At 31.0% G+C, this 115,343-nt stretch carries 104 protein-coding genes, 2 tRNA genes, 1 pseudogene and 1 riboswitch (1 of these 108 cut by a window edge); of the genes and pseudogenes, 86 read left to right on the forward strand and 21 right to left on the reverse strand.

Annotated features, from left to right (window positions below; genetic code table 11):
• Nucleotides 1-801: 801 nt before the first annotated feature.
• The 3 genes from ACZ446_RS03380 to ACZ446_RS03390 all read left to right on the forward strand — a co-directional run bounded on the left by ACZ446_RS03380 (nt 802) and on the right by ACZ446_RS03390 (nt 1,345).
• Complete coding sequence (locus tag ACZ446_RS03380) at nt 802-924, forward strand: hypothetical protein (protein ID WP_464393731.1); 123 nt, start codon at nt 802-804, stop codon at nt 922-924.
• Between the two features lie 3 nt (nt 925-927).
• A complete protein-coding gene (locus tag ACZ446_RS03385) occupies nt 928-1,086 on the forward strand; it encodes a hypothetical protein (protein ID WP_464393732.1) in 159 nt (52 codons plus the stop codon).
• 64 nt (nt 1,087-1,150) lie between these two features.
• Nucleotides 1,151-1,345 (forward strand): hypothetical protein, encoded by a 195-nt coding sequence (locus ACZ446_RS03390; protein ID WP_464393733.1) that lies wholly within the window; start codon nt 1,151-1,153, stop codon nt 1,343-1,345.
• A 129-nt stretch (nt 1,346-1,474) separates the two neighbouring features.
• Here ACZ446_RS03390 and ACZ446_RS03395 read toward each other — a convergent pair whose 3' ends face one another.
• The 3 genes from ACZ446_RS03395 to ACZ446_RS03405 all read right to left on the reverse strand — a co-directional run bounded on the left by ACZ446_RS03395 (nt 1,475) and on the right by ACZ446_RS03405 (nt 3,182).
• Entirely contained in the window at nt 1,475-1,837 is a 363-nt protein-coding gene (locus ACZ446_RS03395; protein WP_464393734.1) for a hypothetical protein, read from the reverse strand.
• A gap of 325 nt (nt 1,838-2,162) precedes the next feature.
• Nucleotides 2,163-2,576: a hypothetical protein gene (locus ACZ446_RS03400; protein ID WP_464393735.1), complete on the reverse strand. Its 414-nt coding sequence runs from the start codon at nt 2,574-2,576 to the stop codon at nt 2,163-2,165.
• Nucleotides 2,577-2,636: 60 nt separating this feature from the next.
• Entirely contained in the window at nt 2,637-3,182 is a 546-nt protein-coding gene (locus tag ACZ446_RS03405) for a hypothetical protein (RefSeq protein WP_464393736.1), read from the reverse strand.
• Between the two features lie 300 nt (nt 3,183-3,482).
• Here ACZ446_RS03405 and ACZ446_RS03410 point away from each other — a divergent pair, with 300 nt between their 5' ends.
• Entirely contained in the window at nt 3,483-4,421 is a 939-nt protein-coding gene (locus tag ACZ446_RS03410) for a hypothetical protein (protein ID WP_464393737.1), read from the forward strand.
• 850 nt (nt 4,422-5,271) lie between these two features.
• A complete protein-coding gene (locus ACZ446_RS03415) occupies nt 5,272-5,937 on the forward strand; it encodes a tyrosine-type recombinase/integrase (protein WP_464393738.1) in 666 nt (221 codons plus the stop codon).
• 153 nt (nt 5,938-6,090) lie between these two features.
• Here ACZ446_RS03415 and ACZ446_RS03420 read toward each other — a convergent pair whose 3' ends face one another.
• Both ACZ446_RS03420 and ACZ446_RS03425 read right to left on the reverse strand, forming a co-directional pair.
• Nucleotides 6,091-6,846: a hypothetical protein gene (locus tag ACZ446_RS03420; RefSeq protein WP_464393739.1), complete on the reverse strand. Its 756-nt coding sequence runs from the start codon at nt 6,844-6,846 to the stop codon at nt 6,091-6,093.
• A 101-nt stretch (nt 6,847-6,947) separates the two neighbouring features.
• On the reverse strand, nt 6,948-7,610 hold the full coding sequence (locus tag ACZ446_RS03425) for an energy transducer TonB (RefSeq protein WP_464393740.1): 663 nt from the start codon (nt 7,608-7,610) through the stop codon (nt 6,948-6,950).
• A 212-nt stretch (nt 7,611-7,822) separates the two neighbouring features.
• Between ACZ446_RS03425 and ACZ446_RS03430 the strand changes: the two genes are divergently transcribed.
• From ACZ446_RS03430 to ACZ446_RS03445, 4 genes and pseudogenes are all read left to right on the forward strand, one after another.
• A complete protein-coding gene (locus tag ACZ446_RS03430; protein WP_464393741.1) occupies nt 7,823-8,734 on the forward strand; it encodes a YqaE/Pmp3 family membrane protein in 912 nt (303 codons plus the stop codon).
• 204 nt (nt 8,735-8,938) lie between these two features.
• Nucleotides 8,939-9,096: pseudogene (locus ACZ446_RS03435) on the forward strand (type I restriction enzyme endonuclease domain-containing protein).
• A gap of 169 nt (nt 9,097-9,265) precedes the next feature.
• Nucleotides 9,266-9,820, forward strand: a complete 555-nt coding sequence (locus tag ACZ446_RS03440; protein WP_464393742.1) for a super-infection exclusion protein B — start codon at nt 9,266-9,268, stop codon at nt 9,818-9,820.
• A gap of 95 nt (nt 9,821-9,915) precedes the next feature.
• Entirely contained in the window at nt 9,916-10,404 is a 489-nt protein-coding gene (locus ACZ446_RS03445) for a hypothetical protein (protein WP_464393743.1), read from the forward strand.
• 227 nt (nt 10,405-10,631) lie between these two features.
• Here the strand turns inward: ACZ446_RS03445 and ACZ446_RS03450 are convergent, their stop codons facing one another.
• Entirely contained in the window at nt 10,632-11,045 is a 414-nt protein-coding gene (locus tag ACZ446_RS03450; protein ID WP_464393744.1) for an RING finger protein, read from the reverse strand.
• Nucleotides 11,046-11,443: 398 nt separating this feature from the next.
• Here ACZ446_RS03450 and ACZ446_RS03455 point away from each other — a divergent pair, with 398 nt between their 5' ends.
• The 10 genes from ACZ446_RS03455 (at nt 11,444) to ACZ446_RS03500 (ending at nt 22,262) form a co-directional block, all read left to right on the forward strand.
• Nucleotides 11,444-12,046: a GGDEF domain-containing protein gene (locus ACZ446_RS03455; protein ID WP_464393745.1), complete on the forward strand. Its 603-nt coding sequence runs from the start codon at nt 11,444-11,446 to the stop codon at nt 12,044-12,046.
• Complete coding sequence (locus ACZ446_RS03460) at nt 12,047-13,024, forward strand: helix-turn-helix transcriptional regulator (protein WP_464393746.1); 978 nt, start codon at nt 12,047-12,049, stop codon at nt 13,022-13,024.
• A 28-nt stretch (nt 13,025-13,052) separates the two neighbouring features.
• A complete protein-coding gene (locus ACZ446_RS03465; protein ID WP_464393747.1) occupies nt 13,053-14,012 on the forward strand; it encodes a hypothetical protein in 960 nt (319 codons plus the stop codon).
• Nucleotides 14,013-14,029: 17 nt separating this feature from the next.
• A complete protein-coding gene (locus ACZ446_RS03470; protein WP_464393748.1) occupies nt 14,030-15,082 on the forward strand; it encodes a hypothetical protein in 1,053 nt (350 codons plus the stop codon).
• Between the two features lie 19 nt (nt 15,083-15,101).
• Nucleotides 15,102-15,482, forward strand: coding sequence for a hypothetical protein (locus ACZ446_RS03475; RefSeq protein WP_464393749.1), 381 nt, complete (start codon nt 15,102-15,104; stop codon nt 15,480-15,482).
• 45 nt (nt 15,483-15,527) lie between these two features.
• Nucleotides 15,528-16,880 (forward strand): hypothetical protein, encoded by a 1,353-nt coding sequence (locus ACZ446_RS03480; protein WP_464393750.1) that lies wholly within the window; start codon nt 15,528-15,530, stop codon nt 16,878-16,880.
• A gap of 6 nt (nt 16,881-16,886) precedes the next feature.
• Nucleotides 16,887-19,022: an McrB family protein gene (locus tag ACZ446_RS03485; RefSeq protein ID WP_464393751.1), complete on the forward strand. Its 2,136-nt coding sequence runs from the start codon at nt 16,887-16,889 to the stop codon at nt 19,020-19,022.
• Nucleotides 19,006-20,853 (forward strand): hypothetical protein, encoded by a 1,848-nt coding sequence (locus tag ACZ446_RS03490; protein WP_464393752.1) that lies wholly within the window; start codon nt 19,006-19,008, stop codon nt 20,851-20,853. Before ACZ446_RS03485 ends, ACZ446_RS03490 begins: the two co-directional genes overlap by 17 nt.
• An 18-nt stretch (nt 20,854-20,871) precedes the next feature.
• Complete coding sequence (locus ACZ446_RS03495; protein WP_464393753.1) at nt 20,872-21,645, forward strand: hypothetical protein; 774 nt, start codon at nt 20,872-20,874, stop codon at nt 21,643-21,645.
• A gap of 101 nt (nt 21,646-21,746) precedes the next feature.
• Nucleotides 21,747-22,262 carry a hypothetical protein gene (locus ACZ446_RS03500; protein ID WP_464393754.1) on the forward strand — a complete coding sequence of 172 codons (516 nt, stop codon included), beginning with the start codon at nt 21,747-21,749 and terminating at the stop codon, nt 22,260-22,262.
• 596 nt (nt 22,263-22,858) lie between these two features.
• Here ACZ446_RS03500 and ACZ446_RS03505 read toward each other — a convergent pair.
• Complete coding sequence (locus tag ACZ446_RS03505; protein ID WP_464393755.1) at nt 22,859-23,779, reverse strand: MurR/RpiR family transcriptional regulator; 921 nt, start codon at nt 23,777-23,779, stop codon at nt 22,859-22,861.
• 245 nt (nt 23,780-24,024) lie between these two features.
• On the opposite strand from ACZ446_RS03505, the gene ACZ446_RS03510 reads away from it, so the two are divergent.
• From ACZ446_RS03510 to ACZ446_RS03525, 4 genes are all read left to right on the forward strand, one after another.
• Entirely contained in the window at nt 24,025-24,309 is a 285-nt protein-coding gene (locus ACZ446_RS03510) for a helix-turn-helix domain-containing protein (RefSeq protein ID WP_464393756.1), read from the forward strand.
• 56 nt (nt 24,310-24,365) lie between these two features.
• Nucleotides 24,366-25,508: a tyrosine-type recombinase/integrase gene (locus tag ACZ446_RS03515; protein ID WP_464393757.1), complete on the forward strand. Its 1,143-nt coding sequence runs from the start codon at nt 24,366-24,368 to the stop codon at nt 25,506-25,508.
• A gap of 177 nt (nt 25,509-25,685) precedes the next feature.
• Nucleotides 25,686-25,937 carry an AbrB/MazE/SpoVT family DNA-binding domain-containing protein gene (locus ACZ446_RS03520; protein WP_464393758.1) on the forward strand — a complete coding sequence of 84 codons (252 nt, stop codon included), beginning with the start codon at nt 25,686-25,688 and terminating at the stop codon, nt 25,935-25,937.
• A gap of 17 nt (nt 25,938-25,954) precedes the next feature.
• Complete coding sequence (locus tag ACZ446_RS03525; protein WP_464393759.1) at nt 25,955-26,122, forward strand: hypothetical protein; 168 nt, start codon at nt 25,955-25,957, stop codon at nt 26,120-26,122.
• Nucleotides 26,123-26,285: 163 nt separating this feature from the next.
• Here the strand turns inward: ACZ446_RS03525 and ACZ446_RS03530 are convergent.
• A tRNA-Leu gene (locus tag ACZ446_RS03530) sits at nt 26,286-26,372 on the reverse strand.
• A 190-nt stretch (nt 26,373-26,562) separates the two neighbouring features.
• Between ACZ446_RS03530 and ACZ446_RS03535 the strand changes: the two genes are divergently transcribed.
• Nucleotides 26,563-28,533, forward strand: coding sequence for a methyl-accepting chemotaxis protein (locus ACZ446_RS03535; RefSeq protein WP_464393760.1), 1,971 nt, complete (start codon nt 26,563-26,565; stop codon nt 28,531-28,533).
• A gap of 103 nt (nt 28,534-28,636) precedes the next feature.
• Here the strand turns inward: ACZ446_RS03535 and ACZ446_RS03540 are convergent, their stop codons facing one another.
• Nucleotides 28,637-29,902, reverse strand: coding sequence for a complex I subunit 5 family protein (locus tag ACZ446_RS03540; protein ID WP_464393761.1), 1,266 nt, complete (start codon nt 29,900-29,902; stop codon nt 28,637-28,639).
• 176 nt (nt 29,903-30,078) lie between these two features.
• Here ACZ446_RS03540 and ACZ446_RS03545 point away from each other — a divergent pair, with 176 nt between their 5' ends.
• The 45 genes from ACZ446_RS03545 (at nt 30,079) to ACZ446_RS03765 (ending at nt 86,729) form a co-directional block, all read left to right on the forward strand.
• A complete protein-coding gene (locus tag ACZ446_RS03545) occupies nt 30,079-30,282 on the forward strand; it encodes a cold-shock protein (protein WP_005487305.1) in 204 nt (67 codons plus the stop codon).
• Between the two features lie 162 nt (nt 30,283-30,444).
• Complete coding sequence (locus tag ACZ446_RS03550) at nt 30,445-31,281, forward strand: DegV family protein (RefSeq protein WP_464393762.1); 837 nt, start codon at nt 30,445-30,447, stop codon at nt 31,279-31,281.
• Nucleotides 31,282-31,286: 5 nt separating this feature from the next.
• A tRNA-Thr gene (locus tag ACZ446_RS03555) sits at nt 31,287-31,362 on the forward strand.
• Between the two features lie 185 nt (nt 31,363-31,547).
• Nucleotides 31,548-32,684, forward strand: coding sequence for a pyridoxal-phosphate-dependent aminotransferase family protein (locus ACZ446_RS03560; RefSeq protein WP_464393763.1), 1,137 nt, complete (start codon nt 31,548-31,550; stop codon nt 32,682-32,684).
• Nucleotides 32,676-32,743: riboswitch (Fluoride riboswitch) on the forward strand. Its footprint overlaps the gene before it by 9 nt.
• A gap of 66 nt (nt 32,744-32,809) precedes the next feature.
• Nucleotides 32,810-33,994, forward strand: a complete 1,185-nt coding sequence (locus ACZ446_RS03565) for a cation:proton antiporter domain-containing protein (protein ID WP_464393764.1) — start codon at nt 32,810-32,812, stop codon at nt 33,992-33,994.
• Nucleotides 33,995-34,237: 243 nt separating this feature from the next.
• Nucleotides 34,238-34,669 (forward strand): NADH-quinone oxidoreductase subunit NuoE, encoded by a 432-nt coding sequence (nuoE, locus tag ACZ446_RS03570; protein ID WP_464393765.1) that lies wholly within the window; start codon nt 34,238-34,240, stop codon nt 34,667-34,669.
• 34 nt (nt 34,670-34,703) lie between these two features.
• Nucleotides 34,704-35,936, forward strand: coding sequence for a complex I 51 kDa subunit family protein (locus ACZ446_RS03575; RefSeq protein WP_464393766.1), 1,233 nt, complete (start codon nt 34,704-34,706; stop codon nt 35,934-35,936).
• A complete protein-coding gene (locus ACZ446_RS03580) occupies nt 35,929-37,641 on the forward strand; it encodes an NADH-dependent [FeFe] hydrogenase, group A6 (protein WP_464393767.1) in 1,713 nt (570 codons plus the stop codon). The genes ACZ446_RS03575 and ACZ446_RS03580 overlap by 8 nt, the downstream gene beginning before the upstream one ends.
• 320 nt (nt 37,642-37,961) lie before the next feature.
• Nucleotides 37,962-39,044 (forward strand): glutamine-hydrolyzing carbamoyl-phosphate synthase small subunit, encoded by a 1,083-nt coding sequence (gene carA, locus ACZ446_RS03585; RefSeq protein ID WP_464393768.1) that lies wholly within the window; start codon nt 37,962-37,964, stop codon nt 39,042-39,044.
• Between the two features lie 69 nt (nt 39,045-39,113).
• Nucleotides 39,114-42,329 carry a carbamoyl-phosphate synthase large subunit gene (carB, locus tag ACZ446_RS03590; protein ID WP_464393769.1) on the forward strand — a complete coding sequence of 1,072 codons (3,216 nt, stop codon included), beginning with the start codon at nt 39,114-39,116 and terminating at the stop codon, nt 42,327-42,329.
• Nucleotides 42,330-42,546: 217 nt separating this feature from the next.
• The gene (locus ACZ446_RS03595) at nt 42,547-44,055 is read left to right on the forward strand and encodes a glycosyltransferase (RefSeq protein ID WP_464393770.1); all 1,509 of its coding nucleotides are present in this window, start codon (nt 42,547-42,549) and stop codon (nt 44,053-44,055) included.
• Complete coding sequence (locus ACZ446_RS03600) at nt 44,042-44,863, forward strand: hypothetical protein (protein WP_464393771.1); 822 nt, start codon at nt 44,042-44,044, stop codon at nt 44,861-44,863. Before ACZ446_RS03595 ends, ACZ446_RS03600 begins: the two co-directional genes overlap by 14 nt.
• A gap of 33 nt (nt 44,864-44,896) precedes the next feature.
• On the forward strand, nt 44,897-45,997 hold the full coding sequence (locus ACZ446_RS03605; protein ID WP_464393772.1) for a mannose-1-phosphate guanylyltransferase: 1,101 nt from the start codon (nt 44,897-44,899) through the stop codon (nt 45,995-45,997).
• A 195-nt stretch (nt 45,998-46,192) separates the two neighbouring features.
• Nucleotides 46,193-46,732 carry a bifunctional pyr operon transcriptional regulator/uracil phosphoribosyltransferase PyrR gene (pyrR, locus tag ACZ446_RS03610; RefSeq protein WP_464394368.1) on the forward strand — a complete coding sequence of 180 codons (540 nt, stop codon included), beginning with the start codon at nt 46,193-46,195 and terminating at the stop codon, nt 46,730-46,732.
• A 282-nt stretch (nt 46,733-47,014) separates the two neighbouring features.
• Nucleotides 47,015-48,310 carry a uracil-xanthine permease family protein gene (locus ACZ446_RS03615; RefSeq protein WP_464393773.1) on the forward strand — a complete coding sequence of 432 codons (1,296 nt, stop codon included), beginning with the start codon at nt 47,015-47,017 and terminating at the stop codon, nt 48,308-48,310.
• Nucleotides 48,311-48,339: 29 nt separating this feature from the next.
• Nucleotides 48,340-49,281, forward strand: coding sequence for an aspartate carbamoyltransferase catalytic subunit (locus tag ACZ446_RS03620; protein ID WP_464393774.1), 942 nt, complete (start codon nt 48,340-48,342; stop codon nt 49,279-49,281).
• Nucleotides 49,265-50,563 (forward strand): dihydroorotase, encoded by a 1,299-nt coding sequence (locus ACZ446_RS03625; RefSeq protein ID WP_464393775.1) that lies wholly within the window; start codon nt 49,265-49,267, stop codon nt 50,561-50,563. The genes ACZ446_RS03620 and ACZ446_RS03625 overlap by 17 nt, the downstream gene beginning before the upstream one ends.
• Nucleotides 50,547-51,452 carry an orotidine-5'-phosphate decarboxylase gene (gene pyrF, locus ACZ446_RS03630; protein ID WP_464393776.1) on the forward strand — a complete coding sequence of 302 codons (906 nt, stop codon included), beginning with the start codon at nt 50,547-50,549 and terminating at the stop codon, nt 51,450-51,452. Before ACZ446_RS03625 ends, pyrF begins: the two co-directional genes overlap by 17 nt.
• 93 nt (nt 51,453-51,545) lie before the next feature.
• On the forward strand, nt 51,546-52,322 hold the full coding sequence (locus ACZ446_RS03635; protein ID WP_464393777.1) for a dihydroorotate dehydrogenase electron transfer subunit: 777 nt from the start codon (nt 51,546-51,548) through the stop codon (nt 52,320-52,322).
• Nucleotides 52,323-52,392: 70 nt separating this feature from the next.
• Nucleotides 52,393-53,295 carry a dihydroorotate dehydrogenase gene (locus ACZ446_RS03640; RefSeq protein ID WP_464394369.1) on the forward strand — a complete coding sequence of 301 codons (903 nt, stop codon included), beginning with the start codon at nt 52,393-52,395 and terminating at the stop codon, nt 53,293-53,295.
• 42 nt (nt 53,296-53,337) lie between these two features.
• Complete coding sequence (gene pyrE / locus ACZ446_RS03645; RefSeq protein ID WP_464393778.1) at nt 53,338-53,910, forward strand: orotate phosphoribosyltransferase; 573 nt, start codon at nt 53,338-53,340, stop codon at nt 53,908-53,910.
• 246 nt (nt 53,911-54,156) lie between these two features.
• Nucleotides 54,157-54,861: a TVP38/TMEM64 family protein gene (locus tag ACZ446_RS03650; RefSeq protein ID WP_464393779.1), complete on the forward strand. Its 705-nt coding sequence runs from the start codon at nt 54,157-54,159 to the stop codon at nt 54,859-54,861.
• A 124-nt stretch (nt 54,862-54,985) separates the two neighbouring features.
• Nucleotides 54,986-55,369: a lactoylglutathione lyase gene (gloA, locus tag ACZ446_RS03655; protein ID WP_464393780.1), complete on the forward strand. Its 384-nt coding sequence runs from the start codon at nt 54,986-54,988 to the stop codon at nt 55,367-55,369.
• Between the two features lie 273 nt (nt 55,370-55,642).
• A complete protein-coding gene (locus ACZ446_RS03660; protein WP_464393781.1) occupies nt 55,643-56,413 on the forward strand; it encodes a DUF368 domain-containing protein in 771 nt (256 codons plus the stop codon).
• A 106-nt stretch (nt 56,414-56,519) separates the two neighbouring features.
• A complete protein-coding gene (locus ACZ446_RS03665; protein ID WP_464393782.1) occupies nt 56,520-59,135 on the forward strand; it encodes a PD-(D/E)XK nuclease family protein in 2,616 nt (871 codons plus the stop codon).
• The gene (locus ACZ446_RS03670; RefSeq protein WP_464393783.1) at nt 59,119-62,307 is read left to right on the forward strand and encodes a UvrD-helicase domain-containing protein; all 3,189 of its coding nucleotides are present in this window, start codon (nt 59,119-59,121) and stop codon (nt 62,305-62,307) included. Before ACZ446_RS03665 ends, ACZ446_RS03670 begins: the two co-directional genes overlap by 17 nt.
• A 100-nt stretch (nt 62,308-62,407) precedes the next feature.
• Complete coding sequence (gene gpmA / locus ACZ446_RS03675) at nt 62,408-63,151, forward strand: 2,3-diphosphoglycerate-dependent phosphoglycerate mutase (protein ID WP_464393784.1); 744 nt, start codon at nt 62,408-62,410, stop codon at nt 63,149-63,151.
• 97 nt (nt 63,152-63,248) lie between these two features.
• Complete coding sequence (locus ACZ446_RS03680; RefSeq protein ID WP_464393785.1) at nt 63,249-64,391, forward strand: S1C family serine protease; 1,143 nt, start codon at nt 63,249-63,251, stop codon at nt 64,389-64,391.
• A gap of 92 nt (nt 64,392-64,483) precedes the next feature.
• Nucleotides 64,484-65,173, forward strand: a complete 690-nt coding sequence (locus ACZ446_RS03685; RefSeq protein WP_464393786.1) for a response regulator — start codon at nt 64,484-64,486, stop codon at nt 65,171-65,173.
• Complete coding sequence (locus ACZ446_RS03690) at nt 65,166-66,551, forward strand: sensor histidine kinase (RefSeq protein WP_464393787.1); 1,386 nt, start codon at nt 65,166-65,168, stop codon at nt 66,549-66,551. Before ACZ446_RS03685 ends, ACZ446_RS03690 begins: the two co-directional genes overlap by 8 nt.
• Before the next feature lie 51 nt (nt 66,552-66,602).
• The gene (gene polA / locus ACZ446_RS03695) at nt 66,603-69,242 is read left to right on the forward strand and encodes a DNA polymerase I (RefSeq protein WP_464393788.1); all 2,640 of its coding nucleotides are present in this window, start codon (nt 66,603-66,605) and stop codon (nt 69,240-69,242) included.
• Nucleotides 69,235-70,065, forward strand: coding sequence for a bifunctional DNA-formamidopyrimidine glycosylase/DNA-(apurinic or apyrimidinic site) lyase (gene mutM / locus ACZ446_RS03700; RefSeq protein WP_464393789.1), 831 nt, complete (start codon nt 69,235-69,237; stop codon nt 70,063-70,065). Before polA ends, mutM begins: the two co-directional genes overlap by 8 nt.
• Before the next feature lie 20 nt (nt 70,066-70,085).
• Nucleotides 70,086-71,066 carry a dephospho-CoA kinase gene (gene coaE, locus ACZ446_RS03705; protein ID WP_464393790.1) on the forward strand — a complete coding sequence of 327 codons (981 nt, stop codon included), beginning with the start codon at nt 70,086-70,088 and terminating at the stop codon, nt 71,064-71,066.
• Between the two features lie 18 nt (nt 71,067-71,084).
• Nucleotides 71,085-71,696, forward strand: a complete 612-nt coding sequence (locus ACZ446_RS03710; RefSeq protein WP_464393791.1) for a lytic transglycosylase domain-containing protein — start codon at nt 71,085-71,087, stop codon at nt 71,694-71,696.
• Between the two features lie 251 nt (nt 71,697-71,947).
• Nucleotides 71,948-73,759 carry an ABC transporter substrate-binding protein gene (locus tag ACZ446_RS03715; protein WP_464393792.1) on the forward strand — a complete coding sequence of 604 codons (1,812 nt, stop codon included), beginning with the start codon at nt 71,948-71,950 and terminating at the stop codon, nt 73,757-73,759.
• 107 nt (nt 73,760-73,866) lie between these two features.
• Nucleotides 73,867-74,901 (forward strand): ABC transporter permease, encoded by a 1,035-nt coding sequence (locus tag ACZ446_RS03720; RefSeq protein WP_464393793.1) that lies wholly within the window; start codon nt 73,867-73,869, stop codon nt 74,899-74,901.
• A gap of 7 nt (nt 74,902-74,908) precedes the next feature.
• Nucleotides 74,909-75,784, forward strand: coding sequence for an ABC transporter permease (locus ACZ446_RS03725; protein ID WP_464393794.1), 876 nt, complete (start codon nt 74,909-74,911; stop codon nt 75,782-75,784).
• A 40-nt stretch (nt 75,785-75,824) separates the two neighbouring features.
• Complete coding sequence (locus ACZ446_RS03730) at nt 75,825-76,856, forward strand: ABC transporter ATP-binding protein (protein ID WP_464393795.1); 1,032 nt, start codon at nt 75,825-75,827, stop codon at nt 76,854-76,856.
• Nucleotides 76,856-77,830 carry an ABC transporter ATP-binding protein gene (locus ACZ446_RS03735; RefSeq protein ID WP_464393796.1) on the forward strand — a complete coding sequence of 325 codons (975 nt, stop codon included), beginning with the start codon at nt 76,856-76,858 and terminating at the stop codon, nt 77,828-77,830. Before ACZ446_RS03730 ends, ACZ446_RS03735 begins: the two co-directional genes overlap by 1 nt.
• Nucleotides 77,831-77,953: 123 nt before the next feature.
• Nucleotides 77,954-79,543, forward strand: a complete 1,590-nt coding sequence (locus ACZ446_RS03740; RefSeq protein WP_464393797.1) for an ABC transporter substrate-binding protein — start codon at nt 77,954-77,956, stop codon at nt 79,541-79,543.
• A gap of 278 nt (nt 79,544-79,821) precedes the next feature.
• A complete protein-coding gene (locus tag ACZ446_RS03745) occupies nt 79,822-80,871 on the forward strand; it encodes a LacI family DNA-binding transcriptional regulator (protein WP_464393798.1) in 1,050 nt (349 codons plus the stop codon).
• Between the two features lie 65 nt (nt 80,872-80,936).
• A complete protein-coding gene (locus tag ACZ446_RS03750) occupies nt 80,937-82,244 on the forward strand; it encodes an ABC transporter substrate-binding protein (protein WP_464393799.1) in 1,308 nt (435 codons plus the stop codon).
• A 76-nt stretch (nt 82,245-82,320) separates the two neighbouring features.
• On the forward strand, nt 82,321-83,391 hold the full coding sequence (locus ACZ446_RS03755; protein WP_464393800.1) for a carbohydrate ABC transporter permease: 1,071 nt from the start codon (nt 82,321-82,323) through the stop codon (nt 83,389-83,391).
• Complete coding sequence (locus ACZ446_RS03760) at nt 83,388-84,254, forward strand: carbohydrate ABC transporter permease (RefSeq protein ID WP_464393801.1); 867 nt, start codon at nt 83,388-83,390, stop codon at nt 84,252-84,254. The genes ACZ446_RS03755 and ACZ446_RS03760 overlap by 4 nt, the downstream gene beginning before the upstream one ends.
• A gap of 168 nt (nt 84,255-84,422) precedes the next feature.
• Entirely contained in the window at nt 84,423-86,729 is a 2,307-nt protein-coding gene (locus tag ACZ446_RS03765) for a glycosyl hydrolase family 65 domain-containing protein (protein ID WP_464393802.1), read from the forward strand.
• A gap of 94 nt (nt 86,730-86,823) precedes the next feature.
• Here the strand turns inward: ACZ446_RS03765 and ACZ446_RS03770 are convergent, their stop codons facing one another.
• The 4 genes from ACZ446_RS03770 to ACZ446_RS03785 all read right to left on the reverse strand — a co-directional run bounded on the left by ACZ446_RS03770 (nt 86,824) and on the right by ACZ446_RS03785 (nt 90,207).
• The gene (locus ACZ446_RS03770) at nt 86,824-87,621 is read right to left on the reverse strand and encodes an ABC transporter ATP-binding protein (protein WP_464393803.1); all 798 of its coding nucleotides are present in this window, start codon (nt 87,619-87,621) and stop codon (nt 86,824-86,826) included.
• A 6-nt stretch (nt 87,622-87,627) separates the two neighbouring features.
• Nucleotides 87,628-88,494, reverse strand: a complete 867-nt coding sequence (locus ACZ446_RS03775) for an ABC transporter permease (RefSeq protein ID WP_464393804.1) — start codon at nt 88,492-88,494, stop codon at nt 87,628-87,630.
• Between the two features lie 45 nt (nt 88,495-88,539).
• Complete coding sequence (locus ACZ446_RS03780; RefSeq protein ID WP_464393805.1) at nt 88,540-89,520, reverse strand: ABC transporter substrate-binding protein; 981 nt, start codon at nt 89,518-89,520, stop codon at nt 88,540-88,542.
• A gap of 261 nt (nt 89,521-89,781) precedes the next feature.
• Nucleotides 89,782-90,207 (reverse strand): HutP family protein, encoded by a 426-nt coding sequence (locus ACZ446_RS03785; RefSeq protein WP_464393806.1) that lies wholly within the window; start codon nt 90,205-90,207, stop codon nt 89,782-89,784.
• A 230-nt stretch (nt 90,208-90,437) separates the two neighbouring features.
• Here ACZ446_RS03785 and ACZ446_RS03790 point away from each other — a divergent pair, with 230 nt between their 5' ends.
• A complete protein-coding gene (locus tag ACZ446_RS03790; protein ID WP_464393807.1) occupies nt 90,438-91,001 on the forward strand; it encodes a manganese efflux pump MntP in 564 nt (187 codons plus the stop codon).
• Nucleotides 91,002-91,127: 126 nt separating this feature from the next.
• Here the strand turns inward: ACZ446_RS03790 and rlmD are convergent, their stop codons facing one another.
• Nucleotides 91,128-92,297, reverse strand: coding sequence for a 23S rRNA (uracil(1939)-C(5))-methyltransferase RlmD (gene rlmD, locus ACZ446_RS03795; protein ID WP_464394370.1), 1,170 nt, complete (start codon nt 92,295-92,297; stop codon nt 91,128-91,130).
• A gap of 44 nt (nt 92,298-92,341) precedes the next feature.
• The gene (locus ACZ446_RS03800; RefSeq protein ID WP_464393808.1) at nt 92,342-93,667 is read right to left on the reverse strand and encodes a sodium-dependent transporter; all 1,326 of its coding nucleotides are present in this window, start codon (nt 93,665-93,667) and stop codon (nt 92,342-92,344) included.
• 379 nt (nt 93,668-94,046) lie between these two features.
• Between ACZ446_RS03800 and ACZ446_RS03805 the strand changes: the two genes are divergently transcribed.
• Both ACZ446_RS03805 and ACZ446_RS03810 read left to right on the forward strand, forming a co-directional pair.
• A complete protein-coding gene (locus ACZ446_RS03805; protein WP_464393809.1) occupies nt 94,047-95,522 on the forward strand; it encodes a sodium-dependent transporter in 1,476 nt (491 codons plus the stop codon).
• A 178-nt stretch (nt 95,523-95,700) separates the two neighbouring features.
• The gene (locus tag ACZ446_RS03810) at nt 95,701-96,390 is read left to right on the forward strand and encodes a PHP domain-containing protein (RefSeq protein ID WP_464393810.1); all 690 of its coding nucleotides are present in this window, start codon (nt 95,701-95,703) and stop codon (nt 96,388-96,390) included.
• 80 nt (nt 96,391-96,470) lie between these two features.
• Here ACZ446_RS03810 and ACZ446_RS03815 read toward each other — a convergent pair whose 3' ends face one another.
• From ACZ446_RS03815 to mnmH, 5 genes are read right to left on the reverse strand one after another with little or no spacing between them, the layout of a single operon-like run.
• Nucleotides 96,471-97,022 carry a hypothetical protein gene (locus ACZ446_RS03815; protein ID WP_464393811.1) on the reverse strand — a complete coding sequence of 184 codons (552 nt, stop codon included), beginning with the start codon at nt 97,020-97,022 and terminating at the stop codon, nt 96,471-96,473.
• 2 nt (nt 97,023-97,024) lie between these two features.
• Nucleotides 97,025-97,618: a hypothetical protein gene (locus ACZ446_RS03820; protein ID WP_464393812.1), complete on the reverse strand. Its 594-nt coding sequence runs from the start codon at nt 97,616-97,618 to the stop codon at nt 97,025-97,027.
• 24 nt (nt 97,619-97,642) lie between these two features.
• Entirely contained in the window at nt 97,643-98,647 is a 1,005-nt protein-coding gene (locus ACZ446_RS03825) for an RnfABCDGE type electron transport complex subunit D (RefSeq protein WP_464393813.1), read from the reverse strand.
• Between the two features lie 16 nt (nt 98,648-98,663).
• Nucleotides 98,664-99,989 (reverse strand): electron transport complex subunit RsxC, encoded by a 1,326-nt coding sequence (gene rsxC / locus ACZ446_RS03830; RefSeq protein ID WP_464393814.1) that lies wholly within the window; start codon nt 99,987-99,989, stop codon nt 98,664-98,666.
• Between the two features lie 36 nt (nt 99,990-100,025).
• A complete protein-coding gene (gene mnmH, locus ACZ446_RS03835) occupies nt 100,026-101,093 on the reverse strand; it encodes a tRNA 2-selenouridine(34) synthase MnmH (protein WP_464393815.1) in 1,068 nt (355 codons plus the stop codon).
• Between the two features lie 271 nt (nt 101,094-101,364).
• Here mnmH and ACZ446_RS03840 point away from each other — a divergent pair, with 271 nt between their 5' ends.
• The 13 genes from ACZ446_RS03840 to ACZ446_RS03900 all read left to right on the forward strand — a co-directional run bounded on the left by ACZ446_RS03840 (nt 101,365) and on the right by ACZ446_RS03900 (nt 113,317).
• A complete protein-coding gene (locus ACZ446_RS03840; protein ID WP_464393816.1) occupies nt 101,365-102,198 on the forward strand; it encodes an Mrp/NBP35 family ATP-binding protein in 834 nt (277 codons plus the stop codon).
• A gap of 105 nt (nt 102,199-102,303) precedes the next feature.
• Nucleotides 102,304-102,663: a NifB/NifX family molybdenum-iron cluster-binding protein gene (locus ACZ446_RS03845; RefSeq protein ID WP_464393817.1), complete on the forward strand. Its 360-nt coding sequence runs from the start codon at nt 102,304-102,306 to the stop codon at nt 102,661-102,663.
• Nucleotide 102,664: 1 nt separating this feature from the next.
• A complete protein-coding gene (locus tag ACZ446_RS03850; protein WP_464393818.1) occupies nt 102,665-103,543 on the forward strand; it encodes an ATP-binding protein in 879 nt (292 codons plus the stop codon).
• Nucleotides 103,521-104,384: an ATP-binding protein gene (locus ACZ446_RS03855; RefSeq protein ID WP_464393819.1), complete on the forward strand. Its 864-nt coding sequence runs from the start codon at nt 103,521-103,523 to the stop codon at nt 104,382-104,384. The genes ACZ446_RS03850 and ACZ446_RS03855 overlap by 23 nt, the downstream gene beginning before the upstream one ends.
• A 4-nt stretch (nt 104,385-104,388) precedes the next feature.
• Nucleotides 104,389-104,766 carry a NifB/NifX family molybdenum-iron cluster-binding protein gene (locus tag ACZ446_RS03860; protein WP_464393820.1) on the forward strand — a complete coding sequence of 126 codons (378 nt, stop codon included), beginning with the start codon at nt 104,389-104,391 and terminating at the stop codon, nt 104,764-104,766.
• A gap of 164 nt (nt 104,767-104,930) precedes the next feature.
• Nucleotides 104,931-105,314 (forward strand): DUF5320 domain-containing protein, encoded by a 384-nt coding sequence (locus ACZ446_RS03865; RefSeq protein WP_464393821.1) that lies wholly within the window; start codon nt 104,931-104,933, stop codon nt 105,312-105,314.
• A gap of 211 nt (nt 105,315-105,525) precedes the next feature.
• Nucleotides 105,526-105,957 (forward strand): MarR family winged helix-turn-helix transcriptional regulator, encoded by a 432-nt coding sequence (locus ACZ446_RS03870; RefSeq protein ID WP_464393822.1) that lies wholly within the window; start codon nt 105,526-105,528, stop codon nt 105,955-105,957.
• Between the two features lie 23 nt (nt 105,958-105,980).
• The gene (locus tag ACZ446_RS03875; protein ID WP_464393823.1) at nt 105,981-107,621 is read left to right on the forward strand and encodes a L,D-transpeptidase family protein; all 1,641 of its coding nucleotides are present in this window, start codon (nt 105,981-105,983) and stop codon (nt 107,619-107,621) included.
• Nucleotides 107,622-107,717: 96 nt separating this feature from the next.
• Nucleotides 107,718-108,674, forward strand: coding sequence for a peptidase M15A (locus tag ACZ446_RS03880; RefSeq protein WP_464393824.1), 957 nt, complete (start codon nt 107,718-107,720; stop codon nt 108,672-108,674).
• Nucleotides 108,675-108,731: 57 nt separating this feature from the next.
• Nucleotides 108,732-110,237 (forward strand): long-chain-fatty-acid--CoA ligase, encoded by a 1,506-nt coding sequence (locus tag ACZ446_RS03885; RefSeq protein ID WP_464393825.1) that lies wholly within the window; start codon nt 108,732-108,734, stop codon nt 110,235-110,237.
• 33 nt (nt 110,238-110,270) lie between these two features.
• Nucleotides 110,271-110,921, forward strand: a complete 651-nt coding sequence (locus tag ACZ446_RS03890; RefSeq protein WP_464393826.1) for a protein-L-isoaspartate(D-aspartate) O-methyltransferase — start codon at nt 110,271-110,273, stop codon at nt 110,919-110,921.
• Nucleotides 110,922-110,986: 65 nt separating this feature from the next.
• Entirely contained in the window at nt 110,987-112,441 is a 1,455-nt protein-coding gene (gene putP / locus ACZ446_RS03895; protein ID WP_464393827.1) for a sodium/proline symporter PutP, read from the forward strand.
• Nucleotides 112,442-112,549: 108 nt separating this feature from the next.
• Nucleotides 112,550-113,317: an exodeoxyribonuclease III gene (locus tag ACZ446_RS03900; protein WP_464393828.1), complete on the forward strand. Its 768-nt coding sequence runs from the start codon at nt 112,550-112,552 to the stop codon at nt 113,315-113,317.
• 93 nt (nt 113,318-113,410) lie between these two features.
• Here the strand turns inward: ACZ446_RS03900 and ACZ446_RS03905 are convergent, their stop codons facing one another.
• Nucleotides 113,411-114,643 carry an L-lactate MFS transporter gene (locus tag ACZ446_RS03905; RefSeq protein ID WP_464393829.1) on the reverse strand — a complete coding sequence of 411 codons (1,233 nt, stop codon included), beginning with the start codon at nt 114,641-114,643 and terminating at the stop codon, nt 113,411-113,413.
• A 134-nt stretch (nt 114,644-114,777) separates the two neighbouring features.
• On the opposite strand from ACZ446_RS03905, the gene ACZ446_RS03910 reads away from it, so the two are divergent.
• Nucleotides 114,778-115,343, forward strand: the 5' portion of a protein-coding gene (locus ACZ446_RS03910; RefSeq protein ID WP_464393830.1) for a diacylglycerol/lipid kinase family protein. It continues 355 nt past the right edge of the window; 566 of the gene's 921 nt are visible here — the first part of the coding sequence; it begins with the start codon at nt 114,778-114,780; its stop codon lies off the right edge, out of view.

The raw sequence follows: 115,343 nt of genomic DNA on the forward strand, positions 1-115,343 counted from the left end.
AAATTGTCTCTTTCACCCGCCCATAAATATATAATAAAGAGTTGTTTTATAAAAGAAAAGCAAATACAACCTAAAACCACCCAAAAAAATTTTAAAAGTAATAGCTAAAATGTCATTCAGAAAAATTATAATAAATAATTGTAAAGTACATTAAAAATTTGAAATGAATTTTGGGTAGTTGTTAGAAAATTTACACCAAAAAATATTTATTTTATAAATATAGATAAGAATTGAATGCTTTTGTCCAGCGAAAAATTTACCACCCTACCAATAGAATTATGTACCATTTCTATAAAAAGAGAAAAAGATGATGGGATTATTATTTTAAAAAAATTAAAAGAGAAATAGGATCTGCAAAATAATAACTAGAAATAACAGAATCAAAATTAATTGATGAAGGTAAAACATCAGATGGCTAAATCATATAATTTAATAAAAAATAATGAAAAAAATAAAAATTATTTAAAAAAACTTGATCTAATCTGAAAGAATGCTATACTATAGATGTTATATAAAAAGAAGACATATCACACCATTTAATGTATCTATTACCCCTAGATGCTATCCCAAAGTATAGCTGGCAAAATCTTTGACATTGGGTGAAAGAGTAGCTTTTTTTTAAATAGCTGCTCTTTTTTTCTTCGATTCCACAAGTGATCTTGTCTTTTTATTTTATTATACTAAAAAAGTTGAGATAATATATTGTAGAAATAAAATTAGTGATAAAAAAGGGAAAATGCAATTAATCCAGAAAAATATTTATGAATAGATTCTATAATAAGAGGTGGGAGTTGTTTAAGAATGAAAAGTACTACAAAAGAAAGATTAGAAGAGGCATTATTAGAAATGAAAAAAATTAGAGAAGGAAAAAAGTCGAAAATAACCTGGCAAGAATTTCAGAAAGAATTGAAGGAGGAGGATTGAAAATTGACTACAAATAGTATTATCGATAATTTCATCATTGACAATGATGAGGTCGCAGAAAAATTAATCCAGGAAAAACCAGAAGAAGAAAAACGGAAAACACCGAAAATTGATATTATGAAGAGAATAGAAGAAGGAAAGAAAGTTCTGAAGAGTTTTTAAAAAGTAATTGTAACTTTTCTTAAAATAATATAGAATCAAATTAAAAAAGAAAGGATTGAAAAATATGGATAAAAGATTTCAAGACAGAATTGATGCAAACAAGGAAATAGAGATTCCAGAAATTGAAGTAGAACCTGGTGGAGAATTAGATTTATTGCTTAAGGAACTCAATAAAAAGATAAAAAGAGAAGAAGAAATTAAAAATAATGATAAGATAATTAGTTTAAAAGATTATAAAATAAGAAAAAATAAGATATAGTTTTTAAATTTTCAAGGCAACTTTCAGTTAGTGAAGATGTTTTGGCGGAAAAAGATGAGTTAACTGCTGGAAAATAGGGCATGAATCGTATGAATCTTTGGAAAAAATAAGTCCTTAGAACAGATCAATTTATTCTAAATCATTATAATAACCTGGAAATATTTTTTTAGTCTCTTTAATTATTTTTTCCGCTCTAATCCATCCCGCATCGGTAAGAATAAAGATGTTTTCAAACCAGTTTTCAGCAAAACCTTTTTTGATTAAACTGACTAATCCATTTCTATAACTTGCTTTTGTCTTTGGATCGTAATTAAAATGAACAGTATTTATGCGAATATAAGGTTGGCTGGATTTGTTTTCTACAATATGTATTTCTCCCTCAGAAAAATAAGCAAATCCTAAAAGTTCTTTTTCAAAAAAATTAAGCTCATAACCTGATAAAGTGTTAAATCTTTTGATAGCATAGCTAATTTCACTTAAGATAAAGATCACTTCCCCTTTTTTTGATCAATATTTTCTGTCTCAATAAATAATTCATGAGCTTTTTTAATTGAAAAAATAATAGATATTAATTTAAGAAATCCATCAGTTATAAGTGCTAGAAAAATATATATTCCTAAGCTTACAAAAGGAGCTTTTTTTGTATCAATTCGTCTATCAACGCAAAAATAATCATAATTGCAATAATTAATATAATTGCTGTTATATCCATTTTCATTAAAGCCTCCTTCTAGTTTTATGACATACTTTTCAAAAAAACAATCTCAAATGATAAAAAAGAGAGGCTCCTTCATTTAAAAGAAGCCCTTCTAACTAATTATTCACCTGTTATTATTTGAAAAGAACTTTTTAATTTTTTAGTGGGTGAATCTAATTTTTTATATACAGCTGCTGTATTTACATAATTGGATAATCCCTTTGGAATATCTTTGCTTTTAATATTGTCATAGCCAAAAGCTTTGAGAATATCTTTAACCATTACTCCCATAGTCTGTTTAACAAAGCTGTTATTTAGTTCAAACTGTTCTTGATCTTCATAAAGAGCTTCTATTTTAGAAATGGAAGCTGCTAAAGCTGGTATTTCTATTTCACTAAAAATCATCATTCGATAAATGTTTTCACCTTCTGCTAGAAGTTCATATATTTCTTGTGCCACTTGATTATCGCTAAATTTTTGATGTCTGGGGTTTCTCTTGATAAAAGAATTGAAATTGATTTTATAATTTTCCATTTAACTCACTCCTTTGATTTTTGAAATGTTTATTTTTAAAAATTTATATAGATGATTGCATTAATATACTTTTAAGTTCTTAAAATAATCAATATTATAGGGAGAATTTTCTTTAAAAATCAAAGCTTTAAAAAATGCAATCTTATAGTAAAAGTCTTCTGCTTCTAATTTTTTTGATTTAAGCTTAAAAACACCAAAAGCATTTTCTTTATCAGAAAAAGCAAAAAGATAATTTTCAGGATCAAAAGTTTCTTCTTCTGCTGCAAAACAAATACAATAATATTGACTATTATTATATTCAAAACTCTTTATCTGATAGTTATCTATCATCTCTTTAAATGGATTTTTTTTCATTTGGAGCTCTATTCCTTTAAGATAACCTTTATCAAGATCATTATGAAATTCTTCTATAAAATCCTCTTCTGCTCTTGCTTCAAGGTATTTTTCATCAGGCTGCTTAAGTTTATTGAGTTGATCACCGAGCTTATCATTTGAATTTATAGGGCAGTTTTGTTTTTTTAATTGAAAGCTATGAGAATCTAAATCCTGACTGCTGTCTTTTAGATAAATGTAGCCCATTCCCCACTCATCATAGGTGATATCCATTAATTTAGCCCCCTATTATATTATTGTGAAAAACAACTTGCAAAGAGATCAAGTTTTTAAACATATTCTATTTTGTTTGAGATAACCAGGATAATGAAATCAAGGATTTTTTTCAATAAAAGATATTTTATATAAACCCATTATATTCACCCCTTTGTATTTAATATATTTATTATAGAATATTTGAATATAGTTGTCAAGTTGTTTTAAAACAATAATAAAGGATTTATTTACTAAATAAAGAATTATATTATTATAGAATTAATATTTACATTAACTAAAATCTGGAAGGGTGATAAAATGAAAAAGGAAGATATCTTAAATGAATTGAAGGAAAGTTGTACATACTCAAAATCTATAAGATTACCAGGTAAAATAGATTTTTTTCTAGACGATACCGATAAAATACTTAATTTATTTATGAGTAAAGACTGTGTAGTAAAAAATATGCAGGAGAATGATGCTGCTTTTGAAGGTTGGAGCATTACTATTTTTAGATGGTTAAAAGAAAAACTAGATATTGAAAAAGTTAGCTTAAGTTGGAGTGAGCCTGATAATATTAATAATAAACATTATCAAAGATTTCTTTATAGAGCCAAAAATTTTAGCAATCTGTATTCTTGGTTTGAAATAGATGACACTTCTTTGTTAAATAAACTAAAATTAAATTATAATTTGAAGAAAGATTATTATATAAATATTCCAACTGAAAGAAGAACAAAAAAGAATAGCACTAATAAACTTACTGAAAAGAGCATTGAAAATATTTTTGCCAAAAATGGAATCAATATAAATGATGGAAAAATTATTAACAAAGATAACATATATTTTCAATTACCAGTAGGAGTTTTTGATAAAAAAAATATAAAAGATAGTAATAGAATCTTTCCAGGAGGAAGTAGTGCAATTGATTTATTTGGAGTTGAATCAGACACTGCCTATATCTTCGAACTTAAATTTAATAGTAAAATGATTGGAATCATTACTCAAATCTATTTTTATTCAATGATAATTAAAGATATCCAACAAAATAATTTAAAACCAGCAGAAAAGAACGACCATCTTGATAAAATTATAAAAACAAATAAATTATCTGCTTATATGATTGCGGATGATTACCATCCTTTAATTGATAATGAAGTAATTGATCTAATGAATAAAGGAGTTCAAGGTATAGAATTTAAAGCCCTTAAATTCATTATAAATCAATTTGATATCTCTCATTTTGATAGAAGGTAATAATAAAATAAATAATTCCTCGATAGATTTGTTCATTATTACTGGTTCAAATTTATTGGGGGTTTTTTATTCTCAAAAGGTATAAGTTAAGATGATCATTTTTGATTATTTAGGTAGGCATAGTTTTTTGTCATATCGGTGAGAATTGAATGTTTAATATATTAAATTAATTCGTATCAAGAAAATTTAAAATTAATTTTGAGATATATCTTAATTTATTGAAAATTTTTGAAACTAAAAGATTTAATTAAGAGTAAATAAAATAGAGCATCTCTGTGGCTACTCTAAGTGAAGGAAAAAAGGAGACAATGTATATTAATTCAGATAAAATTCTTTTTGCTTATTTTTAAACATGGATCGGTTTTCTGATTAAAACTATTTTTATGCTGTTATCTTTTCTTCTTTTATCTTCATCATTTACAATTAGATAAATTGAAAAAGCTATATATTTTTTCATATTAGCTGCATCATTTTATATTTTCACTATAGAAGATGATCTACTTATTCCGATTTTTCAGCTAAATCTTTTTGGTTTTATCCCAATAAATTTCTGATTACAGATATTTGACTTCCGAAACCTTGCACAAAATAGTTCATATAGTTAGTCTTTTGAATAAATATATTATATCTTTAATATAATAAAAGAAAAGTGTTATTTTAAATATATTTGTTTTAAATTACACACTAATATGATATAAATTTATTTATCTTTAAATTAACTTTTTATATTTTTTGTGAATATAACACGGATTTCTTGCCAAAAAAGATTAGTGGTTATAAACTAAAAATAAGTTGTGAATATAACACTATTTTATACAAAATAGAGTGAAAAGGAGTTGAAACTTCAAAAATGCCAAAAAGAGGGCGAAGAATACCTGAAGTGCTCAGCTTAGAAGAGCAGAAAAAGTTATTGGAAATTTTTAATGAAAGATATCCAACTGCATTAAGAAATAAAACTATGATCAGGTTAATGTTGAAAGCTGGATTAAGATTAGCAGAAACTCTTAATTTAAAATGGAGTGATATTAATTTTCCTGCATCTAAATTATCAGTTGTCGAAGGTAAAGGTAGAAAAGATAGAAATCTCTGGTTGGGAGAAAAAACATTAAATCAATTGGGAAAGTGGAGAGAGAGGCAGCATAAAGTTTTAACCGAAAAAAATTTAGAGAATGAAAGCAATCTGGTTTTTACATCTTTAACTGGGAAAAAATTAAATGAGGCCAATATTAGAAAGATGGTTTATAGGTATGCAGAAAAAGCTGAAATTCAGGAAGAAGTTAAAAAGAAGTACAGGGATGAAGAAGGAAATGAGCTTGAAGAAACATATCTGCAAAAAAAGGTAAGTCCTCATACTTTAAGACATACCTTCGCAACTGAGTTATATAGGATGACAAACGATTTAAGGAAAGTGCAAAAAACTTTAGGGCACAGCAGCATTCAAACTACTATGATTTATACTCATTTGGTAGATGAAGAACTGGAAAACGATATGAAAAAACTGGATAAAAAATATTAGAATAATTAAATTTATTTTTTTATCCATTATAACTTATTAAACAATAATCATAGATATATTATGGTTCATTAATATTAGTAAAAATATCAAAAAGCACTAATCATCCCATATATCCAGGTAATATTAGTGCTTTTAATAAGTTAACTTCAATTATCATTGTGTTGTGTTAATGTTAAATTCATTAGCATCCTTAAAAGATAATTCTTTTACTTCAGAAAGTTTATTCTTCCAGCTTTTCTTTTCTTCTGAATTACTTGATAACTGATAAATGAAAATTGTAATTCTATCCATTTCATTTAAAATGTTAAAAAGACTATCTTCGCCATAAGGAGATACACCAAATATATCTATGGTATAAATTTCTTTTAATTCCTTATACAAATCAAATTTACTACCTGGTTTTAAGTCTTTTCTTGGAGATAAATTCTCAGGATAAATCAGCTTGGATTTATTTTTTGGAACTTTTAAATTTGGATTAAAAGCCAAATCTCTAATATTCGAGATCTTTCCATTAATAAATTCTACTTGGCCATGAAGATAGTTGCAGATATTTTTTTCATCCCAATAAGAATAATAATTTAAAGTAAAAACATTATCATATTTTAAAATTTTTTCTTTAATAGTTTTATTAATTTTAATATCTATAAACCGATCTTTATTAATAAAAATACTTTTAATTGCATTAGTTTTTAAAATATCTCTTAATCTATATTTACTATTATCTAGGTCGAACTCTTTTTTTAGTTTATGAAAAATGAAATTTGAAAATTCTTCGATATTATCTTCCCCAGACTTAGTTATTTCATTTTTATGCTTATTATAAGCATTTTTAATAACTTTACATTCAGTGATTTGCATATCTCGATCTAAAAATCTAAGAAATCTTTTTTTAATCTTAAATGAATTCAACTCATCACTTTTTGAATTTTGGTTAACTCCATTACCTAATAATAAATTATTTTTAATAGTTATCACCTTACTTTAACTAAATTTTGAATATAGTTTAAAATTCAATTCTCTATAAATTCTATTTCGCCAAGTTCTACCTGAACTTTTTTATTGTTTTGTCCATCAATTTTATATTCTACAGTTATCGGAATTTTGTAGGCAGAACTAAATTCTCTAAATTCCCATCCGTGTTCTAATGTTAATTGTGCAACTCGATCCATAGAATCATAACCAGATGACTCTATTATTTTTATTTTATTTATCATCCCTGTTGATGAGATTAAAGCCATTAATTTTGTTGTTCCTTCAGCTTCTGATAAATCTTTTGGATATGTTGGAAGTTCTATTAACCCAACTAAATCCTTTGATGTTGGTGGTTTATTAGATATAGATTCTTTTTTTGATTTCTCATTAGTATCATCAAAAGAAAAATTAACAGAGTAACCATCATCTTTTAAATTTAAAGTCCAGTTATATATCTTATTCTTTTCTTTATTATGACCAGTAATATACACTGAATAAGTATTATCAGAAATATTTCTTACTTTTATTGAATCCAATATAACTTCATTATCTTCTTCTAAAGATTTAGAAATTAAATTCAACAAATTACTTTCAATATTAATATCAGATGAACTATTATTTTGAGAAAATACAGTTCCACTGAAAATTGCAGCTAATAATAAAATTAGACTTATTATACTTATAAACTTTTTCTTACTCAATTTTATCAACTCCTTATTTATTTTTTATCTTCTTTAAACATATTATATCACTCATTTTTGTTAAATAAAGGAATAATTAACTTTTTGATGAATTATTCTAACATAGGTTTTAAAAATATTACTATTGTTAATTTATAAAAGCTATATTTTTTGAAGTTATTAGTGAGATTCATTTTCTTTTTATTATAATCTATACTTAAGAAGGTGAAAATATGAAATTATTAAATTCTGATTTCGATGACCCAAAAGAAGACAATGAAAATAAATTAAATATTGTTTCTGATTTCAAAAGAATATTAAAAGGGATTATACTTTTACTGTTTTCTGTTATAGCTCCTCCAATAGTAGTTATAATAGTCGGGACCCCTGGTCAATTTGCAGTTAATTTATTACTAACTATTTTGGGATGGATACCTGGTGTTATACATGCTTTAATGATTGCTAATAATTCATTTAAAAATCAAAATTCGTCTAAGTCTAACAAAAATAAAAATGATAATTATTCAAAAAAATCAACAAATGAAAATAATGAATGGAAACCTTTATATGAAAGTCAATATGATGGATTTATTGGAAAATTTGAATTAGACGACTGGTGGGAAAAAGAATTTACAGAAAGAGAAAAAAATTATATTTCTTCTAAAAAACCAGAATTAACAAGTGGAAATTATTCAAGCACAAAATCTCCCGCTGAATTTTTAATAGAAACATCTTCATGGTTTACTAATAAAGAAGATGGTGATATATCTTTAAAATTGTTAAAAAAATCTTTGAGTTTAGTAAATAGAGAAAATTATACAGAATTACATTTTATATATACAAATTTAATCAAAACTCTTTATAAGTTGAGAGATGAAGACCCTAATTATTTAGATGAATGTATTAATTATTGCAAAAAAGATATTAAATTATATGAAGAAAAACTAAAATACATATCTTTTTTTAAAGAAAATAATACTCATATACCATCTTTTAAAAGGCTTGCTATTATTTATGAAAAGCAAAATAAATATGAAAAGGCAGTAGAAATATCAAAGAAAGCATTAAACTATAACTTGGGAGATCATACTGAAGGTGGTTTTAAAGGAAGATTAAAAAGACTAGAAAGAAAGTTAAATAATTAATATTAAAATTGTCCAAATTATAATGAGTTAGCAGGATTGTTAGTTAATACTTAGTTATTAAATGTTTTATAATTTAAAAGAAAAGATAAATTAGCCTTTCATGATGCTTTTGGGGTTAATGATGTTGCCGTAAAAGTAATGGGAAACTAAACTCTTAAGAAAATAGAAGTTGAATTAATTGAAACAATCAGAAACACCACCACTATTGTTTGGAGTTCCAGTGAGGATATAAAGGCTAATATAAGGGTTCAAGTTAAGAGATTGTTAGGAAGTATGATTATCCACCTAAAAAGCAGAAAGAAGCTGTTGAGATCGTTATGGAGCAGGCAGAGTTTATGTGTGATAATCAGGATGAGTTTTAAATTATAAAGGAGGTATTTAATATTCCTAAGTTATGAAAAAAATCTTTAAAAAGGTGGAATAACCTATTAAGGTCCTAATAATTAAGCAGCTGCAGGACGAAAAAAGTTGGCTAGATAGACTCAAAAATTTATTTAATCTATATTTTATGAAATTTTAGGGGGATAGTATATGGCAGAATTTATTACCAATATGTTCAATAAAATCATTGATAAAATTAAAGATCCAATAGTTCTATCAATAATTTTTATTATAAGTTCTATGATTTTATTTTTACCAACTAAATATATTAAATTATTAAATTTAGAAATTTTTGTTAGTAAATTTGGTTATATTTTTGGGCTTTTATTATTAATTAGTGTTGTTGGATTGTTTGTTTTAATAATTTCAAAAATAAATCAATTAATTAAAAAAATAAGATTTCATAATAAAATAAAAAAATATTTTAAAACAGTAACTCCAGAAGAGAAAATAGTTTTAAGTAATTATATACATGGGAATAAAAAAACCAATTATTATAGTATTGAAAATGGAGTTGTAAACAATTTAAAAATTTTAGGTATTTTATATATTAGTTCTCAAGTAGGAGGTTTAAATTTTCCTTATACAATGAGGGACTTCTCTTGGAAATATTTAAACAAAAATAAACATTTACTTAGTTTAACAGAAGAAGAACAAGAATCATTAAAACAGAGAGGATTTAATATAGAAAGAGTTAAAAAATAAATTTAAATAATATATATTTAGATCCGATTCATAAAAGGATTGTTTTATAAATTTAATGAGGTGATAGAATCGAAAATTTTAATTGGTTTAATTTATTGTCAACAGTAATAGGTACAATGATAGGTGGTTTTATAACTTGGATTTTTTTAAAAAAACAATTTAAATTTGAAAGAAAATTAAAAGAACATAATAGATTAAATAATATATTAAAATCATTGATAGTTATTAAAAGAGAAATAAAACATAATGTTGCACATGCAAAAACTTTATTAAAAGTAATGAATAAAGATAAAAACAAGGATAAAGATCTCATGGATTTTAGTAAGTCTAATTTAAATACTAATTTCTTGAATGTAAGTTGGATAGAATTTAACAATGAATTAGTTGATCATGAACTAAAGGTAAAAATCAACAAAATAGAAAATTTTTATCATAATATTTCTTTTGAAATCAATAACAATATTTTAGATAGATTTAGATTAAAAAAAATAAAAGAAGAAGGAACAAAATGCAACAAGAATTTAAATGAAAATATTGAATTTGTAAAAGAAAAAATAGATAAAATTGATATAAAAGATATTTAAATAAAGATATAAGTCTAGAAAAATTAATTATACAGTGAAAATAAATCTTCGCAAAAGTATAGTTTAATGAACAAATATTTTATATATTAAAGGCTCTCATAATTGAGAGCCTTTAATAATTTAATAATTTTTATCAATAATATATTTAATAATATTTTCAAATAATTTTTGTGTGGTAATATTGTGTCCCATAATGTTAAATCTGTCTTTCTTTTTTATGAATTTCATTATTTTTTTATAATCTTCCTCGGCGTATATTTGTTTAAGATATCTAAATTTTGAATAGGAGTATTTTTAAGTTCTTCAGGAAGTTTTTCTTCACATTCTTTACAAATATTATAACCAAATTCATTTGGCCATCTTGGATCAACATTATCCCCATCGTTTAGTGGTTTATAACAGATTGTGCAGCGAGGAAATACCAAATTCATAAATTTTTTTGCATTTTTCATAATAAATTTATCATTAAATATTATGGGTTTAAGATTATCTAAATCTTTAGAAATTTTATTGTCGTTATGAACTAATTTATTAAAAAGTTCATCGACTTCTTTATTATCAATCTCTTTAAATCCATATTCAGAAAATTCATCAGTATTTTTCCCCTCTTGAAACTCTTCAAAATTAATTATTTTTCCCATCATAATTCTCCTTATTTTTTTATTATTTTAAAATTATACCATACAAATATTAAGTGCACAAAAAATTGAATTAATTAAAGGGTTAAACAAAAAATTCTTGAATAATATAAATAGGAAATAAAATCTATTATTTCTATTTTATTCTACAAAAGAAAACATATTTCGACATTTGAATAAAAATTCTTAAAATTTTTTGATTAGACAGAATCTGTCCAGTATTATTTGCTATCATATAAATATCAATTAAATTAGGTGGTGGGCAGATGAATATATATTTTTTTCTGTTAGTTATTTGCATCATACTTGTATCTTACTTTTTCAATTTAGCCTTTCATGAAGCTGATTATTTGTTTATTAGCTCTTTTATATTTATAAGTTTATCATTAATGATTAATATTTTGAGTTTATATGCGAGAAACAACTCTTCTTTTATTACTACTTTTTCTGGAGTATCTTTAACAATTGGTACTATATTTATATTATTATTTATTGAAAACAAAAAAAATGAATTAAAGAGTCGATTTAATTACCTACATAATATTTCTTATCATGATAGATTAACTGGGCTATATAATCGAAGATTTATTTTAGAGAAAATCAAGAAACTCAAAAAAGAAGAGTACCCTGCAGCCGTTGTATTTATTGATATTGATAATTTAAAACAAGTTAATGATGATTTTGGTCATCTAGTTGGAGATAAAGCAATCATAAAAACAGCTCAAATTCTAAAAAATCTTACTCGCAAAAATGATATAGTAGCTCGGGTTGGTGGAGACGAATTTATTGTTTTTCTATATAATACTACCAAAACTGAAGCAGATAGTTTTTGCAATAGAATAGAAGAAAATTGTTCAAGAGCAAATAATAATACAGAGTTTTATTATTCATGCTCTAGTGGTTTTACGGTTATAAAAAGCCAAACTAATAATCTAGATGAAGCAATTAATAAAGCTGATAGAGAGATGTATAAAACAAAAAAACAAAAGAAAGGTATGGTCTAGATGGGAGATTTTAAGAGAAGTAAAACATATAGAATTTTAAAACTTTTTGAGTTTTTTAATGCTGGAGCAAAAATTAGTAAAAATAGAATGGCTGATAAATTTAGTGTTAGTAATAAAACTGTCCAAAGAGATATTAAAGAAATAAATAATTTTTTTCAAGAAATAGACGAAAATTATATTGACTATATTGAATATGACTATGGTGATAAAACCTACTTTTTAAGAGAAGATAACAGTTTTTCTTTGACAAAAAAAGAAGTCATGGCAATAATTAAAATTTTATTAGAAAGCAGATCTTTGTCTCAAGAAGAGATAAACCCAATTATTGATAAATTACTGTCTCAACTTCCTAATAATATAAAAGCTCATGTTGATGAGATAATGAGTAATGAGCTTTTTCATTATACTCCAGTTAGTCATGAGAAGCCTTTGTTAGATATTATTTGGGATTTAAGTCATGCTATCAGAAAAAATAAAATTATAAGGATTAATTATTGTAGCTTGAATAAAGAAAAAGCTTTTGATAGGAAAATAGAACCCTTGGGTTTAATGTTTTCCGAGTATTATTTTTATCTTATTGCTCATCATTATGGTCAGGAAGATGATTTTAAAATAATTTATAGATTAGATAGAATTAATCATTTAGAAACAACAAATGAACATTTTAAAGTGATTTATAAAGATCGTTTTCAAGAAGGTGAATTTAGAAAAAGGATTCAGTTTATGTATCCTGGGAAGTTAATGAAAATTAAATTTAAATTTTGGGGTTCATCAATTGAAGCAGTTTTAGATAAACTTCCAACTGCAAAAATAATTGATAAAGATGATAAAAAATATACTATTGAAGCGGAGGTGTTTGGGAAAGGAATTAAGATGTGGTTATTAAGCCAAGGAGAAAAATTGGAGGTGTTAAAACCAGAAACTTTTCGGAAAGAAATTAAAGATTCTATAAGTGAAATGGGAAAAATATATAATTAGATTAAAACTTCAAAAGGAGAGAATAATAATGAATATAATAATTATATTAAATCTTATATTTTCAAGTGTAATACTAATAAAAATTTATATATTAGAAAAAGACAAGGAATCACAGTTAAGCTCAACTCAGAATGTTACAGAAAGTTCTTCAGAAAAAAATGAAGAAGAATATTTTTATAAAAATAAATTCGATAAATTTAAGGAAAACAATGATGAGTGGGCAGCAAACTTAGTGATTAGAAATGCTTTTTTAAATGATCCAGGAAATAGATTGATTTTTGAAAATTATTATAATTATTTATTAAATAATGCAAGAAAATTAAATGATTACAATAAGAAATTGAGCTATATAAATGATGCAGGAAATGCACTAATTACCTTTTCAGAATATGCTGATCTTGATAATTTTGAATTTATAAAGAGTTGCAGACAAACTTTAAAAAATGTAGAAAATGAAATTGAAAAAAAACAAGTTGAAAAAATTAAAGATGAAAATCTAAAAATATTAAAAGATCTAGAAAGTTTAGTAAATAAATTAAGAAAGACAAAAAATGAAACTGAAATTAGAATGATTTTGGAAAGTGCTGGTGATTTAGAAAACAGGCTTAATTTAAGTTTATTAAATGATATTGATTATGATAGATATAACAAATTAAAGGATGTATATGAAGATTTAGCAACCCAAAAAGGAGATGAAATTAATAGATTACAGCATAAAAAATATAATGAAAAAGCAGTTAAACAAATACATAAGTTTTTTGAAGAATTTAAAGAGAATGAAAAAGATTATGAAAAGGACAAAAAAGATATTATTAATCTTGTTAAAAATAGATATGATATTGTGAAACTTAATGCGGATTATTTTAATCAAGAAAGCTTAACTTACTTTAATCATGTTTATAACTATATATTTGGAAAAATTTCAGATGAAAAGAAATTTGAACTTACTAAAATAATGACATTATCTGATAAAGAGAGTTTGGTGTAAATGTGAAAATAAATAAATTGAAAAGTAAATTTGATAGAAGAAGAAAAAAAGTGAACTCAAAACGACTTAGTAATGTTAATTATAGCCTTACCACATCAGTTGGTAGTGCTGCTGCTGTCATATCCTTTCAGGCATTAAATAAAACTAATTATTTTAATACACATATTGGAAACATTAAAGAATTTATAGCTGCACAAAAAGAACTTAATCAACAAGCTAATCAATTATTTAATGGAGACTTCAGTTTTAGAGGTAGAGGGGTGCAAATGGGTTGGAGAGGTGAAAAGATATTACTTGAAATGGAGCATGGAGGAACTAGAAACTGGAATCAACAAGAAATTAATGAAATAGTAAATAAGAATGGAAAAGTTAGTGGTTATGAAGGCCATCATATAAATAATGTAGCTGATCATCCTACTTTGCAAGCAGAAGGAGATAATATTGAGTTTTTAAATAGAGAAGAACATTTTAAGGCACATAATGAAAATTGGAGTAACTCATCTGATGGTAAATTAATTAACAGACAGATAGAAATGAAAAAAATGCTTATAAAGTCTGAACTTTTAGGTTTTGGAAGTGCTGTATTAGTTGGTGCTGGGATTGGTTTTGCAGTTTCTCTTTTTAATAATCAGCTAAGTTGGACAGAAAGAATAGAATTTTCTGTTGAAGGAGGTACTATTGGAGGATTTAGCTATATAGGAGCAAGAGTTGGAGGGCAAATTGCAGAAAGTATCTTTGAAATCAGCTCTGAATCTATCAGGGGTTTAGCTTTTGCAGGTGTTGGTGCATCAATAGTTACATCAATTTATATTTTTATAAGAGCTAGAAGAAGAGGTTCAACTACAAAACAAGCTTTAAAGTCATCTGGAAGCTATTTAGGAGTCTCATTAATTGGTTTGTTTTTTTCAATTATTGCTAAAGCAAAGTATGGAGGTAATGCTGGACTATTTGCAGGGTTATTTTTTGCTGGAATTATTACAGGGTATAATTTTTATAGAAATTATAAGTTAGAAGAATTATTTAATGAAATTCAAACTTATGAAATTGAATTGCTTCAGCCATCCTATTAAAGTAAAGGAATGATTTACAATGAATATTAAAGATTTTATTATACAAGTGAAAGATCATGATTCAAAAAATCAAATTGAAAAAACCGAATATAATGATATATTAAACAATACATCTCCAGAATTTGAATTATTTTATACAGAATATAACCCTAAAAATGTGTATTTAAGACTTAAAGAGAATGGTATCCTACATTTTTTTCAACTTGAAGAATTAAGTGAAATAAAAAAAGAATATGGAGTAAATAATTATTTAATATTTGCTTCAATAGATGGTGATCCTATAGCTATTAAAATTAATAAAATATTTTTTGGTATGCATGGAACTCAAGATTATAACTTTGGTAAAGAATTTGATAGTTTTAATGCTTTTATTGATTGGCTTTCTGAACAGATTGAGTAGTTTAAAAAATTATAATTAATATTTTTATAGAAAAGAGGTTGTAAATTGGAAGAAATCGATATTTTCATAAATCTATGTACAAAAGAGGATCTAATAAAATATATAAAACTTATTGAAGTTAAAGTAAATGGATTTACAAAAAACTTTAAAAATGCACCAAAAATATTATTGAAAAATTCTTTAAAGAAAAAGTTAGAAAAGCATAATTATGCTTATTATGATGGTTTAATAAGTTCAATAACTGAATACTATGATCAGTTTAAAGTTGTAAATGATTTTGATGCATTCATTATTAATGTAAATCGGGAAAGCGAAGAAATTCCAGAGGCTAATGCATTTGCGATTTTTGCAAATAAATTTCCAGAAAAGAAAGAAGAATATTTGCCTATAATTAAAGATAATATGAAGAATGATAACTTTATATTCGATATAAATCTAGATGACTTTGAAATAAATGAGAAAAATGTGAACGATAAGTTTTATTCTATGTCTGGGATGAGTACTCTTGCTATTGATTTTTATAATGACTATATAAAAAAAATGAAGCTAATACTTCTTAAATACTATGATGAAAATGAATATTCTAGTTGTTTTGAAGAGGTTCAAAATATTAGTTGGCTAGACTTTTCTAGACTTTATTACGATTTAATAAAAAAATATGATGAAAATATTGTTCATATGTCTTATCTTAGTGCAAATGAAAAGAAAGTTTTGAGTTATGATGGAGAACTGGCAAAAATACATTTGTTATTAATTTATGAATTATATTTAGAGTTAACACTAGAAGATAAACGAGAGATAAATAATGAAAAAGAGAAATTAACTGATAAAAATAACTCTTTAGAAGAAAAATTAAATTATCTTGAAAAACAGAGTGATAGACAAGAAAAAGCAAATAATAAATTAGAAAAAAGCAATAAAGAATTACAAAATAAGTTAAATAATTTAGAGAGAGAAATTAAAGATAAAAAGGATGAGTTAAATAACATAATTAAAAACCAAAAAGCAGATATAAAAAAGAAAAACAGTGTAATTAAGAAATTACAAGAAGAGAATAAGAAACTAGTTACAACTGAAGAACTATTGACTTCATGGGGCTATAATAAAAAAGAAAAAAATCAAAGTGATCTAGTTATTATCAACTATGAAGATAGTGAACTTTTTAAATTATTTTTTGGTAAATATGAATTTATAAAATCAAATTCTAACTTGAATGATTTTAAATTAAAATTAAGAAATATTGAAGATAAACTTGTAATAATCAATAAAGCTAATTTAAGTACTCAAAAGTTATTAGAAATAGAAAATTTTATAAATAGTACAAAGAAAATTATATTATCATATAATCAAAAAGATTTGATTTATAAAATAATTAAACAAATACAAAGGAGAAGATAAATAGATATGGATTATAAAAATAGTTTAAATAGAAATAAAAGAATTGATTTGATTAATAAAAATTATTATATGTTGGGTGTTCTTGCAATTAACGAAGAAGATTATCCACCAATTGGATTAATTAAAGATGTTGTAACAAAGAAAGATATACATAATGAAGAAATTATATTTTATATTAAAAGTATTTCTACAGAACCCAGTTTGTTTCTAGAACTAGGATTAGATAATGATTTATTTGTTGGTTTTAGCAGCCATAGTCTATCAAAGTTTCAAAACAAAATTAAGGATGATAAATTTAATTTTGTTGATGATGATGAAAGAGTAAAAATAATTAAAAACAAACTAAAAGATAAGATTATATTTTTAAAATTAAGAATAGAAGAAAATCATAGTGTAAGTGGTCAATATGTAAAAAATTTTTATATTGAAGATATGGAAGATTTTAAAGGAATAAAAAATTATTCGTCTATTGATGATATATATAATGAGGAGTTTATTCCAATACCTGGAGTAAAATATAATGAAAAAGAATTTGAAACTAAAATATTTAGTGGAGAAAATATTCTGTTTCCAAATTTTAATATTTTAGAATATGAGCTTGATAAGATTATCGTGAATAATACTCTTTATTTTGATCCTAAAAACAATTGGGAAGTAATTGGATCTAATAAATGTAAGAATCTAGAACCAAAAAATTTAGAAAAAATAGAGCTTCCAGAAGATTTTAATAAAAATGTTATTTATAAAGGTGATGATGATTTACTTTTTATAAGTAATTCTTACAATATGAAACTTGATAAATTAAAAAGCGAAAAGATTAATATAGATCAAGAGGAAGCTATTAATGATCTAAAAAATCTTAAGTCAGCTATGGATAGAAAAGAAAAGTTAAAAGGAATAAACAAAGTTGATAATTTAGATAAAAAAGGAAACAAAAAAGATTTCGATAAAGTTAAAATAAAAAGCAAAAATGAGATTTCAGATGAGAATGAATTCATTACTAATTCTAAAGAAAGTGATTTCTTAAAGCAATTATATCAAAATGCATTATCTGAAAAATTATATTATAAAAAAGAAGATCTTTATAATTTTCATATTTCAGTTAAAACAAGCCCATTAACAGTAATTAGTGGCATGTCAGGTACAGGCAAAACAAGAATGGCCCAATTATATGCTGAAACTTTATCCTTAGAATATGATGAAGATTATTTAATTATCCCTATAAGTCCATCTTATACAGAACCAGGGGATGTTTTGGGTTATCTAAATACAATGACAGGAATATACACTCCAGCTGAAACTGGTTTAGTAGATCTATTAATTGAAGCTGAAAAAAATCCAGACAAAATATTTATGGTTATTTTTGATGAGATGAATCTTAGTCAGGTAGAACATTGGTTTTCTCCATTTATTTCTCTTCTTGAATTAAAAGATGAGGCAAGAAAACTTACATTATTTAATAAAAATTCAACTTGTCATAATAATTATAATTCAGATATAAAAATTGGGAATAATGTTATATTTGTTGGAACGGTCAATATAGATGAAACAACAAAAGATTTTTCAGATCGATTATTAGATAGATCCAATGTTATTACTCCTGAGAAAATGAATTTCAAAAATATTAAAGATGAGTTAGAAAAAACAAACAATTTAGAAACGAATTCTATTCAAAATAAATCATTTAATAAAATTAATTACTTTGATGAATGGAGAGAAGAACCTGAAAATCCAATTAAATTTTTAAGTAGGAAAGAATTATCATTATTAGATGAACTTCATGAAATTTTAAATAGTGTAGATAGTCAAAAAGGAGTGTCATTTAGAATTATCGAAAACATTGCAAGATATATAAATAATATTCCTCTAAACAATAATGGTGATAAATATATAGAATATAGTAGAGCTTTTGATCTTCAGGTTAAGCAGAGAATACTAACTAAATTAAAAGGGCATCAGCAGCAATATGGTAATTTAGTAGGTGAATTAAATCCTAATGATTATGATAAAGAAATTGAAGATAGTAAGATATATGAAATTTTAACTTCAGAAAAAGCACAAAATATTTCTGATTTTTATTACTCATTAAATGAACTTAAAAGAAAAGCTAAGGAGATGTACTACAATGGCTATGCTACTTAATAGCAACCAAGAATTACCTTTTAGTTTAACTATCAATTCTACCTGGGGAAATATTAATAGTGAACAAAGTGGAAAGAAGGAAGAAATACATTGTTTTTCTAAAAATAAAAGTGAAAGTATTGCTGCAGGTATTAGATTAAAAGAATATATTAATTTTAAAGTTGAATTTTCATCTGATTTAAAAAAAGATGAAGCAAAGGTTATAATTAATAAATCTAGAGATGACAAAGAACAAATTATTTTTTATCCTGGTGAAGAAGAAGTATTGGCTAATGATGATTTTAAATGGGTTCCAGATGAATATTTAATTACGGTTCACATAAAAGCTAAAAGATATTATTCATCAATAATTGTTGATCCCAAAAATATGAATGAGAAACAATTAGCTAGAATGAGAAAGGAAATTAATAATTTAGTTAATGGTGTTATTTATAATATAAATAGTTCCAAAAGAAATTCGTTATCGTTACTTCAGAATAGTGATTTATTAAAGTCCGAAATTAGTTTATTAGATTTATTAGAAGATCATTTTAGAGTTCTAAGTAATACTTTAAATGATATACTCAGAAATCCAATTAAGTCATTAGAAAAAACTTATGAGATTAGGCATGATAGTTTTAAATTAGATAAGGAAGCTGTAAAATGGCTAGGAAGTAATAAGTCTAACTCAGTAAATAATTCAGTAGAAAGGCCTCAAGCACTGTATCAAAAGCAAATGAAATATGACTTAAATAATGATGAGAATAAGTGGCTACTTAAAATAATAGATTATATTAGAAGAGAGCTAAGAACTATTGAAAAAAAATTAAAAGCCGAATGTCAAATTCAAAAAGAGAATACTAAAAAAGTAATTAATGAAATGAGATCTTTAAAGGTTAAATTAGATGAAATGGAAGAAAGTAGAAATTCATATTTGTTCAAAGATGAAATTATAAAATGTAAAGAAAAAATTTATGGGAAAGAAACTAATCTTAATGGCTACAATAATTATATAGATTTATTGAATAATTATTTGATTAAAACCAAAAAACTAATGAATCAAATAGCAGTTGTATATGATGATAGGGTTTACTTTCATAATAATGATTTTCGAAAAGTAAAAAAGCCAACAAAAAAATTATTAAAAGATAGTCGATATAAGTACTTATATGATTTTTACCAAAAATTATTAAAAGATAAATCAAAATCAGCTTTTAAAGAAAAAGATTATGAATATAAGGAAACGGAAAAACTCTATGAATATTATATTTTGATTAATATCATTAAGGTTATGAATGAATGTGAGTTTAAATGGTCTGATGATGATCCACTTAAAAAAAGAATTAGAAAAAATTCTGCTTTAAATATTTCTTCTGGTGCAGTTTTAACTTTTTATTCTGATGAAAGAATAATTGAAGTTCATTATGATGAAGAACTTGATAATATAACTAAATCATTTTCAGAAAATGAAACTTATTTTATTTCAGATGGTAAAAACTTGAAACCTGATTTTAGAATTGATGTTTATGATAAAAAAATGGAACATAAAAAAAGTTTTATAATTGAAGTTAAATATAGAAGTTTTGATAAATTATATAGTAAAGTGAGTAATACGAATGTTTTTAATAAATTAATTGATTATAAAGATAAAATAAAAGTGCTGCCCAGTTATGATTATGCTATCGATAAGGTTTTGGTTACATATCCTGAAGATATTTATTATCATCAGAAGTTAAATAAACAAAGAGGGGGGACCTTTATATTTTCTCAGTTATCACCATCTATTAATAATGATGGTCAGTTTGGTTATGAAGAGTTTAAAAATGAAGTAGAGGAATTAATAATTAAATAATGAAAAAGGATGAGGTAAATGTATGTAAATGAAAAAATAGAATTAACCCCAAGTGATTTTGCGGAATATTGTTACTGTGGAATAAAATGGGCTTACTCCAAAAGTAAGTGGGCTAAAGAATTCCTTAGCAAATCCAAACATATTAGCGAAAAAAAATTAATGAGTGCTAAACATAAAAAGAATTTAAAAGAAGGTCAAGAAAACGAATCACTATGCATAAATTATATAAATAATAAATATTATATAAATGAAATACTTTTTAATGGCACAGGCAATAGAAGAGATATTTTAGAAACTAAAATAGTATATAAGAATAAAAGCATTTATGCTAAACCAGATCTAATAGCTAAAGTCGGAAGTGAGAATGATGTTAATTTATATGAGTTTAAAGCAGTAAGCAAAAGAGAATATCTTAAAGAAAACCCTTTTGAATCTGTCAAAGCTCAAATTTGGTTATATCATTATCTAAAAAATATTAGGGTTAATAACTATTATCTGCTCCGTTATTTTAAAAACCCAACAGTATCAAAAAATGTTAAATTAATAAAAATAGATTCTCAAGAACTATTAAATTATGGTTTTAAAAATCATTTTGTTAACTATATTAAAGCTTCAAAAATAATATCAGAAGATATTAATTCATTTGATCCAAGTGATTGCTCAAGTGAAAATAATATATTATTTAATCCACCAAGTAAAAAAACAGAAAAATGGAAAAAATGTTCTGAATGTAAATTCAATTTTGCTTGTCAATATAACCGATTTAATTGGAATAAAAAAGGTAAAAGATAATAAGGGGTTTAAATTTATTACTAAAAATTAAAAGTAGAAACTTAAAATTGATTGCATTGATAAAAACATTATTAAAAATTTATAAATGAAAGGAGAAAATTATGCTTTCTAATGAAGATATAATATATATGAATTCTATAAAAGAGAAGATAAAAAAGCTAAAAAGCTTTTTAAATGAGAATGATTTTGGAAATGATAAAAATAATTATGAATTATATTATCAAATACTAAATGAAATAAAAAATATTACAGGAAACATCTACAATGATTTGAGTTTTATTAGTTGTTTATTAGCTGAAAAATATTTAATGAAACATCATAACTTTTCTTTACTAGACATTACAACAAAAGCTCAGGGTGCTCCAGGATTAGATATTGATGAAATTACAATTGACGGGGAAAGAGTAATAGGAGAAATTAAAACTACATATCCTTATAGGAAGAAAAGGCTAGGTTCTAATCAAAAGAAGTCATTCAAAAATGACTTTAAAAAACTATCTGAAAATGATGCTAAATACAAGTATTTTTTCTTAACTGAAGAAAAGACTTTTGAAATTGTAAAAGAGAAATATCTGGATTATTTAGAAGATATAAATATAGTTCTGTTGATGGATTAAGTATTTCAAATTTTCACTAAATGTCATCTTGCAATTTAATCCAGTAAAATCCATCAGTTTAAATTAGTATAAAAAAGCTAAAAATACAGCTTAATTTTCAAATTAAATTAGAAAAAGTAAAATAGTTCATATAAATGATATTTTAGCTAATGAAAAAGGGTTAAAAGCTAAATGCACTTGTCCATCATGCAATAAGCCTTTATTGGCTGTTTTAGTTCATAAACATCATCACTTTAGGCACTATAAAAAAAGATTGCGGAGCATCTATGGAAAGTGCTTTATACTTATTTGTCAAACAGAAAAAAATAAAAAATTAAAGTTTCCGTCAAAAACTATTAATATTGATGAGATTATTAATAATCCACTTAAAAAATCATCTATTACTTCAGAATCATATTCACCTAATTTTTTTCACTTTAAAGATGAACTATATTATAAAAATTTTTCCATAAGAAATCCTACTACAATTTTGTAGTAGGATTTTTTGTTTATCTAGTATGAATATTAGCAAATAAGTGAAAGTATGACACAGAGGTTAATAGTTATACATGTTAGCTTAAAAAATGTTCATTTAAATTTATTGTTTATAATAATATTTATTTAAAATTATCTTGGTGAAAAATATTCATTGCTTCTAAGAATAATTGGGGACTTAGTTGCTTACTTTCATAATTTCTTTCTTTAACAGAAATAGTCCAACCTAGATTTAAAGACATATCATATAAAGAATTTTCAATTAAACTTTTATGTTCTCCATTATAAAAAATTAAAACATTAAAATCCATATCATTAGCTTTTTTAACTAGATTTTCAATCTTATCATCATATTGTTCTATAGAAGTTATAATTAGTAAATTGTTAAAGAAATTATCTTTTGAGAAAAGTAAAGAGAAATCGATCATATTAAATACTTCCATATTTTCTTTAAACCTGGATTCTAAAATTTTCTTTTTTCGTTTTAATGTTTGAAATGAACATTCTAATATCTTTTCAGTTTTTTGAATAGAGGTTGAATATTTATTGAAATAATTTTGGTTAAGTAATAATTGACTTAACGAATATCCAAAATTGTCATCATAATCAAAAATAATAATATTATCTGCATCTTCAAGATATTTAAAATAGAGTTCATTTAAGTACCAGTTTTCAACTTCATAAAGGCTATCATTAATTACTTTAAGAATTTGGTCTTGTGATCTATCTGTAATCTTTTTAAATAAATATTGGTATGGAGAATCTTTTTCATTAATATTAGTAATATCAATATTAATAGAAGAGTTTGATTGAAAGGTATCTTTTAATAGCCTCTGTTTGAAATCAGTAAAACCTTCTAAATTTAATTTTTGTACTAATCTTTGAACAGTACCAGTACTTGTTTCACAATTATTGGCGAGCTCTTCCATATTTAATTGTGGTGCTTTTTTAATATTATCTAATATGTAAGAAGCTAAGATTTGTTCTTTAGGTGTGAGTTTGTTATTTTCTCTTAATTGCTTTAATTCTTTAATAATGCTCATTGGTTAACCCCTTTTAAAAAATATTATCTGTCAAATTAATAATTATTTACTAATATTAATTATAGAACATAATAATAATCAAATCAATATAATTAAATAATTAAATAATTAAATAATTAAATAATTATTTAATTAAATTTATCATAAAAAATAAAAACTAACAAAAAATTTATTAATTAATATTGACAATAATGAACGAAAGTGCTATACTCTAGATAATATAGAAAAAAAGGGAGGAACTACCAATGAAAAAATCAATATTTAGAGTTCAGAACAAAATTGATAGAAAGCTTTTAACTATGATAAATAAAAGTGGAGAAGACTTTATCAGTTCATTACCTGAGGCTCTTGAACCTAAAGATATAATTGACATTATGCCGATAGGAAAAACAAAAGTATATCAACTTTTAAGACAAGGAAGATTGCCTGGAAATAAAATTGATGGGCAGTGGGTTATACCCAAACTGCTATTTCTCCAGTGGTATTACTTCGGAGAATTTGAAAGTAAGAATATTGTAAAAAAGTTGTAAAAATTGTGAATCAATAAATAGAATTGTATAAAAACAAAATAATAGGAGGATAAATTATGTATATTAGAGAAACTGAAAATAATAAATTTGAAGCTTTTGTCGATATTACACCTAAAGGAAGTATTAAAAGAAAAAGGATAAGCAAAACTTTTTCTACTTATAAAGAAGCAGAAAAATGGGCTATTATTAAAGAGCATGAAAGTAATAAAGAAGAGGTTTCCTTTAGTATAAGTCATCAAACTATTGCAGAGTATTTTGATGATTGGATGGAGAATTATGTGAGGGTGCAGTTGTCTCCTACAACTTATAATGGGTATAAGACAATTGTGGATCGCCATATAAAACCAGATCTTGGCCATATAAGACTGAATGAACTTAATCCAATTCAAATTCAGGATTATGAACATCGAAAATTACAGACTGGTAGAATTAATGGGAAGGGAGGACTTTCTCCTACAACTGTTTTACAGCACCATCGAGTGCTAAGCAAAGCTTTGAACAGTGCCTTAAAGAAAAGAATTATTGAGAGAAATCCATGCTCAGGTGTAGAACCTCCTAGAGCTATTAATGCTGAAATATTGAGTATGACAAAAGGCCAGGTAAAAAAGTTTTTGGATTTGGCAAAAGAAAAAGGTATTTGGTATTATACCTATATGTATCTGGCGGTTCATACAGGTATGAGAAGAGGAGAAATGATGGGGCTAAAATGGAGAGATATCTATTTTGATGCAGGTTTTATTATTGCTAGAAGGACTTATGGAAGAGGAATAGGTTATAAAGCGGAATTTAAAGATTCACTTAAGACTCAAAAGAGCAGAAAAATAACTATCGATCAAGAAGATGTTAATGTTCTGCAAAAATTAAAAGAGCATCAGGAACAACTTAAAGAAACGGAAGATAAAGAATATGAAGAAAATAATCTAATATTTGCAAGAGAGGATGGAAAAGCTTTTTCACCAGATATTGCAACCAGTAGATTTAAGCAGATTGTTAAGGAGTTAGGTATGGAAGAATTTAGGCTCCATGATCTTCGCCATACACATGCAACATTATCGTTAGAAGCTGGAATTCCAGCAAAAGTTGTTGCAGCACGATTAGGACATTCAAATGTAAGTACGACTCTAGATATTTATTCCCATCTTACAACAAATTTTCAAAGGGAATCTCAAAAAAGCTTAAAAGATTACTTGAATGATTAAATTATCAAAGCATTTTAAAAAGGTGGTGTAATGATGAAGCAGGAGCAAACCCCAAATACAATATTGGTTCTTTTAAGAGGTCCACCAGATTGATACAAAAATTATTTATGGGAGGTTGGTTGAATATATTTTTCAATTCGAATGTAATACTAATTTAAAATGATTGGGGTGATATAAATGCAGGTTAATACTGGAATCACAAGAGCTATTGATGGAGTTGGAAGAGTAGTTATACCAAAGTCGATTAAAGACGAATTAAATATTAAAACTAAGGATAAATTTATGATAATAACAGATATAGAAAATCAGTCGATAACTCTTAAATTATATAAGCCAGGGTGTTTTTTCTGCGGAAATATTAATGGCTTAGTTGAAGAAAAAGGAGTTAAGATCTGTCCAAAGTGTATAGAGGATTTAATTAGTAAATAAAAACAGCATAATTAGAGGTGAGGGTATTGAAACAAAAAAAATCTAATGAAGAGCGAAAAGAAGTAGCAGTAAAATATTTGGAGGGATTATGTTCTAAAGATTTAATTGATGGGTTAAATTTTTCTCGCAGAAATTCGATTTTAATTACATTAAAATATTATAAGAACAAGAAGGAATCAATATAAAAACTGGGGTATGATAAAGGCAAAGAAAATAGCAAGTAATAGAGGATAGATTAAATACCCGTAAAAATTCTTGGCAGGATTCAGGCAGGATTTTCATCAAAAACTAAAAAAATCTCCCAAAAAGGAGACTTCAAAAAGTGCTATAATCCCTATTATGTAACAATGGTGCCGAAGGTGGGACTCGAACCCACACGCCCGTGAAGGCAACGGATTTTGAATCCATCGCGTCTGCCAATTCCACCACTTCGGCATCACAAGATTTATTTTAACATAGAAAAATATCAAAAGCAAGCAAAATTAATCTAAAAATAAGGCCAAAATCTAAATACATTACTAATTGAATAATTGAATTTTCAGGGATATAGATCGTGTTTTTATTGCAATATCTAACATATATGATATAATTTAACTATTACATACAAAAAAGGTAGGGATTAAAAATGTTAAACTCAATTAAAGGTAAAATGCTGTTAGCGATACTAATTTTAGTTTTAATAATTGTCGGTGGAACAGCATTTACTCTATATGATCAATCAAAAGATATTCTAGAAAACACAATAATGTCAAGTGCTGAAGAGAGTGCACGACAAAATTCAAATACTATTAATGAGTGGTTAAATGGAATTGAAGTATTTTTAAAAGATTTAGCAGATTCCAATAATGTAAAAACTATGATGTGGAGCAGTCAAGAGAGGCATCTAAAAGATGTTAATAATTCTGCATTAGAAAATATTATTGTAGCTAGACCTGATGGTAGGGCAAATATTGTGGAAGGAACGAATATCAATGTTTCCGATCAAAATTATTTTCAAAAAGCAATTGAAACTGGAGAAATTACATATTCAAATGTAAAACAGAGTGAATTAGCTGATGGTAATGTAATTTCTATTGCAGTACCAATAATAGATATGGGAGAACAGGTTGGGGTTTTGATTGGCACAGTCTCAACAGAATATTTACAGCAGTTAATTTTAGAAATGAATATTAATGGAGCAGGATATGGCTGGATTATTGACCAAGAAAAGAATACAATTGCTTACCCTGAGGAAAAATATATAGCAAATAATGAGCTGGCAAACAGCAATCAGGATTTGATTGAAATCACTGATAAGATGATTGCTGAAGAAAGCGGAGCTTTAGGCTATCAATTTAATAATCAGGATAAAATAATGGCCTATCATCCTGTCAAAATAAATGGCTGGTCTGTAGCAATGACAGCAAATAGATCAGAAGTTATGAGTGAACTAAATAATTTGAGAAACGCAAGTCTAATTATTGCTTTAGCTGCTCTAATTATTGGCATAGTTGTTACAATAGTAATTGCTTCATATATTGCTGAACCCCTTAATTATGTGACTGCTACTGCCCAAAAGATAGCAGCAGGAGATTTTACAATAAATATTAATAATAAATATTTGAAAAGAAAAGATGAGATTGGAAAGTTAACTAACTCCTTTGCAGAAATGATAAATAATTTAAAAACAATGATTTTAGATGTTAAAAATATTTCAGAACAAGTAGCAGCTTCAAGTGAGGAACTTTCTGCGACCGGAAATCAAGTTGGTCAGAGTGCTGGAGAGGTTAGTAATGCTATTCAGGAAGTTGCTTCAAATACAGAAGAACAGTCAGCCCAGGTAGAGGAAACTACTGCTACAATGGAAGAACTAATTAAACAAATTAAAATGATTAACACTTCTTCTGATGCTATGGATAGACAGGCTGTTGATGTTATGGAGAATATTGAAAAAGGTAATCAGTCAATTGATAAATCTGCTGCAGAGATTAATAAAGTTAAAGATAATTCAAAGCAGGTAGAACAGGCTGTTCATTCTTTAGCTGATTCTTCAAATAGAATTGGGGAAATTGTTAATTTAATTAAAAACATTTCATCTCAAACTAACTTGCTAGCTTTAAATGCTGCTATTGAAGCGGCTAGAGCGGGTGAAGCGGGAAGAGGATTTTCAGTTGTAGCTGATGAAATAAGACAGCTTGCTGAAGAGTCAGACCAGGCTACTGATGAGATTACTGAATTAATTGAGGATATTCAGAAAGATGTAGATGCATCTGTAGAAAATATGGAAGAAACTGGAGAAGTAGTTGATTCTAGTGTTAATTCTATAGAGGAAAGTGGTACAGCTTTTGCAGAAATTGAAAATACAGCAGGGATTTTAAGCCGAATAATTAGAAATATTAATAACAAATCTGGAGAAATGGCTGAAAATAGTGATGATGTAGAACGAGCAATAAGAGAGATCGCTTCTGCAAGTGAGACTGCGGCAGCTAATGCGGAAGAGGTTGCAGCTTCCAGTCAGGAACAGAATACAGCTACAGAAGAAATTATTGCAGCTTCGCAGAAGTTGGCAGAAATGGCTGATGATTTATCAGATTCAATTGAAAAATTTAAGTTATAAATAATAGTTTAATTAGTTTTTAGCTTTAGCTTAAATTAAAAGGAGCCTTTAAAGGCTCCTTTTTTAAAAACGTGTTATTTAAAATTATAATTGAAATAATATTTTATTTATTAATTCTAGACATAATTGGAAATCGAATTAAATAAGCAATAATTAAATATATTAAAGTTGTGAAAAAACCGGTTGAATAATGGAAATCGAACTGCCTTCCTAAATAATTATTTGCTGTAATAGCTAAAATTATTAAAAATATAGAGGGCAATAAAATTGATAAGTTTTCAACTATAGTTGGCCTGTAATTACTTTTTATTTTAGTTTTGAAATTAAAGTTTGATTTTTTTAGATCTTTAAAAATAATAATCCATAATATTTTCAAAACATAAGCAGCTGTTAAAATACTTCCTAAATGAAGCAAAAATTCAAACATAGGAATTGAGCTTAAAGAATATTTTATTAAATGTTTACTATTATAACCTATAAAAAAGGGAAATGCCATCAAAGAAAGCATTGAAAACAGAGTGCTTACTGTATTTGTTTTTTGCCTTAATTCACAACGATTGAAGCTAAAAATTGAATTAGAATTAAATTCTTTAATCCAATTTCCTGCTCCATTAAATAATGTTGATTTTGCAAAGGCATGAGCAATAATCTGTAAAACTGCACCATAATAACCATAAGTATTACCACTGCCTATTGCTATCGTAATAAAACCAAATTGGCTAATTGAACTGTAGGCTAAAATCAATTTATAATTTTTTTCTTCCAGAGCTTTGATTCCTCCAAAATAGATCATAATTATACCCAGATAAAGTAAAACTCGATTACCATCAGTTATAATTCTTAAAAGTGTAATATAACCTAACTTTGCTGCTAATCCAGATGATAAAGCACAAAAACTTGTAGATGCTTTTTTATAAACATAAGGAACCCAACTGTGAAGACCAATAACTGCGCTTTTAACCCCTAAACCAATTATAAACATTAACTGCAGCCAGAGCTCATTTATTGCTTCTATAGTTTGATAACCATTAGTATAAGCCATTAAAACTGTTAAAATTAAAAAACTACCTCCAATGAATTGAATCACAAAATATTCCCAGGCGATATTTTTATCACTCCAGCCAAGAATTAAAGAGGTTGAAAGAGTTATAATTTCCCAGCCAATCATAAAAATGAACCAGTTTGTTGTAGTAATAACCAGACTAAAACTAATGCTGAAAATTAATATCATAAAATGAAATAAAAATCTATACTTCTCTATTTTTCTCCAGCTGCTGAGAGCTGTAAAAAAGCTTATCAGAAGACCAGTGCTTAAAAATAAAATATTTATATTATTAAAAGAAAAGTTTTTCAACATCAGCTCCCACATCTAATTTCCCCCTTTTAAAAATTATATCATAACTACTAAAAGACCGAAAGAAAAATAAAAATTTAAATGAGTCAGAAAAATTTGACAAATGAGAAGGAGAATGATATATTTAACTCACTGAGTATTCTAAACTAGTTACACATATTCAGGTTAAATTTTAGGAGGAAGATATTAATATGGTTTACACAGGAAAAGTTAAATGGTTTGACGAGAAAAAAGGTTATGGCTTTATTGAAAGAGAAGATGGCGACGATGTATTTGTACATTTCTCTGCTCTTCAGCAGGAAGGCTTTAAAACTTTAGAAGAAGGTCAGGAAGTAGAATTTGAAATTGTTGAAGGAGATCGCGGACCTCAAGCAGAGAATGTTGATGTTATATAATTAAAATTTAATTATGTAAAGTTGCCCTGGTTATTAAATTAACCGGGGCTTTTCTATGTTTTAAAATAAAACTAAAATAAGTAGTTGATTTTTATTATCAGTAAAGATAAAATTATAGATGATGGAAAGTAAATTAAAATAAAGTAAGTTGGAGGTAAGTTTATGGATTTTAAAATAATAGTTGACAGCTGCTGTGATCTGACAGAAGATTTGAGAGAAAGATTTAATATTTCTACAGCACCACTGTCTATAGATGTTGGAGATAAGCATTTCATAGATGATGAAAATCTGAATCGAGAAGAATTATTAGATGCAATGCGAAACAGTAATGATGCACCGAAAACTGCAAGTCCTGGCCCAGGTCCTTTTTTAGATTTATATCGAAAATATGATAATATTTTTGTGGTAACCCTTTCCAAAGAATTAAGTGCAACATATCAAAATGCCATGTTGGCAAAGAATATGATTTTGGAAGAGGCTGAGAATAAGTTAATAAAAGTCTTTAATTCTTTTAGCGCTACCGTAGGTGAAACAATGATTGCCTATAAGTTAGGTGAATTAATAGAAGCTGGTTTCAATAGAGATCAAATTATAGAGAAAACTGAAAAATATGTTGAAGAGATGCAGACTTTATTTGTTTTAGATTCTCTTGATAATTTGATTAAAGCAGGAAGAATGGGGAAATTAAAAGGAAAAATTGCTTCTTTTTTTAATATCAAACCAGTTTTAGGTGCAACACCAGAAGGAACTATCACTCTTGTTGATAAAGCAAGGGGAAGCAAAAGAGCAATCAGGAAATTGATTGAAAAGATAGGTGAAAAAGGAGAAAATTTAGAAGAGAAAGTGCTTGGCATAGCTCACTGTAATGCCTTAGAAAAAGCAGAATATATTAAGGAGAAAGCAGCTGAAAAATATAAATTTAGAGAGATAGTTATTGTTGAAACTGCTGGAATTAGCACAGTTTATGCTAATGAAGGTGGAATAGTACTGGCATTTTAATAGATGCCGGTGTAGCTCAACAGGCAGAGCAGTAGTATCGTAAACTACAGGCTGCAGGTTCAACTCCTGTCACCGGCTCCAGGTCCTGGCATGAAAAACAAAAAATAATTGAATTATTGTTAATTAAAGAGGTTGTACTGATTAGTTAAAGATAATCGCTTCAAATCGAAAATCATAGTCCAGTTTTAAAGAGTATTTAGCTTGACAATCTCCCATAAAAAGTTATAAAATCTATATTAGACCGTAAAATTGTGGGAGTGATTTTTGTGAGTGATTTATTAATTATGACACCCGGTCCGACTGAGGTTAGTGAAGAAGTTCGGCGGGCAATGAGTCAAAAAATTACTAATCCCGATCTCGATCCTGATTTTTTTGATTTTTACCTTGATGTTAGCTCTAAACTGCAGCAGGTAATAAAAACCAAAAATGATGTGATTATTATGAGTGGGGAGGGAATTTTAGGACTGGAATCTGCCTGTGCTTCTCTAATTGAACCGGGAGATAAGGTTTTAGTTTTAGATAATGGAATCTTTGGTAGAGGATTTGCAGATTTTGCTGATTTATATGGAGCTGAGGTTACTAAATGGGAATTTCCATATAATCAAGAAATTGATATTAATGAATTGGCTGAAAAGTTAGCAGCTGAAAATGATTTTAAATTTGCAACCTTTGTTCACTGTGAAACTCCTACTGGAATTATAAATAATATTGGTGAAATTACTAAATTATTAAACAAACATAATATTTTATCTGTTGTAGATTCGGTTTCTGCAATTGGTGGAGTTCCAATTGAAGTTGATGAATGGGGAATTGACATTATTTTGGGAGGCTCTCAAAAGTGTCTATCAGTGCCTCCAGGACTTACTTTTATGAGTGTTAGTGATGCTGCCTGGAATGCAGTAAATAATAGAGAAACTCCTGTTAGAGGTTATTATACAAATTTACAGCTCTGGCAGAACTGGTATGAAGAAAAATATTTCCCTTATACTCAGGCAATAAGTGATATTTATGCTTTGAATGCAGCTTTAGATAAATGGTTAGCGGACCAAGAAATTTTTATAAGACACAATAAAATTGCAGAGGCAGTTAGAGAAGCTATTGCTGAATCCAATCTTAATTTATTTGCTGAAAATGGTTACTCTGATACAGTTACTGCTATAGAAATTCCTGATTCGATAAATTATCAGGAGCTAAATCAGCTGATGACAGAAAGTCATAATGTTATGATTGCAGCTTCATTGGGAGAGTTTGAAGACAAATTAATCCGGATTGGACATATGGGAGAAAATTGTTATGAAGAAAAGTTATATAGAACTCTAAAAGCTTTTGATCACAGTTTAAGAGAACTAGGTTTTAATTTAAGTGTTGAGTTACATAAAGTTTTTATCAATAAAATGAACTAAGGGGATGGAGCTCCCCTATAACTACTGTTTATTTAACAGATGATGGCTCCTATCTTAATTAGGGATATCTCTATTAAGATAGGAGCCTTTTTTATTTTAATTGTAACAAGAGAGGAGAATTTACTTTGGCTTTAAGTTTAGCTTTAATAATTTTATTTGCTTTATTATTTGGAAGGTTTTTCAATAAGATTAAGCTTCCTGCTTTATTAGGAATGCTTTTTATTGGAATCTTACTTGGCCCATATGGATTAGATTTAATAAGTCAGGATATTTTAAACATATCATCTGACTTAAGAATGATAGCTCTAATAGTAATTTTAATTAGAGCTGGTTTGGGAATAGAAAAGGAAACTCTTAAAAAGGTTGGGATTCCTGCAGTAAAGTTAAGTTTTATTCCTGGACTGATGGAGGGCAGTGCTGTTATAGCAGCAGCAATTTATTTGCTGAAATTTGACTTTATAGAAGCAGGAATTTTGGCTTTTATTATTGCTGCAGTGTCACCGGCAGTTGTTGTGCCGCAGATGCTGGCCTTGATAGATAGGCAAAAAGGAACTGAAAAAGGTGTGCCTACCTTAATTTTAACTGGAGCTTCAGTTGATGATGTTGTAGCAATTACTATATTTTCAGCCTTTTTAAGTATTTATGGTGGAGAACAGATTAATATTTTAAAACAGGTTTTGAATATTCCAATTGCTATTATACTTGGTATCATATTAGGAACTGGAATTGCTTTGCTTTTACTCTATATTTTTAACAAATATCATATTCGCGATACAAAAAAAGCTCTATTAATCTTAAGTTTTGGGATTTTGATGAATTCTATTGAGCACTTACTAAATGGGATTATTCCAATTGCAACACTGCTGGGAATTATGGTAATTGGTTTTGTAATTCAAGAGCGTTATTCAGTTTTAGCTAAAAGATTATCTTCGAAATTTAATAAAATATGGGTTTTTGCTGAGCTAATGTTATTTGTTTTAATTGGAGCTGAAGTTAATATTAATCTTGCTTTTGAATCAGGTTCTATTGGATTAATAATTATAATCATCGGATTAAGCTTTAGATCAATTGGAGTTTTAATTTCTCTAAAAGGTACTCATTTAAATTTAAAGGAAAGAGGATTCTGTGTCTTAGCCTATACTCCTAAAGCTACAGTTCAGGCAGCTATTGGTGCCATTCCTTTAGCAGCTGGTGTAGCATCGGGAGAGTTAATACTTGCCCTGGCCGTTCTATCAATTATTGTCACGGCTCCTTTAGGAGCAGTAGCAATTAAAACAGCTGGTAGTCACTGGTTAACTGATGATTCATAAGTTGAAATTATAAGGTCAGGCAATTTTGTCTGGCCTTAGATTAAAAATACATATTAAATAGATATTAATAATATTGGCATAATTTATTGATTTATAAAGTTTTTAACATTTGATTATAATAGCCTGGGTGTGATATTATTAACTTAGATAAAAGAAAAAGAAATTTATTTCGCCCATAAAAGTCTGAAAATTCTTAAAAATATGTTTGATTTAGTTAAAATTATCACAAAGGAGTGAGGTTTAATGGAAGATACTAAATCTAAATTTTATCAGGACAGTCTTTTAGAAAAACTGCATGAAATTCAGAACACTTATGGTTATATTCCAGAAGCTGAAATTGAAAATTTGGCTGAAAAATATCAGCTTCCCAGAGCAAATGTTTATGGAGTAATCTCTTTTTATTCGATGTTGTATACTGAGCCTACCGGCAAATATATCATTAGAATTTGTGACAGTATTTCCTGTCATCTCAACCAGTCTGATTCTGTTTTAAAAGCTGTAAAATCATATTTAGATCTGGAAAGTCATCAGACTACTGAAGACAAAAAATTCACTTTGGAAGTAGTGGAATGTCTTGGTCATTGCGGAGAGGGACCAGTTATGATGGTCAACAATAAGATATATACAAAGATTAATGAAAATAGAGCTTTAGATATTTTAAATGAGTGTATATAGTTAAATTTAAGTATAATAAGCGAGGAGTGAGATTATGTCCAAAGAAAAATTATACCTAAAAGGTGAAAAACTCTTAGATATTTCTAGTTATAATTTTGAATCAATAAAAAATGCGCTTAAATTGGGCAGGGAAAAAACAATTCAAAAAATAAAAAATTCTGAACTCAAAGGCCGTGGTGGTGCTGGTTTTCCAACAGGAATCAAATGGGAGATGGCAGCAAATATTAAAGCTGAAGAAAAATTTTTGGTCTGTAATGGGGATGAAGGTGAACCTGGCACTTTTAAGGATAGATATTTATTGGAAGAAAGACCATTAAAAGTTTTAGAAGGGATTATGCTTGCAGCCTATGCTGTTGGTGCAGATAAGGCATATATTTATATCAGAGGTGAATATTCAAAAGCTATAGAAGTTTTTTCTGAAATAATTGAAGCTGCTGAAAAAGAAAGAATACTAAATAATTATATTTTTAATAGTGATTTTAAATTAGAATTAAAGATAATAAGAGGTGCGGGAGCATATGTCTGTGGTGATGAAACTTCATTATTAAATTCAATTGAAGGGAAAAGAGGTCGTTCACGCATTAAACCACCTTATCCAATTGAAAAAGGTTTATTTAATCAGCCCACAGTAGTAAATAATGTTGAAAGCTTATGTTGTGCTGCAGAAGTTTTAAATCCTGATTCAGAAGAATTTTCAAGTTTAGGAATTAAAGGAAGCAGAGGTACAAAATTATTATGTCTAAGTGGTGATTTAAATAAACCAGGGCTTTATGAGGTTGAGTTTGGCAAGGTAACTTTAAAGGAAATTATTTATGAATTTGGTGGCGGTATTAAAACAGATCAGGAATTAAGATTTGTTATACCTGGTGGTATTTCTACCGCACTAATTAGAGCAGATGATCTAGACTTCCCTTATAGCTATCAGGCTTTTGAAAAAAGAGGCAGCAGTCTGGGTTCTGGTGCAGTAATTGCAGTAAGTAAGAAACATGATCTTTTAGATCTGATGTTAAATGTCTCAAGATTCTATATGGATGAAACCTGTGGCACCTGTTTTCCCTGTCGAGAAGGAAATAGACAGATCAATAAAATACTAAAAGAATTTAAAGGTGATGCTAAAAAAATGGATGCTGAATTGATTTCAGATATTGGTAATACAATAAGACTGGCAGCTCGCTGTGGACTCGGGCAGTCATCACTTAATTTTATTACCTCAGTTATAGAAAATTATGGAGATGAATTAAAGATTGGAGGGAAAATTTATGCTTAAAGCAGTAATTGATGGAATTAATATAGAGCTGGAAGAGAAAATAAGTATTTTAGATGCTGCCAAAAAAGCTAAAATTAATATACCTACTCTCTGCTATGAAGAGGGTCTGTCAATTTATGGAGGCTGCAGATTATGTGTGGTGGAAGTTGAGGGAGAAGAGCTGCTTAAACCGGCCTGTGCAACTGAGATTGAGGACGGTATGAAAATTAAAACTCATTCAAAAAAAGTTCGAGATTTAAGGAAAAATCTCTTTGAATTAATCATTGCCACTCATAATATTGACTGTCAGTTAAACTGTTTGACCTGCAGCCGGGCCAGCAATTGTGAATTAAAAGAGATTGCTGAAGACATAGGTGTTTCAAAGATGAGGCTGGATCCGATTAAACGTGGTGACAGTGTAGATAATTCAAGTTATTCAATTATTAGAGAGCCAGAAAAATGCATCAGCTGTAACCGCTGCATTAGAAAATGTGAAGAAGTTCAGGGCATTGGTATTTTTACTACAGCCAATCGAGGACCGGAGACTGTAGTTACAACCTTTAAAAATAGAGGGATGGGTAATGTAGAATGTACTAATTGTGGTCAGTGTATACTTTCCTGTCCCACAGGAGCCCTGCATGAACTTTATCAAAAAGATATTGTTTTAGATCTTCTAAATGATGAAAGCAAACATGTAGTTGTTCAGACTGCTCCTGCGGTTAGAATCGCTATTTCAGAACCTTTTTCTAATCGGGCTGGAGATATATCAACTGGACAGCTGGTTACTGCTCTTAAAAGACTTGGCTTTGATGCAGTATTCGATACAAACTTCACAGCAGATCTGACTATTATGGAGGAAGGAACAGAGTTAATAAATAGAATAAATAGCGGCAGAAATTTACCGCTCTTTACTTCCTGCAGTCCAGGCTGGATTAAGTTTATCGAGCATTTTTATCCAAAATATCTGAATCATCTTTCATCTGCCAAATCACCTCAGCAGATGTTTGGTGCAGTAGCTAAAACTTATTATGCCAAAGAAGCAGGTATTGATCCTAAAGACATTATTGTAGTATCGATAATGCCCTGTACAGCTAAGAAATTTGAAGCAAAAAGAGAGGAAATGGCTGGAGATGTTGATTATGTATTAACTACCAGAGAGTTGGCTTCTATCATTAAATCTGCAGGTATTGATTTTCTAAATTTAGAAGAAAGTGAGTATGACGAACTGCTGGGAGTTTCTTCAGGTGCAGCAGATATATTTGGAACTACTGGTGGAGTTATGGAAGCAGCACTAAGAACAGCAACTGAATTGATTACCGGTCAGGAATTAGAAAAAATAGATTATAAAATTGTAAGGGGTTTGGAGGGAATTAAAAAAGCTGAAGTAGAAATTGGAGACCTAAAATTAAAAGCTGCAGTAGCCCATGGTCTTGGTAATGCTCGTCGGCTAATGGAAATGATTGAGGCAGGAGAAGAATTTGATTTTGTTGAATTTATGGCCTGTCCTGGAGGGTGTATGGGGGGTGGTGGCCAGCCAATTTCCTGTGATGAAAATGTATTAGAAAAAAGACAGCAGGCAATTTACAAGATAGACAGCAGTAAAAAATTAAGAAAGTCACATGAAAATCCATATATTAAGAAAATATATGATAATTATTTGCAAAAACCAGGTAGTGAAATAGCCCATAAATTACTTCACACTAAATATAAAGCAAGAAAAATATAATGGATACATGGATAACTATTGACAGCTTTCAAATTTAATGTTAAACTAAATCACAATAATAAAAAAATAGATCAACCTTTTAAATCAGTCCAGAGAGGCTGGCAAAGGTATAGATTTAGTAAAGCTTTTTGAAATTGGATTTTTAAAATTTTAGGCTTACTATGTCAATTTTAACCTTCAAACCATCTTTCTGGGGAGAAGGTTTTATTTTTATAATTAAACTTTAGTTATTTACTGCACTAAAAATCAAAATATTAGATTTGGTTTTATCTAAGTAAATTACTTGTAATATTTTAGTGAAGAAAAATGGAGGTAATTAAATGAAAAAAGCAAAACTTGTTTTAGAAGAAGGGAGCATTTTTGAAGGGGAAATTTTTGGAGCTGAAAATGAAAGCGCTGGTGAAATAGTGTTTAACACCAGCATGACCGGTTACCAGGAGATCCTGACAGATCCCTCTTATAAGGGAGAAATTGTCTGTATGACCTATCCTCTGATTGGAAACTATGGTATTAATGAAGATGACTTTGAATCTATTAAATCACATGTTAATGGTTTTATTGTAAAAGAATTTGCAGAAGAGCCGGAGAATTGGCGTCTGCAGAAGAAACTTGAAAAATATTTAAAAGAAAATGAGATTACCGCAATTAGTGGAATTGACACTAGAGCTTTAACTAAAATATTGAGGCGCCAGGGAACAATGCGTGGTATTATAACTACTGAAAATTTAACTGAAGCAGAATTAATAGAAAAAGCTAAACGGGCTCCTGGGCTTTCGGGAAGAGACTTGGTTTCTTTAGTTAGCCGTAAAGAAGTAAAAAAATATGGATTCGATAATAAATATACAGTGGTTTTAGTCGACTGTGGAGCCAAGGAAAACATTAAAGATTCACTGCTTGAAAGAGATTGTGAAGTGATTATGGTTCCAGCTAGCTCATCAGCTAAAGATATATTGGCATATAATCCAGATGGAGTTATGTTTTCTAATGGCCCGGGTGATCCCGAAGCTGCAGACTATGTAGCAGATACCATTAAAGAATTGCTTGATGTAGTTCCAATCTTTGGAATCTGCCTCGGTCACCAGCTGCTGGGCAGAGCCTGTGGTGCAGAAACTTATAAGCTGAAATTTGGCCACCGAGGTGCCAACCACCCGGTTAAAGATTTGAGTACCAATCGCGTCTATATTACTTCACAAAATCATGGTTTTGCCATTAAAGAAGAATCGCTGGCTGAACTGGATCTGGAGTTAACTCATATTAATGTAAATGATAAAACTGTTGAAGGTTTTAAACACCAAAAGTATCCAGCTTTTTCTGTTCAGTACCATCCAGAAGCCTCTCCAGGTCCTGAGGATTCTCACTATTTGTTTGACAGATTTATAGAGTTGATGGTATCAGCTATTTAAAAAATATTTTTAGTTTGATATTTAATTATTTTAATGCAGACAAATTTCAAAGAATTAAAGGAGGAAAAGATGCCAAAGAGAAAAGATATTAAAAAAGTTATGGTTATTGGTTCAGGTCCGATTATTATCGGGCAGGCAGCTGAGTTTGATTATTCCGGAAGCCAGGCTTGTCGAGCTTTGAAAGAAGAAGGATTAGAAGTTGTATTAGTCAACAGCAACCCGGCTACAATTATGACAGACGAGAATATGGCTGACCGAGTTTATATTGAACCACTAACTGTTGAAAGTATTATAGAAATTTTGAAAAAGGAAAATCCGGATGGTTTGATTCCGACTCTGGGTGGTCAGATTGCTTTAAATCTAGCTATAGATTTGGCTGAAACAAACATTTTAGAAGATTTGAATGTAGAACTTTTAGGAACTCCTATTGATACAATTGAGAAGGCAGAAGATAGAAATACTTTTAAGGAGTTAATGAATGAGATTGGAGAGCCAATTTTAGACAGTAAAATTGCAGAAAACATAGAAGAAGCAGCTGAAATTGCAGCTGGAATTGGTTATCCTGTCATTGTTCGTCCAGCCTATACTATGGGGGGAACAGGTGGTGGTGTTGCTGATAATTTAGAGGAATTAAAAGAAATAACTGCCCGTGGTTTTAAACACAGCCTGATCGGACAGGTTTTAATCGAAAAAAGTATTAAAGGCTGGAAGGAAATAGAATATGAGGTAATGCGGGATAAGAATGATAATTGTATAGTCGTCTGCAACATGGAAAACTTTGATCCAGTGGGGGTTCACACCGGTGATAGCATTGTTGTTGCTCCAAGTCAGACCCTGACAGATAAAGAGTATCAGATGTTTAGAAGTTCAGCTTTAAAGATAATTAGAGCCCTGGGAATCGAAGGTGGCTGTAATGTACAGTATGCACTTGATCCTGAAAGCTTTCAGTATTATATAATTGAAGTAAATCCTAGAGTTAGCCGTTCCAGTGCGCTGGCTTCAAAGGCTACTGGATATCCAATTGCCAAAGTTTCCGCCAGAATTGCCTTAGGGTACAGCCTGGATGAGATAGAAAATGCAATCACAGGAAAAACTACCGCCTGTTTTGAACCAGCTTTAGATTATGTTGTATTTAAGATACCGCGCTGGCCATTTGATAAATTTCATTATGCTGACCGTGATTTAGGAACCCAAATGAAGGCTACAGGAGAGGTAATGGCGATAGAAAGGAACTTAGAAGCGTCGATGCTTAAGGCTGTACGCTCACTGGAAATTGGACGCTACGGTTTTTATTTAGAAGAGTTTAGGAAAATGAGTGATTTAGAAATTGAAGAGGCTTTATTTGCAGCAGATGATAATCGACTTTTTGTGATAGCAGAAGCACTTAGGAGAGGCTATACAGTTGAAAAAATTCATCAAATAACTGAAATTAGTACTTTTTTCTTATATAAAATGAAAAATATTATTGATCTAGAAAACTCTTTAGCTGATGAGAAAGACAGGATAGCTGAAAATAAAGAACTTCTTTCCCAGGCTAAAGAAAAAGGATTTTCAGATTCAGAGATTGCACTTTTGACTGAAAAAACAGAATCAGAAATCAAAGATATAAGAGAAAAATTAAAGTTAAAACCTGTATTTAAAATGGTAGATACCTGTGCAGCAGAATTTGAGGCAGAAACTCCTTACTATTATTCTTCTTATGAAAAGGTTAATGAGGCTCAGCCAACTGAAAAGAAAAAAGTTATGGTAATTGGATCGGGGCCAATTAGAATTGGACAGGGAATAGAGTTTGACTACTGCAGTGTTCATTCTGCCTGGACTTTAAATGAAGAAGGTTATGAATCAATTATAGTTAATAATAATCCGGAAACTGTAAGTACTGATTTTGATACCTCAGACAGATTATACTTTGAACCTCTGACTAAAGAGGATATTATGCACATTATTGAAAATGAAAAACCGGAAGGAGTTATCTGTCAATTTGGTGGTCAGACAGCTGTTAATTTAGCTGAGCCGCTTGCTGAAGCAGGAGTTGAGATACTTGGAACATCAGTAGATTCAATTGATCTGGCTGAAGATAGAGATCGTTTTATTGGGCTTTTAAATGAGCTTGATATTCCTGTGCCAGCAGGTGAAGTTGCAGCTTCTCTTCAAGAAGCAGAAAAAATTGCAGTAGAGATTGGTTTTCCAGTGCTTGTTAGACCTTCTTATGTACTTGGAGGTCGGGCAATGGAAGTTGTTTATAATAAAAAAGAATTAGAAGAATATATGAAAAATGCTGTCAAAGTATCACCTGACAGGCCGGTTCTTGTTGATAAATATTTAACAGGAACTGAAATAGAGATCGATGCAATTTCTGATGGAGAAACTGTTATTGTACCAGGAATTATGGAACATGTGGAAAGAGCTGGAGTTCATTCAGGAGACAGTATAGCAGTTTACCCCCCACATCGTCTCTCAGATAAATTGAAAGAAAAAGCTGTAGAATATACGGAGAAAATTTCTCGAGCCCTTAATGTTAAGGGCGTTGTCAATATTCAGTATGTAGTCAGCAGAGGAGAAATCTATGTGATTGAGGTTAATCCTCGTTCAAGTAGAACAATTCCTTATCTGAGCAAGGTAACAGGAGTACCAATGGTTGATCTGGCAACAAAGGCTTTACTTGGTAAAAAATTGAAAGACTTAGGCTGGGAGAGCGGCCTGGTTCCAGAGAAATCACATGTGGCAGTTAAAGTTCCGGTATTTTCTTTTTCTAAATTAACTCAGGTTGATACAAATCTGGGGCCGGAGATGAAGTCAACTGGAGAAGTACTTGGACTTGCCGATACTTACGAAAAAGCATTGTATAAAGGACTTATCGGAGCTGGGCTGGAAATTCCAAGAGAAGGAACAATACTTGCTACAATAGCAAATAAGGACAAAGATGAAGCAGTAGAATACATCAAAGATTTTGCAGAACTTGGTTTTAAGATTGCTGCGACTGAAGGAACTGCTGCTGCGTTAAAAAAGAAGGGATTGGAAGTAGATATAGTAAAAAAATTAGGAGAAGGCTCACCAGACTCCCTGGAATTGATTTCTGATGATCAAATTGATCTAGTAATTAATACCCTTACTAGAGGGAAAATACCTGAGCGAGATGGTTTTAAAATCAGAAGATCTGCAGTAGAAATGGGAATTCCCTGCCTGACTTCACTGGATACAACTCAGGCAATGCTCAAAGTTTTAAAAGAAATTGAGCACGGAGATAAAATAGAGTATAAAGCTCTGCAGGATTATCAAAAGTAAATAATTAAATTCATTGAACCGGCTGTTGAAAATTATTTCTCAACAGTCGGTTTTATATGTTTTTTAGGAAAATATTAAAAAATAAGAAAATAAAAAATCTTGTATCGGTGAGATTTTAGTTGAAAAAAATTTAATCACAAAATCAGAATTAAATAATGCTCTTGAAATACAAAAGGAATCAGGAAATTTGCTTGGAGAGATTTTAATTTCGGAAGGGATGATTAGAGCAATTGATTTTTATCAGGCTTTAGCAGATAAAATAGGTTTAGAGCTTGGCAGCGATAATTTAGAAGAATATGAAGAATTTATAGATTTCAATTTAATCAAAAATTTTGAACTAGAAACTTATATTATTAATCAATTTTTACCTTTGAAAAAGGCAAATAATATTTTTTGTTTATTAGCTGCAGCTTTAATTTATTCTTTTATTTACTATCAGAGAACTAGTATCAATTTTTTTCTTTATTTTTTTAATTTACTGTTTATGGGATCAATTTTATTTAAGTTTGTCTTAAGTATAATAGGTGCATTACAGGAGCGAGAAGAGTTTATTACCCAGGAAGAGCTTGAATCAATAGACGAGAAAGAATTACCAATTTACAGCATCTTAGTACCAGTCTATAAAGAGCCCAAAGTCATTGGAACTTTAATTCAGAACTTAAAAAAATTGGATTATCCCAGTGCAAAGTTGGATATATTATTTTTGTTTGAAGAAGATGATTTAGAAACAATAAATAAAGCAAAAGAAGCACATCCACCGGATAATTGGAATTTTATTTATATCCCTAAAAGTCATCCTCAAACTAAACCAAAGGCTTGTAATTATGGTCTGAAAGAAGCAAAAGGAGAATTTTTAACAATTTATGATGCAGAAGACATGCCGGAACCAGATCAGCTAAAAAAAGCATATATTGCCTTTCAAAAATCTGATGAGCAAACTATTTGTTATCAATCAGCATTGAATTATTTTAATCGCAAGGATAATTTATTAACCAAATTGTTTACTCTCGAATATTCGTACTGGTTTGATTACATGCTGCCTGGATTAGATGCTCTTAATTTACCTATCCCTCTTGGTGGTACATCAAATCATTTTAAAATCGAAAAGTTAAGAGAATTAGGAGGATGGGATCCCTTTAATGTTACAGAAGATGCTGATCTTGGAATTAGAGCAAATGCTAGAGGTTATAAGGTGGGTATTTTAAATTCTACAACTTATGAAGAAGCTAATAATAAAATTAAAAACTGGATTAATCAGCGTTCAAGATGGCAGAAAGGATATTTACAGACCTTTTTAGTTCATAACCGGCAGCCTTTAAAATTTATTCAAAGCGTGGGTCTGAGAGGTTGGTTTACCCTTCAGATATTCATTGGCGGTAGTGTATTAACTCATTTAGTTGCACCTTTCTTTTGGTTTTTATTTTTGGTTTGGCTGTTAAGCGGTATGGCATTTGCATCTGAGTATCATATAGGATTACTTTTGTACATTTCCTTGTGGAATTTATTATTTGGTAATTTTTTAGGAATTTATTTATCTACAATGGCAGTTTTTAAAAGAAAATACTATGATTTAGTTATTTATGCATTATTTAATCCAATTTATTATTTATTACAGTCATTTTCAGCCTGGAAAGCTTTGAAACAGCTGTTTTTTAATCCTTTTTATTGGGAAAAAACTGAACATGGTCTAACTGAAAAAGAGGTGAGTGATGATGTTGATTTTTAAATTAATTATTTTTTCGTTTGCCAATTATTTTTTAACTAAATACTTTAAAGAAAAAGAAACAGCTTATCTCTTTTTAGGCAGTTTAACAACAGCTTTAGTCTATCTTCTGCTGCCTGAATTTATAATAATTCTCCCCTTTTATATAGTCATTTTCTTTTTTGCTCTAGATCAAAAAGAAAAGAAAAAAAGACCGGCCCAATTAATGACATTTTTAATGCCAACCCTGGCAGCAGTATTTTCTTTAAGTTATATTAGTTGGGTTTATGGTTATGGTATGCGTTTAATTTATTTAAGTGAAAGCATATTTAATTTATCAGCTGCTGGAGTTTTTGCTTTAAATTTTAATGATTTCTTATTAAATTTATTTAAAAATATTCCTATAATTTCCTTAATATATCTATTTGTTTTTTTCTGGCTTTTGTTTAAGAAAACACCACTTAGAGTTTATATTTATCTTTATTTATCACCGATACTTTTATATATAGGATATTCTTATATATATGGAAATAATTCTGGCATAATTTTTTATGTGCCGATGCTGTTATTTGCTTTATTTTATTTTTTAATTTTTTCAGATGAATTTTCCTCTACAGTGGAACGTTTTTTTTACTTTTTCCTTATTATTAATTTTACGACATTACTCTTATATTTATTAGCAGTAATAATAATCTTACCAGTTTTTGAAACAGGGTTAATAGCATATTTAAATGATTTTTTAAGTCCCGTTTTAATTTACTTTAAAGAATATGCAGTTGAAAATTGGCCGGGACCTGGTTCAGAACTCATTAAATATTTTTATTTTAATTAATTCAAAAAAGAGTTGTTTTAGGAGGTTCTTAAAATGAAAATAGCACTCATAATGGCAGGGGGCAATGGCTCGCGTTTTTGGCCTTTAAGTCGAAAAGACAGGCCTAAACAGTTTTTAAAACTGAATAGTGATAAAAAGACACTTTTAGAGCAAACAGTAGAAAGAATTAATCTCATAGTCCCCAAAGAACAAATTTTTATTGCAACAAATAAGAATTACGAGGCGGCAGTAAAAGAGAAACTTGATTATATTCCAGAAGAAAATATAATATTAGAGGAAGTTAGCAAAAATACTGCACCTGCAATTACAATGGCAGTTTTAAAAATTGAAAAGACCTATCCTGGATCAACGATTTTTATTTTACCATCAGATCATTTAATAAAAGGGGAACAGAATTTTACTGACCTCTTATTAAAAGCAGAAGAAGTTGCTGAAAAGAAGAGTGCAGTCTTAACAATTGGGGTTGAACCCACATATCCAGAAACTGGTTATGGATATATTCATGTCAGCAGTAAACAGACTTTGTTTGCTGATCAGGAGTATTATCAGGTACAGAATTTTGAAGAAAAACCTGATCTTAAAACTGCAGAAAAATATTTAAGTTTAGGCAGTTATTACTGGAATAGTGGTATTTATATAACACCGGCGAAGATACTGCTTCAGGAAATTAAAAGCAAATTAAGTTTACTTTATGATAACTGCAGCGAAATAATGGAGATTAGTGAATATCAAAATTTATCCCAAATCAGAAAGAAAACAAAGATAAAAAAAATCAAAAGCCTGTACAAAAAACTGTATAATATTTCAATAGAATATGGAGTAATTGAAAAATTAGAAAATATTTATTTATTAAAAGCTAATTTTATCTGGGATGACTTAGGAAGTTGGACTTCTTTAGAGAGGGTAAATGAAAAAAATAGTGATAACAATATTATTGTAGGAAAACATTTAGGTATTGATACAAATGATTCAATAATTTACAGCTGTGATCGAATTGTAACAACAGTCGGCATCAAAAATCTAATAATTGTTAATACAGGAGATGCTGTTTTGATTTGTGATAAAAATAAAGCTCAAGCTATCAAAGAATTGCGAAAATTAATTGAAAAAGAAAATTTAGATGAATTTCTTTAAGAAAAACTTGACTTGGTCTATTTGTTCTGATAATATCTAATCAAATAGAATAATATTCTTTAAATTAGTCCAGAGAGGCTAGTAAGGGAAAATATAAATTTAGCAGCCTTCTTACTATGCCGTAAGAAGGTTATTTTTTTGCCGCTAGAAGATATTCTCCCCATAAAGGAGGTAATTTTTTTGGATAAATCAGAGATGAAAATAAAAAAAGAATTAATTGATTCATCTGCAATGAGCAGAGCTATTACCAGAATAGCTCATGAGATTTTAGAAAAAAATAAAGGTACTGAAGATCTAGTTTTGATTGGTATCAGAACCAGAGGAGTACCACTTGCGAAAAGGTTGGCTGCCAAAATTAAGGAAATTGAAGGGATAGAAGTTAAAACAGGTATTTTAGATATTACTCTTTACCGAGATGACCTTTCAACTGTTGCCCAACAGCCAATAGTACACAGGACAGAAATTCCCTTTGATATCACCGGGAAAAAAGTTGTACTGGTTGACGATGTGCTTTATACTGGCAGAACTGTCAGGGCAGCTTTAGATGCCTTAATTGATCTGGGTAGACCGCTGCAGATTCAGCTGGCAATTATGATTGACCGCGGCCACCGCGAGCTGCCGATCAGAGCGGATTTTGTTGGCAAAAATTTACCGACTTCTAAAACAGAAGTTGTAGATGTTAACTTTAAAGAGATTGACGAGAAAGATGCAGTTTTACTGCTAGAAAAAAGCTAGAATAGAAATAATTAAATATTGTATCCTTTAAATTGGTCCAGAGAGGCCGGTAAGGAATAGGTGCTATATCTTTATTAATCAGAGCTGCAGCAGCAAAAACAACTAGCTCAGTCTAGCATCTACTAAAAGATTTTAACTCCTTATCAGGCTCAAACTGGTAGGGAGTTTTTTTTAATGTCTTAAATAATTTCAAATCAAATTTAAGAGGGAATTAGAAAAGAGAGTTTTCAAAAATTTATTAAAAAGTTTTTCAATAATTTTATAACACCCAGGAGGTATAAAATGAAAATTTTAGAACAAAGCAAAGAAAATTTAGAACAACTTCAAGAAGATAGAATTACAAAGCACAGACTATTTATACTGGCACTACAGCATATGTTTGCCATGTTTGGATCGACAGTACTGGTTCCTGCACTAACAGGTTTAAATCCAGCAGTGGCCCTCTTTACATCAGGTCTTGGAACTTTAATTTTTCACTTGATTACAAAGGGTAAGGTTCCTGCCTACTTAGGTTCTTCATTTGCCTTTATTGCTCCAATAATCGCAGCCCAGGAACAGTTTGGTAGAGATGGAGCAATGCTCGGAATAATCACAGCTGGTCTTGTCTATATTTTAATGTCAGCAGTAATTAGAATGCTGGGTACGGACTTTTTTCGGAAATTATTGCCGCCAGTAGTAGTTGGACCGGTAATTATAACAATTGGATTGGGGCTTGCTCCAACAGCTAAAAATATGGCTTCAGAACACCTTCTAGTTGCAGCTGTAACTCTGGCAATCGCGGTCGGAGTTAGTGTCTTTGCCAAAGGAATTGTTAAAGTAATACCAATTTTACTCGGAATCATCGGTGGTTATGCATTTGCAGCTTTTATGGGTCTGGTTGATTTTACACCGGTAATGGAAGCCTCCTGGTTTGCTTTTCCGAAGTTTGCACTTCCCGCTGTTGAGGGTAACTTGAAGGCGATTTCTTTAATAGCGCCAATTGCTCTGGTAACAATGGTTGAGCACCTTGGAGATGTTGTAGCGATTGGTTCAACAGTAAAAAAAGACTTTGTAAATGAACCAGGTCTGCACAGAACACTTCTGGGTGATGGAGTAGCAACTCTAGCTGCTGGACTTTTTGGTGGACCACCAAATACAACTTATGGAGAAAATGTTGGAGTTTTAGCTCTAACAAAAGTTTATAACCCAATGATTATTCAGTTAACTGCAGTAATAGTAATCTTAAGTTCCTTTGTCCAAAAGATTGGTGTCTTAATCAGAACTATTCCGACTGCAGTAATGGGAGGAATTGTATTTCTGCTTTTCGGTATGATAGCTTCTATCGGACTCAGAACTTTAGTAGAGAATAATGTTGATTTATCTAAAAACAGAAATCTGGTTATAGTATCAGTAACTCTTGTAGTTGGGATTTCAAATCTAACCTTAAGCTTTGCTGGCTTAGAATTTGGAGGTATGGGACTGGCTGCAATAGTAGGAATTGTAATGAACCTAATCTTACCTGAAGTGGAAAAAGAGGAAGCAGAAGCAGCTGCAGAAGAATTAGAAATAAATTCAGAATTAAGTTATGAAGCTAATTAAAAATCAGATACCAGGTAGGAGGTAGGCAAATGTCATTAAAAAGGAAAGATTTTTTAGGGCTTTATAATGTATCAAAAGAAGAAATTAATGAAATATTAGATACTGCTGTGGCCATGAAAGATATTCTAACCAGAACAGTTAAAAAAGTACCAACTCTGAGGGGGAAAACAGTAATTAATCTCTTTTATGAACCTTCAACTAGAACAAAATTTTCTTTCAATCTAGCAGCAAAGAGGCTTAGTGCAGATGTAATGAGCATTTCCAAATCTTCAAGCAGTATTGCTAAAGGTGAAAGCCTGCTTGATACAGCAAAAACAATGGAGGTTATGGGGGCTGATGTTGTAGTAATTAGGCACAGTGCACCTGGAGCAGCAAAATTTTTGGCAGATAACATTTCAGCCAGTGTTTTAAATGCAGGTGATGGTGCTCATGCTCACCCAACTCAGGCTCTGCTTGATATCTACAGTATTAAAGAAAAGCTGGGCGAGATTGCCGGACTTAAGGTACTAATTGTAGGAGACATTGCTCACAGCCGAGTTGCCCGTTCAAATATTTGGGGGTTAAATAAACTGGGAGCAGAAGTTTCAGTTGCTGGTCCTCAGACCTTAATTCCAAGAGAACTAGAAAAAATGGGAGTTAATGTTTATTCTGATCTGGATCAAGCTCTAGAAGGCGTAGATGTTGTAAATATTTTAAGAATTCAGATGGAAAGACAGGAAAGCGGACTTTTCCCTTCAATTAGAGAATACAGAGAGATTTATGGAATGAATGAAGAACGTTTAGAAAGGATCGGTAAAAAAGCAATGATTATGCATCCGGGACCAATGAACCGGGGTATTGAAATTGAAAGTTCAGTTGCAGATAGTCCACAGTCAGTAATTACCGAACAGGTTAAAAATGGTGTAGCAATCAGAATGGCACTGCTTTATCTACTGGCCGGAAGGGAGATAGATAATGAAGACCTTAATTAAAAATGGCATAGTATCTGACTCAAAAAACGGACTTGATGGTAAATATGATATTTTGATTGAAGATAAAAAGATTTTGCTCATCGAAAAGGAAATAGAAAGTCAGAATTATAAAGTGATCGATGTAGAAGGTAAAGTAATTATTCCGGCTCTGATTGATATACATACTCACCTCAGAGAGCCAGGATATGAAGAAAAAGAAACCATTAAAACAGGTTGTGAAGCAGCTGCAGCAGGTGGGTTTTCTGCAGTGGCAGCAATGCCTAACACAAAACCAATAGCTGATAATCCTGCAGTAGTAGAACATATGAAACATAAAGCAGAAATGGCAGCAGTTAGAGTTTATCCAATTGGAAGCATTACTCAAGACAGTAAAGGAGAGGTGCTTTCAGAGATTGGAACTCTGGCTAAAGCAGGAGTCAAAGCTTTATCAGATGATGGAAATCCAGTGATGAATTCAGAAATTATGAGAAGAGCGATGGAATATGCATCTGCATTTGATCTGCCAATAATTGATCACTGTGAAGATAAAAATCTTTCTCAAGATGGAGTAATGCATGAAGGATATTATTCAACTATTTTTGGTTTGAAAGGTATCCCAGCAGCTGCTGAAGAAATTATGGTTGCTAGAGATATAATACTTGCTGAAATGACAGGGATTCATCTTCATATTGCCCATTTGAGTACTGAAGGTAGTCTGAACCTGGTCAAAGAAGCTAAAAATAGAGGAGTAAATGTAACTTTTGAAGTAACCCCACATCATTTATTACTAACTGATCAAATTGCTGCAGATTATAATCCTGATGCAAAAGTTCATCCTCCACTCCGTTCAGAAAGAGACAAAAATATCTTAGTCGAGGCACTCAAAAATGGTGAAATAGATGTTCTAGCTACAGACCATGCTCCACATACATATGAAGATAAACTGGGTGAGTTTGATTATGCAGCTTTTGGCATTTCTGGTTTAGAAACAGCGCTTGCACTTTTATACCATAATTTTATTAAACATAAGGTGATTAACTGGGATGATTTGCTGAGGATGTATTATTATAAACCAGGTGAAATTATGAAGATTGAATCAGAAGGACTAAAACCGGGAGCAAGAGCAGATATTTTAGTTTTTAACCCTGAGAGGAATTGGACAGTTGATAAAAGTAAATTCAAATCAAAAGGTAAAAACACTCCCTTTGCCGGACAGGAGTTATGTGGTAAAAATGAAATGACTTTTGTTGGAGGCAGGCTAGTTTATGATGATAGAGGAGGAAAAAATGAAATACTTTATTGATAAATTACAGCAAAAAATTGAAGAAAAAGATTCAAGAATTTGTGTAGGACTTGACCCGCATCTTGATTTATTACCTGAAAATATTTTAAATCCTGAGCTTTTAACAGATTTGGAAACAAACAAGGAAGAAATTGCAGCAGCAGTCTTAAATTTTAATAAAAATATAATTGATGCAGTTGCTGATATGACTGCAGTTGTAAAACCACAGATGGCATTTTATGAAAAACTGGGTGTTCCAGGTATGAAATGTCTCTGGCAGACAATAGCTTATGCTAAAACTAAAGACTTAATTTTGCTGCTTGATGGTAAAAGAAATGATATTGGTTCAACTGCAGGAGCATATGCAGAAGCATATCTTGAAAATAAAAAATTGGAAATTGATTCGATAACAATCAATCCCTATTTAGGTAGTGACGGAATTCTGCCATTTTTAAAAAATAAGTCGCGCGGAGCATTTGCACTTTTAAGAACTTCAAACCAGTCTGCTGTTGAACTGCAGGATCTTAAGTTAGATGATGGAAGAACAGTTTATCAGGCAGTTGGAGATTTTCTGCAGGAATTGGGAAAAGATTATATTGGCGAATGTGGATATTCAAATCTGGCTGCAGTAGTTGGTGCAACTTATCCGAAAGAGCTAAAAGAAATTAGGGCACAGCTTGATTCGGTGTTTTTCTTAATACCTGGTTTCGGAGCTCAGGGTGGTGGAGCATCAGATATTAAAGCTGGTTTTGATAGTCAGGCTAGAGGCGCAGTTGTCAACTCCTCCCGTGGTATAAATTTTGCTTATCGAAAAAAAGAGTATGCAAATTTTGGGGAGAAGAATTATGCAAAGGCAGCTAGAGCAGCAGCAGAGAAGATGAGAAATCAAATTAATGAAGTTCTTAAGTAAGTATAAATCATCTTTAACCGGCAGTAAAAACGAATTAATTTTTTAGATATCCGATTTCAATAACAGCAAACTACTGATTAAAGGAGAAATTTAATGTTTAAAATTATTACAAATGAAGAAGTAGGACCAGATATTTTTAAACTAGCTTTGGAGTATGATCAGCTTCCTCAAAAGCCGAAGCCTGGCCAGTTTTTTAATATTAAAGTGAGTCAAGAGCTTAGTGATGATCCCCTTTTAAGAAGACCTTTCAGTATTTTTGATTTTAAGCCTGAAGAGAAAAGAGTAGAATTTATTTATAAAGTAGTAGGAAAGGGAACCAGAGTGCTCTCTAAATTAAAAAATGGAAATAAGCTTGATGTTTTAGGTCCGTTAGGAAACCCCTTTTCTTTAGATAAAACGAAAACAAAGATTGATCTAATCGGTGGTGGAATGGGAATTGCGCCTCTATTTTATTTGGCCAAAAAGCTAGAAAAACAAAATGCAAATTTAAAGATCTATTTGGGTGCAGCAAATAAAAAAGAATTAAATTTTTTTGAAACAGAATTTAGCAGATTAAAAGCAGATATATATTTAGCATCAATGGCTGAAAAATTAACAATTAAAGGAACAGCTCTTGATCTGTGGTTAAGTAAACTGGAGAATCCTGATTTTATTTATATCTGTGGACCTGAAAAAATGCTGGCAGCAGTTGAAAAAGAGGCTCTTAAAAATGATATTTTGGGTGAACTTTCGATTGAAAAAAGAATGGGCTGTGGAATTGGAGTTTGCTTATCCTGCAGCTGTGAAACTAAAGCAGAAGCTGGAAAGAATAAAAGGGCCTGTGTGGAGGGGCCGGTTTTTAAATTAGGGGAGGTTGTGTTGGATGCTTAATTTTGAGAGCAGCAGTCAAGCGGCTTCGAAAACAAATTTAAAAAGAGAAGATCTAAAACTAAATATATCAATGAAAGCACGTAATAATAAAAACTTATATCTTAAAAACCCTTTAATTACTGCATCTGGAACTTGTGGAAATGGTAAAGAAATGGCTGAGTTTTTTGATATTAATCAGCTTGGCGCTTTTACCACTAAAGGAATCACAGTTAAGGCCCAACCAGGGAATAGGACTCCTAGAATTGCAGAGACTTCAGCTGGTATTTTAAACTCAATTGGTTTAGAAAACCCTGGAGTAGACAATTTTATTAATGAAGTGCTGCCGGAAATTGAAGCTTATACTCTTCCCATTTTGGCCAACATTTCAGGCTACAGCAAGCAGGACTTTATAACACTAGCAGAAAAACTAGAAGGCCGAAAAGAACTTGTAGGAATTGAAGTGAATTTATCCTGTCCCAATATAAAAGGTGGTGGAATGATTTTTGGTACAGATCCAGAGAAAGTTTTTGAGATTACTAAAAAAGTAAGAGAAATTTATTCTGGTTATATTATTGTTAAATTAACACCCAATATTACTGATATTACTGAAACTGCGCTGGCAGCTGAAGAAGCAGGAGCAGATGCAGCTGCAATGATCAATACTTTATCAGCAATGAAAATTGATATTGACAAACAGAAACCTCTACTTGCAAATACTTTTGGTGGTCTGTCCGGGCCAGCAGTGAGACCAGTTGCGGTAAAAATGGTTTATGACTGTTACAAAAAATTAGATATTCCAATTTTAGGGCTTGGCGGAGTCAGATCAGGTTCTGATGTAATAGAATTCATGCTAGCAGGAGCGACTTCTGTGGGAATAGGAACTATTAATATGATAGAACCAGCAGCAGGCCTAAGAATAATTAAAGAAATTGAAGACTATATGTTAAAACATCAAATTGAGAAATTGAGCTCAATTATTGGAGCAGCTCACTAATTTTTTATATTTATTAAAATTTATCAATCAGGAGTGGATTAAATGACAAAAGAGGAAATTAGAGAATTATTAGTAGAGACAGATGTTATTCAAGAAGGACATTTTGTTTTAAGTTCAGGCCGCCATGCTGATATTTATATGCAGTGTGCTAAAGTTTTACAATATCCTGAGCATGCATCTACACTGGCAGCTGAAATAGCAGCTAAATGGAAAGATAAAGAGATAGATGTTGTTATTGGTCCAGCACTTGGAGGAATAGTTTTATCATATGCAGTTGCAGAAGAATTGGGAGTACGCTCAATTTTTAGTGAACGAAAAAATGGTGAAATGCGAATTAGGAGAGGTTTTGAGCTAAACCCAGGCGAAAAAGTATTAGTTGTAGAAGATGTAGTCACAACTGGAGGTTCAGTTAAAGAAGTGCTAGCAGTTTTAGAAAATTTAGATGTTGAAATTATTGGTTTAAGTTCAATAGTTGACCGCAGTAATGGTAATGTTGAATTTAGTTATGATTTTAAGGCTCTGCTGCCAGTTGATATCAAGTCATATAAAGCAGGCCAGTGTGATTTATGTAAAAAAGGAATCCCAATTACCCGTCCTGGCAGTAAAGAAAAATAAATAAATATAAAAATTATTAAAGTCTAATTAATAAATTAATTCCCGCTTAAAAGCGGGATTTTTTTTATATCAAAGTAATTTAATAGGGATTGTAGCTAAGCAACAAAAAAAATATTAAAACTTAGCTTGTGAATATAAAGACAAATTTAAAAAAGCCATGTATAATTATAAATGTAATCTATTTGTGAAAACATTATTATATTCACAGAATAATAAATTTAAACAAATTTCAAGGAGGAGTTATTTATGGCAAGTGAAGCAGCAGCCAACAAAAAGAGTAACTGGCTGAAGATAGTTATTTTCGTTGCAATAATTGCAGCAGTAGTAATAGCAGTAAGACAATTAGGATATATGAAATACTTACAAAGTCCTCAATTATTAAAAGAAGCAATTGATGGTTTAGGATTCTGGGGACCAGTAGTATTTATACTTTTATGGGTGGCATCAGCAGTGTTTTTCTTACCTGGAGCAGCCCTAGGAATTGTAGGAGGAATTTTATTTGGACCCTGGTTGGGAACTTTTTATACAGCTTTAGGATCAACAATTGGTGCAGTAGCAGCATTTCTAGCAGGTAAATATGTTGCCAGAGATATGGTTAAAGGTCTAGTAGAAAAAAATCCTAAGTTGCAGAAGATTGATGAAGGAGTAAAAAAAGAAGGCTGGCGTTTTGTGATGTTAACCAGACTAGTACCAGTTTTCCCATATAATGCTCAAAACTATGTTTATGCCATGACAGCAATTAAACTACCTGTATATGCACTAACAACTTTTGTTTTTATGTTACCAGGTTGTTTTGCGTTCTCATTTGCAGGTGGAGCGGTTTCTGCAGGAGGAAGTCCAACTAAGATTATTGCTTATTTAGCAGTTGCCGGTGTAGCACTTTTTGCAATTTCTTTAATTCCAAAATATTTAAAGAAAAAACATGGAGATGTTTTAGAAGATAGCGAATAAAATAAAATGTTATTTAAAGGCTCTCAGTTGTTTTGAGAGTCTTTTTACTATTATATTTGCATTTTATGTTATAGATGATTATAATAAATTGTAAAGAAAATAATATTAAGGGAGTAGTGATAAAATGCAAAATTATGATTTTGTTCATTCTTGCATTAGAGTAATGGATTTAGAAAAATCAATTGACTTTTACAAAAATGCTTTAAACTTAAAAGAGGGCCGCCGCAGAGATTTTCCTGAAGCTAAATTTACTTTAGTCTATTTAACTGATCAAAAAGGTAATTTTGAGTTAGAATTAACTTATAATTATGACCGCGAAGAGCCATATACAATCGGAAATGGCTACAGCCATATTGCAGTTAAAGTTGATGATTTAGAGAAATCATATCAGAGACACAAAGAAGCTGGTTATGAGGTTGGAGATTTAAAGAGTTTAAGTGAAGGATCAGCTGGATATTATTTTATTACAGATCCAGATGGTTATAGAACCGAAGTTATTGCTAGATAAACTAAACCAGATACCAGGTACAAATTTTTTGTAAAATATTAGAACTAAAAAAATGAAATAGTAATTATAAAAAGCTCAACTTCTGGTCTCAAATCCATTAGTTGAGCTTATTTTTTATTATATTTTTAAAAACAGTAATATTTACAAGGTGTCAGTACTGATTAGCTACCTTTTTTCGTTTTAAAGCAGGTAAAGCTGCCAATTATCTTGAATAATATAAAATAGAGAAAGAATCTAAATCACCTAAAAATAGAAATCGAAAGGAAGATTTATTTGCCAAAAAAGAATTCATATTTAGCCTTATTTTTCAAATCAATTCCGGTTGGTCTTGCTAATACTCTGCCGGGGGTGAGTGGAGGCACGCTGGCCCTGGTTTTAAATATTTATGAAACTTTAATTAATGCTATTAAAGATATCAAAATAAAAAAGCTCATTGTAATTGGTCTGGGCGCAGTTGCCGGAGTTTTATTTGGCTCAGCTGTGATAACTGATCTCTATCAAAATCAGCCACTACTTGTAAATTATTTTCTCTTTGGCCTGGTAATAACTTCAGCTCATTCGACCTATAAAAAAATAGGGCATTTAAGTTTTTTAAAACTTTTAGTTATGATTTTAGCCTTTGCTTTCGCCCTCTTTTTTGCCAGGGAAATTCAGATTGGCTTTTTAAATGCAGATGGATTGATGTTATTTTTTATAGCTGGTTTTTTTGGCAGTGTAGCAATGATTCTGCCGGGAATTAGTGGAGGAACACTTTTGATTTTAATGGGGGTATATCACCCAGTTTTAAATGCGATTAACAATCTGGATCTTTTAATTTTAATTGTTTTTGGAGCAGGAGTAGCTGCTGGTTTATTAGTTTTTGCCTGGCTTTTTTCTTATCTGCTGCAGAAACATCAAAAAGAAATTATGGTTGTTTTAACCGGGCTAATTTTGGGCTCGTCAGCAGCTGTATTCCCAGCTCAGTTTAATATTGGGGGACTGGCTGCTTTTGCTGCCGGGGCTGTGATAATAATCATTTTAGAAATAATAGGTCAAAATACTTAATATTTAGATTGATAAATATTTAAAACAGATAATTTAATAAAGTTTTATCTTGTCCTATCAAATAAAAACAGACAGAGAATTAAAACTTAAATTAAGGATGAAAAATATGGATTTAAAAAACAATTTGAAATTTAAATATTACAGTTATAAACAGGATTTATTTAAAGAGGTGATTTCTGAGCAGCCTGCTATCTATGTCTTTGCTAATTTTAATGATCTAAAAGAGGCCCTGAAATATTATCAGCCTGAGCCCTTGAGTCAGCAGAGCAGGTTTTTTAGCTTAAAAGAATTTAAAGAACGACTCTTAAGCAGTGATCAGATTTTGTTGAGAGAAGAAAAGCTTCCATTGTTGTTATATTCTGTTTTAACTGCTGAAGAAAAAAAAGAACTACGGTTGGATAGCTATCAGGATATATATCAATTTTCAGCCCGTTTTTTTGATTATTTTGAATTACTTCAGGATTACCATCTGTCTGAGATTAAGGGGTTGGCAGACTGGCAGCAGCAGAGGGTAGAAAGACTGAAAGATATTAAAAAAAGATACCAAAAGCGTCTAAAAGAGTTGGGTTATGTTGATCGGCTGGCTTTAAGAGAAGATAAAAATTTAAATCTGCAGTTTTTAAAAGAATTTAAGCAGATAAATTTATTCAATATAGTTGATTTCACTCCCTATTTTAAAAAAATACTGCAGCAGATGAGTTCTGAAATTGAGATAAATCTACATCTTCAGCTTAAAAAAGAAGATTTTAGTGAAGAAAAATTAGAAATTGAAACTTTATCTTTACCAGAAAAAAGAAATAAAATTGAGATTAGAAAAGCAGATTCTAAACTAAAAAGTCTGGCATCTTTTTTAGAAGAGAAAGAAAATTCTAAAGTTGAGCTGCAGTTAATAGATGCGGGGACTAATGTTGAGTCATCTGAGATATTAAGTGAACAGCTGAACATCAATTCATATCAGAGTTTAAGAGAAACACCAGTTTATCATTTATTAAATTCTATTTATCAACTTTATCAAAAAGGTAAAAAGTCATCTCAAATTTTAATTGAATTAAAGCAGCTGCATGACCTTTCAACTCAATCTTTATTTAAACAGTGGCTTGGATTTAAAGCTGAAGATCTTCAAAAAATTGAAGAGCTGCTGCGCAATGATTATTATTATCTTGACTATGATTTAATAAATAAAGAACTAACAGTTTTAGAGCCTCTCTATCAGCTTCTTAAGGGTCTAAGAGAAATAAAAAATATCTCAGAATTGATAGAACTGATAACTGAAATCTCAGAATTTGCTCTAGAAACTGAAGCAAAAGAGACAGCAGAAAAGTTTAATGATACCCTACTTGAGCTAAAGAGTATTGAAGAAATGGGAATAGTTTTGAGCTGGCAGGATTACTATTCAGATACTGGATCAGGCTTATTTTCTTTACTTTTAAACCATTTAAAATTCAAATCTATTTCACTGGCGGTTGATGAGGAAGCAGTTAATTTTTTTAGTCTAGATAAGGCACCTCAAGTTGAGAGAAAAAAACTGCTGCTTAACAATTTAACTCAGGAAAATTTTGTTAAAAAAGATGATGGTTTTTATTTTATAACTGAAAAACAGCTTCAAAATAATGGGCTTAATTTAAATCATAAAAAGCAGCTTTTGAAAAAATATAAACTTTTAAGACATATTTTAACCGCAGAAGAAAGTATAATCTATACAGTAGAAAATGAAGATCAGAATATCTCTCCTGCAGTTATCTTAGAAGAATTAATTTTAGAATATGGACTTGATTACAGCCAGAGCAAATTAAACTCTCACAGCGAAAGAACAATTTTAAGTAATTTATTTGATTACCAAACTGCTGTTGAATTAGAAGTCAATAAAAATTTAGAGTTTAATCAAAATTTAAAAATAGATGCAGATGATTTTGGCAGCAGCTTTAACTTCAGCTATTATAAATATAAATATCTAAAAGATTGTTACCACCGTTTTTATTTAGAGCAGCTGGCTCGACTTGATACCACTCTGGAAGTTAAGCCATCACTTTCATTGATGGCACTCGGAATTTTGACCCATGAGATTTTTGGAGAGCTGATTATTCACGCCAAAAGAAAGAAAGTTTCTCCGGCAGAGATTTCGTCAGCAAATAGAAAAAATATCATTAAAAAGTCCATTGAGGCAAACAAATTAAAGATTGACAGTGATTATTTAAATTATTATCAAAAAGTAATTTTTAATAGTCTGGAAAATTCATTTATTCATTTTGCTGAACTTCTGCAGAAGTATTTACCTGCTGATTATCAAAATGTATTGGTGGAATGGCCGGAATGGGATTATAAAAGGCAGCTGTATTTTTCAGCAGAGCAGATAGATTTTTATCTCTCAGGCAGGATAGATTTGCTCTTATTAAAACAGGCTGAGTATTTTATTATTGATTTTAAAACCGGAAGTGGAGATCATAAGCAGCTTGATTTTTATTCTCTAATGCTGAGACAAAATTATAAAGAAAAACTGCCCTCTGAAAGCAGAAAAGCAATTTATAATGTTTTTGATCAGGGATTTGAGCATTCATATAATAAGCTTGAAAAAGAAGACAGCCTGGGCCAGGAACTTCAGGAACTGACAAACTCACTTCTGGCAGCTGGAGAATATGAGCGAATTTATAAAAGTCGCTGTCAGCGCTGCCCTTACAAAGATATTTGTCGAGTGGAGGTTTTAAATAATGAAGAAGATAATTAAAGCAAGTGCAGGTACAGGTAAAACTTATAGATTATCCTTAGAATATTTGGCTGCACTTTTAAAAGATATAGATTTTTCGAAAATTATAGTAATGACCTTTACCAAAAAGGCAACAGCAGAAATTAAAAATAGGATTTTGGAGCATTTGAGAGATATTGTTAATGATAGTTTGGAAAAGAAAAATATTCTTAACTCATTAAAAAAAATTCATCCAGAGCTGGAAGTTGATAAAGGAAAACTAGAGCAGATATATAGAAATATGATTATAAATGATGAAGATATCAAAATTTATACAATTGACTCCTTTACAAATCAAATTTTCAGCAGAGGAATAGCTCCCTACCTTTCTCTTTACAATTATCAAATTATTGATGAGAGTCAAAACCAGGAAATTATAGAAGAATTATTAAAAATAATATTGAATAATGAAGATTATTATCAGAGGATGCAAAAATTCTTGGAATCTAATAGTGCTCGAGATCTGGATCCATACCTCAATTTAATTAAAGATATAGTTAATAACGCCTGGAAATTTATGTTTTTAGAATCAGAGATAAAGGAGAAATTGCCCCAGGCTGAAATAGTCCCATTATTTGAAGATAGTTATCAGACTCTAAAAGAAGTGGCAGAATTAAGGGGGGAAGAGTTTTCGACAGATTATTTTGTTAAAGCAGGTCGTCCATTTTTTGAACAGTACCCTGAATTAAACCTGGAAAAGAAAAAAAGAGAATTTCTTTATCAGCGGAGAAATTATCTTTTAAATAACAGCTACTGGAGTGGTAATAAACTGCGAGCTAAAAAAACTGATGATTTAAAAGAAAAATTGAATTATGAGTATCAGCTATTTAGAGAAAAATTAGCTTCAGCAGTATATAATCAGGAAGTAATTCCAGCCGAAAAGGAGATAATTGATTTTGCGAAACTTGTTTTAAATATTTACGAAGAATTGAAATTTAAGACAGCAAAATTTACTCATTCAGATATCAGCAATTTTACTTTTAAATATTTAAAAGATAAAAATATTGGCTTAATGAAAGAAGGGGAGCCAAGCAGTTATCTGCTGAATCTTTTGGGAGGAGATTATAAAACTCTTTTTATTGATGAATTCCAGGACACTAGCATTCTACAGTGGAAAATTTTGAGACCTCTGATTAAAAAGGCTGAAAACTTTATTGCTGTTGGTGATGAAAAACAGTCAATTTATGGTTGGCGGGGTGGTGAAAAAAAGTTGTTTTCATCCCTGGAGAAAATTATTGGAGCTGAAACCGAAAGACTGGAATGCTGTTACCGCAGTGACCAGAATATAATTAAATTTTTGAATAATTTCTTTGCTGAAAATGATGCTGACTGGGAATATCATGCTGTTAAAGCTAATTCAAGCCAGGCTGGTTTGACTGAGGTGATTTATGGCGGTAGCTCTGCTTTTTATAATACAAATACCAAAAAGTTTGAAAAGTTGGGGGCAGAAAAACAGGATCAGATATATAAACTAAACAGCAAAATTAAAGATGATCTTCCAGCTGAGATGGCTGCTGACATTAAGAAAAAATATGCGGATGATTTTGGGAAGGTGAATGTGCTGGCCCGGACGTCAAAAGAGTTAAATACAATTGCTGCTGGCCTTGAAGCAGAGGGCATCCCCTATATTTTAGAAAACCGTAATTCGCTGCTGGATGCATCTCTGCCTAAAGCAGTCTATGATTTTCTTTATTTTGCTGCTTACAGAGATTTTTACTCTCTTTTGAAATTTTTGCGCAGTGATTTAATAAGATTAAATAATCAAAGCTTAAAATTAATTATAAAAAACCAACAGCTTGCTAAAGATTATTTTAGATCAAGCCAAAAATCAGGAGTTGATTTAAATTTCAAACTGCCGCTGGAGTTAGAGAGTCAACTCCGGGAAAATAATGAAATTAATTTAATAAAAACTTTCAAAAAAATTAAGAAGATAATCAATGGAGATTACCAGGAATTAGTGAATTATGTCTACCAAAAAACTGAGCTTATTAGACTTGCTGAAGATAACAGTCTTGCTTTAAAAAATCTCTATTTATTTTTTAAAATTCTTAACTCATTTACTTCTTTACAGGAACTTCTTAATTATTTGTCTGAAAACCGTGATAGTGAAGAATTAAAACAGCAAAAGGTGGAAAATAAGGATGCAGTGACTTTGATGACCATCCATCAGTCAAAGGGTCTTTCACTACCTGTAGAATATTATTACTGGAACCCCAGTCAGAGAGGTGGGAACGGTAAAGGAGGAATTAACTTTTATCTTGACTTTGATCAAAATTATGAGCATTTAAATAACTATCTGTTTATTCAGGATAAGTATCTTTCTATTTTAAACTGGTTGGACTATGATTTTAAAGAGCAGGCTGAAAAAAAAGAAGAAATGGAAGAAATTAACAATCTTTATGTAGCTTTAAGTAGAGCTGAACATGATTTGCATTTATATGTTGAAGCACCGCGAATAATAAAACCAGATCAGGATTTAATGTGGGATGGAAGCAGCTATGATTATTACGAAAAAATGCTTTTAAATGCTGTTCAGAGCAATAATTTAATTGACCTCTTAGAAAAAGAAAGTTCTGGAGTCCCTCTGGTTCCAATATCAGAAGAAAATACTAAAGTTTTTAAAATGAATCCTCTTAATCAATATTTGAAACAAAAAAAGAGCTCAGCTAAAAGTAGTAATAATGAAAAAAAATATGATTATTTTAAAAAACAGAGCAGCAGTCTCAAAATTTCGGCAAGTAAACTGCAGGGTCTGGCTCTTCATTATTATTTAGAAAATATCAAATATAATACTAAAGAAGAGAAAAAAGCGGCTGGAAAAATGCTAAAAAGCAAATATGGAAATCTGCTGGGAAAGAAAAAAATTCAGGATGTAATTAAAAAAGCTGAAATCTTTATTCAAGATAATTCAGAAATCTTTTCTGAAAAGTACGAAATATTCAATGAATATTTACTAAAAGAGAAAAATGAAAATGGAGAAAATCATTACCGCATTGATAGGCTTTTAGTAAATAGAAATGAGAAAAAGGTCATAATAATTGATTATAAAAGTGGAAGTTACCGGGATCCCAGACAGCTTGAAAAATATGAGGATCTTTTAGCTGCAGCAATTGGCTCAGATTGGGAAATTGAAAGTGTGTTTATGGATGTTTAAACTTGTTAATTAATTAATATATTTTTTAATGTAGAGTGTTATAATTAAAGAGTAGAAAATTATTTATAAATATAAAACAAAAAATATAAGAAGGAGTGGTTTGATGAAAATTGTGCTGGTTCGACATGGAGAAAGCGAATGGAATCTTGCAAATAAGTTTACCGGTTGGACTGATGTTGATTTAAGTGAACAGGGGTTTAAAGAAGCTGAGGAAGCTGGTAAGTTATTGAAAGAAGAAGGTTTTACTTTTGATTTGGCCTATACTTCTTATTTAAAAAGAGCTACAAAGACCTTAAATATTATTTTAGATATTATGGATCTGCACTGGATACCAGTAATCAAATCCTGGAAACTAAATGAGCGCCATTATGGTGCTTTGCAGGGATTAAACAAGGCTGAAACTGCTGAAAAAGAAGGAGCAGATCAGGTTCATATCTGGAGGCGCAGTTTTGATACACCACCACCAGCTTTAGACAAAGATGATGATCGTTATCCCGGCAATGAAGAAAAATATGCAGAATTAACTGAATCTGAGCTTCCAACTCATGAAAGTTTAAAGATGACTATTGAAAGGGTAATGCCTTACTGGGAAAATGAAATTGTGCCTCAGATGGAAAACGGGAAAAAAATAATTATCTCAGCACATGGTAACAGCTTAAGGGCACTTGTAAAACACCTTGATAATATTTCTGATGATGATATTTCTTCACTAAATATTCCTACTGGAAGGCCATTAGTTTATGAGTTCGATGAACAGATGAATGTTAAAGATAAGTATTATTTAGGAGATCAAGAAGAAATAGAAAAAGAAATGAATAAAGTTAAAAACCAGGCAAAAAAATAATTTAATCTAAATTTAATTTTTGCTTAATTATTCTTTAATTTCTTTCTGTTATATTTTAAATATAAGGTAAAATAATAATATAAAGGAAGGTGTTATTATGAAGATAAAGGGTAATTTATTTAAAAAATCTTTATTAGCTTTAGTCATAATATCATTGATGATGGCTGCCTCACCAGTAGTTTTTGCCCAGAATCAGCAAAGTCAAAATATTTATCAGGGTAATCCTTTTGCAGATATTGCAGAAAAGGTTGATAATGGTGTTGTCAAAGTAACTACAACTATTGAGGCTTCAGGAAATCAGCAGATGCCTGAAATTTTTAATGATCCATATTTTAGATTCTTTTTTGGAGATCGCTTTCAAGCGCCAGACAGACAGCCCCGCGAAAGGCAGGGTTTTGGTTCAGGCTTTATAGTTTCTAAAGATGGATATATTGTAACAAATCAGCATGTTATTGATGGTGCAGATGAAATTGAAGTATCGATCAATGGTTTAGAAGATCCTGTCAAAGCTGAAGTTGCCTGGTCAGATTTCAGTCTTGATTTAGCAATTTTAAGAATAGATACATCAGAAATAGATCAGGAACTAACTCCTTTAAAAATGGGTGATTCTGATCAATTAAGACCAGGTGATTGGGCTATAGCTATTGGTAACCCTTTAGGTTTTGAACACACTGTTACTGTTGGCGTGATTAGTGCACTTGGACGGCCAATACAAATTCCAACTAATGATCGTCAGGTTCGAACTTATCAAAACTTAATTCAGCTTGATGCTGCTATTAACCCGGGTAATAGTGGTGGACCGCTATTAAATAATAATGGTGAAGTAATAGGTATTAATACAGCAGTATCAGCTGCAGGACAGGGTATAGGTTTTGCGATTCCGGTCAATGAAATCAAAAGCATAGTTTCTGAACTTCAAAACACCGGTGAAGTTACAAGACCCTGGATTGGAATTGCTTTTAGTCAGATAACTAAAGATGTTCAGGACTATTTTGGTTTAGAAAATCGTGAAGGTGTAGTGGTTATTGAAGTTTACAAGGATAGCCCTGCAGAAAAAGCTGGTTTAAAAGCTTATGATGTGATCAAGGAAGTAGATCAAAAGAAAATTGAGGATACATCAGATTTAAGTGAAATAATTTCTGATAAAGAAGTTGGAGATAAGATAATGTTTAAAGTAATTCGTAAAGGAAGCTCAGAGATTTTATTTGGTCGAATTGGTGATAAGCCAAATGATCTTTAAATAAAGTTTATAATATTAGACCGGGCTTAAAAAGCCCGGTTTAACTGTTTAATTTTAAGTAAATACTTGATATAATGAGAGGGGTGACTAAATTGGACAAAAAAATATTGTTAATAGAAGATGATTCACAAATTGCAAGATTTGTAGAACTAGAGCTTGAGCATGAAGGCTATCAAGTTAAAAAATTTGATAATGGATATGATGGTATTAATATTTTGAAAGAAGAAAAATTTGATTTATTATTATTAGATATAATGCTGCCTGGTCAAAATGGGATAGAAGTTTGTAAAAGAATCAGGGAGTTTTCAGATATACCAATTATTATGTTAACAGCAAAGTCTGAGCTGGAAGATAAAGTGGAGGGCTTAGATACCGGGGCTGATGATTATTTAACAAAACCATTTGAAATTGAAGAATTATTAGCTAGAATTAGAGCTCATTTAAGAAGAGATGAAGGTAGTGTAGAATCGGAAAATATTTTAAAAACTGCTGATGTAGAAGTTAATTTGGATGCTCATATTGTAAAACGAGCTGAAGAAGAAATTGAACTGACAAAAAAAGAATATGATCTTTTAGTATACTTAATTAAAAATGAAGGTATAGTTGTCAGCAGAGATAAATTATTAAATAATGTCTGGGGATATGATTATACAGGTGAAACAAATATTGTTGATGTTTATATTCGCTATCTGCGCAGTAAAATTGACGACCCTTATGAACAAAAGTTAATACATACTGTGAGAGGGGTTGGCTATGTCTTGAGGTCAGATAAACATGTTTGATTTTTTTAATAAGAAAAGTAAAATATCCTGGAAAATCACTATACTTTATGCTTTTATGTTTATGATGCTCTTATTTTTAGTTAATTTATCGATTTATTTTTTTCTTTCTAGTTTTATAGATGATAATATTCAAAAAAGCATTAATAATACCAGTGAATTGGTTTTATCTCAGTTTTCAGGTATAGGAGATCCAGTTAATTTTTTTGATGCAGATATTTTACAGCAGATAAGTCGGAGTGAAGAAAATATATTTTTCCGAGTTTTGGATAAGGACGGAAAGGTAAATGCCCAGTCAAAATACCTGGAGAATATTGATATTCCATTTAGTTTGGAAATTGAAGAATTCAGGTCTGGAAGTAAAATTATGGCCGTAAAAACAATACCTGTTAATAAGTTTGTTTTTTCTCGTGGTTATCTGCAGGTAGTAAGGGATATTACTTTTGAAAAGAATTTCCTTGATTTTTTAATAATAGTTTTGACTTTTGCTGCTGGAATTGGAGCTTTAATTTCAGTTTTTTTAGGATATTTTACTACAAAAAAAATGCTTTCTCCAATTAATAAAGTTACTGAAGCTGCAAGAGAGATTAGCTCGAGTGATCTTGGAAGAAGGCTTGAAGTAAGCGGACCTGATGATGAATTAAAAAAATTAGCACTAACATTTAACTCAATGTTAGATAGGCTGGAAAAATCGTTTAAAAGACAGAAACAATTTGTCTCTGATGCTTCACATGAGCTGAGAACCCCTATTTCAGTTATCAAAGGTTATGTTGATCTGCTTGATCGCTGGGGTAAAGAAAAAGAAGATGTAAGAGATGAGGCAATAGATGCAATAAAAAAAGAAACTGACAATATGAAACAGTTAATGGAAAACCTACTTCTCTTAGCTCGTGGTGATGATAGTGAACTCAAAAAAGAAGAAAAACTTTTTGATTTTAATAATTTAGTTGAAGAAATAATCAAAGAATTTAAAGTTATGAAGTTTGAGATAAACTTAATTTTTGAAGAGGATGCTAAAATAGAATTTTATGGTGATCCCAATTTATTTAAACAGCTTCTTAGAATTTTTCTAGATAATGCTGTTAAATTCACCTCAGAAAAAGGCGAAATTAAGATAAAAATTGGCAAGCTGGATAAAGAAAACTTTTACTTTTCTATTGCAGATGATGGCCCGGGAATTTCTCAATCAGATTTACCCTTTATCTTTGACCGTTTTTATCAGGCTGACAAATCAAGAACTAGAAAAAGCAACAAAGGGTCTGGGCTCGGTTTAGCGATTGCTAAACAAATTATTGACAGCTATAATGGCAGGATAGAGATAGAAAGTGAAGAAAATGAGGGAACAAAATTCATTATTAAGCTGCCGCTTAAAGAAAAATAATATAAATTTATTATAAATAATTTGAATAGATTTGATGGGAGATGATTTATTTTGTCAAAAACAGAAAACAGGGAGAAAAAAACACTTTTTTTACTAGATGGACATAGTTTAACTCATCGTGCATTTTATGCTTTACCATTGTTAACAAATGATGAGGGAGAATATACAAACGCAGTTTTTGGTTTTATTCGTATGCTGTTCAGTCTTAATGATGAATGGAATCCAGATAGAATGATTATAACTTTTGATAAAAAGGCACCTACCTTTAGACATGAAGAATATGAAGATTATAAAGGAAACAGAAAAAAGATGCCGGAAGAGCTTGTTCCTCAAATCCCACTGCTTCAGCAGACAATAGAAAAATTAAAAATACCAATGCTGGCTAAAGAGGGTTTTGAAGCTGATGATTTGTTGGGAACTCTTTCCAAAGAAGCGGAAGAAGACGGTTATAAAGTTTATATTGTAACTGGAGATAGAGATGCTCTGCAGTTAGTTTCGGAAAATGTCAATGTTTTGTATACCCGGAAAGGGATATCTGATCTAGTAAAATTTGATTTAGATAAGGTAATGGAAAAATATGAACTAACTCCTGAAAAACTGATTGACCGCAAAGGTTTAATGGGTGACAGTTCTGATAATATCCCGGGGGTACCAGGTATTGGCAAAAAGACTGCTCTAAAATTACTAAAAGAATTTGGATCTATGGAAGAAATATTAGCGAATATTGATCAAGTTTCAGGCAAAAAAAGAAAAGAAAATCTGCATAAATATGCTGATCAGGCAAGAATGAGTTATAGATTAGGTAAAATTAAGAGGGATGTTCCAATAGATATTGATTTCGATAAATGTAAGCTTGATAGTTATGATGATCAAGAAGCAGCAGAACAGTTTAAAAGACTAGGGTTTACTTCCCTTTTAGACCGCTTTGATTTCAAAAAAGAACTTGATTTTGATGATTTAGAAATATTGGAACTAGATAATAACCTGGATGATTTTAAAGAAAAAGTAGTAAAGTTTGGAGAAATTGCTATCTCTATTCAGTTAGAAGAAAAAACTAAAGCAATTGATGGTAAAATTCAGTCTATACTATTTTATTTAGAAAAAGAAAATAGTATATATTCATATCATCCAAAAAATAAAATAGATCCAACAGTTAAAGAAATTTTAGAATCAGAAAAAATTGAAAAATTAATACTTTCTGGTAAGGAAGCAGCTTTAGCACTGTTAAACCATCAAATTGAAGTTATTAAAATCAAATTTGAACCACTGTTGGCATTTTATTTACTGCAGCCATCTTCTTCACTTCCAGAACTAGAAGAAGTTTTTAGTCAGGAGTTAACCATATCTTTTGATCAGTTAGCAAAAAAGAATAAGAAATCAGTTATGCTGTCTAAAATATTTGAGTTAAAAGATAAGTTAATGCCTAAATTAGAAAGAGATCATTTATTAAAATTATATCAGGAAATTGAACTACCTTTAATTAAAGTGCTGGCTAGAATGGAATTTAATGGTGTTAAAGTTGATAAAGAATGGCTTAATTCTCTATCAGAACGCCTTGGTAAAAGGTTAGATATTATAGTTGATAAGGCCCATTCTTTGGCTGGAGAGGAATTTAATTTAAATTCACCCAAACAGCTGGGAGAAGTATTATTTGAGAAACTAGGGTTACCTGTAATTAAAAGAACAAAAACAGGGTATTCAACAAATGCAAGTGTTTTAGAAAAACTGGAAGGAAAGCATGAAATTATACCTCTAATTTCAGAGTATCGAGAACTTGCAAAATTAAAATCAACCTATATTGATTCACTCCCACCTTTAGTTAATGAAGAAAGCGGTAAAATTCATACTTCTTTTAATCAAATGGTAACAGCTACCGGTCGCTTAAGCAGCACCGATCCTAATTTGCAAAATATACCAATTAGAACTGAGGAAGGACGAGAAATAAGGAAAGCTTTTATTCCTTCAAGTGAGGATATGCTCTTGTTAGCTGTTGATTATTCTCAAATTGAGCTGCGTGTATTTGCTCATCTTAGTGGAGATAAAAAATTAAAGGAAGCTTTTAATTCTGGAGCTGATATTCATACAGAAACTGCAGCAGAGGTTTTTGAGGTAGCACCGGAAGAAGTTTCGCCAAATTTAAGGAGGCATGCTAAAGTAATCAATTTTGGTATTGCTTATGGCATGAGTTCTTATGGTTTAAGCCAGGATTTAGATATTCCTGTTGAAGAGGCACAGGAATATATTGATAAATATTTTGAGAGGTTTTCTGGTGTAAAAGAATATATGGATCAAACTATCAAAAAAGTCAAAGAATGCGGTTATGCAGAAACTATGTTTGGACGCCGCCGCTATATTCCTGAAATAAACAGCAGTAATTATCACCGCCGCTCATTTGCTGAAAGAACTGCGGTTAACACGCCAATTCAGGGAACAGCTGCAGATATAATGAAAAAATCAATGCTTGATGTTTATGATGCTTTAAAAGAAGCGGATTTTGAATTGAATATTTTACTACAGGTTCATGATGAATTGGTATTTGAAGTTGATAGATCTGATTTAGATGCAGCAGCAAAATTAATCAAAGATAAGATGGAAAACACTGCAGAATTAGATGTTCCTTTACTGGTTGATCTTCAAATAGGAGAAAATTGGAGAGATAAAAAAGATTATGAGGTGAAGGAAAATGCCTGAGCTGCCAGAAGTGGAAACAGTTGTTAAGGGTTTAAGACCTTTAATTAAAGATCGGAAAGTAACAGCGGTTGAGATTAGAGAAAAGAATATGATAGCTTATCCTGAAAATAATATTGAGGCTTTTAAAAAATCTCTAATTGGTTCAAAAATAGAAGCAATCAACCGCCGCGGTAAATATATAATTATTGAATTAGACAGTGGTAAAAACATGATCATTCATCTTCGAATGACGGGTAAACTGCTGGTTAAGGAAGTTGAAGAATTTAGAGACAAACACACCCATGTTATTTTTAGTCTTAATGATGGTCAAGAAATAAGATTTAACAACATTCGTAAATTTGGTCGAGTTTATTTAATCGATAAAGATCATCCAGAACAAGCAGGAGGACTTGCAGATTTGGGTCCTGAGCCTTTAAGTGAAGATTTGACTCTGACTGATTTTAAAAAGTTATTTGAAAATAGAAGGGCTTTAATGAAGTCTCTGCTCTTAAATCAACATTTTGTAGCAGGTATTGGCAATATATATGCAGATGAAATCCTATTTTTGTCTGGTGTTAGACCTGACAGAACAGCAGACACTCTGACAGAAGCTGAGAAAGAAAAAATCTACCACAATATGCGTCATATTTTAGCAAGAGGAATCATTTATGGTGGTACAAGCTTCAGTGACTACGTTAATGCATTTGGGGAAAAAGGATCATTTCAAGAAGAATTGAAAGTTCACCAGCGTGAGGGGAAAGAATGTTACTCCTGTGGGACTAAAATCAATAAAATTAAAGTCAGTGGACGTTCAACTTATTTTTGTCCTCAGTGTCAAAAATAAAGATGGAAAAGGAGGATAATATGATCATAGGTTTAACAGGTGGAATTGCTACTGGAAAATCAACTGCAGCAGATTATCTAGAAAAAAAGGGTGCTAAAATCATTGATGCTGACCAAATTTCTCATAAAATAACTCAAAAAAGGGAAAAAGGATGGCAGCTAATAGTTGATCAATTTGGAAAAGATATTTTAAAAGAAAATGGAGAAATCGATCGAGAAAAATTGGGTGAAATGATTTTTTCGGACTCTATTAAAAGAAAAAAGCTAGAGTCTCTCCTGCATCCATTGATTATTTATGAAATGAAAGAAGAAGCTCACCAATTTTTAGAAAATGACAAAATTGTAGTTTTTATGGCACCACTTTTATATGAAGTTGGTTTAGAACGTTTCTGTGATCAGGTCTGGGTTATTTCCAGCTCACAATCGGATCAGATAAAAAGATTACAGAAAAGAAATGGGTTGAAGCGCGAGGAAGCTCTAAATAGAATAGAATCTCAGATGTCTATTGAAGAAAAAAAAGCTAGAGCCGATGTAGTTATAGAAAACAATTCAACTATTGAAGAATTGAAAAAGAACTTAGATCTGAAGTGGGAGAAGGTATTAAAGGGGGAAGATGATACTTTGATTAGAATTGCCTTGATTGCACATGATGAAAAAAAAGAAGATATGATAAAATTTGCCAAAAGACATCGGGAGGTTCTGGCAAATATGCGACTAATTGCTACTGGTACAACAGGACAGAGGTTAATTGAAACAACCGGTCTTGACGTTGAACGAATGGCATCTGGCCCTATTGGTGGAGATCAAATGATTGGTGCTGAAATTGCTAAAGATCGCCTGGATGGTGTTATTTTTCTCAGAGATCCCTTAACTGCTCAGCCGCATGAACCAGATGTTAGTGCTCTTTTAAGACTCTGTGATGTTCATGAAATTCCTTTAGCAACAAATTTAGCAACTGCTGAAATGATTATTTGTTCCCTGGCAGAAAAAAATAGAATTTAGTAAGGGGGATAAATCAAGTTGGTCAAAAAATATTCTAGGGAAATAATAGTTTTAAGTTTACTGGCTATTCTTGTTTTTTCTTTTGCAGCTTGTGATTTTGATCTGTGGGTAGTTAGAAGAAATTTTGAAGAAATAAAATATCAAGCAGAAATTCAAAAATATGCAGAAGAATTTGAGATTGAAGAAGAATTACTTGCAGCATTAATTTATGTAGAAAGTAGATTTAATAATTACTCTGAATCTTCCAAAGGAGCAGTTGGGTTAATGCAGTTAATGCCATCTACAGCAATCTGGATAGCAGAAGAGCTGGGATATGAAGATTTTCAATTAGAGGATTTAAATCAGCCCGAACTTAATATTAAATTTGGCAGCTGGTATTTTTCTTATTTATATCAAAAATTTGATAGTGATCTGATTAAAACTATTGCAGCTTATAATGCAGGTGAGAATAACGTTAGAATTTGGATTGATGATGGATGGCAGGGTGATATTAATGAAAAACTCCCTTTTGAAGAAACCGATAATTTTGTAAGAAGAGTAATTTCAACTAAAGATTATTATAAAGAAAACAAACTAGAATTTTATAATTATCAAGCTTTAAATTTGTCATTATTTAAACTAGTTCATTAGAATCTAGATTAGAAAAAAATCCTTGAACTTCAATCTTCAGGGATCTTGCCGCTGCTAAAACTTGATTTTTTTAATAAATAATTATATAATTTAAGTTAGTAAAAATTTAATAGTAAAAGAATCTGATATCAGAAATTTTGATTCTTATCTAAATTCATATTTTTTTCGAAGGAGGGATAAGATAAAGAATTGATTAGAGATTAGGGAGTAATTTTTTTATTTTAAACAACTATTAGGAGGGAATTTCGAGCATGAAAAAAACATTAATAATTTCTTTAACTTTATTTTTATTATTATCAATGTCCTCTATGGTAGGGGCACAGGACGTTAAAAATCCTGATACTTTTGTTAAAGTTAATATGGGTACAATTGATAGTCTTGATCCCCATTTTCAGTATGATTCTGCCAGTGCAGAGATCGTTGATAATGTTTATGAAAATTTAATTAAGTTTGACCAGGGTGATATAACAAAATTTTTGCCTCATTTAGCTACAGAGGTACCAACAGTTGAAAATGGTTTAATTAGAGATAATAATACTACCTACGAATTTCCAATTAGAGAAGATGTAGTATTCCATAATGGTAATGAATTAACTGCTGAAGATGTTAAATATACATTTTTAAGAGCTTTAATTCAGGATCGTGATGGTGGACCTGCATGGATGATTTATGAACCGTTATTTCAGAAAGGTTCTTTATCTGATGTGATTTCTGAAGTTTTAGGAGAAGAAAAAAGTGCTAAAGAATTAACTGCAGAAGAATCAGCTGAAGTATATGCTTATTTAGAAAAAGCTGTTGAAGTTGATGGTAATAGTGTTATTTTCCACTTACCTCAACCATTCCCACCGTTTTTAAGTATTATTGCTCAGGGTAATGGCCTTGGAGCAATAATTGACAAAGAGTGGACAATTGAGCAGGGAGATTGGGATGGTCAGCCAGAAACAATTGCTGAATATACTAACCCAACTAAAGAAGATGATCCATTATATGATGTCATGAATGGTACTGGTCCATATGAATTAATAGAATGGGTTAATGGTGAAGAAATTGTATTAAATAGAAATGAAGATTACTGGCGTGAGCCTGCTTCTGTGAAAAAGGTTATTTTAAGAATGATTGATGAGTGGTCAACACGTAAATTAATGCTGCAGCGTGGAGATGCTGATATTGTATATGTAGATAAACAGTATATGAGTCAGGTAGAAAATATGGATGGAGTAGAAGTAATTACAGGTTTACCAAACATCTATATGGGTGCTGGTTTAATGAACTATAATATTGTAACTGAAGGTAACCCTGATGTTCACAGTGGTAAGCTGGATGGTAATGGTATTCCTTCTAACTTCTTTAGTGATATTGATGTTAGAAAAGGCTTCCTTTATTCAATGAAATATGAAGCATTTATTAATGATGTATTAGATGGTGATGGTCAGCAGGGTAGAGGTCCAATTCCTGAGCCACTATTAGGTTATGATGAAAATTCTACAACTTACCAACTAGATCTTGAAAAAGCTGAAGAGCACTTTAAAAAGGCTTTTGATGGAGAACTTTGGGAAAAAGGATTTGAAATTACAATTCTTTATAACTCAGGTAACGATGTTCGTAAGAGTGCTGTAGATATGCTTAAGTTCTATATAGAACAGATTAATCCTAAGTTTAAAGTTAATGTACGTGGAATTCAGTGGGCATCTTATCTTGATAAGTTAATTGCTCAAAAGTTTACTTTAGGCTTTATTGCCTGGGGTGCTGATTATGCCGATCCACATAACTTTGTGGTTCCATTTGTAAGCAGCACAGGAACTTATGGTGGATTTAAAGGAGAAGATTATGCTGAGTTTGCAAAAGAAAATATTGATCCTTTAATTAAAGAAGCAATTTCTTTAACTGATCCAGCAGCTCGTGAGGAAATTTATCGAGAAATTCAAAGATTATCTTACGAAAATGGTACAGATTTCTATCTATATCAGCCATCTGCTCAGGTAGTTATGAGAGATTGGGTTGAAGGATGGTATTATGACCCAATTAGAGATCCAGGTGACTATTTCTATTCACTGGATAAATAAGAAAATAAATTAGTAAAAATATTTTCAATAAATATCTGGGGGGATATTTGCTCCCCAGATATATTATTGTTTAGATAATTAAAAGTTGGAAAGGATGAATATAGAGGATGATAGCTTATATTACAAGACGCTTACTTATATTACCGATAATCCTCTTTGGAGTAAGTATGTTAATTTTTTCTATGATTATGATGTTAGGACCTTATCAAAGACTTAGTACTTATATCAATGATCCAGCTCAGTTAAAGGGAGCTGAAGATATTGATCAGTTAGTATCCAAATATGGATTAGATGACCCCTGGTATGAACAATATGGACGCTGGATTGGTGGTGTTTTAAAAGGAGATTTTGGTTGGTCAGAATCGGCCGGAGCCCCCGTTACTAAGGCCATAGCCGATAGATTTCCAGCTACTTTAGAACTGGCATTATTATCTTTAGTTCCAGTGATATTTGGTGGTATAATATTGGGAGTTCTCTCGGCGGTTCATCATAATAAAGCCTTAGATCATACGATTAGGATTTTTGCTGTAATTGGATGGTCGTTCCCATCATTTGTTTTTGGATTAATTGTGTTGATGATTTTCTATGGTGTTTTAGGCTGGCTTCCTCCAGGAAGATTATCAAACTGGGCTACAGAGATAGTTCGTTCAGCAGACTTTATTAGTTATACAGGAATGTATATTCTTGATGGAATCTTAAACTTTGATTTTTCTATTGTTTTAGATGCTATAAGGCATTTAATTGCTCCTGTTATAACTATTTCAATACTATGGTGGGCTTTTATATTAAGAATAACACGTTCAAACATGTTAGAGACATTAAGAAAAGATTACATTCGTACTGCTAGAGCCAAAGGACTTGCAGATAATATTGTTGTTTATAAACATGCAGTTCGTAATGCCTTAATTCCGGTAGTTACAGTTGCCGGTCAGATGGTACTTGGATTAGCAGGTGGGCTTGTTATCGTAGAAAGTATTTTTAATATAAGAGGATTAGGACAGTTTATGGCAAATGCAGCACAGCAGCTTGATTATCCTGGTGTATTAGGTGGAGCTTTATATTTTGGTTTTCTTCTAATATTAATTAACCTCTTTGTGGATGTATCATATGCTGTAATTGACCCAAGAATTAGATTGGAGTGATGGTTTAGTGGAATGGCAAGAAGTTGTTAAACGGTTGTTGCAGAATAAAATATCATTACTTGGTATTTTAATAATTTTATTTTTTATTATAGTTGCAGTTTTCGCACCCTGGATAGCACCACCCCGTGATCCAGATGATCCGTATTTAATTCCAAGAGCTGGTTGGTCAATTGAACCTCAACCACCAAGCGATGAATACATTTTTGGAACTACTGAAGGTCAATATGATATTTTTTATGGTATTGTTTGGGGAACTAGAACTGCTTTTAGAATAGGATTAATTGTTGTTGGAATTAGTACTTCGATTGGAATAGTTTTAGGAACTATAGCTGCTTATTATGGGGGCTGGATTGATGAAATATTAATGAGAATTACTGATGTTTTTATGTCAATTCCTTTTATAATAGCAACTATTGTTTTAGTTACAATTTTAGGTCAGGGTTTGGCTAATGTTATGATCGCCTTAATTACCTTTAGCTGGATGAGTACAGCTAGATTAATGCGTTCACAGGTCTTATCAGTTAAAGAAGATGAATTTGTTCAGGCTGCACTTGCTTTAGGTGCCAATGACTTTAGAATTATTTTCAGACACATAATTTTAAATACTATTTTCCCAGTTGTGATTCAAGCTTCAATGAGAATGGGATCAATGGTTATTACCGCATCTACTCTTAGTTTTCTAGGTGTAGGTACACCTGAAGGTTATGCTGATTGGGGGCAGATGATTTCCTTTGCTCGTAATTGGATCTTAGGTGTTGAAGGCAATCCATTAAATTACTGGTATACACTTATAATTCCTGGTATAGCAATCACTTTATTTTGTTTATCTTGGAATCTTATTGGTGATGCTTTTCGTGATATTTTAGATCCGAAACTGAACTAGGATGTTTATTTTCTAGACAACAAAAAGGTAGGTGAATTTCTTGAATAAAGAAGCTTTAGTAGAAGTTAAAAACTTAAAAACATATTTTTATACTGAAGAAGGAGTAGTTAAAGCGGTAGATGGAGTAGATTATGAAATTTACCCTGGTGAAACTTTAGGTATTGTAGGTGAATCTGGCTGTGGGAAAAGTGTTACCTCTTTATCAATAATGAGGTTAGTAGAATCCCCACCAGGAAGAATAGAAGCTGGTGAAATTAATTTTCAAGGAAAAGATTTAACCAAGATTTCTGAGAAGGAAATGCGTAAAATCCGTGGAAATGACATTTCCATGATTTTTCAGGAGCCAATGACTTCTCTAAATCCAGTTTATACTGTTGGAGACCAGATTATTGAAGCGATAATGCTGCACAAAGGTGTAGACAGAAAAGAAGCCAGAAAACAGGCTATAGATATGCTTAAAAAAGTAGGTATTCCACTGCCTGAACAGCGTGTAGATGAATACCCCCACCAATTATCCGGTGGTATGAGACAGCGTGTTATGATAGCTATGGCATTAAGCTGTGATCCAAAACTGTTAATTGCCGACGAACCGACAACTGCACTTGATGTAACAATCCAGGCTCAGATTTTAGAACTGATGAACTCTTTAAAAGAAAGCTATGGAATGTCGATAATGATGATTACTCATGATCTGGGAGTAATTGCTGAAGTATCTGATCGGGTAGCAGTAATGTATGCAGGTAAGGTAGTAGAATACACAGATGTCGATACATTATTTGATGACCCCAAACATCCATATACCTGGGGATTAATGAATTCAATCCCTAAATTAGATAAGGATGTTGATCGTCTAGAAGCAATTCCAGGTAGTGTACCATCTCCACTTAATTTTCCTGAGGGATGTAAATTTAATACCCGCTGTCCTCTAGCAGAGGGTAAATGTTATGATCAGGAGCCTCCTTTAGAAGAAGCAGCAGCAGGACATAAGGTTCGCTGTTGGAGGTATAAAGATTTAGAAGAGATCAAAAAGCGCGGAGAAAGAATTTATGAGGATCGAGGTGTTCAGAAATAATGGCTGAAAATTTACTCGAAGTTAAGAATCTAAAAAAATACTTCCCGGTTAAAGCTGGAATCTTTAAAAAGACAGTTGCTCATGTAAAAGCTGTTGATGATATTTCATTTGCAGTAGAAGAGGGAGAAACTCTGGGTCTGGTAGGAGAATCTGGCTGTGGTAAATCAACAACCGGTCGGACAATATTAAGACTTTTAGAGGCAACAGCAGGAGAAGTTATTTTTGAAGGCAAAAATGTAATGGATCTTGACAAAAAGGAAATGCGGGCGATAAGAAGAGATATGCAGATTATCTTTCAGGATCCCTATGCATCATTAAATCCAAGAATGACGGTTGCTGATATAGTTGGTGAACCACTTGATATTCATAATTTAGCAAAGAATAAACAAGAGCGTAACGAAAAGGTAAGAGAAATACTGGAAAACGTAGGTCTTGGTGCAGAGTATATGCACCGCTATCCCCATGAGTTTAGTGGTGGCCAGCGACAGAGAATTGGTGTAGCAAGAGCCTTAGCAGTAGATCCAAAGCTTATTATTGCAGATGAGCCGGTATCTGCACTTGATGTTTCAGTTCAGGCACAGGTTGTGAATCTGCTGCAGGATTTACAGAAAGAATATGGATTAACTTATCTTTTTATTGCTCATGATTTAAGTGTAGTTAAGCATATAAGTGATCGGGTTGCGGTAATGTATTTAGGTAAGATTGTAGAATTAACTGATAAGCACGAACTATATACTAACCCGAAACACCCATATACTCAGTCTTTATTATCTGCAATTCCAGAGGCTGATCCGAAAAAGAAAAAGGACAGAATTGTCTTAGAAGGGGATGTACCATCACCGGTAGATCCACCTTCAGGCTGTAGATTTCATCCCCGCTGTCCAAAAGCTTTTGAACCCTGTTCTGTGAAAGAACCAGAGTTCAAAGAATATGGTGAGGGACACTTTGCTGCCTGTCACTTATTAGATAAATAGATTAAGCTTAAATTTTTAAATCCCTGTTTGGATATTTAAATTCCAAACAGGGATTTTTCTATTTTTGAAGAATAATATAACTAAGCTGAAAAGTAATATTTAATCTAATTTGGGGGAATATAAATGTTAGACAAAAAAATATATTTATTAATACTTTTAATTATTATTTCAATTACTTTTACTGTAAATGCCGAAAACTATGGAGGGAATTTAAGAGTTAAATTCAATAAAAGCCCTTTGACTTTAAATCCAATTTATTCAACAAGCAGAATAGAAAAAACAATAAATAGTCAAATTTTTGATAGATTATTGATCTTAAACAATCAGGGTGAATTAAGCAATAATTTAAGCGAATCCCTAGAAATTAATACTGATGCAACTATTTTTACATTTAATTTAAAGAAAAATGTATACTTTCATCCCTATCAGCTTAATGGAAGAGAAGTAGATTTAGAGCAGAGAAAAGTTACTGCAGCAGATTGGAAATGGTCATTTGAATATTTGGCTGATCCCAATAATAAATCTCCACATTCAGATCTTTTTGAAAAAGTAAAAGGGTTTAATGATTATCAAGCTCAAAAAACAGATGAAATAAGTGGGATTAAAGTTATAGATGATTATCAGCTTCAAATTAGTTTAAAAGAATCATTTGCGCCTTTTATTTATAATTTAGCTAAGGAAGCAGCTGTAGTTATTCCTAAAAGAGCTGTTTTAGAGTCAGATCAAAAATTTTCTCTAAATCCAATTGGTACAGGTCCGTTTAAATTTAACAGTTTTACTAATAATCAAATTCAGTTAACCAAAAATCAAAATTATTGGAAAAAGACAAATCAGCAGAATGAATTACCTTATTTAAATCAAATAGAATATTATTTTAACAATAGTGATAATTTAGATAGTAGTTACAAAGAATTTGATTTATATCAGCTTAGTTATGGACAATTAATTGATTATTATCATATTAATAAAGACTTTAAAAATTACGAGCTTAAAACAGTAATTAATAATAATTTATATTTTGTGGCATTTGATTTTAGAGAAGATTATATTGAGGAAAGAAAATATAAAACAATAAAAAATAAAGTTAAGTTATCTTTAAATAAAAATCAATTTAATCAGATAGTTAAAGTTAATAATTTTATTCATAGCCAAAATATGAGTGATGGTTTTAATTTATTGAATAGAATCTCTGCTCAAAGTGAAGCTGCACTAGAAAATGAACAAAGTATTCTTGATGATTTTGAGCTGAAGATTATTACTAATAATTCTGATCTCAGCTTAAAAACTGCTGAATTTTTAAAAACAGAACTAAAAAAAATTAATGTTAAGCTTCAGGTGGAAAAGTATAATTGGATTCAATATTTAAAGCAGCTGCAAAAGAACTCTAATCATGATCTTTTTGTGATGTCATATGATTATGAGAACAAATTTGATTTTGTTGCTGATAATTTTTATTCTGGATCAGAAAAAAATTACTTTAGCTATGAAAATAGTAGAATTGATAATTTAATTGATTATATAAGGCTAACAAAGAATAAGGAAAATCAAAATAGAGCTTATGCAATAATAGAAGAAATTTTAATTAAAGACAATCCTTATCTGGTCTTATTAAAGGGTGTTAATCATTTTTTAGTATCTGATAAATTGTCTAATTATGATTTTTTAGAAAACATTAACAGCAAAAATAGATTTGAACTCTTATATTTTGAATAAGAGTTCAAAATTGCGCTCAATGAAAACCATTTCATTTTTTCAGACGATTTTCATAATATAAAATAACTGAAATACAATAATATTTAGAATATAAAGTCTTTTGATCAAGATACTAAAACTTTGAATCAAATTTGCTTTATTCAGGCTGAATTACTGCTAAAATTATTAAAAATACTCAAATTATCAAAAAAATCTGTAATTTTTGCAGGAATTATTCCCTTTGTATTGAATATTATAAATAGTGAAATGGATTTCATTACAATTTGGGAGAGAAAATTATGGATGTTACTATGAAAGATGTAGCAAAATTAGCAGGAGTTTCATTAAGTACAGTTTCGCGTGTTCTAAATGATAGTTCACTAGTTAGAGAAGAAACAGCAAAAAGAGTTGAAAAAGCTGTTGAAAAGCTGGATTATCAAATTAATGATTCTGCTCGAATATTGAGAACAAATACCAGCAATCTAATTGGAGTCATTGGTGCTGGAATGGAGAGGCCTTTTTTAGCAAATTTACTAAAGGGCATTGAAGCTGAGGCCAGAGAGCGCGGATTTGCTCTTATTTATGGTGATTCTGATGGAGAATTTGAAAAAGAGCAAAATTATTTGAATATTATGAAGCAGAAAAAAATTGATGGAATTATTTTGATAACAACTAATTATTATAATGATCTTCTTTCAATAGTTAAAAATTATAATATTCCTGTTGTTTTTGCATCTGGTTATATTAGTGATCCTGAAATTAGCTGTGTTACTGTTGATAATGTTGCTGCAGCCTATGATATGGTGGAATTCCTCTGTCAGGCTGGGCATAGAAATATAGCTTTTATAAAAGGACCTGATCTGGATATGCTTGCCAGTCAGGAAAGAGCAAGGGGAGTTAAACTGGCTTTAAGATTAAGTAATATAAAATACGATCCAGCCCGAATAATCGAAGGTGATTTCACCTTTGAAAGCGGATATTCAGCAGCTCAAAAAATTATAGATAAATTTCCGGATGTAACAGCAATTTTTGCATTTAATGATGAAATGGCAGTTGGAGCTATTAGATATTTAAAAGAACAAGGAATCAGGGTACCTGAAGATATCTCAGTTGTTGGTTTTGATGGTATTGAATTGGGAAAATACATAAGTCCTGCTTTAACTACTATTAAACAATCTGGTTATCATTTAGGTTTAAAAAGTATAGAGATTTTGACTAAGATTATTAAGAAAAAGAAAATAGAAGATAATAAAGTCTTTATTCCACATGAACTTGTGGTTAGAGAAAGCACAAATAAATTAAATGAACTTACTACTAATCAGGAGGTGATTATGAACAATAATATGTAGTTAAGATTATTTTATATTCTTAACATATTTAAATTCATCAATCAATTTGAGGAGGAGAATTATTAATGAGAAAAAATTTATTTTTAGTTTTAGCTTTAGTTTTTGTTATTACATTTAGTGGGGTTGCTTTTGCTGATAATCATGGAGAGGAGATTACTTTAACTGTTGCTGGTGGTGCAGTTGGTCAGGAAAAAGAACTAACTATTAAAGCTGCAGAAATGTATATGGAAATGAATCCTAATGTAACAGTAGAAGTTTTAGAAACCCCTGATTTAGCTAATGATAGATTAGGGCTTTATTTACAGTTTTTAGAAGCTGAAAGTCCTGAAGTAGATGTCTATCAAATTGATGTAATTTGGCCAGGTGATTTAGCAGAGCACTTTATTGATTTTTATGACTATGGTGCCGAAGAAGTTGTTGATAAGCATTTCCAGGCAATCGTTGAGAACAATACAACAACTGATGGTCGTTTAGTTGCTATGCCTTGGTTTACAGATGCAGGTCTTTTATATTACAGAACAGACCTTTTAGAAAAATATGACCGTGAAGTTCCAGAAACCTGGGATGAATTAGAAGAAACTGCTCAATATATTATGGAAGAAGAAAGAGCTGCAGGTAATGAAGATTTTTATGGTTATGTATGGCAGGGAGACGCTTATGAAGGTTTAACTTGTGACGCTCTAGAATGGACATATTCTAATGGTGGTGGACAGATAGTAAGTCCTGATCAGAAAATAACAATTAATAATGATAAAGCAATTGAGATTATTAATCAAGCTGCAGGTTGGGTAGGAAATATTTCTCCAACTGGTGTAACAGGTATGGGCGAAGAAGATGCTCGTTCAATGTTTGAAGCAGGTAATGCACTCTTTATGCGCAACTGGCCTTATGCATATGCTTTAGCAAATCAAGAAGGTAAACCTACTAATGGCAACACTGATGTAGCACCTTTACCTGCTGGAGATAGTGGTAAATCAGCAGCAACTTTAGGAGGCTGGAACTTAGGTGTAAGTAAGTACAGTAATCATCCTGAAGAAGCAGCTAAATTAGCCATGTTCTTAGCTGGAGAAGAAGTACAAAAAATGCGTGCTGTTGAAGGAGCTTTCAACCCTACAATTAAATCATTATATCAAGATGAAGACGTACTGGAAGCAGTTCCTTTCTTTGGCAGTCTTTATGATGTATTTACAAATGCTGTAGCTCGTCCTTCCACAGCAACTGCTCCTCAATATAACCAGGTATCAGAGTTATTTTTCCAGGCAGTTCATTCAGTACTAACTGGTGAAAGTGATGCTCAAACAGCTATTGAGTATTTAGAATTAGACTTAATGGATACTACAGGATTTGAAACTGGTGATCCAGTACAACCATAAGTAAAGTTCTTTAAAATTATTAATAATCTGGAGGGGAATTTCCTCTCCAGATTTTCTAAAAAAAGGGGGGAGCTTAATGGCAAATAGTAATTCATCAAATCTGGCAAAAGAAGAACAAAGATTGGCTTTTAAATTATTAATACCAGCATTCCTAATTTTAATCATAATTGCTTTATATCCTCTGGGCCAAGTATTTTATACCAGCTTTACTGACAAGGAATTTGCTTCAAGCAAAGAAACCAGTTTTGTTGGTTTAGATAATTATCAAGCACTTTTATCAGTTACTGTTAAAGAATTAGAACCTATAATTGATGAAGAAACTGGTGAGCAGGCAGTTGATGAAAGAACTGGAGAAAAGCAATTTCAAAGACCGATAAGAGTTTTACCAAGAGACCCATATTTATATCGACCTTCATTTGAATTTAGCTTTTTTGGCAATCGATATGTGGTGGGTGCACGGACTCCAGATTTTATTAAATCTGTCTGGAACACTTTAATCTTCACGATATTTTCAGTATTTTTTGAGACAGTCCTTGGTTTAATAGTTGCACTTGTTGTTAATAGTGAATTTAAGGGTAGAGGGGCAATGAGGGCTGTAATGTTAGTCCCCTGGGCCGTAATCACAGTTGTTTCTGCTAGAATGTGGGAATGGATGTTTGAGCCAACAAGGGCAGGTTTGTTTAATATGTTAGGAGACAGGTTTGGTTTAATCGAAGGCAGTTATTCTTTTTTAAGCAATAATTCTTTACAGCTTCCAGCAATTATAGCGGTTGATGTTTGGAAAACCACACCATTCATGGCTCTTTTAATTCTGGCTGGCTTACAGTTGATTCCAAATGAATTATATGAAGCAGCAGAAATGGATGGAGCCAGTAAGTTTAGACAGTTTTTTAATATTACCTTACCATTATTGAAACCATCACTGGCAGTCGCTTTAATCTTTAGAACTTTAGATGCTTTAAGAGTATTTGATGTGTTCCAGGTAATGTTGTCACAGAAAAGATATTCAATGGCCAGTTTTAACTATTTTCAATTAATTCAGGCCAGGCAGATGGGAATGGCTTCAGCTATTGGGGTTATAATTTTCATTATAATCTTTGGTTTTGCTGTTCTTTATATGAAATCTTTAGGAGTTGATACAGAATGACAAGAGATCAGAAGAAAATATTTAAAAAAATCTTGTTCTATCTTGTGCTGGCAGTAATTGTTATATATTTATTATTTCCATTTTACTGGGCAATTTCTTCTTCTTTAAAGTCAGAGGCTCAGCTTAATATGACTCCAGCAACTTTAATTCCTAGAGACCCTGATACAGGTGAGATATCGTTTTTTACTAGAAACTATAGAGCTATATTTTCTAATGGTGGTTTTGTTAGAGGTTTAATTAACAGTACAATAGTAGCAACTTCAACTACAATTCTGGCTCTTTTAACAGGATCATTTGCAGCTTTTGCCTTAGGAAAACTACGTTTTAAAGGTAAAGCACCTGCATTATACACAATTTTAGCAATGACAATGTTTCCTCAGGTCACAGTCTTATCTGGATTGTATGCAGTAATTAATGCTTTAAATTTAGGTGCCAGGGTAAGTATGATCTTTACTTATTTACTATTTACACTGCCATTTACAACCTGGGTTTTAACTTCATTCTTTAGAGATTTACCTGATGAAATTATGCAGTCTGCCCAGGTAGATGGTGCAACACCATTTCAGACTTTCCACATGATACTACTTCCTTTGACTGCACCGGCATTAGTTACAACCGGTTTATTATCATTTATTCAGGCCTGGAATGAGTACCTCTTTGCTTTAACATTTACATCAATTGATCCAGGTGCTAGAACTGTACCGGTAGCTATTCAATTCTTCTCAGGAGAATTTGCCCGTCAGGAGCCATTTGGAGAAATCATGGCAGCTGCAGTTATGGTTACAGTTCCAATTGTAGTTTTAGTTTTAATATTCCAGAAACGAATTGTAGCTGGATTGACTGCTGGAGCTGTAAAAGGATAATGTAGATTTAAGTTTTTATCAGCATAATTGATAACAGATAAGCTTAGATAAGAATAATAAACTGATTAGAGAATATAGAAATCAGGCCATCAGGATTATAATGAAACTATAATCTGATGGCCTAATTTATTTGTTTAAATTTAAAATTAGATATTGGGAGGTATAAATTTGAATTATAATAACTTCTTTGAAATAAAAGATGGTTGGAACTTGCAAATAAAAGAACTAAAAGAAGAACAGCTGGTTCATTATGGCAGTAATTTATTATGTGGCAATGGTTATCTTGGGTACAGAGGAACTTTGGAAGAGTGGGGGAAAGATGAATATCAGGCATGTGTTGTAACTGATACATATGATATGGCTGATGGTAAATGGAGAGAATTGTCTAATTCGCCCAATGCACTAACAACAAAAGTTATTTTAAATGAAAAAGATTTTGGTGATTATCCTGAAGAAAATATAATGTCTACAGAGCTGGACTTCAATTATAAATATGGAATTTTTAAAAGAATATCTAATTCCAAAGTAGAAAATGATATTGAAATAGTTTCAGAAAGGTTTGCTTCTTATAATAATCTGCATTTGATTGCAAATAATTATCAAGTAAATAAATTGGATCAAAAAGAGATTCAATTAAAAATAGGAATTAATGGTGACGTATGGGATTTAAATGGAGGTCATCTAGAAAATTTTAGTGGAGAATATGATTCTAATAAAAATCTTATCTATTTAAAATCAAATACAGTGGAGAGTAAAATCACCTTAGTAACAGCTTTGTCTTTTAAATTTAAAAGAGGTGAAATTAAAAATTTAAAAGTTGAAAATGAAAACAAATCAATTTATTTATTAATAAATGTAGAGGCTGAAGCAGGAAAAGTAGAATTGGAAAGAAATATGATTGTCTATTCAAGTAATGATCTGGAAGATCCATTAAAAGCTGCTTTAAATGATGCTGAGTTAGCACTAGCATCAGGGTATGATAGTTTAAAAGAAAAGCATCAGGCAGTTTGGGATAAAAAATGGAAACTGATGGATATCCAAATTAAAGGAAATATCTTAGATCAGCTGGCAGTAAGATTTAATCTTTATCATAATATTATTGCCACCCCAGCTCATAGTGAACGGCTACCAATTGGTGCACGTGGCTTATCATGTCAAGCTTATCAAGGCTCAGCTTTTTGGGATCAGGAGATATTTAATTTACCAATGTTTTTATTTACAGAAACAGAAACAGCCAAAAATATTTTAAAATATAGATATCATACTTTAGATGGAGCTCGTGAAAAAGCAGAAAATCTAGGATATGCTGGTGCATTTTATGCCTGGATATCTGGAAAAAGTGGGAAAGAATTGTGTCCATCGTTTTTCTTTAAAGATGTAATTAGTGGTCGTAAAATTAGAAATCATTTTAATGACTGGCAGATTCATGTTTCTCCTGATATAAGCTATGCTATTTGGAAATATTATTTAGCTACAAAGGATCTTGGTTTTATTATTAACTATGGTTCAGAAATTTTATTTGAGGTTGCACGATTTCTACACTCCAGAGTACACTTTAATCAGTACAAAGACCAGTATGATGTTATTAGGCTCCTGGGTCCGGATGAGTACCATGAAAATGTAGATAATAATGCTTTTACTAATTATCAGACACAATTTGCTCTAAAAAAGGCACTGTATTTTTATTTTAAGATGGAAAATGAATATCCTTCAAAGTTGGAAGAGCTTAAAGAAAAAATTAATTTAGATCAATCTGAAATTACTGCCTGGCAGGAGATAGCTGAAAAGATTTACTTATCTCAGCCAGATCAGAATAATTTAATCGAACAATTTGATGGTTATTTCGAGCTTGAAGATACCACAGCAGAAGTGCTGAAAGATAGATTAATTAATAAAGATGAATATTGGGGTTGGCCTAATGGGGTAGCTGTTTTCACACAGGTAATTAAACAGGCTGATGTAATTCAGTTATTTAACCTGCATGATATTTTTTCTGAGGAAGTCTTGAAAGCAAATTATGATTACTATGAGCCCAGAACTCAACATGGATCTTCTTTAAGCCCATCTCAGTATGCAGTTGTTGCTGCTAAATTAGGAAGAGCAGAAGAAGCTTATGATTATTTTAAAAAGTCTGCTTTTATTGATTTAATGAGTACAAATAAGGCAGTTAGTGGAGGAACTTTTATTGGTGGTATTCATACAGCAGCTGCTGGAGGGATCTGGCAGTTAATAATTAATGGTTTTGCTGGGATGAAAATTGATAAAGGAGGTATTTCATTTACACCAGTTCTATGTCAGGCGTGGGAAGAACTTAAATTTAGGCTAAATTATCAAAACAAGAAATTTGATATTATATTAAATAAAAATGAATTTAAGTTAAAAACAGCTGCAGAAAATAGTGGAGCACTTGAATTTAGTGTTTTTGAAAAAGAATATGTTTTGGATGCTGGTACAGAAGTGAAAATAAAGCTGTAGAAATAAAATTATAAACAATTAATCTCTTAATATAGTTCATAATAATTGAGTATAGAAAAAGCTCCCTATGAAAATAGGGAGCTTTAATATCTTATTAAACAGATAACAGCATTCGGTCATTGTTAAATTTACCACCATGTTTGATTTCAAACATCTTAAGCAGCTTTTCAATAGTAAGATCTTTCTTTTCTTCTGCTTTTATATCATAAATAATTTGGCCACCATCCATCATTATTAAACGGTTACCCATTTTTATTGCATCTTCCATGTTGTGAGTAATCATTAGGGTAGTTATATTATTTTCATTAACCAGCTCAGCTGTAAGATTTTTAATCTTAATTGCAGTAGCAGGATCTAAAGCTGCTGTATGCTCATCTAGAAGCAGCAGACGAGGATTAGCTACTGTTGCCATCAAAAGTGTTAAAGCCTGTCTCTGACCTCCAGATAAAAGCTTAACTTTAGTAGTTAACCTTTTTTCTAAGCCTAAATCAATTTTTTCAAGGTGTTTACGCATTATCTCTCTTTTATGTTTGCTTAGACCCCACCTTAAAGAAAGATTTCTTGACTTAGAAATCGCCAGTGATAGATTTTCTTCAATAGTCATTTCTGGTGAAGTTCCAGCTAAAGGATTTTGAAAAACTCTTCCAATTTTTTGAGCACATTTATATTCAGATTTTTTTGTGATGTTTTCATTATCTAAAATAATGCTCCCATTTTCAACCGGGAAAACTCCAGCAATAGAATTTAAAAGGGTAGATTTACCTGCTCCATTACTACCTACTATTGTTATAAAATCACCTTCATTAACTGTTAAATCAATTTTATCAATTGCTATATTCTCGTTTGGAGTACCTTTGTAAAAAATTTTTTCTAAATTTTTGACTTTCAGCATTTTTTATCACCTCAATGCTTTTTTAATTCTTGGAGTAGATAAGAAAATTATTACCAGTATAGCTGTCAGTAATTTCAAATCAGAAGCAGCCAGGCCTAAATTTAGTGCTATTGAAATACTGAAACGATAAAGAATGGAACCAATAATAACACCAATAGTAGCGATAATAATAGATCTATCTCCGATTACGACTTCTCCAATAATAACTGAAGCTAATCCTGCTACAATTGTACCAACTCCCATATTAACATCTGCAAATCCCTGATACTGTCCAACAAGCGCACCAGATAACGAAACAAGTGCATTTGAGAGAATTAAACCTAACATTTTCATTGAATTAGTACTGATTCCCATACTCCTAATCATTTGAGGATTATCTCCAGTAGCTCTCAGTGCAAATCCTATTTGAGTATTTAAGAAAGCATCTAAAACCAATTTTACTGCAGTAATAATTACAATTAACAATATTAAATTATTCCAGGGATAGGGAATTCCAAGGTCTCTAATAAAAGAAAAAATAGTTCCTTTACCAATCAAGGGAATATTGGGTCTGCCCATTACCCTTAAGTTTATTGAGTAAAGAGAAGTCATTGTTAAAATTCCTGATAAAAGTGGAGCAATTTTTAATTTAGTGTTCAAGAAGCCTGTAATTGCTCCTGCCATTCCACCAGCAGCAACTGCCGCAGCTAAGGTAACAAATGGATCAACTCCAGCTACCAAAAGTCTTGCTGAAACAGCAGCACCTAAAGGTAAACTACCATCAACTGTCAGATCAGCAAAATCAAGAATTCTAAAGGATATAAAGACACCTAATGCCATAATACCAAAGGCAAGGCCCTGTTCTAAAGACGTAATTGCAAAACTTAGATTCATAACACACCTCACATCATTTCTAAACCAAATATTTTATTAAATTGTTTACTCCTGAGTTATTTCTTCATATATTACATTAGCTCTATCTAAAACAGCTGCTGGAATTTCTAAATCTAAATTATCTGCAGCTTTTGTATTAAGATATAACTTTAATTCTTCTGAAGATTCCACAGGCATTTCTGAAGGATCAGCACCATTTAATACTTTAGCTGCCATTTTACCAGTTTGAATACCAAGCAGCTTATAATCAATTCCTAAAGTAGCTATTGCTCCTTGTCTAACCTGACCATTTTCTGAAGCGAATACAGGTATTTTATTTTGATTAGTAATCTGTAAGACAGAAGGTAAAGCTGAAACAATAATGTTATCTGTAGGTACATAAACTGCGTCTACATCTCCAACTAAAGAAGAAGCTGCAAGACTTACTTCACTGCTGTTGCTGACAGTAGCTTCGTGTAAGTTGATTCCCATTGCCTGAGTAGCTTCTTTAACAATATCTACCTGAACAACAGAATTAACTTCACCCGGGTTATATAGAACACCTAAGTCTTTAATTTCTGGAATGAATTCCTTAATTAATTCAATCTGCTGAGCAACAGGGTTCATGTCTGTAGTTCCTGTTAAATTACCACCAGGTTTTTCCATGCTGTCTACAATTCCTGCTTCAACTGGATCGGTAACAGCCGTAAACAAAACAGGTGTTTCTGTAATTACATTTGCAGCTGCCTGTGCATTAGGTGTTGCAATAGCTAAAATCAGATCCAGATTATTACTTCTAAACTGCTGAGCAATTGATTGGGCAGTGGCAAAATCAGCCTGTGCATTTTGTTCAATAAACTCAATTTTATCCTCACCAAAACCTGCCTCTGCTAAGCCCTGAATAAAGCCATCTCTTGCTGAATCTAAAGCAGGATGCTCAACAAATTGTGAAATTCCTATTTTGTATTCTTGCGCTCCAGCTGTAAAAGCAGCAGTCAAAATCAGCACCAACGTTAAAACAAATAAAACTAAAAAGTTATTTTTCATTATTTTATTCCCCTTTCTAACTGGTAGTGGGAATAATAAAAAAACACTCCAGCTGGAGTGTTAAAGTGCTTATAGCATTTTGATTTAAAATTAGGTATAAAAACCCCTTGTTTAAACAAAAGCTTAAGCTTTCCTACAAATTTCTCCTACCGTATTACCATGCTACCAGTTATTTGATTTTCTTTATTATACTATTATAATTATCCCTTTGTCAACTTTATTTGGAGAGGTGAGAAGTGAAACTAGATACTTTCATTTAAGCTATTTTTGTTTATTATCCAACAAAGAACGGTGGCTTAACCCAACAGTTACTTCATTTAAATTAAACATACCAACTCCAAAAAAGACAGCAACAACAATGTGTTCACCACTTCTGGCAACTCCAATTTTCCCACCAACATTTAAACCCATTGTTCTGGGCATAATTTGGGCTAAGGCGTCATGTGCTGCTCCAGCAACTGCCCCTTGTGCTACATGAGAATTGTCGATTATATTTTCTCTCTTTGCAGCAATTACTGCTCTTTCTATAATTTCAGGAACTGATTTATTAAATTCACCACCAAAATCAACAGCAGCAGTATTTATTTCGTCAGCTGCAAATTCCTTTTTTAATTTCTTTTCTTCACTTCTGCTTGAAATAGACATTTTAATAGCTGCTTTAGCAGTTTCAAGACTATTATGTTCCATAATCATTCCTCCTCTGGAATTTATAACTTAATTATAGCAGATATTTTTAGTAAAGTGAAATAACTAGATAGTGTTTATGAGTAGATTAAAATAATCTTAGTTTAAAAATTTTAATTATTTTAAACACTTAAATTAAATTTCATATCATTGAATATTAAAGCTATATATTTTATAATATTAGTAAATATAGAAAAGAATTATATCTATAACTTTTAATAAGATATATTTTAATGATGGAGGGGTTTAAAATAAATATTTTATTAGTAGCTTTTGCCCTGGGCTTAGACGCTGCGGGAGTAACAATGGCAATTGGCTGTGGTAAGCCAACCAATATAGTAGAAAAATCTAAAGTTATTTTTTCTTTTGGTTTTTTTCAATTTTTATTTGCTTTAATTGGTGGTCTGGGTGGTAATTACATTGACCAATATTTTTTTACGATTTCTAATTATTTTAGTGGTGCAGTAATTTTCATTCTGGGGATTTTATTGATTCGTGAAGGGTATAAAAATGAAGAAGAATGTATTTACACAAATTTAAACTTATGGACTGTTATTGTTTTAGGAGTAAGTGTAAGTATTGATGCTCTTGGAGCAGGGTTTTCTCTGCTCTTTAATTTTAGAGAACTAATAATTTTTCAGGACTCACTTATAATTGGTGCAGCAGCCTCAATTATGACAGGTCTATCTTTTATTATTGTTAATTATATTAAACATATTGCCTTAGTTGAAAAATATGCTAATTATATTGGGGGTGCAATATTGCTAATATTGGGAGTCAATACTGTTTTGATGTAATTTATAATATAATAGATTTTAAATTAATCAGCATCTGTAGATATCTAGTCAATAATTACAGATGCTGATTTTTAGATTTTCTAACAAGTTTTTGATTTTAGCTGTTTGAATTATTTAACCTGTGATTTAATAAGATTTTTTTAATAATGTTATAACTTCTAAATGTTTAGTATGTGGAAACATGTCAACAGCTTTGAATTTTTCTAACTGATAATTATGGATTTTAAGCTCTTTTAAATCTCTGGCTAAACTTTTAGGATTACAGGAAATATACAAAATTTCATCTGCATCAGCTGAAGCTATTTTAGCTAAAGCTTTAGGATTGATTCCAGGCCGAGGGGGGTCAATGATTATTAGATCAGCTTTTTTATCAATGTTTTGAATTTCTTCTAACACATCTCCAGCTATATATTTTGTGTTTTTCACATTGTTTAACTCAGCATTTTCAGCAGCTCTTTCAGCAGCTGCCTTATCAATTTCGATTCCATAAATCTGATCAGCATCATTTGCAATACTTTGTGAGATAGTACCTGCCCCACAATAGAGATCATAAACTACCTTGTTTTGAGCACTACCTATATATTTTTCAGCTTCAGCATATAACAATTCTGCCCCTTTGGTGTTAGTTTGGAAAAAGGAGAGAGAATCTATTTTGAATTTATAATCTAAAAGCTGATCATAAAAATAATTTCTACCGTGATAAATTTTCATTTCATCACAGCTGACTTGATCTGAAAAGTCATCATTGATTGTTTGAATAAACCCTACCAGTTCTCCTTTTAAATCGAGGCTTTTTAGTTCATTAGTTAGAGGAGTAAAATCGTGATCAACCTGGCTTGTTGTTATCAGATTAGCAATAACTTCACCGGTATTAATTCCTTTGCGAATAACTAAATTTCTCAAAAAACCTTCTCTTAATTTAATATGGTATTTTTTGAATTGGTGTTCACGGCAGTATTTTAAGATAGTGCTTAAAATAGCTCTGAAATCTTGATCAACTAATTGGCACTGATCTACAGTTATTACATCAAATCTTCTACCGCGGGGATGCATTCCTAACTGCAGTCTTCCACCTTTTTTTAAGTCGCCAAAACTAAATTCCATATTGTTTCTATACTCATAAATTTCTGGGCTTGCTAAAATACCTTCAAAATTATCAGTATTAATCTCTTTCTCGTTAAAAATATCTATTAACATTTTCTTCTTATCTTTTAGCTGTTTTTGATAAGGGGTTTCTTGAGTAGAACAACCCCCACAACGATCATAATGAACACATAGCTCTTCAGTCATCTGCATCTGCAAATTGAACCTCCTATAGATTTAACTTTCAAAAAAATTGATTAGATTGTTTGGTAAATTGTAAAAAGCATAATAAATAATACAGCTGTGGGAACTATATATTTTAATAGTATCGAATAAATGCTGCCAATATGAAAGCGGCTATTCTTATTAGCTTCTTCAACTGCATTACTGCTTCCCCAGATATGACCAACAAAAATAGATGTTAAAATACCGCCTGTTGGTAAGAAAATTGAATTTGAAAACCAATCATAAGTATCAAGTACATCCATGCCCAAAAAGCTAAAGTTAGAAAAAGAGCTGTAACCAAGTAATGGGGGAATACCAACTAAAAAGATGAGAAAACCCATTAGATAAGAAGCTTTTTTTCTATTCCAATCATGCTCATCTACCAAAAAGGCAACAACAACTTCTAACATAGAAATTGAAGAGGTTAGAGCAGCAATAGTCAGCAGTAGAAAAAATATTAAAGAAAAGAATGTACCAAAAGGCATTTGAGTAAAAACTGCTGGTAAGGTAATAAAAGTTAAGCCAGGACCAGAAGCTGGGTCAAGTCCAAAAGCAAAAACTGCAGGGAAGATTGCAAATCCTGCCAGTAGTGCTACAGCTGTATCAAAAATTAAAACATAGGCTGCACTTTCATTAATGCTTTCTTTATCACTCAAGTAACTACCATAAGTAATAATTGCTCCCATTCCTAAGCTTAGAGTGAAAAACGCCTGTGAAATAGCATCAGTAAATGTTTGAAAGCTGATTGCTGAAAAATCTGGTTTTAAATAAAAACTTAGTCCAGCTGCAGCTCCCTCAAGAGTCACAGAACGAATTATTAACAAGAATATAATTCCAAATAAAATAGGCATTAAAATTTTAACTATTTTTTGAATACCATTAACAACACCAGCACCAATTACAACAATAGTTAGCAGCATGAAAACCCCATGCCATAAAATTGGTTCAGTTAGACTACTGATATGTGAACCAAAAATTTGAGCAAAGTTGCTGTCAACATTAAATGTTAGAGATTTGAAAATATATGACATTCCCCAACCTGCTACAACAGAATAGTAGCTCAAAATTACAAAACCTGATAAAACACCTAAAGCTCCAACAAGATACCAGGGAGTATTAGGAGCCAGACTTTTAAAAGCTCCAATAGGATTTTTTTCAGTCTTTCTTCCTAAAGACATTTCAGATACTAAAATAGGATATCCAATAAATAATATAGCAGCTAAATAAATTAAAATAAAAATTGCGCCTCCATTTGTACCAGTTACAAAAGGAAAACGCCAAATATTTCCCAAACCAATCGCGGATCCAGAAGCGGCAAGAATAAAACCCAATCTGGAAGTCCAATTTTCTCTTTCCATAATTAATCCTCCTTATTATTAGATTTTATATATTTACTTTACCAATTAATTTTATCATATTCAGCTGTATGCATCAATCGCTAAATTTCAAAGCTTTAATTAAAGATAATATCAATTCTAAATACATTTATTTGATTTTTGTATTAAAAGCTGGAAATTGTTGAATTTATTTGTTATAATACATTCAACCTGATTAGAATAGTTGAGATGAGTATACAATCTTATATTATCAGCAGCAAAAAAATATCTAGCAGTGAATTTAAGATTGTATTATTAGTTTATTATTTTGGTATTTTAAGTATTTAATTTTTAGCTGAGCTGAGCCAGATATGTCAGGTTAAAATAAAATGAGTAGAAAGAAGACAAGGAGGAAAGAGAAATGGAAGAGAATCGTGATCAATGGGGAAGTAGACTTGGATTTATTTTAGCAACAATTGGTTCAGCTGTAGGATTAGGTAACATTTGGCGTTTTTCTTATCAGGCATATGAAAATGGTGGTGGAGCATTTTTATTTCCATATATATTTGCTCTTATAACTGCCGGATTACCTCTGTTACTGCTTGAAATGGGATTTGGATTTTTTACCAGAAATTCTGCTCCAAGTTCTTTTAGGAAAGTAAAAGAAAAGTTTGAGTGGATTGGCTGGTGGTCAGTATTAGTAGCCTTTGTAGTAACAGTTTATTATATCGTTATTATTGCCTGGAGTTTATTATTTGTTTTTGAATCATTTTCTTTAGGCTGGACTACAGATCCTGAAGGATTTTTCTTTGGAGATTTTTTAGGGTTTAGTGGTAGTGCATTTACACTCGGGGGAATTCAGTGGCAAATTTTCTTTGCTTTATTAGCTGTTTGGCTGATAAACTATGTTATTATTGCTGGTGGAGTAGAAAAAGGAATTGAGAAAGCCAGTAAAATTTTCATGCCTCTTTTAGCATTAATGGTTGTAGTTATTGTGTTTAGAGGTGTAACACTTCCAGGTGCAATGGAGGGTATTAAGGCTTTTATCACCCCGGATTTTTCTAAAATCTTAGATTTTAATATCTGGGTTGGAGCTTATGGACAGATATTCTTTACCTTAAGTTTAGGTTTTGGAATTATGATAGCGTATTCTAGTTATTTGCCGAAAAAATCTGACGTAGTAAAGAATGGTATTATTGCAGGTGTAGCAAATAGTGTGTTCAGTATAGTTGTTGGTTTTGGTGTGTTTGGAGTCCTGGGATATATGGCACAACAGCAGGGTGTAGGAATAGCTGATGTTGCAACATCGGGTATTGGACTTGCTTTTATTGCTTTTCCAAAGGCAATTAACTTGCTACCAGGAGTACCACAACTGTTTGGTTTTGTCTTTTTCTTATCGTTAACTATTGCTGGATTATCATCAAGTATTTCTTTAATTGAGTCAGTGGTTTCTTCACTAATTGATAACTTTAGTTTAAGCCGCAAAAAAGCTGTTACTTTAGTTTCAATTGCTGGGTTTATACTTGGTGTTCCAATGGTTACTCAGGGTGGTTTAGCTATTTTAGATATTGTTGACCATTTTGTAAATATTTTTGGTTTATTACTTGTAGGTTTAGTAGAAATGCTTGTATTAAGTTATGCATTTGATTTAGATACAATTAAAGATAATATGAATGAAAGTTCTGATCTGCATATGGGTAGTGGTTGGAAAGTATTAATTAAATTTGTTGCACCAATCTTTATCGGTATCGGATTTGTTCAGAGTACAATTTCTGAACTGTCAACTGCTTATGGTGGCTATCCAGTAAGTGAACTTGTTGCTTTTGGTTGGTTAGTTGTAGCATTACTAGTTGTACTTGCAGTTACAATTGCAAGGAAGAGTCAAAAGAGAATATAATTTAGTTGAATAGATTATTTTATTTAACCTCCGGTATTTAAACTGCCGGGGGTTTTTGACTTTTATTAATAAAAAATTATATAATGGCGCTGTAAGGATATCTGGCAGAAGATAAATAGGTCTTTTAAGTTATGAGAGAGTTAATTATGATAAATGTTAAAAATCAGAGGTGTTTTGTTTGAGTAAATATAAAATAGAATTACATGCTCACAGTTCCGAGAGCAGCCGCTGTGGTTCTCTAAAAGCAGCAGAGTTAGTGAAAAACTATAAAGAGGCAGGATATAGTGCTTTAGTTTTAACAGATCACTATTACGCTCGTTTTTTTGATAAAATATCTGATTTAAGCTGGGAAAAGAAGCTTGAAAAATATTTAAAGGGTTATAAAAAAGCAAAAAATATAGCTGATAAGTTAGATTTTAAAATTTTTTTGGGAGTAGAGATTAAATTTGATAATGATCCTAACGAATATTTGATTTATGGTTTAAAAGAAAATTTTTTGTTAAATAACCCTAATTTACACCATTTGAATTTAGAAGAATTTAGAATCTTAATTGAAAAACAGGAAGAAGAGATATTAATTTTTCAAGCACACCCTTATCGTTCTGGTATGGCTCCTGCTGATATTAAACTGCTGGATGGATTAGAGGTTTACAATGGTAATCCACGTCATAATTCTCAAAATGATAAGGCATTTACTTATGCTGAAAAATATGAATTAAAGATGATTTCTGGCTCAGATTTTCACGAATACGAGGATTTAGCACTGGGCGGAATAGTTTCAGAAAAATTACCAGTGACTATAAGTGAGCTTTGTAATTTATTAAAAAATGGTGATTATAATTTAATTAAGGCTGGAAATTTAGTCTAAAATATAATATTAGATAGTTTATATAAGTATAACCTGGAAAAGGAGACACCATATAAAAATGTTGTCTCCTTTTAGTAATTTTAAAGAAAGTTAAAACCTGACATTAAAGCACTTAAAAAGGCCAGAACTAAAAACAAAGTATATTCTTTCTTAAATATTTTTTTAGTTTCTTTAAGATCCAATTGTTCCTTTATAGCAGCAGTTACAACAAAAGTTAGATAAATAGCTGCTAAGACAGCTAAAATGACTATTAAATCTTGAGAATTATAATTTATTTTTTCTACGAGATTAAATTGTAGTGCTAGAAGACCTGCTAAAGCAATAAAATCATGCTGTAAGCCGGCAAGCCATTCTCCCTGAAGCAGATCAGAACTTTTAATAATTTTAATGGCAATTAGAGAATTTAAAAAGTAAACTGCCGGCAGGATAAAGCTAATTGAGCTAAAATAATAAGAAAAAATCCAGGCTGATATTGCTGCAGCTCCCATAGCTCTTGTAATAATCAACCCATCTTTAAAAGATGCTCTTAGTTTTGGAGTTTCTACTATTATCAAAAGTACTGCAGTAAAAGAAATTAAAACAACATTATTTTTTAAAAGTTGATCCAAAAAAAGAAATATTATTTCATTCATACTTATACCTCACTTTCAGAAAAAACTGCTGTTTCATTTTTTAATTTATTTTCTAAATTTAATTTTTTAAGCAGGATTTCATAGATAAATGCTGCTGCAGCTAGAATTATAAAAGCGCCAGCTGGCTTATTGGCCAAGGTAAAGATCGGAGTATTAAAAATTTGATAGTTGAAAATACTACCTCTTCCTAAAAGTTCTCTTAAGACAGACACAGCAAGCATTAGATCTAAAAATAAGGTATGATTAATTAAAAAGTTATCTAGTTTCTTAATTTTCAAATCTGCATAAACTAAGGGGATGACTCCAATTAAAATAAAATAGTAATTAAAATACTTAGCCTGTGATTTGAATATTTGGGGCAGAATTGCATGGAGAAAATAGGAAATTCCCAAACCGATACTCCAGAGTATGATCTTACCTTTTTTTTGGTAGAAAAATTTTTCATTGATTGAGTATACTAATTTAATAATTAAAGCAATAAAGCTTAAAGATAAGCTAAAAATAAGGGCAAATAAAACACCATGGGCAGTTCCAGCAAGTAAAGCAAGCAGAGATAAAAGACATATTTTATTAACCAGTGTTATCTTATTATCCATCTAAAAATCTCCTTTCTTATTTATCTAACCAATCGAAAGACTAAGGTAACTAAATATAATAATTATTGCTGCTGCAAAAATAGATGAAGCTATAATCTTATAGTTTTGTTTACGAATTTGGTACTGGCCAAAATGAAAACCTTCAAATAAATGATCAAAAAGATAAGCTAGACCATTCATAGTTAAAATGGCAAAAGTTACACCTCCGCTATAACTCGAAAAATACCGAATAAAAACTGTTAAAGCTCCACAGCCTGCACCATAAAATAGTCTTCCTTCCTTAGCAGTTGGAGAACTAACCATATCTGTTGCCATGAAAAAAGAACCCAATATAACAGCACCAGAAAAAATACTGAAGAGAGGATTAATTCCAAGTAAAAAGGAAGTTATAATAACAGCTGATATAAAAGCACCTGGAATTCTCCAACTTATGTAACCTTTGTAATAAAGAAAAGCTGCACCGATTAATAAAGCTAGAGCTGAAGTTTCACCAACAGCACCTGGTATATTTCCAATAAATAAGTTCCCCAAGCCTTTAAGCCCGTTTTGACTTAGATATGTATAAGAAGAGTCTGCTGCTCTCTGAGCAAGAGGAGTTGCACCAGCAGCTGCATCAAAAGGAGCAGGCCATTTAGAAAAATATTCAGCAAAGGAAAGTCTAATTACTGCTCTACCGGCTAAAGCAGGGTTAAAAATATTGTTTCCAATTCCTCCAAATAGCTGTTTGGCAAAAATAACAGCAAAAAATGCACCAACTAGCGGCAGCCAGAAAGGGGAATTAGCTGGGATACTCATTCCTAAAAGCATACCAGTTACAAAAGCACTGCCGTCACCTGGGATTTTTTTAGTAAACGGATATTCTAAAATAACAGAAAAAACTGCAGTTGAAAAAATTAAATAAAGTGCATAAGGTCCAAAAAATATTAATGCAGCTGCTGCAGCTGGAATTAATGCTAAAGCAACATTCCACATTGTTTTCTCTATTGAATCATCTGTCCCGATATGAGGACCAGAAAGATTTAAGTTCATTTGAAAACCACCTCCATTATTTTTGAAGTTCTCTTAATTTAGTTTTACCCTCTCTCAGCCATCTTAAAAGGGGCCTACCTGCAGGACAAACATAGGCGCAGCTTCCGCATTCAATACAGCTGCTCAAACTTAAAGCTTCAGCCTCTTCTAAATAATTATTATTTATATAATCAGTGATTCGATTCGGAGATATATAAACAGGACAGGCATCAACACATTTAGCACAACGGATACAAACTCTATTTTCATAATTTTTATATTCTGATTGAGATAGAATGATTATTCCAAAGCCAGTTTTTGTTATTGGTATATCAGTGCTTTCAGCCCTAAAACCAGTCATTGTTCCACCAATTAGTAAAACACTTTCTTCAGATACCATACCACCACAATAATTTAAAAGTTCTTTGATTGGAGTTCCTAGAGGGACAACAAGGTTTTTAGGGTTTTTAATACCTCGGCCGCTGACAGAAACAACTCGATCAACAACAGCCTGACCTTCATCGACTGCTTCAGCAATGGCAACTGCAGTTTGAACATTATTGACTACAACTCCAACTTCCATCGGCAGTGCACCTTCTGGAATTTCACGATCCAAACAGGCTTCAATCAATTTTTTCTCTGATCCGTGTGGATAGAAAGAATCAGTTATCTCATAATCTAAATCTGGCCAATTTTCTGACTCCAACTTTAAACATTTAATTGCATTTTTTTTATTATCTTCACAGGCGATGAAAGCATTTTGAGCACCAACAGCTTTTTTTATTAATTCTAGGCCTCTAAAAACCTTAGCAGTTTTTTCCTGTAAAGTCCGATCATCAACAGCTATAAAAGGCTCTGATTCTGAACCATTTACAATTACTGTATCAATTGGTTTTTCCTTAGGAGGAGATAGTTTAATATGGGTTGGAAATCCAGCACCCCCCATTCCAATAATACCTGATTCTTTAATAATATCTTTGATTTCTGCAGCAGTTTTTTCATTTTTTTGTTTCAAACTAAAATCAACCCTTTTGAATTCTGCTGATTTATCTCGTTTTATAATAATTGCCTTTGATTTTCCGCCTCGGGAATCAGGGATATCTTTAATGTCAATAATATTTCCCGAAATGCTGGCATGCAGATTGGCTGAAACCCCAGCTTCTGCTTTAACTATTAGCTGTCCTCTTGCAACATAATCACCTGTTTTAACTAAAATTTCTCCTGGTTTGCCAATATGCTGCTGTACAGGCAAATAAACAGTCTCTGGCAGAGGTAATTCTTCAATCTGTAGGTTTGTATTAAGCTCTTTATTTCCTGGAAGGTCAATACCTCCCATAGAAAATTTTTTTATTTCTTTTGACATCAAATCAGCTCCTATCTTTGAAATAGAATATTAGCTTTAAATCTGATAGATATTTATAATATTTTGAGCAGCATTTTGAATATTTTCAGCACTAATTTCAGCTTTATAGTTATTAATTTTATTCTGAGAATGTTCATACATTGGGTCATAATATTCTTCTAATAATATTTTTGTTAGTTCTTTAAATTCCGCTTTTCTTGTTAATTCTAAAAGTTTAAAATAAGAATCTTTACCAGCTTTTTTTATAATATATTTTTTGATTGCTGTTAACGATTCTAAAACTCTTTCGATGAATTCTTCTTGATTACTCTCTATATCTTTTATATATTCTAGATAAATATTTTCTACCCTTTTTTTCATTGAAGCAGTTATTAATAGGTCATCTCCTGATTTCATTTTTTGATTGAAAAAATCCGGTATTACTGAATGTCCAACTCTTCTGCTTTCAGCTTCGACAAATATTACTCCATTCTTTTTATCTTTAGATTCTAATTCCTGCCAGAGTAGTGATTCGAAATATTTTTGGTTATATGGTTTGGCAAGACCAATACTTCCAAAAGCTGATCCCCTATGATTTGCTATTTGCTCCAGGTCAATAATATCTGCACCTAATTTTTCCATTTCTTTCAAAATATAAGTTTTACCAACTCCTGTATTGCCGTGTAGTACTGAAATTTGACCTTTGAAATTATAGTTTTCTAATTTATTAATAATATAATGTCTATAACCTTTATAACCACTGTCTAATCTATAAACTTCAATTCCGGCTAAATCTGAAAACTCAGCCAGACTTTTACTGCGAAGACCTCCTCTTGAACAGAAAATAATTAGATTATCAAATTTTTGATTAAGTTGATTAACTTCTCTTATTAAATCAGGAATTTTAGGTGAAACTAATTCAACACCTTTTAATTTTGCTTTTTTAGGGCTTTCCTGTTTATAAATTGTACCAATGATTTTTCTTTCACTGTGGTTTAATAATTCTATATTAACGGCACCTGGAATAGTTGCCTCTAAATATTCTTCTTTTGTTCTTGCATCAATGTAAATACTATTTTTTAAATCCAGACTTTCCTTATAACTAATTAATCTTTCTCTTCTCATTTTATTACACCCTTTAAATAAAGTATTCTTAACAAGTTTATAAATATTTTTAATTAGATTTCTCTTTAATTAAATTGTTGCTAAAACTCTGCTTTTACAACTTACTTTTATAACTTATTTAATATTTTACCTTAAATAAGAGTAAAATGAAAACAGATAGTTAAAAAATTTTGACTGGTAATTTTAGTACTTGATTTGAAAATAAAAAAGTGTTATAGTTAAAACAGTTAAATGAACAAATGACCATAATATATAATGAGGTGATTATTTAATGTATGAAGTAAAAGATAAGAAGGTTATCTTAGAACATGGTTCAATCAATAAAGGAATTATTGCTGTTGCTAGTGGTAAGGGTGGAGTAGGAAAATCTACTGTTACTGTAAATTTAGCGACAGCTTTAGCAGAATTAGGATATAAGGTTGGAATTATTGATGCTGACGTAAGAGGTTTTAGTGTGCCAAGAATTTTGGGAGTTACTGAAAAACCAAAGGCAGTCAGTGAAAAAGAAATTATTCCACCTGAAGTTAGAGGAATTAAAGTAATTTCCATGGGTTCTTTTGTTGGTGAAAATGAACCTGTTATTTGGAGAGCACCATTGCTTACTGGGGCTTTAGAACAGTTTTTTAAGGATATTCGCTGGGGAGAATTAGATTATATGTTAATTGATTTACCTCCAGGAACAGGAGATATGCCATTAAATATTATGCAGAAGGTACCTCATGCTGAAACTCTAGTTGTTACAACTCCTCAGGTTACTGCAACTAAAGTGGCAGGAAGAATTGGAGCTATGGCTGAGAAAATGGATCACAAAGTTTTAGGTGTTGTCGAGAACATGGCTTATTACAGATGTTCTGAATGTGGCAATAAAGACTATATCTTTGGTGAAAATGGTGGTAAAGATCTGGCTGATTTTATGGAAACAGAACTATTAGGTCAATTACCTTTAATTTCTGAAGTTCGCCGCCGCAGTGATTCTGGAAATCCAATTGTTTTTGATGAACCTGAATCTGAAATATCACAGGAATTTATTAAAATTGCTAAAAAATTAGCAGATAAAGAACAGGGATTTGATGAGTCAGTTGAGCCATTGAAACTTAATAAGTAAATTTAAGTTGCCGGGTGCTTGTCAAAATTAGTTTTTAATTACAAATAAGAACTGGTGATTTTTACGAGTGTCCGGTAATCTTATAAAAATGAGGGGGTTATCAATATGAAAATAGTTATTCCTGCAGTTGGGATTAATGGTTTTGAGACTGAGATTCATGAAAATTTTGGCAGAGCAAATTATTTTGCTGTAGTAAATACTGAGAAAGATAGTATTGAATTTATTGATAATAGTGCTGCTGACCAAAGCAGTGGAGCCGGAGTTGGTGCAGCTCAGTTATGTGCTGATAAGGGTGCAGATATTGCTGCAGCCTATCATTTTGGGCCAAAAGCTTATAAAGCTTTAACAGTAGCTGGAATTAAAGTTTTAGACCTAACTGATCAAAAATTAATCAAAGAAGCATATAGAGATTATCAGGCAGGCAAACTAGTTGAGGCCGAAGCTGGCCCGGGAGGACATCGTTAAAGTGAATAAAGAAATTTCGCTATCAATCTTGAGCGGGAAGGGCGGAACTGGTAAAACAACTTTAGCTGTTAACTTAGCACTTGCTCTGGAGAATGTTCAACTTCTTGATGCAGATGTAGAAGAGCCTAATGACTATATTTTTATTTCACCAGAAATAGAAAATAGAGAAGCAGAATCAGTTATGCGTTTAATTCCAGAAGTTAATGCTGATTTATGTACTGCCTGCCGAAAATGTGTTAACTTTTGCGAGTATAATGCCCTGGCAATGATGCTAGATAATGTTTTAGTTTTTGAAGAAGTTTGTCACAGCTGTGGAGGCTGTAAAATTGTTTGTCCTGAAAATGCAATTACCGAAAATAAAAAAGAACTGGGTAAAATAAGACATCATCAGTTTATAAATCTTGATTTCTGGCAGGGGGAATTAAATACAGGGGAAGAGAAAGCTGTACCGGTAATTGAAAAATTAAAATCAAAAATCGATCACAAGAAAAAGGTTATTATAGATTCACCACCGGGAACAACCTGCCCCACAATTGAAGCAATTACAGATACTGATTTTACTATAGTTGTGACAGAACCCTCGGCTTTTGGTCTTCATGATTTAAAGATGGTTGTTGAGATGCTTAAACAAATTGAACAGCCTTTTGCAGTAATTATTAATAGAGCTGAAGCGGATTCAGATTATTTAATTGAAGACTACTGCCAGCAAGAAGGAATAAAAATTCTATTAAAAATACCCTTTTCTCGAGAAATTGCAGAATTATATTCTAATGGTTATCCTTTTATCAATAGAATTGAAGGGTGGAAAACAGAATTCAAAAAATTATATCAGAATATTCTTGAGGAGGCCAATAAATATGAAAGAAATAACAGTAATTAGTGGTAAAGGTGGAACCGGAAAAACTACCTTCACAGCTAATCTGGCCTCTTTATTAGATAACTTAGTACTTGGAGATTGTGATGTTGATGCACCAAATCTGCACCTTTTATTAAATCCTGTCAATAAAAAAGAAGTTATTCATAAAGGTGCAAAATTAGCAGTGAAAAATCAAGCAAGATGTATTGACTGTGGGTTGTGTTATGATAACTGTCGGTTTAATGCCATTACAGCTGAAGACTTTAAAATTAAAAATTTAAAATGTGAAGGCTGTGGTGTTTGTGTAGAAGTTTGTCCAACAAAAGCTTTAAAAATGGAAGCTGTTGAGACAGGTAGTTTATATGAAGCTGAGAGTAAGTTTGGGGATATGATTCATGCCCGTTTAATTCCTGGTGCTGATACTTCCGGTAAATTAGTCAGTGAAGTTAAGAAAAAGGCATCAGAAGTAGCTAAGAAAAAAAATAAAGATTGGATATTGATTGATGGTTCTCCAGGAATTGGCTGTCCTGTTATTGCTTCATTAACCGGTTCAGATATTGCAATTTTAGTTACTGAGCCAACAAAATCAGGTTTTTCGGATTTGAAAAGAGTTATCGAAGTAGTGCAGCATTTTAATATTCCTGCCGGTCTTGTAATTAATAAATATGATTTAAATGAAGAAATTAGTGATCAAATTGAAGCTTATTGTCAGCAGGAAAATATTGAACTATTTACTAAATTACCTTATAGTAGGATAATTGTCGAATCTTTAAAAAGAGGAGAACTTTTTGTTGATAATAATCAAGATTTACGAAGAAAAATGATTAGTGTTAAATCAAAATTAATAAAAAATTTGGAGGTATAATAATATGAAAAAAATAGCTGTACCAGTTCAGGGAGAAAATGTATCTGCACATTTTGGACATGCACCTTATTTTAAAATTTTTAGTGTTGAAAATAATAAAATTGTTGAAGAAAACAATTTGGAAAATCCGGGCCATCAGCCTGGCCTCTTGCCAAAGCTTTTAAATGAAGCTGGAGCTAATCTGGTTATTGCATCAGGTATGGGACAGAAAGCAATAGCAATTTTTGAAAAAAATAATATTGATGTAGTATGTGGTGCTTCAGGTGAAGCGAAAACTGCTGTACTTGACTATTTAAACGGTGATTTAAGTATCTCATCAAATGCATGTTCTCATGGAGACCATGATCATCATAATCACGATCATGGCAGCCATAAACATTAATCTATTTTCATAAATTATCAAATATAAATTAATGCCGGGCATAAATAAGCGCCTGAGAAAAAATTTTGGCTAATTATTGACATATGTTCAAAATAGAGTTATAATAAAGATGCAAGATAAAGAGTATATGTTCATTAACAACAATTATAGAGGAGTGATTGATTATGCCAAGAGGAGATAGAAGAGGTCCAGAAGGTGCAGGTCCAATGACCGGAAGAGCTTTAGGTTATTGTTCCGACAATGAGCAGCCAGGTTTTGCTGCAAATGCAGTTCCCCAGGGTGCTGGTAGAGGTTTCAGAAATGGAGCTGGTTGTGGGTCAGGGTTTGGTCGTGGTTATGTTAAAGGTCGGGGCATGGGTTATGGCAGAACTTTTTCCGGAAATCGCAGAAGAGGTGCTGCTTATGTACCTGCTGCAGATGACTCTGAAGAGTTCTCAAGTGGAGAAAATAGAGATAGAGAAATAACAAGATTAGAAAATTTAGCTAATACTCTTAATAATGAATTAGAAATAGTTAAAAAGCAGATTAATGAGCTGAAAAATGAGTAATATGTAATTAGGGGCTTCCATTTTGGAGGCTCTTTTTTTTATTTCTTTAGAGTAACTATAACTTTAAAAAATTATTCTTAAAAACAGCTTAACTGCTGATTTATAACATTCTATTCATTGAAAATCTTGTTTTTAAAGCTAAATTATTATATAATATCAGTAACTATTGGATTGCTTTTTTAAAACTAGACAAATGGGTGAGGTTATTGATATGGGAAATAAAATAAATAATAAAATAGAAGCAAAAATAAGAAATATAGCTAAATATTTAAATGAATATACAAAAGACCATTTAAAGTGTTATAATCTGACATTAGGTAGATTTCACGTTTTAAGAGTTATTTTAGAATCTGAACCGGTCAGTATGGGAGATATTCATGAAGAGTTACATATGGCAAATAGCACTGTCACAGTAATTGTTGATTATCTTCATGAAGCTGGCCTTGTAAAAAGAAGAAGAGATGCTGATGATAGAAGAGTTGTTTTATTAGAAATTACTAATGATGGTAATAAAATAATGCGCGATTTGTTAAAGCAGAGACAGGATTTTATGAAGCAGGCACTAACCGGGATGGAAGATTCAGCTGCAGAATTATCTTCTCTTTTAGAAAAGTTATTAAAAAAAATAGAAGAAATTTATTAGATAAAGAGAGCAGGTGGAGAAATTTGAAAAAAACATTAGCAATTTTTTTGTTTTTTTTGTTTATAATTTTTGTTTTTAATGTGAATACAGCAGCTCAAAGTGAGCTAGCTATGTCAATTAGAAATCATTTAATTGTAATCGAAGAATATGAAGGAAGATTTCCAAAAGCTGAAAATGTTCGCTTTTATCAGGAGCTAATTGAATTTTATGATCAGCGACATCACCGCTCAATTTGGTTTGGAGAAGAAAAATTCAAAAAAGATCCCAGACCATTAGTTAAAGAGGTAAAAAATAGCTACTTTGAAGGTCTAAATCCTTCTGATTATCATTTGGATTTGATTAAAGACTGTCTTAATGAAAATTCGTTATTTACAGAAGAATGTCGTGATAAAAGAGCTCTAATGGATATTTTATTAACTAATGCTTATTTAAGCCTCGCCTCTGATTATTTAAATGGAAAAATAGATGCTGAAATTATAATTGATGATTATAATTATCAAGCTGAAAATTTAGAGGCTCAAAAGCTGCTCAGCTATTTAACAAATGAAAAACTTAAAATTTCTGAAGCAATAACTAATCAGCTTCCCAAAACAGATAATTATCTAAAATTAAAAGAAAAGTTAGCCTATTATAGGGATTCTGGGAAAGTAGAAGCCTGGCCCCAAATAAATCCGGGAGAACCGCTAGGTATTGGAGCAAAGGGATTGAGAGTTTCGCAATTAATCAAGAACTTAGATGCCCGAAATTATTTAAATAGCGAAAGTTTAAAATTTAAGGATCAATTCAATCAGAATGTAAGATGGGCAGTACGTCAATTTCAACTTGATAATGGACTAAAAAGTGATGGAGTTGTGGGCTATAAGACTTTTGCTGTACTTAATCTTCCATTGGAATATAGAATAAAACAATTAATCATTAATATGGAAAGATGGCGCTGGCTGCCTGAGAATTTAGGAAGTCGTTATATTTATGTAAATATTGCAGATTATAGTTTGAAATTGTATGAAAACAACCAAGTAATTATGCAGATGAAAACCATTGTTGGTCAAGAGCAGAGGAGTACTCCTGTTTTTAGTGATACTATAAAATACCTTGTAATAAATCCTTACTGGTATGTGCCTAAATCGATTGCTGTAGAAGATAAACTGCCGCTAATTAAAAAAGATTATACCTATCTTATAGAAAATAATTATTCTCTATTTCAGTATACCGGTAATAATAAATTAGAAGAAATTGACCCAGCAGAAGTTAACTGGTCAAAAATTGATGAGGATAATTTTAATTATCTCCTGCGTCAAAATCCAGGTGATAATAACGCTTTAGGAAGAGTAAAGTTTATGTTTCCTAATAAGTTTAGTGTTTATTTACATGACACTCCAGGCCGCTATCTTTTTTCTGAAAATGAAAGAGGATTTAGTTCAGGGTGTATAAGAATCGAAAAGCCAATTGAGCTGGCTGATTATTTACTAAATGATCAGGAAAAATGGAGTCGAGAAAAAATAGAAGAAGAAATGAAGAAAGATAAAGAAAAAACTGTTTATTTAAAAAATCCAATTAAAATCTATCTGCAGTACAATACTGCCTGGGTAGATTCTTTTGGTAGATTAAATTTTAGGGAAGACATTTATAATCGAGATCAAAAAATAATTGAAGAATATTTTTAATTATATTTCTAATTTGCCAGAAATAAAAAGCATTTTATAGAGTAATTAATATAACAATAGTTCAAACAAAAATCTGAAGGAGTAAAAATATAAATAATGAAAAAAATATTTTTTTTAATAACACTTGTAGTTTTAATTTTAATTAGTAGTATTTCACTTAATGCAGCAGCTTTTTCTAATGAGCACGCAGATTTTTCAATAGTCTATGACAACTTTGAAATTCCTTTGAAAACTTTTAGCATTTTTGTCATGCCTCGAGAAGGAATTGAAATTTATATAGCTGAAAAAGATCAAAACCAAAAATATGTAATTGAATTAAATGGTAAAAGGTTTGAAAATGATAAATCATTTAAGTGGCAGGCACCAGGTAAAAGTGGCTATTACCCGGTAAGAATAAAACAAAAAAGAGGCACCGGTCCAGGAACAGAAATCAATTTAAACGTTTTTGTTCTACATCCAGCTGAAAAAAAGAATGGTCAATATCTAGATGGTTTTAGAATTGGTTATTATCCCAAAATCACTTCAGATAAAAAAGAGTATTATTCAAAACCAGCTGGATTTTTAAAAATTGAAGAGTCACTCTTAGATCTTAATTTAACTCCACATTTTACAATGCAGCAATTTGTAACTAACCAGAGTGCGAAATTCCCTCAGTACATAGTACTGCAGGAGTCTCTGCTTTTAAAATTGGAGTATTTTTTAGAAGAGGTTAATAAAGCTGGCTATAGAGCTGATACTTTTGGCATTGTTAGTGTTTATCGCAGTCCTTATTTTAATAAAAAATTAGGGAATAACACCAGTTTTAGCCGTCATTTGTTTGGAGATGCTGCTGATATCTATATCGATAATACCAATAATCAGTGGATGGATGATTTAAATGGGGATGGAAAATCAAATATTTATGATTCGAATCTACTTTTTGATTTAGCTGTTAAATTTGATCAAAAAGAAAATAATTCTCAGCTCCAGGGAGGAGTAAGCAGTTATAAAGGGAATGGTGTTCGTGGTCCTTTTTTACACATTGACAGCAGAGGCTTTCATGTTACCTGGTAGTTTAATTATTTGTAAAAAATAGATTTAAGATCAATAAAATAATGGGAGGTAATTTAATTGTTATTAGGAGATATAATTTCGAAAACTGCAAATGAAAAAAAAGAAAAGCTGGCCGCTGTATTAGATGATCAAAAAATAACTTACAGTCAGCTTGAAAAGGAAAGTAACCAACTGGCACATGGTTTAATAGATTTAGGTATAAAACCATCAGATATGGTGAGTATTATGCTTTCAAATAGCATCGAATTTTTAGTTTCTTATGTAGGTGTTATTAAATCTGGAGCTACTATGGTGCCCTTAAATATAAGTTTTAAAGCACGGGCTGTAGAATATATTTTGAATAATTCAGAAGCTAAAATTGTAATCACTTCCAAAAAGTTTTTACCTTTAATCCAAAAATGTAACTTAGAGTATTTAGAAAATATAATTTTAGTTGACGGAGAAAAATCAGATGACTATTTACTTTTATCAGAATTTAAAAATCAAAAAACAAGCCTACCCAAGCTAAAGAATATAGATCAGGAATTTACAGCAGCCTGCTTATACACTTCAGGTACTACAGGTCAACCAAAAGGAGCAATGCTGACTCATCATAATTTGATTTTTGACACTCAAAAAACTATTGAACATTTAAAGGTTGATGATAGTGATCGCTATATTTGTGTGCTGCCGATGTTTCATGCTTTTGCCGAAACTGTCTGCATTTTAATGCCGTTATTTTTAGGAGCAGAAATTGTGATTATCGATAAATTTCTACCTGAGACTGTATTAAAAGTAATTCAGGAGCAAAATGTAACATTTTTTGCTGGGGTTCCAACTATGTACTCCGCTCTTTTAAATGTAAAAAACAAAGATAATTATGATTTGTCACATCTTAATTTATGTGTATCTGGTGGAGCAGCCATGCCTCAGCAGACAATGGAAGATTTCGAGGAAACATTTAACGTTAAGATTTTAGAAGGAAATGGTCCTACAGAAACTTCCCCTGTTGCTTATGTAAATCCTGTGGATGGCGAAAGAAAGTCTGGATCAGTTGGGCTTCCAATTCCAGAAACAGAAGTTAAAATTGTTGATGAAAATGATAATGAAGTACCAATTGGCGAGATTGGTGAGATTACAGTTAAGGGAGAAAATGTAATGAAGGGTTACTATAAAATGCCAGAAGCTACTGAAAAAGCATTACGAGGTGGTTGGCTGCATACAGGTGACTTAGGAAAAATGGATGAAGATGGTTATGTTTATATAGTTGATCGCAAAAAAGATATGATTAATGTTGGAGGAATGAATGTTTATCCTCGAGAAATTGAAGAACAGCTGTACAAACATCCAAAAATTAGAGAGGCCGCAGTTGTAGCAACTAAGGATGAACTTCGCGGTGAAATCCCAAAGGCTGTAATTGTATTAAGAGATGGTGAAACTGCTAATGAAAGAGAAATTCAAAAGTACTGTATGGAGTATTTCGCAAATTATAAAGTACCTAAGTTGGTAGATTTTTTAGATGAATTACCTAAAAATGCTACCGGTAAAATAGATAAAAAATCTTTAAGTGATCTTTCAGACTAATACCGGGCAGGCCAAAAAGCGGGGTGGAAATTTATGGAGATTGATTTTGAAAAACTTCGCAAGCAGATGGTTGAAGAACAGCTAATGAAAAGAGGAATAGATGACGATCTAGTTTTAGATTCTTTTAGAAATGTAGAAAGAGAAAAATTTATTCCGGAAAATAATAAAAAATATGCTTATGCAGATGGAGCACAGCTGATTGCTGCTGGCCAGACAATTAGTCAGCCTTATATTGTTGCAGTAATGCTTGAAGCTTTAGAAATCAAGAAAACTGACAGGGTTCTTGAAATTGGTACAGGCTCCGGTTATGCTGCTGCTTTACTGGCAGAAATAGCAGCTGAGGTATTTACCGTTGAGAGAATCGAAACATTAGCTGTTCAGGCTGAAGAATTATTAGAAAAATTAGGCTACCAGAATATTAAGGTTAAATTTGGTGATGGTAGTTTAGGCTGGGAAGAATTTGCTCCCTATGATTCAATTTTAGTTTCAGCTGCTGCCCCTTATGTTCCTCAGAAGTTGGTTGAACAGCTTTCAGCTGGAGGAAGGCTAGTTATTCCGGTTGGTAAAAGAAATGAGGTTCAAAGATTAAAGGTTTTAACTAAGAAATTCAATGGGAGAGTTAAAGAAAAAGAACTCGAGTATGTTAGATTTGTGCCGCTAATAGGTGAAGACAGCTGGAAATAAGAATTAATTAATCAGCCGCTCTGGCGGCTGATTTCTTTTAAAAAGAAGATAGGAGTGAAGTATTAATGTCAGCAACAATAACGTCTTTTTCAGTTTATTTAGTTTTTTTGATGGGAATAGGAGTTTATTTTTATAAAAAAACTTCTAGTTTAGAGGATTATTTAATTGGTGGTAGAGCAATGGGAAGCTGGGTTACTGCACTCTCTGCCCAGGCCAGTGATATGAGTGGATGGCTTTTAATGGGGTTACCCGGAGCTGTTTATTTAGGAGGAACAAGTCAGGCCTGGATTGCTATTGGGCTTTTCATTGGAACAGTCTTAAACTGGAAGTATGTTGCAGCTCGCCTTAGAGTATATACGGAAAAAACTGATTCAATGACTTTACCATCATTTTTTGAAAAGAGATTTGGTGATTCAACAGGTTTATTAAGAATCATTTCTGCAGCAATAATTTTATTGTTTTTTACTATTTATTCTGCTTCAGGTCTTGTAGCTTCAGGTAAATTATTTGAATCATTATTTAATATCGAATATCGATTAGCCGTTATATTTGGTGGTCTAGCAATAGTATCGTACACTTTTTTGGGCGGATTTATGGCAGTATCCTGGACTGATTTTTTTCAGGGTATATTAATGTTTTTTGCAATTACTATAGTTCCTACAATAGCTTATGGTGAAATTGGAGGAATGGGTTCCATAATTGAAATGACAGCAGAAAATGGAGTCTCTTTATCATTAATGCCGGAAGGATTTACTTTTGCGGCTGTTATTTCGGCAGCTGCCTGGGGCCTTGGTTATTTTGGCCAGCCCCATATTTTAGCACGTTTCATGGGGATTGATACAATAAAAAAAGTAGCATCAGCTCGTAAAATTGCTGTTGTTTGGGTGGCAATTTCTTTAACTGCAGCAGTTTTTGTCGGGATTATTGCTGTTCCTATGTTTCCTAATATAGCAGATAGCGAAAAAGTATTTATAGAAATGATCGCAGAAATATTTAATCCCTGGTTAGGAGGGATTTTGTTAGCTGCAATTTTATCTGCAATTATGTCGACTATTGACTCACAACTTTTAGTTTCTTCTTCAACTCTAACAGAAGATTTTTATAATAAAATTGTATCTAGAGAAGCCAGTGAGTCCGAAAAAATGTGGGCTGGTAGAGCTTTTGTTATTATAATTGCAGTCATTGCATTTATACTTGCTTTAAACCCTGATAACAGTGTTTTAGGTCTAGTTTCTTATGCCTGGGCTGGTTTAGGGGCTGCCTTTGGTCCAGTTGTTTTATTTGCGCTATTTTCCAGGGAAACATCATGGCGCTCTGTTTTAACTGGTATGCTTTTAGGGACTATCACTTTGATTTATTGGAAAGAAAGTGGTTTAGGCAGTACTTTATATGAAATTGTGCCTGGATTTTTAGTCAATACAGCTGTGATTATGATTGGCAACAAGATATATAGTCAAAAAGATAAAGAAGTTCTGGCTGAATTTGATAAGGTTCAAGAAATTTATGAGAGAGATATCTAATTTACAATTTTAAGTTCATGCTTTAAAAAATAATTTTACTGAAATTCCTTAAAGAATTTATTTTGATATAAAAATTGTAGTTGATGCTTAAGGGAAGGATGGATGTTGATGAGAATTTATTCTTGGAATGTAAATGGAATTAGAGCTGTTAAAAGAAAAGGTTTTTTAGATTGGATTGAAGAAGAACAGCCCGATGTTTTAGGACTGCAGGAAATTAGAATTCAGGACCACCAGCTAAAAGATAAATTAAGAGAAATCGAAGGCTATCATTCCTATTTTACCTTTGGTGAAAAAAAGGGATATAGTGGAGTAGCCTTATATACTAAGAAAAAACCACTTGATGTCTGGCATGGCCTGGGAATTAAAAGGTTTGATCGTGAAGGTAGAGTTATAGCAGCAGAATTTGATGATTTTTATCTTCTAAATATATATTTTCCTAATGGTAAACGCAGCAAAGAAAGATTGAACTATAAATTAGATTTTTATGACGCCGTTTTAGACTATTGTGAAGATTTAAGGGAGAACGGAAAAGAAATTGTTGTTTGTGGTGATTATAATACTGCTCATCACCCGATTGATCTTCATGATCCTGATTCTAATGTTAAGACATCTGGTTTTATGCCGATTGAAAGAGAATGGCTTGATAAGTTAGAAGAGCATGGGTATATAGATACCTATCGCTATTTCCATCCGGATAAAGAGACTTATTCCTGGTGGAGCTATAGAACCCGAGCTCGAGAGAGAGATGCGGGCTGGAGGATAGATTACCATTTTATTTCTGGAGGTCTTGAAGATAAATTACAAAATGCTGATATTTTGACTGATGTAATGGGATCTGATCACTGTCCAGTTACAATAACCCTTGATTTAGAATAAAATAAAAAATATAATTTACAGAGCAGCCTCATTTCAGTTTAAAGGCTGCTCTTTTTAATTTTCTTCAGAAAAATATTCAACTATTTGATAAATCTATGTTTGGCTGGTAAGCTGATCTTTTTTTAAGAAGAAATGGGCTATAAATATTCCCAATAATGCAAGTAAAATAGTTGGATAAAAAACATAATAATAGCTGCCTAAAATATCTCTAATACTTCCAGATAACAGATTGCCAATTACAGCTCCAACCCCATAGGCAGTAAATAAATAGCCATAGTTTTTACTATAATTTTTCTTACCAAAAAAATAAGATGTTGCTGCTGGAGCAATAGCCAGCCAGCCGCCAAGGTTAAGCCAAAAAATAGAAAAAGAAATAAAATATAAAATGGGATTAGCAGAGTCATTGATAATCATTAGTAGAGAAGCAAAAATAATTAAAGAAAAAGAAATAATAGCAGTGTTTTTTGCTTTGATTTTATCAGTTAGAGCACCAAAAATTGGGCGGCCAATACCATTGAAAATAGCAAAAAGTGAAACATAAATTGAGGCTGCCGCTGAATTTAAATTAATTAATTCCTGAGCAACTGGACCAGAAATTGCAATTGCCATTAAGCCAATAATTGTTCCTATGACAAAAGTTGACCAAAGAGCATAAAAACTTTTGCTTTTCAGCATTCCTTTTGAATCAATTTCTACCTTTGAATTAGAAATATTTTTATCTATTGAGTTAGTTTTAATTTCTTTTGGGAATTTTAAAGGTAAAGCCAGTAAAGTTATAATAAATGCAAATAATATTCCAAGAATTTTAAAAGTTGTAAAAGCCCCAAAATTTCTGATCAACCAGCCTGCTGCAGGTGCTGTAATAAATGGTGACAAACCAAAACCACCCAGGGTTAAACCAACAGCTAATCCTTCTTTGTCAGGAAACCATTTAGCTGCAACTGCCATTGGCGCACCATAGGCTATTCCAACTCCACTTCCTGCAATAACTCCATAACTAATAGTAAGCATTGTAATTGAGTTTGCAAAACCGGATATAAACCAACCTACAGAGATAAAAAGGCCACCAATTATAGTCATATTTCTGGGCCCGTATTTATCCATATAGCTGCCGGCAAAAGGCATCGCAAGTGCATAAAAAACTAAAAAGAACATATAAGGTAAGCCGCTTTCTGTTGCACCAATATTAAAAGAATTTTCAATAGCTTTTCTAAAAATACTCCAGGAATATATTGTCCCCATACACATAAATATTATAAGACCTAAAGGAATATAAAACCATCTTTTTTTATTTTCAATTATTAAATGAAGATTTTCTTTTTTCATTTTGCCTCCTTCATATTTTAGACTTGAATTAATTAATACCAGCAATTATAATTAAAATAATCATAACAAAAATACTTTACTTTATCAAGTTAACTCACTAAAATTTAAATCTTATAAATTTAAAGGAGAAAAATATGAATAAAAAGATAATGGCAGTAATCAATCCAGCTTCATCAGGAGGAAAAACTGCTAAAATATGGCCAAAAATTAATAAATATTTTAAAAATGAATTTATAAACTTCAATGAGAAATTTACTACCAAACCAGGTGATGCTGTTGAGATTGCAAAAGAAGCTGTAGAAAAAAATTATGACTATTTGCTGGCAGTGGGTGGAGATGGAACTGTTAATGAAATTATCAATGGTATGCTTCTAGTTGAAGCTGAAAATATCTGTACAAAGCTAATTATTTATGCCCAGGGAACTGGTTCTGATTTAAGTAGAACTTTAAAACTACCAAAAGATATTGACCAATTTATTAAAATGATAAAAAGCGAAAAAAGCAAGAAAATCAATGTAATAGAAGCAGAATTTTTTAATGAAAAGCGTGAAAAAGAAAGTAGATATTTTTTTAATGTGGCTGACTGTGGTATGGGAGCTGAGGTTGCCAAAAAATTAAATGAAGATAATAAGATAGTTTCCGGAAGTTTAAATTACCTGGTAAAAATCTTCTCTGTTTTATTTAATTATCAAAATAAAGA

This window comes from Halanaerobium sehlinense (assembly GCF_055379485.1).

Coding starts and splice junctions, on each gene's coding strand:
- ACZ446_RS03380 (WP_464393731.1), top strand. CDS start 802: ATGAAAAGTACTACAAAAGAAAGATTAGAAGAGGCATTATTAGAAATG.
- ACZ446_RS03390 (WP_464393733.1), top strand. CDS start 1,151: ATGGATAAAAGATTTCAAGACAGAATTGATGCAAACAAGGAAATAGAG.
- ACZ446_RS03400 (WP_464393735.1), bottom strand. CDS start 2,576: ATGGAAAATTATAAAATCAATTTCAATTCTTTTATCAAGAGAAACCCC.
- ACZ446_RS03405 (WP_464393736.1), bottom strand. CDS start 3,182: ATGGATATCACCTATGATGAGTGGGGAATGGGCTACATTTATCTAAAA.
- ACZ446_RS03410 (WP_464393737.1), top strand. CDS start 3,483: ATGAAAAAGGAAGATATCTTAAATGAATTGAAGGAAAGTTGTACATAC.
- ACZ446_RS03415 (WP_464393738.1), top strand. CDS start 5,272: ATGCCAAAAAGAGGGCGAAGAATACCTGAAGTGCTCAGCTTAGAAGAG.
- ACZ446_RS03430 (WP_464393741.1), top strand. CDS start 7,823: ATGAAATTATTAAATTCTGATTTCGATGACCCAAAAGAAGACAATGAA.
- ACZ446_RS03440 (WP_464393742.1), top strand. CDS start 9,266: ATGGCAGAATTTATTACCAATATGTTCAATAAAATCATTGATAAAATT.
- ACZ446_RS03450 (WP_464393744.1), bottom strand. CDS start 11,045: ATGGGAAAAATAATTAATTTTGAAGAGTTTCAAGAGGGGAAAAATACT.
- ACZ446_RS03460 (WP_464393746.1), top strand. CDS start 12,047: ATGGGAGATTTTAAGAGAAGTAAAACATATAGAATTTTAAAACTTTTT.
- ACZ446_RS03465 (WP_464393747.1), top strand. CDS start 13,053: ATGAATATAATAATTATATTAAATCTTATATTTTCAAGTGTAATACTA.
- ACZ446_RS03475 (WP_464393749.1), top strand. CDS start 15,102: ATGAATATTAAAGATTTTATTATACAAGTGAAAGATCATGATTCAAAA.
- ACZ446_RS03485 (WP_464393751.1), top strand. CDS start 16,887: ATGGATTATAAAAATAGTTTAAATAGAAATAAAAGAATTGATTTGATT.
- ACZ446_RS03490 (WP_464393752.1), top strand. CDS start 19,006: ATGGCTATGCTACTTAATAGCAACCAAGAATTACCTTTTAGTTTAACT.
- ACZ446_RS03495 (WP_464393753.1), top strand. CDS start 20,872: ATGTATGTAAATGAAAAAATAGAATTAACCCCAAGTGATTTTGCGGAA.
- ACZ446_RS03500 (WP_464393754.1), top strand. CDS start 21,747: ATGCTTTCTAATGAAGATATAATATATATGAATTCTATAAAAGAGAAG.
- ACZ446_RS03505 (WP_464393755.1), bottom strand. CDS start 23,779: ATGAGCATTATTAAAGAATTAAAGCAATTAAGAGAAAATAACAAACTC.
- ACZ446_RS03510 (WP_464393756.1), top strand. CDS start 24,025: ATGAAAAAATCAATATTTAGAGTTCAGAACAAAATTGATAGAAAGCTT.
- ACZ446_RS03515 (WP_464393757.1), top strand. CDS start 24,366: ATGTATATTAGAGAAACTGAAAATAATAAATTTGAAGCTTTTGTCGAT.
- ACZ446_RS03520 (WP_464393758.1), top strand. CDS start 25,686: ATGCAGGTTAATACTGGAATCACAAGAGCTATTGATGGAGTTGGAAGA.
- ACZ446_RS03535 (WP_464393760.1), top strand. CDS start 26,563: ATGTTAAACTCAATTAAAGGTAAAATGCTGTTAGCGATACTAATTTTA.
- ACZ446_RS03540 (WP_464393761.1), bottom strand. CDS start 29,902: ATGTGGGAGCTGATGTTGAAAAACTTTTCTTTTAATAATATAAATATT.
- ACZ446_RS03545 (WP_005487305.1), top strand. CDS start 30,079: ATGGTTTACACAGGAAAAGTTAAATGGTTTGACGAGAAAAAAGGTTAT.
- ACZ446_RS03550 (WP_464393762.1), top strand. CDS start 30,445: ATGGATTTTAAAATAATAGTTGACAGCTGCTGTGATCTGACAGAAGAT.
- nuoE (WP_464393765.1), top strand. CDS start 34,238: ATGGAAGATACTAAATCTAAATTTTATCAGGACAGTCTTTTAGAAAAA.
- ACZ446_RS03575 (WP_464393766.1), top strand. CDS start 34,704: ATGTCCAAAGAAAAATTATACCTAAAAGGTGAAAAACTCTTAGATATT.
- ACZ446_RS03580 (WP_464393767.1), top strand. CDS start 35,929: ATGCTTAAAGCAGTAATTGATGGAATTAATATAGAGCTGGAAGAGAAA.
- carA (WP_464393768.1), top strand. CDS start 37,962: ATGAAAAAAGCAAAACTTGTTTTAGAAGAAGGGAGCATTTTTGAAGGG.
- carB (WP_464393769.1), top strand. CDS start 39,114: ATGCCAAAGAGAAAAGATATTAAAAAAGTTATGGTTATTGGTTCAGGT.
- ACZ446_RS03595 (WP_464393770.1), top strand. CDS start 42,547: ATGATTAGAGCAATTGATTTTTATCAGGCTTTAGCAGATAAAATAGGT.
- ACZ446_RS03600 (WP_464393771.1), top strand. CDS start 44,042: ATGTTGATTTTTAAATTAATTATTTTTTCGTTTGCCAATTATTTTTTA.
- ACZ446_RS03605 (WP_464393772.1), top strand. CDS start 44,897: ATGAAAATAGCACTCATAATGGCAGGGGGCAATGGCTCGCGTTTTTGG.
- pyrR (WP_464394368.1), top strand. CDS start 46,193: ATGAAAATAAAAAAAGAATTAATTGATTCATCTGCAATGAGCAGAGCT.
- ACZ446_RS03615 (WP_464393773.1), top strand. CDS start 47,015: ATGAAAATTTTAGAACAAAGCAAAGAAAATTTAGAACAACTTCAAGAA.
- ACZ446_RS03620 (WP_464393774.1), top strand. CDS start 48,340: ATGTCATTAAAAAGGAAAGATTTTTTAGGGCTTTATAATGTATCAAAA.
- ACZ446_RS03625 (WP_464393775.1), top strand. CDS start 49,265: ATGAAGACCTTAATTAAAAATGGCATAGTATCTGACTCAAAAAACGGA.
- pyrF (WP_464393776.1), top strand. CDS start 50,547: ATGAAATACTTTATTGATAAATTACAGCAAAAAATTGAAGAAAAAGAT.
- ACZ446_RS03635 (WP_464393777.1), top strand. CDS start 51,546: ATGTTTAAAATTATTACAAATGAAGAAGTAGGACCAGATATTTTTAAA.
- ACZ446_RS03640 (WP_464394369.1), top strand. CDS start 52,393: ATGAAAGCACGTAATAATAAAAACTTATATCTTAAAAACCCTTTAATT.
- pyrE (WP_464393778.1), top strand. CDS start 53,338: ATGACAAAAGAGGAAATTAGAGAATTATTAGTAGAGACAGATGTTATT.
- ACZ446_RS03650 (WP_464393779.1), top strand. CDS start 54,157: ATGGCAAGTGAAGCAGCAGCCAACAAAAAGAGTAACTGGCTGAAGATA.
- gloA (WP_464393780.1), top strand. CDS start 54,986: ATGCAAAATTATGATTTTGTTCATTCTTGCATTAGAGTAATGGATTTA.
- ACZ446_RS03665 (WP_464393782.1), top strand. CDS start 56,520: ATGGATTTAAAAAACAATTTGAAATTTAAATATTACAGTTATAAACAG.
- ACZ446_RS03670 (WP_464393783.1), top strand. CDS start 59,119: ATGAAGAAGATAATTAAAGCAAGTGCAGGTACAGGTAAAACTTATAGA.
- ACZ446_RS03680 (WP_464393785.1), top strand. CDS start 63,249: ATGAAGATAAAGGGTAATTTATTTAAAAAATCTTTATTAGCTTTAGTC.
- ACZ446_RS03690 (WP_464393787.1), top strand. CDS start 65,166: ATGTTTGATTTTTTTAATAAGAAAAGTAAAATATCCTGGAAAATCACT.
- mutM (WP_464393789.1), top strand. CDS start 69,235: ATGCCTGAGCTGCCAGAAGTGGAAACAGTTGTTAAGGGTTTAAGACCT.
- coaE (WP_464393790.1), top strand. CDS start 70,086: ATGATCATAGGTTTAACAGGTGGAATTGCTACTGGAAAATCAACTGCA.
- ACZ446_RS03715 (WP_464393792.1), top strand. CDS start 71,948: ATGAAAAAAACATTAATAATTTCTTTAACTTTATTTTTATTATTATCA.
- ACZ446_RS03720 (WP_464393793.1), top strand. CDS start 73,867: ATGATAGCTTATATTACAAGACGCTTACTTATATTACCGATAATCCTC.
- ACZ446_RS03735 (WP_464393796.1), top strand. CDS start 76,856: ATGGCTGAAAATTTACTCGAAGTTAAGAATCTAAAAAAATACTTCCCG.
- ACZ446_RS03740 (WP_464393797.1), top strand. CDS start 77,954: ATGTTAGACAAAAAAATATATTTATTAATACTTTTAATTATTATTTCA.
- ACZ446_RS03745 (WP_464393798.1), top strand. CDS start 79,822: ATGGATGTTACTATGAAAGATGTAGCAAAATTAGCAGGAGTTTCATTA.
- ACZ446_RS03750 (WP_464393799.1), top strand. CDS start 80,937: ATGAGAAAAAATTTATTTTTAGTTTTAGCTTTAGTTTTTGTTATTACA.
- ACZ446_RS03755 (WP_464393800.1), top strand. CDS start 82,321: ATGGCAAATAGTAATTCATCAAATCTGGCAAAAGAAGAACAAAGATTG.
- ACZ446_RS03760 (WP_464393801.1), top strand. CDS start 83,388: ATGACAAGAGATCAGAAGAAAATATTTAAAAAAATCTTGTTCTATCTT.
- ACZ446_RS03770 (WP_464393803.1), bottom strand. CDS start 87,621: ATGCTGAAAGTCAAAAATTTAGAAAAAATTTTTTACAAAGGTACTCCA.
- ACZ446_RS03775 (WP_464393804.1), bottom strand. CDS start 88,494: ATGAATCTAAGTTTTGCAATTACGTCTTTAGAACAGGGCCTTGCCTTT.
- ACZ446_RS03780 (WP_464393805.1), bottom strand. CDS start 89,520: ATGAAAAATAACTTTTTAGTTTTATTTGTTTTAACGTTGGTGCTGATT.
- ACZ446_RS03785 (WP_464393806.1), bottom strand. CDS start 90,207: ATGGAACATAATAGTCTTGAAACTGCTAAAGCAGCTATTAAAATGTCT.
- ACZ446_RS03790 (WP_464393807.1), top strand. CDS start 90,438: ATGATGGAGGGGTTTAAAATAAATATTTTATTAGTAGCTTTTGCCCTG.
- rlmD (WP_464394370.1), bottom strand. CDS start 92,297: ATGCAGATGACTGAAGAGCTATGTGTTCATTATGATCGTTGTGGGGGT.
- ACZ446_RS03800 (WP_464393808.1), bottom strand. CDS start 93,667: ATGGAAAGAGAAAATTGGACTTCCAGATTGGGTTTTATTCTTGCCGCT.
- ACZ446_RS03805 (WP_464393809.1), top strand. CDS start 94,047: ATGGAAGAGAATCGTGATCAATGGGGAAGTAGACTTGGATTTATTTTA.
- ACZ446_RS03815 (WP_464393811.1), bottom strand. CDS start 97,022: ATGAATGAAATAATATTTCTTTTTTTGGATCAACTTTTAAAAAATAAT.
- ACZ446_RS03820 (WP_464393812.1), bottom strand. CDS start 97,618: ATGGATAATAAGATAACACTGGTTAATAAAATATGTCTTTTATCTCTG.
- ACZ446_RS03825 (WP_464393813.1), bottom strand. CDS start 98,647: ATGAACTTAAATCTTTCTGGTCCTCATATCGGGACAGATGATTCAATA.
- rsxC (WP_464393814.1), bottom strand. CDS start 99,989: ATGTCAAAAGAAATAAAAAAATTTTCTATGGGAGGTATTGACCTTCCA.
- mnmH (WP_464393815.1), bottom strand. CDS start 101,093: ATGAGAAGAGAAAGATTAATTAGTTATAAGGAAAGTCTGGATTTAAAA.
- ACZ446_RS03840 (WP_464393816.1), top strand. CDS start 101,365: ATGTATGAAGTAAAAGATAAGAAGGTTATCTTAGAACATGGTTCAATC.
- ACZ446_RS03845 (WP_464393817.1), top strand. CDS start 102,304: ATGAAAATAGTTATTCCTGCAGTTGGGATTAATGGTTTTGAGACTGAG.
- ACZ446_RS03855 (WP_464393819.1), top strand. CDS start 103,521: ATGAAAGAAATAACAGTAATTAGTGGTAAAGGTGGAACCGGAAAAACT.
- ACZ446_RS03860 (WP_464393820.1), top strand. CDS start 104,389: ATGAAAAAAATAGCTGTACCAGTTCAGGGAGAAAATGTATCTGCACAT.
- ACZ446_RS03865 (WP_464393821.1), top strand. CDS start 104,931: ATGCCAAGAGGAGATAGAAGAGGTCCAGAAGGTGCAGGTCCAATGACC.
- ACZ446_RS03870 (WP_464393822.1), top strand. CDS start 105,526: ATGGGAAATAAAATAAATAATAAAATAGAAGCAAAAATAAGAAATATA.
- ACZ446_RS03880 (WP_464393824.1), top strand. CDS start 107,718: ATGAAAAAAATATTTTTTTTAATAACACTTGTAGTTTTAATTTTAATT.
- ACZ446_RS03890 (WP_464393826.1), top strand. CDS start 110,271: ATGGAGATTGATTTTGAAAAACTTCGCAAGCAGATGGTTGAAGAACAG.
- putP (WP_464393827.1), top strand. CDS start 110,987: ATGTCAGCAACAATAACGTCTTTTTCAGTTTATTTAGTTTTTTTGATG.
- ACZ446_RS03900 (WP_464393828.1), top strand. CDS start 112,550: ATGAGAATTTATTCTTGGAATGTAAATGGAATTAGAGCTGTTAAAAGA.
- ACZ446_RS03905 (WP_464393829.1), bottom strand. CDS start 114,643: ATGAAAAAAGAAAATCTTCATTTAATAATTGAAAATAAAAAAAGATGG.